This window comes from Hominiventricola aquisgranensis (genome assembly GCF_040096225.1).
Classification (GTDB): domain Bacteria; phylum Bacillota; class Clostridia; order Lachnospirales; family Lachnospiraceae; genus Hominiventricola; species Hominiventricola aquisgranensis.
This window is the reverse complement of the sequence record NZ_JBBMFC010000003.1, coordinates 1-115343: the sequence shown is the minus strand read 5'-3', so window position 1 is coordinate 115343 and position 115343 is coordinate 1. Positions and strand designations below refer to the sequence as shown.

The window sequence follows — 115343 nt, the reverse complement described above, 5'->3', positions numbered from 1 at the left end:
TCGGTTTTGTATTTTTTGTAGCTCTTCTCTGCATAAGGCGCCAGCACCTTATCCACTTCCGGCACTGTAAATCCACCGTACTGCTGGGCTGCAGTACTTAAGATAATGTCTCCCATAACGTCAAATGCTGTATCCAATGTCTTCGGCTCGTTGTACCACACGTTACCCATCTCAAAGCCACCGTTCAGAACACTGGCAATATCAAACAGACAGCAGTTCATGGTATCCAGACGTGCTGACTGATCATGAATGTAGATATATCCATCCCTGCAGGCCTGCAGCTCATTGCGATTCATAAAGAACTTGCGGTACAATTCCTTGTTCAGTTCATTAAAGATCAGGCTTCGTTTGGTGGCTACCAGAGCACTGTCTGTATTAGCGTTGCTCTTATCACCAATGTAACGGATAGACTGGCTCTTAGTATAGACGTCATCCATCATGTGTACAAAATCTTTTTTATAGTTCCGATAGTCACGATAGCTCTTTGCCACCGCCGGATTCACATGATCCAGCGCTCCCTCCACAATATTATGCATATCCTGGATATCGATATTTTCTTTTCCCAGGGACTCTGCACGCTCCTGCGCGAAGTTACAGATAAATCGAATCTCATCCTCCGAGAATTTGTACAAAATTCTTGCAGCCGACTTATTGACTGCATTAATGATCTTTTCTACATTAAATATCTCTCTTGTTCCGTCCTTTTTGACTACGTACAATTTCATTCACCCCTACTATATCTTGTGTTTTATATTTAATTTTATTCCAAATATTGATTAAAAGTATATACCAACCACATTTAATATGCAAGACATAATGACGCTGAAAACTTACCAAGAAATTTTTCTGAAATTCTACTATATTTCACAAACTTCAAAAAAACAGGTTTATCCACTTGACAAATGGGTAAACCTGCTATTCATAATTTTCATCTTTTGTTACTTCATGAAGCGATCAATGGCCTCTGCCAGTTCTTTCACTGATTCCATATCTCCGCACTCTACTGCATCTACCAGACAGTGTTCAATATGTTCCTTAAGAATCACTTTTCCAGTATTATTGATAGCCGACTTTACAGCTGACAGCTGTATCAGCACCTCACTGCAGTCTCTTCCTTCTTCCACCATGCGACGGATAGATTCCAGATGTCCAATCGCTCTGGAAAGACGATTCAGCACTGCTTTTGTATTCGTATGAGTATGCGTGTGTCCATGTCCATGGTTGTGGCAGCACTCATCATGGTCATGATCATGGGTATGCCCCTCATCATGACTGTGCACATGCTCATGATCATGATGTACGTGCTCATAAATCGTTCCATCAGGAGCCACATGCACATGTCTTCCCTCTTCTGACATATCATTCCTCCGACTGAAGTCCTAGACTCCAGTTTCTCTTTCTGTATTTTCCAAAAATCTCTGTTTTACCAGCAAAAATTCTTCCAGGTTCATCCATACCTGTTCGCCCTCCGGCTTTTTGGTTTCCGACTGCAATTATCTTCCGTTATATACGATTCCCTGTTCTGCATCCATAGTCACAAATGTTCCAGACTTGAGGATTCTGGTCGCATTTCTTGCAGATGTGATGACCGGGATCTCCAAAGTCATTCCCACAACTGCTGCATGAGAATAGCGATCACCAGTCTCTGTGATGATACCGGCTGCATCCTTCAGCTTGTGAACCATCTCATTGGTAGTCTGCTCCACAACTACAATATCTCCTGCACGGAATTTTTTCTCCAGATCTTCATCATTGCTGCATACGCAGACATTCCCGGAGGCTTTCAGCTTATTGGCACCTTTTCCAGTCACCAGTGCATTACCTGCGATCTGCACCTTCATCATATTAGTAGTTCCGGACAATCCAACCGGCACACCTGCTGCAATAACAACCAGTTCTCCTCTGGCGATCAAGCCTTTCTGCTCTGCCAGTTCCACCGCATGATCAAACAGCTCATCTGCAGTATTTGCTTCTTTCATCACGACCGGAGTCACACCCCAAAGCAGATTTAACTGACGATATACGCGCTCATCTGTGGTACAGCCAATGATCGGACATACCGGCAGATATTTTGCGATTCTGGACACGGTACGGCCAGATTTGGATACTGCCACGATAGCTGCTGCTTTCAGATCGGCTGCTGTCGTACAAGTTGCATGAGAGATAGCGCTGGTCACATCTGGTGCTTCAGCCAGCTTTCTCGGCTTAAATTCCCTGCTATAATCAATATCCTGTTCTGTACGTTCCGCAATCTTCGCCATAGTCTGTACTGCTTCTATCGGATAAGCACCTGCTGCAGTCTCTCCGGACAGCATGATCGCACTGGTTCCCTGATAGATCGCATTGGCAACATCCGAGGTCTCCGCTCTCGTCGGTCTTGGATTCTTCATCATGGAATCCAGCATCTGTGTAGCTGTGATCACCGGTTTTCCCATATGCATTGCCTTGCGGATCAATTCTTTCTGGATTACCGGAACTTCCTCCAGCGGAATCTCTACACCCATATCACCTCTGGCGATCATAATTCCATCTGCCACTCTGAGAATATCCTCACAATTTTTTACACCCTGCTTATTTTCCAATTTGGCGATAATATGAATCTTCTCGCCACCATGCGCCTGCAGAATCTTGCGGATCTCCATAATATCCTCTGCAGTTCTGGTGAAAGATGCTGCAATAAAATCATAATCCTGCTCTACAGCAAATACAATGTCAGCAAGATCTTTCGGACTGACAAATGGCATATTCAGTTCTACACCTGGAACATTTACTCCTTTATGATTTGAAATAAATCCTCCATTTTTCACACGGCAAACAATATCTGATTCATCAATGCGCACTACTTCCATGCCGATCAGTCCATCGTCGATCAGAATAGAATCTCCCGGTTCCACGTCTTTGTACAATTCTTTATATGTGATCGTGACTTTCTTCTCGGTTCCCAGTATCTCTTCAGTAGTCAGCGTGAACTCCTGGTCCGGCTTTAATTCCAGTTTTCCTCCTTCTACATCACCGATCCGGATCTCCGGACCCTTTGTATCAAGAAGTGCTGCCACTGGCAGATTCAGCTCTTCCCGGAGTTTCTTTATCATATCCAGTCTTGCTTTCTGCTCCTCGTGAGTTCCATGAGAGAAATTCATTCTGGCTACATTCATGCCATTTTTCATCAGATTTCTTAATACATCCTCTTTATCTGTAGATGGTCCTAATGTACATACGATTTTGGTTCTTCTCATTCTTTATATCCTTTCCTGCGTATAGTATTCTTTGGTTATGACAGACCTATTCATCAGGTTTTATTTTTTTACAGTATCCACTTATCGTCAGACAGACAAAGGCTGTCTGCCCATGTTTCTAATTTACCATCTGTTCTTCCCTTTTGCAACTAAAAAGGAAGTTAAGATCATGAAAAGAATTTATGAGCTGACAGCCTTTTGTCTATCAATCAGTTTATTCGTTTACACTATAGTTCGGTGCTTCTTTTGTAATATGAATGTCATGGGGATGACTTTCTTTAAGAGAAGCTGCAGAAATCTTCACAAATCTGCCTGTAGTCTTCAGTGTCTCAATGTCTTTAGCTCCGCACAGACCCATACCGGAACGAAGTCCTCCAAGAAGCTGGAAAATGGTGTCTTCCACATAACCCTTGTAAGCTACGCGGCCTTCCACCCCTTCCGGTACCAGCTTTTTGGCATCACTCTGGAAATAACGGTCTTTGGAACCATTCTCCATAGCAGAGATGGATCCCATTCCACGGTATACTTTATATTTTCTTCCCTGATACAGTTCGAAAGATCCCGGACTCTCATCACAACCAGCAAAGATACTTCCCATCATGCAGACATTCGCACCTGCTGCGATTGCCTTGGTAATATCTCCTGAATATTTAATACCGCCATCTGCAATGACCGGAATACCATATTCTTTTGCCACTTCGTAACAATCCATTACCGCACTGACCTGTGGAACACCTACACCAGATACCACTCGGGTAGTACAGATAGATCCAGGTCCGATACCAACTTTTACAGCATCCGCTCCTGCTTCGATCAGCGCTCTGGTACCTTCTCCAGTAGCCACATTACCTGCAATAACCGGAACATCTGGATATGCTTCCTTCAGCATACGCAGGCAACGGATCACATTTGCAGAATGACCATGAGAGGAATCCAAAACCAGTACATCTACATGCGCATCCACCAGTGCTTTTGCTCTCTCCAGTACGTTGGCAGTAATACCAATACCGGCACCACACAGAAGACGTCCCTGTGCATCCTTTGCTGCCAGCGGGTATTTAATCTGTTTTTCAATATCTTTAATCGTAATAAGACCCTTCAGATTGAAATCTTTATCAACAATCGGAAGTTTCTCCTTGCGAGCCTTGCCAAGAATCACTTTTGCTTCTTCCAGTGTAATACCTTCCTGTGCAGTTACCAGATTCTCAGAAGTCATGGACTCTTTGATCTTTTTCGTGAAATCTGTCTCAAACTTCAGATCACGGTTAGTGATGATACCTACCAGCTTCTTTCCTTCCGTGATCGGTACACCGGAGATCCTGTATTTTGCCATAAGTTCATTGGCATCTGCCAGTGTATGCTCCGGTGACAGAGAAAACGGATCTGTGATAACACCGTTCTCAGAACGTTTTACCATATCCACTTCTTCTGCCTGCTGTTCGATTGACATATTTTTATGAATAATACCGATACCACCCTGTCTTGCCATAGCGATTGCCATTCTGTGTTCGGTAACCGTGTCCATTCCTGCACTCATCATAGGAATATTCAGCTTGACAGTCTTTGTCAGCCATGTCTCCAGGTTGACCTGATTCGGGATCACCTCTGAATAGGAGGGAACCAGCAGTACATCATCAAACGTAATGCTTTCACCGATAATTTTGCCCATTTCTTTTCCTCTCTTTCCTCTGATCTGTTGTTTTTTTATTTATTATTTTCTCTTATATATAAACAACTATTTAGTAGAAAAAATAATGTTTAAATTGATATTGAATCTAGTCTATCAGAAGCATGCCTCTCTGTCAATGCCCTTTTCAAAAAAAGGACATTGTCTTTTGACAATGTCCTTTTTTCTATTCACACAGATGCTGATGTATTCCTTACATCATACCCATTCCGCCGCCAGCCGGAGCTGCCGGAGTCTCTTCTTTAATATTAGCCACACAAGCCTCTGTGGTCAGGAATGTAGATGCAACGCTGGTAGCGTTCTGCAGAGCGGTTCTGGTAACCTTAGCCGGATCCAGAATACCTGCATCTACCATGTTCACATACTGCTCGTTGTAAGCATCAAATCCTACACCAACCTCAGACTCACGTACTTTGTTGATGATAACTGCACCTTCCAGACCTGCATTAGCTGCAATGTGGAACAGCGGAGCCTCCAGAGCTTTCAGAATCACTTTACCACCTGTCTTCTCATCACCTTCCAGAGTGTCAACCAGTTTTGCAACCTCTTTGGATGCATGAATGTAAGCAGATCCACCACCGCAGATGATACCCTCTTCAACAGCTGCTCTTGTAGCTGCCAGAGCATCTTCCATACGAAGTTTTGCTTCTTTCATCTCAGTCTCCGTAGCAGCACCCACACGGATCACTGCAACGCCACCTGATAATTTTGCATAACGCTCCTGCAGTTTTTCTTTGTCAAACTCAGACTTGGTGTTCTCGATCTCAGCTTTGATGGTCTTGATACGGTCTGCGATTGCAGCTTTATCACCCATACCATCAACGATCACTGTGCTCTCTTTCTGTACTTTTACAGATTTAGCACGACCAAGCATCTCAATAGTAGCATCCTTCAGTTCCAGACCAACCTCTTCAGAGATTACAGTACCACCTGTCAGAATTGCGATATCCTGCAGCATTGCTTTTCTTCTGTCACCATAACCCGGAGCTTTTACTCCAACAGCGGTGAAGGTTCCACGCAGTTTGTTCAGAACCAGAGTGGTCAGAGCCTCTCCCTCGATATCCTCTGCGATGATCAGAAGCTTCTTGCCAGACTGTACTAACTGTTCCAGTACCGGAAGAATCTCCTGAATATTGGAAATCTTCTTATCGGTGATCAGGATGTACGGATCATCCAGAACTGCTTCCATCTTCTCGGTATCAGTTGCCATATATGCAGAAATGTATCCACGGTCAAACTGCATACCTTCTACAACATCCAGCTCGGTCTGCATGGTCTTGGACTCTTCAATCGTGATAACACCGTCGTTTGCAACCTTCTCCATGGCATCTGCAACCATATCACCTACTTTATCATCACCAGCAGAGATTGCTGCAACTCTTGCCATCTGATGTTTTCCTGATACTTTGCTGCTCATGGAAGCGATTGCTTCAACAGCTTTGTCAGTTGCCTTCTTCATTCCTTTTCTCAGAACAATCGGGTTAGCTCCTGCTTCCAGGTTCTTCATTCCTTCGTGGATCATAGCCTGTGCAAGTACAGTAGCAGTTGTAGTACCATCACCAGCCACATCGTTGGTCTTGGTTGCAACTTCTTTTACAAGCTGTGCTCCCATATTCTCGAACGGATCTTCCAGCTCAATCTCTTTTGCGATCGTAACACCGTCATTGGTGATCAGCGGAGCACCGAACTGTTTGTCAAGAACTACGTTTCTTCCTTTCGGTCCGATCGTCACGCGAACGGTATCTGCAAGTTTATTTACACCGGCTTCCAGTGCTTTTCTGGCGTCTACGCCATATTTTAAATCTTTAGCCATGATAATTTCCCTCCTGAAATCAATCTGTAATCAAATATTTTATTCAACAATTGCGAGAATGTCGCTCTGTTTTACAATGATGTATTCTTCGTCATCAAGTTTTACTTCATTACCTGCATACTTGGAATAGATTACCTGATCGCCTACCTTTACCTGCATGGTAACTTCTTTACCATCTACCATTCCACCAGGTCCGACTGCGATAACCTCAGCATTTTCCGGTCTTTCCTGTGCTTTTGCTGCAAGAATGATTCCGGATTTGGTAGTTTCTTCTTTTGCACTCTGTTTTAATACGACTCTGTCGCCTAAAGGTACTAACTTCATGATAATTCCTCCTGATCGATGTTCTTTCAATTTATTAGCACTCACTTTTATCGAGTGCTAACCTTTAGTCATTATATTAGTATGCTTATCCGAAAATGTCAATGGGGAAATGAAACTTTCTAAAATTTTAATATTTTCTGGCAATCCCTTTTTTTTCCTCAATCTGACGGAGTTCATCAAATACCGCATCGTTGATCACCTTGATGTTGGTTCCTTTCATTCCAGATGAACGGGACTCGATCACACCTGCACTCTCAAATTTTCTCAGAGCATTGACGATCACAGATCTGGTGATGCCTGCCTTGTCTGCAATACGGCTTGCCACCAGTGTACACTCCGTTCCCTTCATCTCACCAAAGATCAGAAGAATTGCTTCCAGCTCAGTCACAGACAGAGTACCGATCGCAGACTGTACGATCTGACGTTTACGGATCTCTTCTGCATTCTCCTCATGAACGGATCTCATCATCTCCAGTCCGACTACAGTAGTTCCATACTCACTTAAGATAATATCATCAATTTCATAATCTTTTTCATATTTATAGAGGAACAAAGTTCCCAGTCTCTCACCGGCAATATCAATAGGTGCTACCAATGCCTGATATTTTCTGATATTTTCAAATTCAAATCCAAGAGTCTGAAGATTTACATTCTCCTTGGTGGAAAGGATACCCAGCAGACGCTCATTGAGCAGCGGATCGATCAGCCCACCCACACGGTCAACGATCAGTTCATGGATCTCATCCACACCATGATACTGGCTGATGCCCAGAACTTTTCCTTTTTTACTGATCACAAGCACATTAGATTCCAGAATATCTGACAGCACACTGCAGATATCATTAAATACTACTTTGCTGGAATTATTATTATGCAGAAGTTTATTAATTTTTCTTGTTTTGTCTAATAATTGTACGCTCATCTTTCTTCTCTCTCCCATAACGTAAAAAGTGCAGTCACTCCCGCAACCGCACTTTCGATACTAGCACATATTTTCTGAAATTTCAATAAAATTCTGAAATTTCTGACATTTTTAATCTTTCACAGCTTCACCTGCTGTTTCCGTCTGTTCCTTCGGTGCCTCCGGTCGTTTCCATGACACAAAATCACAGTCCGGATAGCCTTCACAGCTATAGAATTTCCGTCCTTTGGAAGATCTGCGAAGAACGATCTCTTTTCCGCATTTCGGACATTTCACACCGATCTTCTCCAGATAAGGCTTGGTGTTGCGGCATTCCGGGAATCCCGGGCAGGCAAGGAATTTACCATGAGGACCATATTTCACTACCATGTTGCGTCCGCAAAGTTCGCAGACCTCATCAGACACCTCATCTTCGATCTTCACTTTCTGAAGATCTTCTTCTGCCTTTTCCACTGCTTCTTCCAGATCTGGGTAGAAATTGCTGACAACTGTCTTCCAGTTGACTACACCCTCTTCCACTTTATCAAGCAAAGACTCCACATTGGCCGTGAAATCAGACTCCACAATACTTGGGAATGCCTGTTTCATAATATGATTTACCACTTCCCCAAGCTCAGTCAGATACAGATTTCTTCCTTCTTTTGCCACATAACGACGGGCAATGATCGTACTGATGGTCGGTGCATAAGTACTGGGGCGTCCAATGCCAAGTTCTTCCAGCGTCTTAACCAATGCAGCCTCTGTATAATGGGCAGGCGGCTGTGTGAAATGCTGTTTGTCCTCAAATTCCAGAAGCTGAAGCTCTGAATCTGGTCCCAGTTCTTTCAGAAGAGACGGGTTATCACTCTTCTCTTCATCCTGCACATAAACAGACATAAATCCATCAAATGCAACAACAGACGCAGATACAGTAAAACGATAACCTGCTCCATCGATCTTCACACTGGTAGTATGGTACTTTGCATCTGCCATACAGCTTGCAGCAAACCGCTTCCAGATCAGCTGGTAGAGACGAAACTGATCTCTGGACAGAGATTCTTTCACTTTCACCGGCAGTCTGCGGATGTCTGTAGGGCGGATCGCCTCATGTGCATCCTGGATCTTACGGTCCGGCGCTTTCTTGGTCTCACCATGACGCAGATAATTCTCGCCATAAGTCTCACCAATATAGGAAACTGCCTGTGCAGCAGCTTCATCAGATACACGGGTGGAATCCGTACGTAGATACGTGATCACACCAACCGTTCCCTGTCCCTCAATATCGATTCCTTCGTAAAGCTGCTGAGCCAGCCGCATGGTCTTTGATGTAGAAAAATTCAGCACCTTGGAAGCTTCCTGCTGCAGAGTACTGGTAGTAAACGGAAGCGGTGCTTTCTTAGTACGTTCTCCTTTTTTCACATCTGTCACAGAAAATGCTGCATTCTTCAGAGCAGCCAGCACCTGATCCATCTCTTCTCTGGAGTGGATCTCCATCTTTTCTTTGGTAGTTCCATAGAATTTTGCCGTCACCGGCTTCTTCTCACCAGTCACCTTAAACTGTGCGTCCAGGCTCCAATACTCTTCCGGTACAAATGCATTGATCTCTTCTTCCCGGTCTGCAATGATCCGGAGCGCTGCAGACTGTACACGGCCTGCACTTAAGCCTCTCTTAACCTTTGCCCACAGAAGCGGACTGATCCGGTAACCCACCATACGATCCACCATCCGGCGCGCCTGCTGCGCATCCACCAGATCCATATCAATCTGACGGGCATGCTTTAAAGATTCCTTCACAGCTGTCTTTGTGATCTCATTGAAGGTGATCCTGTACATTTTTTTATCTTCCAGTCCCAGTGCTTTTGAAAGATGCCAGGAAATAGCTTCTCCCTCGCGGTCAGGGTCAGTTGCCAGATATACTTTATCTGCCTTCTTGGCTTCCTTGCGAAGCTTTGCCAGGATCTCTCCTTTTCCACGAATGGTTATATACTTGGGTTCATAATCATGATCTACATCGATTCCAAACTGACTTTTAGGGAAATCCCTCACATGTCCGTTGGACGCCATGACTTCATAATTGGCTCCCAGAAACTTTTTAATTGTCTTCACCTTTGCCGGTGACTCCACGATTACTAAATACTTCGCCATCGATGATCCTCGAATCCGTCCTTACATATTCATTCTTGCGGATCTCCCTGATATGTCCTCCAAGCTGCAAAAGCACCAGTGTCTGAAGTACCTTTGTTGTGGGAAATCCTGTCTTTTTCACCAGTTCATCCAATGATACCGGTTGTAAACGTATCCAACTATACACGATATTTTCATCCTTTGCAAGTAAAACTTTCCCGTTCTTTCTATTTTTACACCTTCCATTTTTTGTCATATGCAGTGCTTCCAGCAATGTCTCCGGACTGTCTGCCAATCCCGCTCCCTGCTTTAAAAGGTTTAAACATCCCCGGCTCAGTTCATCCGTGATCCGCCCGGGAACCACATAGACATCCTTTCCCTGTTCCAATGCCTGGTCGGCTGTAATCAAAGATCCGCTTTTTTCTCTGGCTTCCACCACCAGAACCAGATCTGCAAGGCCGCTGATGATCCGATTCCTTGCCGGAAAAAATCCTGCCAGAGGGGGACGCCCGGGTTCCTGTTCTGAAATGATTCCACCTCGCTTCTCCTGAAGGATCCAATCATACAACTTACGATTTCCTGCCGGATAACACACATCCACACCACATCCCATCACTGCATAGGTCTCACCTCCACCTTCCAGTGCTCCGGTGTGGGCTGCTGTATCAATTCCCCACGCAAGACCGCTGATGATCTGTATTCCATTGGCGGCCAGTTCTGCCGAAAACTGTCTGGCAATATTATCCCCGTAGGATGTAGATCTTCTGGCTCCCACCACCGCTACCGACGGACGTGATGGATCCGGAAGCCCTCCAAGTACATACAGTGTCTTCGGCATTCCTTTATAGGGTCTTAACTTTTCAGGGTACTCTATGTCTTCTTGTTGAATCCATTGTATGCTGTTTCTTCTATTATATATGTCTCTCATCCAAAAGGTTCCTCCCAGATATTATGATCCATGGTTCGATACCCGACAGCCTCAAGAAGATGAGGTGTTCGGATCTCCTTGCTTCCTTCCAGATCCGCAATCGTTCTGGCCACCCGGATGATCCTGTAATATCCTCTGGCACTGAGTCTCAGAGATTCAAATGCCTGCTCCATAATGCCAGTTTCTTCCGTTCCCAGAGGACATAGATTCTGGATTACACGGGTCGTCAACTGAGAATTAAACTGAATCCCCACCTTCTGGTATCGTTCCTGCTGACGTCTGTGTGCCGCCAGCACCCGACTTCGAATCGCCTCTGAACTTTCATTTTCTCTTTTTCCAGTCAGTTCTCCATATTCTACCGGTGAGATTTCTGTGCAGATATCGATTCGATCCAGAAGCGGGCCAGAGATCCGCTTCAGATAGCGGCTGATATCTCCCGGCAGGCAATTGCAGCGGGTGCGATCCGGATAAAAACCACATTTACAAGGATTCATTGCAGCCACCAATTGAAAATGCGCCGGAAAAGTATATTTCCCATCTGCCCGGCTGATGGTGATAACACCATCTTCCATAGGCTGCCGAAGTGTCTCCAGCACATTTCGATGAAATTCTGGCAGTTCATCCAAAAACAACACACCTCTGGTCGCAAGGCTTAGTTCTCCCGGCAGAATATGCCGTCCGCCTCCTGCCAAAGCAGATACCGAGACTGTATGATGAGGGGCACGAAAGGGTCTGACTCCCACCAGCCCCTGTTCTCCGGTCATCAGACCACAGGCACTGTACACTCTGGACACCTCCAGACTTTCCTCCAGCGAAAGACTGGGCAAAATCGTAGGTATCCGCCTTGCGATCATGGTCTTGCCTGCCCCCGGACTCCCCACCATCAGAAAATTGTGCATCCCTGCAGCAGCGATCTCTGCTGCCCGTCGCACCGCTTCTTGACCATTTATCTCCCGGAAATCTTCCGGAAATTGCTTGTTTTGTGTGATTGGTATCCGGGATTTTGATAAATTGACTGCAGGCGCTTTATTTTTCAGCAGACAATCAATCAGTTCTTCCACCGAATGAATGCCCCAGACCTCCATTCCAGCCACGGCCTGTCCTTCTCCTATGTTGTCCGCAGGAATCAGACACCTTCTTACACCCCGCTCTGATGCCAGCAAAACCGTCTGCAGAATCCCCGGAACCGGACGGACCGCTCCGTTCAGCCCCACTTCGCCTACGATCATGCTATCCTCAGAACACTCCTGCGGCAGAACTCCCAGTGCAGTCAGCAATGCAGCTGCCACAGGAAGATCAAACCTGGTCCCTTCTTTTCTTAGATTGGCAGGCGACAGGTTAACTGTCACTCTACGCGGCGGAAAGCTGATGCCTGTATTCCGAAGAGCTGTTCGGACCCGGTCTGCTGCTTCTCTCACTTCTGGTGACAAGTCACCCACCATGCAAAACTGAGGCAGTCCATCACAGATATCTGCTTCCACCTGCACTGGATATGCCTCGATTCCCAGCACTGCTGCTGATAATATGGTACTGAACATATTTTCCTTTCTGGATCTTGTATTTGGAACTGGCTGCGATATGCATTCAGATTTTAGACGATTTCAGTATAACATAATTTTTTTCAGAGCTCAATCCTGAAAATGCTCCCGCAGGCGCTGCAGAGCATTTTTCTCAATTCTGCTGATATAAGATCTGGAGATTCCCAATTCTTCTGCAATCTCCCGCTGGGTATATTCCTTTCCTTGGTAGAGACCATAACGCATGATCAGCACCTGTCTTTCCCGGGGAGTGAGCACACGATCCAATAAGGTATAGATCTTCCTGGTATCATCTTTCAGTTCGATCACATCCAACGCTTCCGGATCCTGGCTCTCCATAATATCCAGCAGTCGGATCTCATTTCCTTCCTTATCTGTACCGATGGGCTCATAATAGGAGGATTCTCTGGATATTTTCTTTCGGACCCGGAGATACATAAGGATCTCATTTTCCACACAACGGGCTGCATAGGTTGCCAGCTTACTGGCTTTTTCCTGATCAAAGGTATCTACTGCCTTAATAAGCCCAACAGCTCCGATGGAGACCAGTTCCTCCATATCTGCTTCCATCATCTGATACTTTTTTGCAATGTGTGCCACCAGACGAAGATTGTACTCGATGAGCACCTGTCGTGCCTTTTTATCTCCATTCTGAAGCCGTTTAAGATACTGCTTCTCTTCTTCCGCCGTAAGTGGTTTCGGAAAAGTTTTCAAAAAAAGACACCTCAGTGCGGATTTAATACATCTTATGTAAAAATCCACACGAAAGTGCCTTTCCACTTTTTCTTAATTTGTCTTTATTCGCTTCTTCTGAGCAGATCCATTTCATCAGGAATATCCCGCAGCTTCACTTTCAATGCCTGTCTGGCATGTGGAGCACTCTCCTGCTCATTTCCTTCCAGATCCCAGATGCCTTCTACCACAGTCTCAATGTTGCGGCCATCCGGCTTCATGATCTCAATGATCTCGCCCACAGAAAATTTATTTTTCTGCTCCAGATCAAAAACACCATTTTCATCCGCTTTTCCGGTAATTCCCAGATAAACATAATCCTTTTCATAGGTATTGCTGTCATAGATCTGCGCAGTATCATCTGGCTTTCCATAGAAAAATCCGGTGGTAAATCTTCGATAAGTGCAGCCTGTGATCTGCTGCTCGTACCATGGAAGATTTTTTTCATAAACCTCTCTTCCCTGAGCCAGATCATCCAGTGCCTTGCGGTAAGTTCTTGCCACCGTTGCCACATAAAGTGCAGTCTTCATACGACCCTCGATCTTCAGGCTATCCACACCTGCTTCCACCAGATCCGGCAGATGATCGATCATGCACAGATCTTTGGAATTAAAGATGTAAGTTCCTCTCTCATTTTCATAAACCGGCATATATTCTCCCGGTCTGGTTTCCTCTACAACGGAATATTTCCAACGGCAGGGATGGGTACAAGCTCCCTGATTGGCATCTCTTCCGGTGAAGAAATTGCTGAGCAGACATCTTCCAGAATAAGAGATGCACATGGCGCCGTGGACAAATGTCTCAATCTCCAGGCTGTCCGGAATATGATCTCTGATCTGACGGATCTCTTCCAGTGACAGTTCTCTTCCCGTCACTACACGGACCGCACCCTGTTCCTGCCAGAACAGAAATGTCATATAATTTACATTATTTGCCTGGGTTGAAATATGAATGTCGATCTCCGGGCATACTTCCCTTGCAATCATGAACATCCCCGGATCTGAAATGATCAGTGCATCCGGTCCGATTGCTTTTAATTCTTTGAAATATTCTCTTGCTGCATCAAGATCCCGGTTATGTGCCAGAATATTAGCTGTCACATAAACCTTTACTCCATGCTCATGGGCAAACTGAATTCCCTCCGCCATGTCCTCCATGGAGAAATTCTTTGCTTTGGCACGAAGACCAAATGCTTCTCCGCCGACATAGACTGCATCAGCTCCAAATGTGACCGCAACCTTCAGCACTTCCAGGCTGCTGGCCGGAATCAATAATTCCGGAAATCTCATAATTGTTCCTCTTTTCTATCTTTCACAGAAACTGCCACTCCATCTCCGACCGGAAGAATGGAAGTTGTCAGTTCCTGATTGTGAGTCAGTTCGTACAGGTATTCTCTCATCCGGGCATGGATTGTCCGGTTTCTTCTCTCCACTGCAAAACGGGACTGGATCAGATCACCATCCTGCAGCACATTGTCAGACACCAGATATCCATCCTGCTCCAGCAGACGCATCAGTTCCGGAAAGTAGTGGATATACTGCGCCTTTGCTGCATCCACAAAGATAAAATCATAAGGACCATCAAGAGTCTTGATGATCTCCATGGCATCTCCCTCCAGCAATGTGATCTGATCACATTTACCAGCTCTTTCAAAATTATGCTTTGCAACAGGAATGCGCTTTTCATAATTCTCAATAGTCGTCACATGGCAGTCAGATGGTGCATATTCGCACATGAGCAATGCTGAAAATCCAACAGCCGTTCCCAGTTCCAGAATCCGCCGGGGTTTCTTCTGCTTTAACAGAAGTTTCAAAAGGCTCTGGGTCTCCACCCGAATGATCGGTACATAGTCCCGCAGTGCTTCCTGCTCAATGGTATCCAGAAGTTCTGTATTCCCTGTATACAATGACCGGATGTAAGAAGCAGTTCTGTTCTCCTCAAGGATCATGATTCTTCATCCTCCTCGGTCTTCTCTTCTCCGGCAAGGATCTTCATGATCCGTCTGGGTGTCATGGATGTATTCAGTTCGTAGGTTCCCGGCTTAAGTTTATCATCGTAATCTGTCAGCTTCAACTGAATCTGGAATGTTCTGCTGTCCGTGATCAGACCACGGCTCTCCAACAGCTTTGCGATCTCCTTGTTGCCCATATCCGAAGTCACGGAAACTTTCACATCCCGTCCCGGTTCCGGATCCACCGCTGCATCTGAAACGACATGATAAGCAAAATCATATGCTGTCTGTCCGACGCGCCAGATTGCAGCGATCACCAGCAAGACAATCGCCAGACGTAAAAGACCTATGCCCACTGACATCATCAGACTTTCCGTACTGCTCTTTTTACTTTTTTTCTTCTGTCCTTTGCCGCTGCGGCGGCTGTTCTGCTTTCCGGTCAGAGTTTACACCTCCATAATAATCGGAAGAATCATCGGATTTCTCTTGGTCTTCTTACGGATATAATCTCCCAGAGAATCCTTCATAATATTCTTCATCTTACCCCAGTCTGTGATTCCACGATCCAGACATTTCTCCACAGCATCGTAGACAACAGCTCTTGCCTGCTCCATCAGATCCTCAGATTCTCTTACATAGACAAATCCGCGGGACACAATATCCGGTCCACTGAGCAGCTGATTGCTGTGTTTTTCCAGGGTCAGTACAATGATCATAATACCGTCCTCAGCCAGATGCTGACGGTCGCGCATAACGATATTTCCTACATCTCCCACACCAAGTCCATCTACAAAGATTGCTCCTGTGTGTACTTTATCTACTACTTTTGCAGAATTATCGTCCATCTCAATCACATCTCCGGAATGGAGGACGAAAATATTTTCCTTATCGATACCCATCTGACTGGCAATACCTGCCTGGGCTTTCAAATGACGGTATTCACCATGAACCGGAATTGCATATTTCGGATGTACCAGCGAATAAATCAGCTTGATCTCCTCCTGGCAGGCATGTCCGGATACATGCGCATCCTGGAAAATAACATTGGCACCTTTTGCTGACAGTTCATTGATTACGCGGGAAACTGCCTTTTCATTTCCCGGAATCGGATTGGAACTGAAGATAACCGTATCTCCCGGCATAATATGCACTTTCCGGTGCAGATTCTGTGCCATACGAGACAGGGCTGCCATTGACTCTCCCTGACTTCCGGTAGTGATCAGTACCGTGGACTCCGGCGGATAATTGCCAAGCTGCTCAATATCAATCAATGTATTATCCGGAATCTGGATATATCCCAGTTCCGCTGCTGTAGTGATCACATTGACCATGCTCCGGCCTTCCACAACAACTTTTTTATTATTCTTATAAGCAGCATTGATGATCTGCTGCACACGGTCAACATTGGACGCAAAGGTCGCAACGATAATTCTGGAGTTCACATGTTCTGCAAACAGTGCATCCATGGTACGCCCTACGGTCTTTTCAGACATGGTAACGCCCGGACGCTCTGCGTTGGTACTGTCACACATGAGCGCAAGAACACCCTTTTTACCAATCTCACCAAATCTCTGCAGATCGATACTGTCACCGAATACCGGTGTATAATCTACCTTAAAGTCACCGGTGTGTACTACAATACCTGCCGGTGAATAGATAGCAAGTGCAGATGCATCTGCAATGCTGTGATTAGTCTTGATAAATTCCACACGGAACTGCCCCAGATTGATGGACTGTCCATGACGTACCACTTTTCTTCTGGTGGTGCGAAGCATATTGTGCTCCTTTAACTTACCTTCAATCAGCGCAATCGTCAGCTTCGTGGAATAGACCGGCACGTTAATATCCTTCAGAATATAAGGAAGTGCACCAATATGATCCTCATGCCCATGAGTGATCACAAAACCTTTCACTTTATCAATATTCTGCTTCAGATAAGTCACATCAGGTATCACCAGGTCGATTCCCAGCATATCGTCCTCCGGGAATGCCAGACCGCAGTCCACAACAACTATACTGTCTTCAAATTCGAAAGCAGTTATATTCATTCCGATCTGTTCCAGGCCGCCCAGCGGAATGATACGCAATTTTGAGTTGTTCACATTTTTCAAAAAATTTAACCTCCTGTTTTATTCATAGTATTTATCGTTCGATGTCCACATCGTCCAAAAGCTGTTCAAACACAGCTAATAGTCCTTCCTGTTCCTGTTCATCCTCTACGATCTCATAGAGACTCTCACGTTCTTCGTCACCGGCAACATCACGAAGGATCAGGCATTCTCCATCCTCATCCTCAGAATCTGCTACCAGCAGATAGTTCACTCCGCCTACGCGGGTCTGTTCTAATACATAAAATTCTTCGGTTGTTCCGTCTTCCCCCTGAAAGGTCAGTTTTTCCATTTATTCACTCCTGTTTTTTCGATAATCCAGATATCCCTGCAAAATCATGGATGCAGCGATCTGATCCACATACTCTTTCCGATGCTCTCTTCGCACACCGCTTTCCATCAGCACCTGCTCGGCAGCTACTGTTGTCAGACGTTCATCCCACATGACAACAGGCAGACCTGTCCGCTTCTTCAGCATCTCTGCGAATTCCAGCGATTTCTCAGCCCTGTCCCCTGTGGTATTATTCATATTCTTTGGAAAGCCGAGTACAATCTCTTCTACCTCGTATTCCAGACACAATTCCTGGATCCTGGCCAGTGTACGGCGCAGCTTGTTCTCCTGCTCACGGCAGATTGTCTCGATGTTCTGTGCGGTAAGAAGAAGCGCATCACTGACAGCGACTCCAACTGTTTTGGAGCCGTAATCAAGACCCATTATTCTCATCCGCTCTTATTCCTTTACTGTTTTCTCCACATATACCCGCAAAAGCTCTTCTACAAGCTCATCCCGCTCTACCTTCATAATGAGACTTCTTGCGCCTTTGTGGCTGGTGATGTAGGTCGGATCTCCCGACATAATATACCCTACGATCTGATTGACCGGATCATAGCCCTTCTCTGTCATAGCCTGATATACTAACTGAAGAACTTCTGACACCCTGATCTCCTGATCGGACTGTATCTTGAAATATTGTGTATTATCCAGTTTTTTCATCATCACACATCCTTAACGTGTAGTCTAACAATATCTTACTATAATCCTCTTATAAATTCAACCGCAACTTTCCCTGCATCATCTCCGCAACTTTCCCTGCATCATCTCCTGGTCACGGAATCCATCTACGAAAACCTGCACTGTCTGATTCGTTAAAGATTCGTCCTGAGGCACTGCAACCTTCACATATTCCCTGGTATGTCCCACCTGCCAGCATATGCCGTCAATCTCCTGTGCCTCTTCCATCAACACTTCCACGGTTGTTCCGATCAGACGGTTTCTGTAATTTTTACTGTTTTCCCGATGTAATTCAAGAAGTTTTTCACTGCGCTTTGTCTTGATCTGCTCTGGAATCTGGTCCGGCATGCGGTCTGCTCTGGTACCTTTTCTCCGGGAATATTTGAACACATGAGTTTCATAAAACCGGATCTTCTTAATAAACTCCACAGTAGTCTCAAATTCCTCTTCCGTCTCTCCCGGGAATCCAACGATCACATCGGTGGTTAATGCCGGTTCGTCAAAATGAGCCCGCAGTCTGTCGCAGCAGGCGAGAAACTCTTCCGTATCATATTTTCGGTTCATACGCTTCAAAGTCTCGTCACATCCACTCTGCATGGACAGATGAAAATGCGGACAGAGTTCTTTCACAGATGCCAGCCCTTCCACAAATTCTTCAGTCATGATCCGCGGTTCCAGCGAGCCCAGACGAATCCGTTCGATTCCATCTATCGCCGCGATCCGTCGGATCACATCCAGCAGATTTTCATTTTCCAGATCTACCCCGTAAGAGTCCAGATGAATACCAGTCAGGACGATTTCTTTATAACCACCCACTGCCAGACGTTTTGCCTCTGCTTCAATATCTTCGATCTTCCGGCTTCTTACCCGTCCTCTTGTATACGGAATAATACAATAGGTACAGAACTGATTGCATCCATCCTGGATCTTCATATATGCACGGGTATGCTCTGCTGTGTGGGACAGGCTCAGTTCCTCATATGTGTGTTCTCTTGTCAGATCATGGATATGGGAAGCATCGTGTTCTTCCTCCCATGCCTTTAAGATCTCTGGCAGATTGGCTTTTTCATTATTTCCGATCAGAATATCCACCGAGCTGTCCTGCAGCAGTTCCTGCCCTGCCGCCTGCACATAACAACCAGCCGCGATCACTACCGCATCCGGATTCATCTTTCTGGCACGATGAAGCATCTGTCTGGATTTCCGATCTGCAATATTAGTCACGCTACAGGTATTGATCAGATAGACATCCGCCTTTTCACCAAATGGCACGATCTCATAGCCATGCTTTTCCAGAATTTCCTGCATCGCTTCTGTTTCATATGCATTTACCTTGCAGCCAAGATTGTGCAGTGCCGCTTTTTTCATAGTATTCCTCCTGCATGGCTCTTCATTTTTTCACAACTTCTCATTGACTTTCTTGTTCCAAGTATTTAATATGGTAGTATATGATAATAAACAAGGAGGAGAAATGTATCATGAAGACCGTTCATATTTCTTTAAATTCAATTGATAAAGTAAAAGCTTTTGTAAATGACATCACCAAATTTGATAATGATTTCGATCTGGTATCTGGTCGCTATGTCATTGATGCGAAATCTATCATGGGTATCTTCAGTCTGGATCTTTCCAAGCCGATTGAGCTGAATATTCACTCCGAGGGCAATGTAGATGAGATCCTTAGTGTCCTGCAGCCGTATATTGTAGACTAATTACATAGGTCTGATGGCATCAGCGCGAGATGTGAATCCACATCCCGCGCTTCTTTTTTATTTGATCTCAATAATTTCCTCGGTTGCAAATGCCCGTTCCATCATCTGATCGATTTCTTCCTGCAGAAGAATCTCAGACTTACGGATCAGATCCACTCTCGGCTTGGTTACTGGATGTTTTGCCACAAAAGTGGTACAACAGTCTTCATATGGAAGAATAGAAGTCTCATATGTATTGATCTTCTTTGAAATCGTTACAATATCTTCCTTGTCAAATGCAATCAGCGGACGGAATACCGGAAGGGTACATACATCGTTGGTTGCCGCAAGACTCTGCACAGTCTGACTTGCCACCTGACCGATACTCTCACCGGTGATCAGTGCCAGACAGCCGGTATCAATTGCCAGCTTCTGTGCGATCCGCATCATATAACGGCGCATAATGATCGTCAGCTCATCATGAGGACACTTTTCATAAATGTACATCTGGATATCAGTAAAGTTGATCACATGCAGGCGGATCGGTCCTGTGTATCTGGAGACCAGACGGGCAAGATCTACCACCTTTTGTTTTGCACGCTCACTGGTATATGGCGGTGCATGAAAATATACCGCATCAATATATACACCACGCTTTGCAACCATATAGCCTGCTACCGGGCTGTCGATTCCACCAGACAGCAACAGCATGGAACGGCCATTGGTTCCCAGCGGCATTCCTCCAGGTCCTGGGATCACCTCTGAATAAATACCAATATTATGGCGAAGCTCCACATGCAGAATCACATCCGGGTGATGTACATCCACTTTCATGTTCGGAAACTGATCCAGGATCCGTCCACCAAGCTCTGCATTCACTTCCATGGATTCCATCGGAAAACGCTTATTGACACGACGGGTCATAACTTTGAATGTCATGGTTTTATCACCATACATTTTCTGCATATAATCCAGCACAGTTTCAGAAAGTGCCTCAAACCCGTGATCTTCTGTCAGAACCACCGGACAGATTCCCACAATACCGAAGACTCTCTTCAGTGCTTCAATGGTCTCATCATAGTCAAAGCTTCCTTCTGCCTCCACATAGATACGACCCTGTTCTCTGATAATATGAAATGTACCGTCAGTCTCCGCAAGTACTTCTTTCATGCGGTCCACCAGTGCATTTTCAAATACGTAACGGTTCTTGCCTTTTACGCCGATCTCACCGTATTTAATTAAAAAAGCCTGAAACATTTATTTTTCCTTTCTCTTGTTGGATCACCGGCGTACAAACCGGCGAAGAACCGGCAGAAGCTCTGAAAGTTCCTGCAGGCAGTAATCGATTTCTTCCTCTGTTGTATCAAAACAAAAACTGAACCGCAGCGTACTTCCCAGCAGTTCTTTTGGAAGATGCATACTGGATAAAGTGTGACTCACTGCAGGTTTATTAGATGAGCAGGCAGAGCCTGCAGACACATAGATTCCCTTATCTTCCAGCGCATGCAGTAGCACTTCGCTGCGCACTCCTGCAAAACTGACACTGACGATCTGCGGCGCACTGTCTCTTCCGGTGCGTCCGTTGACTCTCGTATCTGGCAGCTTCTTCACACCTTCCACAAAATGGTCTTTCAATGCGTACAGGCGGTCGATCTTCTCATCCAGGTTTTCGTAACAGCACTTGGCAGCCACTGCCATTCCTGCATCTCCCGGCACATTTTCCGTACCGGAACGCATACCGTTCTGCTGACCGCCGCCAAACAGAATGGGACGGATCTTCACCCGCTTATTTACATATAAAAGTCCCACACCTTTCGGTCCATGGATCTTATGACCGCTGACTGACAACAGATCAATTCCCTGTCGATTCGGATAAATATGATATTTTCCATAAGCCTGAATCGCATCCACATGAAACAGGATCGCAGGATTCTTTTCCCTGATGATCTTTCCAATCTCTTCAATGGGCTGCACAGCTCCCACTTCATTGTTCACATACATGCAGGATACCAGAATCGTCTCTTCGCAGATAGCTTCCTTCAAGGCATCCAGCGATACCCTGCCATCTTCATCCACCGGAAGATATGTCACACGGAACCCCTGCTCTTCCAGATATTTCATGGTGTTTAATACAGATGCATGCTCCACCGATGTAGTGATCAGATGATTACCTGCTCTGCGGTTCGCCATGGCACATCCGATCAATGCCAGGTTATTAGATTCTGTTCCTCCAGAGGTGAAGTAGATTTCTTTCTCATTCACCTTCAGATTTGAAGCAAAAAATGCTTTTGCCTCTTTGATATATTTTTCTGCTTCTACTCCACGCATATGCATAGAAGAAGGATTTCCATAATCTTCCCTCATAATATGCACCATCTTGTCCGTCACTTCTTCAAGACATCTGGTAGTCGCCGAGTTATCAAGATATGCTTCCATCTTACATTACTCCTCCAGCTGGAACATGAGCACCGAAAGGATACAAAGACCCGCTGTCTCTGTACGCAAAATGCGTTTCCCCAGGGTCACCGGTGCAAATCCCGCCTCCATACTCTGCTCTACTTCTGTTTTTTCAAGACCACCCTCCGGTCCGATCATAATACCTATGGACTGTCCCGGCAGAATGGTCTTCAATCTATTTCTTGTCCGCTCCATAGGAGTCTCTTCCGTGCCGGACAACAGTTCATCTGCACACTCATAGGGAATCAGTTTCACATCCAGTTCTTCGGAAAGCTTCATAGCCTCCCTGTAGCTGACCGGCAGTTTCACCTCTGGAACGACTGCCCTGGCGGACTGTTTGGCCGCGCTCTCCGCAATGGCCTGCCAGCGTTTCACCTTACTTTGCGCTTTCTTCTCATCCAGCCTGACTACGCAGCGTTTCGATGCCACCGGAACGATCCTTGATGCTCCAAGCTCAACGGCCTTCTGAATGATCAGTTCCATCTTATCCCCTTTGGGCAGACACTGGAACAAGGTAATCTCCGAACGCAGCTCCGAACTTACCCGACTCTTCTCCAGAATCTTTACCTTTACTGTCTCTGGCAGAAACTCCTGCGCACTGCACCGGTATTCAGAACCAAATCCATCACTGACCGTCAGTTCCTCTCCCTGCTTCATGCGCAGCACATTTTCAATATGATTCACATCTCCGCCCAGGATCTCAATATATTCCTGCTCTTCATGAATCTGAAAAGGTTCTACAAAAAAATGATACATACTTCCATTCCTTAATTCTTACGGGCTGTTACAGATACCCACTCACCCTGGTGGGTCACTTCCAGCACTTCCAGTCCTGCTGCTTTCACGGCTTCCACAACGACCGTTTCCTTATCATCTATAATACCGGAAGTAATGTAGATACCGCCTTTTTTCAACTGATGGATCACTACTGGTGTCAGCGGCAGCAATACCTCTGCCAGAATATTGGCAGTGACAATATCATATGCCTCTTCTCCTGCCTCACTCTGCACCTTCGGATCATCAATGATATTTCCAAGAATCACATCATACTGATCTTCCTTCAGACCATTGACTTCCATATTCTCTTTCACTGCTGTCACTGCACATGGATCAAGATCTGTTCCCAGTGCATAACCTGCTCCCAGCTTCAAGGCTGCGATCGACAGAATTCCACTTCCGGTTCCCACATCCAGGATCCTGTCTCCGTCTTTCAGGTATTTACGGATCTGACGGATGCAGAGCTGTGTAGTCTCATGCATACCGGTGCCAAATGCAGTTCCCGGATTGATCTGGATCAGAAGTTTATCTTTGTCTTCATCTTTCAGTTCCTCCCATGACGGTTTGATCAGAATGTCATCCACATAGAACTGATGAAAATACTGCTTCCAGTTGTTGATCCAATCTTTATCCTCCGTCTGAGAAGCCTCAATCGTGGCTGCTCCCACATCCACGCCCCAGCTGCGGATCTCATCCAGTCCTCTCTGGACAGCTGCCAGCATCTCTACATTGTCCTGATCCGGCTCCAGATAAAAGCTGATCTTCGCAACTCCATCATCTGCCGGTCCTTCCGGAAGAATATCCACGAACATCTGGGATTTATCCTTCTCAGAAAGTGGAATCTTATCCTCAATCTCGATGCCTTCGATTCCCGCATCCATCATCATGCTGCTGATCAGATCTTCTGCCTCGGTCGTTGTTGTCAACGTATATTTATTCCATTTCATGGTTATTCCTCCTGTTTTCCGTATTTATCCCGACTTCATATCATAACACAGACTCTGCTTAATGTGCAAGAATATAATCGGTCAGTTCCTTCATGCTGTGTACCACACCAATCGCACCAGCTGCCTCCAGCTCACCTTCCGGCGCAAATCCCATGGCATTTCCCAGACACGGAATGTGAAATACAGCCGCTCCTTCCACATCGTGTTTCCGGTCTCCAACCATAAGGACCTTATCCATCTCTTCTTCTGGCAAATTCAATCTGTGAAGCAGTTCCTCTATCACCTTGTATTTTACACAGCGACTCTCGTCCAGACTTCCTCCACAGATATAATCAAAGCATCCATCAATGCCAAATGCTTGCAGCGTCGTCAGTACATGAACCTCCGGCTTGGAAGATGCCGTACACAGGATTCTGCCATCCTTATGAAGCGCATCAAGCATCTCTCTCACTCCCGGAAACAATTTATTCTGATGAATACCATACTTGTCAAAATACTCCCTGTAATAAATAGTTCCCTGTCTTGCCTCATCCAACGTAAATCCATAAAACTCCGGGAAAGACTCTGTCAGAGGCGGTCCGATAAACCGCTCCAGTTTTTTCAGATCCGGTTCTTCTATCCCCATTTTGGAAAGTGCATACTGCACTCCTTTGGTAATGCCTTCTCTGGAATCCCACAAAGTTCCATCCAGATCAAAAAATATGTACTTGTATTTCATAATCTATTGCTCCTCCTCTGCTTTCTTCTGAAAGCTCTCTAAAATATAACTCTGCATCTTCTGTACTGCCGGTGCCAGTACATCAGACCTCACATAGGCCAGTACAATGGTTCTCTTTTCCTCTACTTCCAGCGGGATCACTTCTACAGGAAACGGAATATTCCGGATCACCAGCTCCGGCATAAGGCAGACGCCAAAACCACCCATGACCAGTGATACTGCGGACATATCATCTGCAATGTAGCTTCCGCCTCCACCTGGCAGGTCATACTTGTTCATCACATGATTCACATCTGCGTCACAGCCTTCCCTCTGGGTTACAAAACGCTGTTTTTTCAGTTCCTCAATGGTAATATATCCTTCATTCTCAGTCTTGAAGCCCTGCGGTGCCACGCAGATGATCTTGTCCTGATAGATAGGTGTACAGGACAGATCTCCTGCACTGGTGGATGAAAGGAATCCCAGATCTACGATTCCATCCTTCAGCCACTGATATACATCATCATAACTTCCCTGATAAATATCAATTCGAATATTCGGATAATCCTTTTCAAAACCTCTGAGCAGACTTGGCATCCATTCTACGCAGGCACTGTTGAAGGTACCGATCCTAACAACACCCTTTTCCATACCACCAATCTGTGCCACCGCCTGCTGGAAATACTCCTCACTGTTCTGCACATTTTTAATATAGGGAAACAATTCCTTTCCATAATTAGTCAGATACACGCCCTGCTTACTTCGGATAAACAGCGCTGATCCCAATTCCGTCTCCATGGAAGCCACCGCATGGCTGATGGCTGACGGTGTCAGATTCAGAACCTGTGCAGCCTTCTGAAAGCTTTCCTGTTCCACCACTGCCAGAAATACCTGATAGGCTAATAAAGTCATATCTTTCTCTTCTCCTTGAATATTTTTCATTTCAAACATGAAAAAAATGAATTTTACTTATCTATAAAACTATACTATTATATACTCATAAAGTCAATATCAGGAGAAAATCCTTTTGTTGTATAAAATGTGTTTGCGATGAAAAATGGAAGGCTATATGCCTTCCATTTTTCAATTTAGATGTACAAAAGGAACTTCTCACATCAGCTCTCCATAATCAGTTTTCTTCCATCCCCCAGAAGCCACTCATAGATTTCATCCAGTCCTTCTTCTGAAAACGCAAAATCTTTACTGATCTTCTGTTCGTCCGGCGTATGCTTCCATGCATATGGCTCCGGCCAAACGGTTACACGCAGATAATCCTGCGCCTCTTCTTCCTCTCCCACCGTCACTTTGCCGATCCAGAACCGGATTCCCCGGTCTGAACCGGTAAATGCTTCTTTTTTATAAAAAGGCAGATGAAACAAGTCGATTCGATCCATCATAATGATTCTCCTTTAAATGTCACTGTCTGCAGCCACCCGCGATATATGCATTTTGTTTACTTATCATCTTCCCATATATATGGTGTCAGCTGGTATACGTAATAATTTAACCAGTTGGTGTACAGGGTATTTGCATGAGCACGCCACTGCAGAGCCGGGCGCCTGGAATCATCGTCATCCGGGAAATAATTTTTCGGCAGATCAATAGGCAGTCCCTTCGCCTTATCACGCTCATACTCCTTCTGGAGAGTGATCCGGTCATATTCCGGGTGGCCCATGACGAAGATCTTCTTTCCGCCTTCTGCCATACACAGAAATACACCTGCTTCTTCTGATTCTGCCATGATCTTCAGATCCTCGCATGCTGCAATGTCTTCTCTCGGGATCGCAGTATGGCGGGAATGCGGTGCTACAAAATAATCGTCAAATCCTCTGACCAGCGGTTCTTTCCGATTCAGCACCTTATGTGTATAAAGTCCGAACAGTTTCTTTGGCAGCAGCACTTTCTCCAGACCATAGTAATAATGAAGTGCTGCCTGTGCTCCCCAGCAGATATACAGTGTAGATGTCACGTGTGACTCACACCAGGCAAAGATCTCCCGAAGCTCTGTCCAGTAATCCACCTCTTCAAACTTCATCTGTTCCACCGGTGCACCGGTGATAATCAGACCGTCAAATCTCTTTTTACGAACTTCTTCAAAGGTCTGATAAAACTTGTTCAGATGGCTCTTATCTGTATTTTTAGATTCATGATTGCTTACTGTAATAAATGTCACATCCACCTGCAATGGTGTATTGGAAAAACTTCTGAGAAGCTGAAGCTCTGTATCCTCCTTCAGCGGCATCAGATTCAGGATTCCTACTTTCAGTGGTCGGATCTCCTGGCTGAGTGCACGGCTCTCATCCATAACGAAAATATTTTCTTTTTCCAGTATTTCTTTTGCCGGCAAATCATTCTGTATTCTGATTGGCATATATCTTCTCTCCTCGTCTATTCATCAATCTTCACAGTCACGGTCCAATAGCTCTCACTGGCCTCGATCTTTGTGACCACACCTTCCAGACTGTTCAGTTTTTTCTTTGTGTTATTGGACATGGCAATGGCATCACGGATCGTATAATAATACATGACACCTGCCATAGTGTTGGCTGCGTCTTCCTTTAATCGTACCTGATCACCGACCTGTATTAATCCAGCCCGCTCCATACGAAATTCCATCTCTCTGGTCATCATACGCCACCCCCAAAAATTCTTCCAGGCACAGATCCTGCTCCGTCATCAGCTGTGCCGCCGGGATTCCCACATACCGCAGATGCCATGGTTCGGAAATAATACCCGTAATCGCAGACTTATCCTTGGGATAACGGATCACATAGCCATATTCCCAGGCATGCTTTTCTGTCCACTGGTATTCCTTGGTATTCCGAATTCCTTCGTCCAGATTTTTGTAACTGCCTGTCACAAAGTCAAGAGTCAGTCCCAGCTGATGTTCACTGGTTCCCGGTACAGCAACGACCGTTCCGGCTTCTTTGACAGCCTTTTCATGACTGTACCCCTCCCGTTCCAGACGTTCAATTTTATTTTTAAATAAATATACCTGTTTCATATATGTACGATATGCAGAAGTCAGATTCATCCGCATACCAACACTTTTCGCATCTTTCATCATCTGTGTGATTTCTTTTGCAGATCTGCGCTCCAACTGATGACCATTGCCCACACTGACCAGATCAATATCCAGTTCATCTTTCAGAATATACTCTTTGTTCAGAAGGCTTAAATATCCATTGATGATCGCGTCCTTTGCCCCGGGCGCATGGGAGTTTTCAATATCCTTTTTTAATTGTTCTGTCAATACTACCGCCTGCTTCTTCGGTGCAGCCGGCTGTGTTGTAGTCGTTGTATCTGTCGTTGCATTGGGGTCTGCGGCCGCGTTTGGATCCGCCGGTTGTGTGACCGCATTGGGATCCATGGGCTGTGCCACTGCCGGATCAACTGCTGGCTGTGCCGCTGCATTCGGATCTGCTGTAGCTGCTGGATCAGTCGGCTGAGCAGCCGCAGCCGGGTCAACAGCCTCCGTTGCATATACATTCAGCACATCTGAAGTCACAAGTCCTGTACCAAGCATAAGCGCCGTTCCCAGCAAGAACGCCGCTTTCTGACAAGTTCTATCGATCATAAAGCTCATTTTTTTCTCATCCTGTCCGTATACTGTAATTTTCTTCTTCTCCTCAAGTTTCTGCGGCATCAGCAGCAGAGCATTCCGCCCCGTCCACCGAAGCAACACAAATTGCATAACATGTTCGCCAGACAAAGTCTGCAGCAGAAATCATTTCCCATAACACTCATACCGCCGTATGGAGTGCTCATCTGATCATACCATCCACTTCCACCTTCCAGCTGCTGTACAAGTGCCCGGTACTCCATATTTCCCGGCTGCATGGAAGCTGCCCGCCTGGCGTGATCCAATGCCACTACATTGTTGCCAAGTCCATTGTTGGCAATCGCACTTAAATAATACCATCTGGCAGTCTTCTGTCCCATGCCGGAAAGCACATTCAGTGCTTCATTATACTTGCCTGCCCGTATGTAGTTCATTGCAGCATTCAGATGCATGGTATATTCATCATTCTGACCTGCACTGGAAGCTCCTCCGTAACCGCCGAATCCACCGGCACTTCCATAGCCGCCAAAGCCGCCATAGCCTCCGGCGTTTCCGTATCCACCGTAGCCATTGGTACTGCCATATCCGCTGTAGCCCTGTTCCTTCTCCTTCATGATCTGATCATAGGCTGCCTGAACCTGCTTGAATTTCTCCTCCGCCTGAGCAGCATTGGGATTATTCACATTGGCATCTGGATGGTATTTTCGACTCAGTGTCCGATATGCTTTTTTTATCTCATCATCCGATGCGTTCCGGGACACACCCAGAACTTCATATGGATCCATCATCATTCCTTTTTATCTGTACCCTTTCTACTGCAGCGAATCTGACCATATCGACTCCAGACTCCTGCATACAATATATTCCGAAGAATTTCCACCTCTTCCACAATGGGAAGCTGTTCAAACACACGGGAAGTCTCCGCCATCATCATCTTCAGAATCTGCTGGCAGTTCTCCTCAAAAGATTCCTGCCCGTATAACTCTGCCAGAGGATTGTATCGATTCTGTTTCAGATCCTCTTCAATATCCTCATAGGCATCCATCAGATAAATGAACTTTCCAAAATAAAAGCCCATCTTTCTTAACTTCTCCGCCCATTCATCTTCGCGGCATACAAACAATTCTGCCATAATCCTTCCGAAAAATCCAGCACTTTTATCAATATCACAAATGTCTTTCTTTTCCAGTTCACGGAGTGCCTTCAGGTTGTCCGCTGTCATCTGTGCTTTTTCTCCGTAAAGCTTCCTGATCTTCTTCATCTTTGGCATAAGCATCCAGGAAAAGATTCTTGCCCATAACTTCTTCTCATCCTGCCAGTCATCCAGGCATTTATAAAAGGTAAGAAGCACATTCATGTCCGCCGCGTAGTCAAAATACTGATTCTGCCGAAAATGATGCCGGTTTACCGGATGCGCAATGCAACGTTCACAGCCAGTAATGGTCTCCGGCTCATAAAGTCCTGTCAGCAAAAGTGCCAGAAATGTCATGTCATAGCTCAAAGTCATCTGCCCGATTCGTCCATGACGCTTCTTCAGACTTCTGCACAGACCACAGTAGCTTGCTTTGTAGGTCTCATATTCCCGGACCTTCAGTTCCGGTTTGTGTACAATAATATATCCGAACATAGGCGCTTAGCTTCTCTTCTGAAACTCAAAATGACATTTCGGGCAGCGCACCATGATCTTTCCTTTTCCTTTTGGAATCCGGATCTTCTGTTTACATTTTGGACAAGTGTAAATATGATGATACTTTCTCTCCTGCCAGAGCTTTTTCTGTTGATCCAGCCAGTAACGGAATTTTGCAGTCAGCTGCAGATATTTCTGATTTTCCGCATATCTTGCACTGTGATTTTTTGACAGCATCCGAAAAATATCCAGGATCAGAAGTGCATAGACGACCAGATTCAGCATCGGATTTCTCAAAAAGGTGTTGATAATCATCAATACCAGTGCCAGAAAAAAGATAAATCGGTATAACTGATCCACACCATATCTTCCTTGCATAAAACGATAAAATTTCTCTCTCATAAAATTTCCCCTTTATTTTCACATAATGTATTCTATTTACATTAAATCTATGAACCTATTGTAAACGAACCCTGTGAAAATACAATGAAATTTTTCTTAAAATTCATATAACCATTCAGAGCCATGCAAATGTTCAAAAAATACGGGAATCAGAGCCATGCTTTAAGTGCCTCCATCTGTGCACAGGCATCTTTATATCCCAGGTCATAGACCGCTTTCACTTTTTCCGGATTTTTCTCCATGCGACCGATCTGCGGGTCACGGCTTGGACGGATCACGAAAATCTCTCCTGACTTCTCCATCTCCTCAATCTGATCCATCGTTTCGTTGTAAACCTTATAGCGCTCCTCCATGGCCTTTACAAATGCCGGATATTTCCGATATATCCATTTCGCCGGACCAATAGAAGATTTCTTCTTCCGATAACCAGCAGGTCTGGTCAGCACCACGATATTTTTCTCATAGCCCATCTGCTGAAATGCCCTGATCGGCACACTGTCCGCCACACCTCCATCCAGCAGCTTCATGCCTCCTACTTCCACGATCTGCGAAACCATCGGCATTGAAGCAGACGCACGCATATAATCGATTTCATCCATCGTGTCCAACAGAATATATTCCGGTTTCCCTGTCTCCACATTGGTACAACCCACATAAAAATCCATAGGTGACTCTGCAAATGCTTTTCGGTCGAATACATCCAGACGATCTGGAAGTTCATGATAACTGAACTCCGTCTCTACCAGATTTCCTGTCTTCAACAATGAGCGAAAGCTCATAAACCGGGGATTCTTCATATATTTCAGATAGTAGCGGATGCTTCTTCCATGCTGTCCAGACACATAAGAGCATCCATGTACCGCACCTGCAGAGACTCCGATGACACCGTCCACCGTGATATTCTGCTCCAGAAATGCATCCAGCACACCAGCGGTATAGATTCCCCGCATGGCTCCGCCTTCCAATACAAGTCCTTTTTTCATGTTCATTCCCTTTCCGTCAAGTCTATCCATAGATACGAAAGGGGACAGCACCGGAAAACGGCCTGTCCCTTATCATCATTCTGTGATCTTATGATCTTACAGGATCTCTTTGATCCATCCTTCCGGAGCTTTGATACGACCCATCTGGATACCAGTCAGGGTATCATACAGCTTCTTGGTGATCGGTCCCATCTCTTCCATACCACTCGGCAGACAGATCTCGGTATCATGATCTACGATCTTTCCAACCGGGGAAATAACTGCTGCGGTTCCGCACAGACCAGCCTCTGCGAAATCTTTCAGTTCGTCTTTTGCAATCTTGCGCTCTTCCACTTCCAGTCCCAGGTACTCTTTTGCAACATACATCAGAGAACGACGGGTTACAGACGGAAGAATACTGTTGGACTTCGGAGTTACTACCTTGCCATCCTTGGTCACAAAGATGAAGTTAGCTCCACCAGTCTCCTCAACATAGGTTCTGGTAGCCGGATCAAGATACATATTCTCATCGAATCCCTTATTGTGAGCATCTACAATGTTGTAAAGGCTCATTGCATAGTTAAGACCGGCTTTGATATCTCCGGTTCCATGAGGTGCTGCACGGTCCACATCAGATACACGGATAGTGATCGGCTTTGCACCGCCCTTGAAGTACGGTCCAACCGGTGTTACGAAGATACGGAACTGATACTCAGTTGCCGGTTTTACACCGATAACCGGATTGATTCCAAACATATACGGACGAATATACAACGTAGCTCCACTGCCATAAGGCGGAACATAAGCTGCATTTGCTTGTACTACATCAACAACAGCCTGCACGAAACGATCCTCCGGAAATACCGGCATCTGAAGTCTTTTTGCAGAATCTGCCATACGTTTTGCATTCAGGTCCGGGCGGAAGGTCACGATTCTTCCATCCTCAGTTGTATAGGCTTTGATTCCCTCAAAACAGGTCTGTGCATACTGAAGTACACATGCACACTCGCTCATGGTGATCATCGGATCATCACTTAAGGTTCCCTCATCCCATGCTCCATCTTTATAGTTGGCAACAAATCTCTTATCGGTCGGCATATAGGCAAAACCTAAGCTGCCCCAGTCAATGTTTTTCTTTTCCATCACATTTTACTTCCTTTCCTATGTGTATAGACCATGTCTGCGATGACTTTATCTTGCTTTATGATACGCTTTTCACACTGTAGTGTCAAGAAGCAAGTGGAGATAAAGTGAATCTGATGTTGGACAATTTTCACACGCCACCTCTATCGACAACCATACAAAAAGTGGCAGACTATCTTGTTTTCCATAAGATAATCTGCCGCTTCTGCGATCTTCCTGTTTTAACTTGTTACGGTTGTAGGCTTTCCCGTTTGGAACAGTTCTGGTCACCGGATTGAACGTCCCCCAGGTTCCTCTCTGTTTCGCATAAAATTCTTTTTGCTTCTTCTTCGACTGCTTGTCGATGGGAATGAATTTGTCCATTGTATTTTCCTCCATGTAAAATGTGATGATTGCGGTTCTCTTAGTATATTCTCTTGCTTGAGGAAAAACAATAGTTTCCACAAACATATTCTCTTATTACATCCTTGTCTCTTTCATCGTGGTCATGTTATCATAATTACAGAAATCTTGTTCCACTTGAGGTATTTACAGATGAAAAAATTTGTTTATATTTTGATTGCTTTTGTTTTTATATTCGCAGTGCTGTTTCTTTTATTTTCAGGCAGCGCTCCCACTTCGGAACTAATTGAAGAAACCGACGATTCACAAAACAGAGAAATTATGTATGGCACCATCGAAAACACGCTGCCAGACCCGAAACTAAACGATTCCACGTATAACAGCGTGTATCTTCACACAAATACAGCAGACTACGACTGTGGCATGACGTTGGCTGAACTCAATGAAAAATTCGGTTCAGATCTGTCATATGGCGATTATGTGTCTGTAACTGCGGAGGTTTCTACTGAAGAGATCTATCCACAACGGATCATATTATACTCTGTTACAAAACTTCCTGCCTCAGGATACACCACCAGTCGCGCCACAATAAAACTCGACAGTGATAATTTTCTCCTGACTTACACCACCATATGAAATATTGCCTGACACAGAAATCTGAGCTGTTCTTCCCGCATCAATCAACAGGTAATTACTTCCCGTCTCCTGCCATGTCCCAGTATCAGTGGCTTTACTCGAACTGATATTACTTACCATTGAAATATACTGTCTTTCAGCATGATATTGTGTACTGAAATCTGCTTTGATTTTAATCATGATATCGGCAGTATTTTCAACTGTAAAGCTTACATTCTTCGATGCTGTGACAGCATATCTGGTCTCAGATACTAAATCCGCCATGTCATCATTTTTATTCACTGCAATCTCTGCCATAGCAAATGCTTTCACAATTTTTTCAAATTCATCAGGTGTTCTCCAGTCTTCATCCGCAAAATCTTCTGCAGGTAAAAGAGTAAGTTCTACATCTGTATCTGAAGATACTTCCTCCACAATTTTTTTATATTCTTCATAATACACTGATTTCTGCTGATTCTCTCCTGCTGCATACACGACCATTCCTGCCGATCCCACAGAAATACTTAACATACAGATCATTGCCACTGCTGTTCTCATGAATTTTTTCATATGCTGCCCTCCTTCATCAACTTATTACATCACAACAAGAAGTCTCTTTGCTGCTTCTTTCATAGCACGTCAATCACCCCACTTTCAAATAAACCTCCATTTCCTTTATTTTATCAATCCAAGACATCCCAGATTGAACATTGTAAAAACAGGAACTTCTGCATGTACTATTATCAAAACCATAGCTCGTCTTAATTCCAGTGCTTTCAAAACTTCAGTATTATGAGTTGTCTCCTGAATCTTATCCAAATTATCAGAGATTTGTCTTTTTTTCTCATCAGCACTGTAAAGATCAATGGGATATGAATCCATATTTATTGCATGTGGATGATATTTTTCCATTATATCTATATAATAAAATCCTCTTATAAGTAAAAATAGTATTCCTTCTCCGACTATGATTCCTGAACAAACAATCAGATCTGTTTCCTTTATGCTTCCAGAAATAAGAATCGAAAGAACTATAATTTCCCAATAGATAATCACACTCCAAGTCGTTTTTCTTAAATATTTTTTTGAAACACCATTCAGAAGTTTATTCAGGGTTCTTATCCATACACCCAATATCTTTATATACGATATTACCAAAATCAGAAATATCAATCTTGTTGGTATAGCGCAGTTGTCTGATACACTGATTCTTAAAGCTCCAAGGAGAAATCCATTTACAACAAACAAGATTAATGACAGCATCCAAAATTTTTTACCATATAATTTATAATCATCATAACTGTTAAATTTCTGACTCATCTGTGTCTTTCCCACCACTCAAAATCTCTGAACGTCCAACTTTTCTCTACAACCACTCTGGTACCTTTATAATAAAAATAGGCTTAAAATATACCGGACATATCAAACTCCAATCCTGCCAATGATAAAGGATTACCCTGTCTCCGAATTCATACTTTCCCGAAAATTTTTCGTTTAACTCCTGTAAAGTGTATCCGAGACGAGCAACATTCTCTCCTGACATTTCACCTTCTGCAAGATCAATATAAGCATTCTCATACCTTGCATCTGAATATTCCGTGTCATTCGTCAGAACCCCAAATACAAATGATGTTTTTACTACCAGAAAAAATATAATTGGAACTGCCACAATCAAAAAATCAATTATAAAAAGTGTTTTTAATCTTTTTCTGTATCTCTGCTCTTCTTTCCTCATGCTCGTTCTCCTGTCAAAATATCCAATTTACCGATTTGAAATATTTTATCTGAGAAACGTATACAAGTTGTATGACAGGTTTCCAATCCTTCAATCTGTACTTACCGAAAGAATCGTTATCTCTGCAGGAAAAATTTCATAAGTAAACACTTCACACTCTGCGGTTATACTATCGCCATAATCAAGATTCAAATCATACTTCTGGTTGATATCATCCAATGTTTCTCCACCAGAATAGTAATCGTATTCGCCACATTTGATTGTAAACGATCTTTGCGAAACATTCGCATAATCTGATGATACAATTCCAGTCAGAGTTTCCAGGCGGGCATTATCATCTATCGCTGGTGTCTTATCGTATCTGATATTCACTCTTGTCATGAATATCATAAATACCAGAATCATAATAATAAAAATTGTCGTACAAATCTGACTTGTGTATTTACGGATTATTTCTATCAACTGACTCACCACACCTCGTATATCGTTTTTTCTCCCAATTATCTCTTTCATTTCAGCATTCTTCTATTATATAGCACACATCAAACAATATTTGAGAACTTAATAACATAGTTTTAAATTCTTCAAAAGATATCGTACCTATTACAATTTCCTTTTCAGAACATTGATATCGACTCTGAAATAAAATCCTATGGTCTGGGGAACTAAGCAAAACATGTTTTATAATTTTCAAAAATTCATTTTTAACATCTTCTCTTATAAGCAAAGGAGTTAAATCATCTTTAGCTTCTACAGAAATCCACAAGGAGATTTGCACACCCTGAACATCTGGTTCTTCAAATAATGAATCACAGAAATTAAAGCATGCAAAAAAATCATCATCAAGCTCTTCTACTACTGGATACAATATTCCGTTAGTGTTTGAGAAAAAAGGTCAAAAATAAGCATATCTATGTACTTCTCTGTGTTCTACCTCATTATGCAATAATAAACTTGTTTCACTCTTAAAATGACAAGGATTTTTTTTGATTTATGGCAATTATATTGACATCATAACTCATATCCAGTTCCTTTCACTGTATGCACTATCTAAATTATCCTATAAGCTACAGCTTCATCTTTGTATTTGCTTAAATCAGTATCCAACCACATTTGTTCATTTTTTCTCACTTTATGAAACCGCAATTCTACATGATTATCTCCAGCAGATAAGATAAAACAAATTGGTGTATTCGGCACAAGCTCTTTTATTTTTCTTTTCCAGTTATCTACTAACAGCATGGCTATTTTCAAACCATCCAATACAGATATTTCACTGGTGAAGTAATCATTTATCCGCGTTTCCGTATTGCTTGCTTCATATCCAGTTCTGTCCATATACATTTTCAATATGTTATCAAAATTCTCTTCTATATTCGACACATCCGAATCTGTGATTATGATGCAGTCACACACCTCTTTAAAAGGCGGCTCGAACAGATGAAAAAATTTTTCCATATTTATTGACATCAAATTATTGTCCGAATACGTTTTCAGTCTGTCAAACATGAATTTCATCTGATCATTTTTCACCCATTGATCTGTTACAAATACTTCCATATTTTTCACTATGTCCCATTCTTCTTATTTCCAGTATTGCTTCATATATTTCCCAGCATCTTCCTGGCTCAGATGATATCTCATTTCCACCTGAAACTGAGTATTATCATATGTTCCTCCCAGTTCCTGACATACTTCTATCATATTTCTGATTCCCCATACCTTTTCCTGTGCAACACGCTCCATTCCTTGCTTAAGACCGCGTTCCATTCCCTGTTCCAGTCCACGCTCCATTCCTTCTGCAATCATCTGATCTACGGCTCCACACATATTGATTCCTCCATCTTCATTTTGTACATTTTCTTTTAGTTCCAGCATTCGTTTGTCCAAGAAGTTCCACATTACGTCATAGGTATCTTCTTCGATATTTTCAATCTCCGGTATGGTTTTCTAGTCTACAAATGACTGAAGTTCTGTTCCAATCATAAGAACTATTTTAACTTTCCCGATCTCTTTAAATACATCCCGGTAGCGGCTTCTCATTCTGGCCGTTCTTCCGCTTCCAGTCTTTCCTGTCAGACGAATATTTTTCGGTTTAATCTGTGCCTCATCGATTTCTTTCTCTCCCTGACAGATCCATCCATTGACCAGCCATGCAAAATGTCTTGCATCTTCATAATAGGCAATCATCGGTTCTTCTTTTTTTCCCATAATCCCCCTTCGACGATTCTGGAAAATATATAATATTGTGCCCCTATTTTCAAACTCTCCAGCTCGCCTTTATTCAGTTTTTCCCTTCTGAAAACTCGGCGAATCGCCGGATATGCTTACGCATAAGAATCTCAGATATTAGTATTATTCTATGACACTTTTAGTTGTTTGTCAATTACTTATTTAAAATTATAATGAGAAACAAGGAGCTGCCTCACCTCAAAGCAACTCCCTTCCGCCTCACTTTATTTTACAATGATATTCCTGATTCCATACTTTTCCTAATTTGTCGATCCTGACCGCCACAATCTCCGGAACCCTCTCTGCTTCGGAGTATGTAAGTGTCAGTTCCTGCCGAAGTTCTGCAAGTTCTCCATCTACGTACATCGCAGGTGGAAATGTGCTTCCTTTCAGCGAAAATGTTGTTGGATCTCCCTGAGATTTCAATTCACCCCAGCTCGCATTGATTGATAACAGCTCTGTATCTTTCTCCAGATTTTCTGGCTCTACATAGAGGATCACTTCTGTCGAAACCTTATTTTTTCCGTCATCATCCTGACTTTCTTTTTTCCTGCGCTCGACTTTTCCAATGTGGTAGGTGTCTTTTCCAACAAAAAAGGATACATCAACATCTTCTGTTCCATCCACCGCCGGAACAGGCACTTCCGCGATTGGTCCATTTTCTCCCATATCCGCCACCAAAGAAACACCCGGAATCTTCAGTTCATATTCGGTGTCTTCTGATACCTTCACCGTTGCCTCAAAACTACTGCTTCCTTCAATACCTGACTGTTTCCATTGAATAAATCCATCCTTTTTCACGTCTTCCGGTGTCACCGGTTCTTTCATCGGTCGTCCCATCTGCCAGATATCGTCTGAAGTTCCCCACGCATGCAACTTGAGAGTCTCGTCATCCTCCAAGGTTCCCTGAAATACCCATGTCCGTCCATTGTGTGTTACCGGTGTTCCAATCTCTTTCAGGCTGTTATACTCTGGTACTGATGTCATATGAATCGTTGCTGTCTGATCAAACAGCTCCAGCACATATTGACCCTGAGGAGTGATGCTTCGGTACTCCTGCTCTATGGTCAGTTGTTTCTGTTCCTCATCATAATTGCAATACCGGGAAAGTGATGTTAGTTTACTTTTCTCCTCATCCTGTACACTCAGGAACTGATCTGCCTGCTCCCAGTCATCTGCATCTGATGAATAATCTGCAACTATTTTCACATAAAGGAATCCATCCTTCCAGACAACATATTCCATCGTGGCACTTCCATATTCCGTATCCAGTTCCTGCATCGGATTTTTCGCTTCATATAGTTCCTCCTCTGCATCGCAGATTCCCAACGCCGGATGAAACTTGAAAGAAGTTTCTGACCTTGCACAGGCGGTCATTGCCAGTAATACTCCGACCAAGACCACACCTGCTGCTATCATTTTCCTGTTATCTGCCATAAGACTCCTCCTCTCCGAATCTATTTCCAATACTGTTTCATATATCTTTCCGCTTCTTCCTGACTCAGATTGTATTTCATTTCCACCTGAAACTGCACATTATCATATGATGTGCCCAGTTCCTGACATACTTCTATCAGATTTTTTATTCCACGTTCTGTTCCCTGCGCCAGTCCACGCTCCATTCCCTGTGCAATCATCTGATCTACGGCTCCACACATATTGATTCCTCCATCTTCATTTTGTACATTTTCTTTCAGTTCCAGCAGACGTTCATCTGGTGTATGGCATATATTGGTTCCTTTTTTCCCATAATCCCCCTTCGGCGATTCTGGAAAATATTTCATAATTGCCTCTGCTTTCAGCATATCGTGATTTTATCACTCTATAATTTCACCGTTCGTCAAGAGAGAGCAAGTTCTCTCTGACTCACTTTCGCTCATTATATCCAGCTCGCCTTTATTCAGTTTTTTCCTTCTGAAAACTCGGCGAATCGCCGGATATGCTTATGCATAAGAATCTCAGATGTTAGTTTTATTTTATGATACTTTTAGTTTTTTGTCAATCAGATTTTTCAATCAATCAACCCTTGACATTTTTTTACTTCTTGTTGTTTTAACACTCATAAAACCATGCTGGTTTCTCAGTTCGGAAGATGCTCTGCTTAATGTAATTTATCGATTCATCGCCGTGCAAACCGGCAACCGAATCTCAGTCACAAATTTTTCAGGATCACTGGTCATTCCGTCATCGATCAATGTGATTTCCTGAGAAAAGCCCGCCGGCATCAGATGCTTCTCCTTCAAAAAGTTAAGAAGCATTTGATAGTACCGTGGTGCTTCTGTATGTCCGCCGCGGAAGCGGATCGTTGCGCACTCCATGGAAGGCAGCAGCTCTGTCTGCCCATCATAATGGTCTTCCTCATCCAGGATCAGGAAGACCCAGTCATATACCTCAAAACTTCCTTCTCTTAAATGCTCTTTAGAAATTCCCACACCGACTTTTCCTAAAAATACCTGTGCCTCCGACTGTCCTTTTTGCATCTGCCGGATAGCGATTTCCAGATCCAGATAGGATCTTGGCCGCACCGGATCTCTTAAGAGAACCATACGTGTCTCCGGAAATATTTTCAACTGAATTTCTTCTAATCTGGAGCATCTGGCATCTCGGATCTGCTCGATCCGATGATCGATCTTTCGTTCCATAATCTCCAGTTCCCGCTTTTTCTGTTGAATCAGGGCTTTCTGTTTTTCCAATTTTTCCTCGATCACATCTGTATCCCGGTTCTGAAGGAACTCAGCGATCTGTGAAAGAGGCAGATCCAATACTCGCAGATATCGAATCGTATTGAGCACTTCAAACTGCCGGATTCCATAGTAGCGATATCCGGTGTCGGGATCCGTATATTCCGGTGCCAGCAATCCCGCCTGTTCATAATGTCGCAGGGTTCCTGCACTGACATGGAACATCTTTGCCACATCACTGATCCAAAATAATTTTTTATCTTCCATTCCGATGTTTTCTCTCCCATCCATGCTTTTCCAGCCATACAAACACACTCAGACAAATGATCACGGATAACAGTGATCCACAGACCGTTGCGATTCCCATAGGAAACAAACTTGCCGGGAACAGCTTGGATGTCAGATACACGCCCGGAATCCTCACCAGCAAGATAGAGGTAATGTTGTGCAGGAAAGAAAATTCTGATCTTCCATATGCGCAGAAATACCCGCTGAAGCTGAAATGCATACCGGCAAATACGCAGTCAAAGATATAACCTCGCAGATACTGACCTCCCATTGTCTTCACCACTTCATCTGTTGTAAAAAGTCCTACTACGGGCTCTGCAATAAACTGGATCACGATGGATACGATTATGCCAAATCCTACTGCGATCATCAATGCATAGCGAAGGGTTTTCCTGGCCCTATCATATTTTCCAGCACCAATATTCTGAGCACCGAGTGCTGACACTGTAGAGAGCATAGAAGACGGTACAAGGAATAAAAAGCTGATGATCTTCTCCACAATACCAACAGCTGCGGCCGCACTTAAACCTCTGCGATTTGCAATAATAGTAATGACAATAAACGCGATCTGGATAAACCCATCCTGCAATGCCACCGGGATACCGATCTGTAACAGCTGTCCCATCACGGCTTTCTGCGGGCGCAGGTCACTTTTCTGTAAAGTGATGCCAGACTGCTTCTTTATGATCACAATGAGCGCCAGCACCACACTGAATGCCTGAGACATTGTGGTACCCAGTGCTGCTCCTGCCGGTCCCAGATGAAAATATCCCATAAACAGATAGTCAAGGGCAATATTTACCACGCATGCTACTGCAATAAAACACATGGGACTCTTAGAATCTCCCAGTCCGCGAAAAATGGAACTGATCACATTATAAGCAGTGATAAACGGAATCCCGATAAAGCAGATGGTCAGATACAGTTTCGTTCCATCTGCTGCTTCCGCCGGAGTGGACATGACCGACACAATTGGGGATACCAACGTCACCAGCACGACTGCCAGTACGATCGCCAGTCCCAGGAACAAGGTCACGGAATTACCCACTGTCTGGGAGGCCTTTTTCTTATCACCGCCTCCGATCGCCTGCGCAATGATGACTGTTGATCCCATGGCAAGTCCTACGATCATGACCGTGATCATATGCATAACCTGACTTCCAATGGATACTGCAGTAGTGCTTGCCACACCTTCAAACTGACCAATAATGAACAAATCTGCCATACCATACAGAGTCTGCAAAAAATAAGACAACAGATAAGGCAGAGAAAAATACACAATATTTTTAAATACACTTCCAGATGTAAGATTTCTTTCCATAAAAGTACAAAAGACTCCTTTCTTCTGTTCCCGATTTTAAACCCTACATCTATTGTAAAGTCAATGCTTTCTTACAGAGTTTAGAATAAATATGTTCCACAAACCAAGGTTCCGTAGATTTTTCCCCGATCTCTTCCACCGGGATCCATGCAACCGCACTGTTTTCATCCGGCTTTTTACGTATTGGTTTCCTGGAATCTGCTTCCATAAGATAGGTAACGTTCAGATGAAGATGAGAAGCCACGTATGTTCCACGCTTCCAGTGACCATCCACAGTCAGAATCTCCAGTGAAACCGGTGCCTCCTGTAGTGGTGTGACCTGTGAAAGCCCGCTTTCTTCCTCCACTTCCCGGATCGCCACTTTCTGAAGATTCCATTCCCCGTCCGCATGACCACCCAGCCATGCCCAGGAGTTATAAATATTGTGGTAAGCCATGAGCACATGCTTCCGATCCGGGCTTACCACCCATGCTGATGCAGTCAGATGCGCGGTCTCATTGGCTCTGGTCACAATATCCATTCCACTTCTGATCCATTGAATCAACAATTCCCGGTCTTTCTCTTCCTGCTCATTACATGGCTTATACGCTTCTATCTGTTTTAACAACCGTTCCATCTGTATCTCCCATCCTTCTATATCAATCAGTAAAGCCTGCATTTCATCTCATTCTTCTCTGAATATATCGCAGTCTCCCTGGCTCCGTCAAGCAACAACTTCTATCATTCTGAACACCACCGTCATTGCATTTGTTAACTATATATATTTTTTAGTTGACACATTATTTTTTATCTTTTATAATTGTGAACCGTAATGATTCAGGAGGTTTACAAATGACAAAAACAAAATCTATCATCTACTGCGGACTGTTCACCGCCCTGATTGCTGTGGGCGCATTTATCAAGATTCCCATTCCGGTAGTTCCCTTTACCCTGCAATATTTATTTACAATGCTGGCTGGTCTTCTGCTTGGTTCCCGCAGAGGCTCCCTGTCCGTAATCGCTTATGTAATCCTTGGACTGGCAGGACTTCCCATCTTCAGCGAAGGCGGCGGTCTGTGGTATATCTTCAAACCAAGTTTTGGCTATCTGATCGGATTCTGTGCCGGAACTTTTTTAACCGGATATCTGGCTGAACATATGAAAAAGAAAACCGTTCTTCACTATCTTACAGCTAACCTGGCAGGACTTCTGGTAGTCTATGCATGCGGCATGATCTACTATTATGTAATCTGCAATTACGTAATCAACACACCAATCGGTGTATGGCCGCTGTTCCTGTACTGCTTTATCCTGGCAGTTCCAGGCGACATTGCCTTAAGCATTCTTGCTGCAGTTCTGGTAAAGCGGATCAAACCAGTACTGGAACTGTAAAGCCGGAACAAAAATAATCTATCGCAAACGATTTATCACAAAGGAGACCAATTTTATGAACGTACTGACTTTAGCCCAGGAGATCATCGACGGAAAAAGACTGACCCGCGAGGATGATCTGTCCTTCTTCCTCACCTGTGATCTTGACAATTTATGTAAAGGAGCTGATCAGATCCGTGAAGCACGGATTGGCAATAAAGTAGACCTTTGCTCCATCATCAACGGCCGCAGCGGCCGCTGTCCGGAAGACTGTAAATACTGCGCACAATCTGCCCATCATCACACGAATTGCGAAGTCTATGATTTTCTTCCGGAAGAAAAGATCGTGGAGCTGTGCAAGCTCAATGAGTCCGAAGGCGTGGATCGCTTTTCCATTGTAACTGCTGGAAAAGCACTGACAGGGAAAGAATTCGACAAAGCGATCCATGCTTACGAGACCATGAAAAGGGAATGTAAGATCGATCTGTGCGCTTCCATGGGATTTCTCTCTGCTGATCAGCTTCATCGGCTCCACGAGGCAGGCGTGACCAGTTATCACCATAATATTGAGACTTCCCGCCGGAATTTCCCGAATATCTGTACCACACATACTTATGATATGAAGATCGAGACTTTGAAAAAAGTCAAAGCAGAAGGTATGTGTGCCTGTTCCGGAGGTATCATCGGTATGGGCGAGACATGGGAAGATCGCCTGGATATGGCTATCAGCCTGGCAGAACTTGGAATTGATTCCATTCCCATCAATGCGCTGATGCCGATTCCGGGAACCCCTCTGGAAAATCTGCCTCGTTTATCTGAGGAAGATATTTTACGTACCATCGCATTATTCCGTTATATCAATCCCGATGCCAATATCCGTCTGGCTGCAGGCCGTGCTCTTCTGACCAACGACGGTGAAATTGCCTTCAAGTCCGGGGCTTCTGCCACCATTACCGGAAATATGCTGACAACGGTTGCCTGTGCCACCATCCGAAGTGATCGTCAGATGCTCACGGATCTTGGCCGCGATGTAACACCGGATTACTGGAAGGAGGCATAAATCCATGAGCAAAGCGCTCTTTATTACAGGTACCGGTACAGACACCGGAAAGACCTATATTACCGGTCTGATCACTAAAAAACTGGCAGAAGTCGGTCTACATCCGGCCTACTACAAAGCTGCCATGAGTGGAAATGACCGCAGAGCAGACGGCTCTCTGATTCCCGGAGATGCACTCTGTGTACAGACTATGTCCGGCATCACTCAGCGACTGGAAGATATGTGTCCTTATGTATATGAGCATGCTTACTCTCCTCATCTGGCTTCCCGGCTGGAAGGACATCCGGTTCAGATGAATGTAGTGAAAAAAGGATTTGCTCACGTCTGTGAAAACTATGATTATGTGACCGTTGAAGGCAGCGGCGGTATCCTATGCCCCATCTGCTTTGACGAAGCCAGGATCCAGCTGGAAGATGTAGTAAAAGAACTTCATCTTTCCAGCATTCTGATCGCTGATGCAGGTCTTGGAACCATCAACAGTGTGGTGCTGACCGTTGAATATATGAAAGCACATGATCTTCCTCTCAAGGGAATAATCTTCAATCACTGCCACCCAGGCAATGTAATGGAGGAAGACAACATTTTTATGTGTGAGCATATGACAGGCCTTCCCACTCTTGCAAGAGTCTGTGATGGCGATACTTCTCTTTCCATAGATGCTGCGACACTCAGTGAACTTTATGACGAGGTAACATTATGATCTGGTATCCTTACGAACAAATGAAAACCATGAAGGCTCCTTATAAAATTGTTGATGCTGATGGAGTCTATCTCTATACTGAGGATCAGAAGCTGATTGATTCTGTCTCCTCCTGGTGGTGCATGATCCACGGATACAAACATCCGGAACTGACTGCTGCCATCAAGGAACAGGCAGATCATTTCTGCCATGTGATGCTTGGTGGCCTGACCCATGAGCCGGTACAGAAGCTGACCCAAAAGCTGGAAAGCTTTCTGCCGGGTGACTTAAACTACTGTTTTTACTCCGACTCCGGCAGTGTAGCTGTGGAAGTCTCCCTGAAAATGGCGCTTCAGTACAACACTAACCAGGGCAGAAAACGTCCGCTGGTATTAGCTTTGGAACATGCCTACCACGGAGATACCTTCAAAGCTATGGAAGTAGGGGATGATGAAGATTATCATTTCGCATTTGATAAAAAAGAAGGTGTGATCCATATTCCAACTGAGATTCCTGCACTGGAAGAGGCCTTTGCAAACTATCACGATCAGCTGAACTGCTTTATCGTAGAGCCACTGCTGCAGGGTGCCGGTGGCATGCGGATGTATGATATTTCTTTTCTCAAGCGTGCCCGTGAATTATGCAGCGAATACGATGTACTTCTGATCTTTGATGAGGTTGCCACTGGATTTGGAAGAACTGGTTATCGATTTGTTGCAGACGAAGTTCTGCCGGATATTCTGGTTCTGGGGAAAGCCCTGACCGGCGGCTACCTTGGTCATGCTGTAACCGTTGCCAGTCAGAAAGTCTTTGATGCCTTTTACAGTAACGATGACCGGAAAGCACTGATGCACGGTCCAACCTTTATGGGAAATCCACTGGCCTGCGCCGTTGCCTTAAAAGGAATTGAGATTTTTGAACGGGAAGATTATATGAGCAAGATCCATCGGATCACCGAGATTTCCCATCGGGAAATGGATGGTTTTACCGATCCGAGAATCCGTGAGGTCCGCATCATGGGCGGATGCACCTGTGTGGATGTCTACGATCCGGCAACACTGGAAGGATTCCAGCAGTTTGCTTACGAACGAGGCGTCTTCAGCCGTCCATTCCTGACCTGCATGTACACTATGATGCCTTACATTATCAAAGAAGAAGAATTGATTCAGATCTATGACGTTATGAAAGAATGGTTCCGGAGGTAATCCCCGGAACCATTTTCAACTCTTTATTCTGCTGTTTTCCAGTCCAGGATGGACTCGTCAGTCAACTGTTTCAACTGTTCCCAGCACTCGTTCCACATGCGATCACGTTCTTCCTGATCATCCGGCTCATGGCAATAAGTCACACTGCCGTCATAGACACCAACCACATAGAATCCAGCCTCTTTTGCCGTCTGCGCTGCATAAAGAGCATCCTCATAAACTGCTGTCTCTGACGGTTCCGCGCCCATGCGCCTGATGGATTCCAGATACACATCTGGCTGACGTTTTCCTGCTCCTACGGTCTCACAGGACAACAGGAATTCAAAATCCTCCCTGACACCCAGACGAGACAGGCATGCTTCCATCAGCAGTTCTGCAGTAGCGGATGCCACACACATACGCACGCCTCTGTCTCTCAGCCGGGTCAGATACTCCTTTACGCCTGCCTTCAATGGGATGTCACTGCGATAATGTTCATCCATCATGGCATTCATATCATCTGCCACCTGCTCCGGCGTTCCCTGAAGTCCAAATTCATGGATAAACAAAGCTGCTGATTCCGTCATAGTCATGGGCTTGATCTTCTCCAGAATATCCTTTGGTGGATTCAGGACCCCATGAGTCTCCAGATATTCTCCTGCCAGACGTTTCCAGTATCCCATAGAATCCACCAGGGTTCCATCCATGTCAAAGATTGCGTATTTTTTATTCATATTCCACCATTTTCTGTGCCAGCACTTTCAGCTCTCTGGTCGCCTGACCTGGATCCTTGGCTGCAAAGATGGCAGATACCACCGCTACACCGTCTACACCGCTGCCTGCAAGCTCCATCAGATTGGATGCATTGATTCCTCCAATGGCTACCACCGGAATGCTTACAGAACTGCTGATCTCCTGCAACTTCTCCAGCGACAGATTTCTGGCGTTTTTCTTGGTGCTTGTGCCAAATACCGCACCAACTCCAATATAGTCTGCACCGGCTTTTTCTGCTGCCTGTGCTTCTTCTACTGTTCCTGCGGAGATTCCCAGAATCTTATCCGGTCCGATCATCGCACGGATGTCGCGTCCTTTGATATCAGATTGTCCTACATGAACACCATCTGCATCAATGTCCATGGCGATCTCTACACTGTCATTGACTACATAAGGTACTCTGTAAGAGGCACACAGCTCTTTCAGTGCCTCTGCCTCCTGTTCGAAGGTATTTTCATCCAGATCTTTTTCACGGATCTGCAGAAACGTCGCACCATTCTCCAGTACTTTTCTGCATACATCTGTCAGTCCTTCTCCATCCTTCAGCCACATACGGTCAGTGACTGCATACAGCAACATGGAATTCTGTATCTCTTCTTTAGAAAATTTCATAACGTGCCCCTTTCGTAAGTTCCTCTTCCGTCAGATTAAAGACCGCATCGATCAAATCTGTACGGAAAGTAGCATTTCCCGTGCCATTTTTTATTCTCTTTTTCTCCGCGATCTCTCCGGCAATTCCCATAGCCGCCATAGCCGCACAGGTTGCTGTAAATGGATCCTCTGCAGCCGCTCCCACAAATGCACCGATCATGGAAGTCAGCATACACCCACTTCCTGTGATCCGTGACATGGTCGCGCATCCATTTCTCAAAACCATGGTTCGTTCCCCGTCGGATACCAGGTCGATCACTCCGGAAACTGCGATCACTGTTCCAAGACTTTTTGCAAGATTCTTGATCATCTCCTGAGCTTCTGGAAGATTTTCTTCTGTGATGGCATCCAGATCACTTACATCTACGCCAGCACCTGTGGTCTGCTGACCGGCCAAGTAGCGGATCTCTGATGCATTTCCCCGGATCGCAGTAAAATGAACTTCCTCCAACAGCCTCTTTGCTGCATCTCTACGAAGCTGTGTGCCACCTACTGCTACCGGATCCAGCACCACCGGAATCTTCCGTCGGTTTGCCTCTTTTCCACCGACGATCATAGAATCCGTCAATGCGATGGCTCCCATGTTACATACCAGCGCCTGTACGCAGGACAATGCTTCTGCCACTTCATCAATATGATCTGCCATGGACGGAGTTCCGCCCGCCGCCAGGATGATATTTGCGCAGTCATTGACTGTCACAAAGTTAGTGATGCACTGCACACGCGGTTCCATTTCATGAACCTTACGCAGTACCTCTGCAAATTTGGTCATTTGTCTTCCTCCTATGAAAGTTCATTCTGCATGCGGTTCAGCACCCCTGTCTTCTTCAGGATCAGAACTACAACCACACCCATGGCTGCTCCCACAATAGCTGACGGTGTATAGAACGGAATATAGTAAAACGGAGACTGAGCATCCAGTCCATAGAACATCTTCATCAGCGGATAAGAAGCACAGGCACCGATCACTCCGGTTCCAAACACTTCACCAACAAATACCAGATAGATATTTTTTGTTTTCCGATAAATCAATCCACCAAGAACAGGTCCAAAGATTGCCCCGGTTACCGCCTGAATGGTTCTGCCGGACATCATCCGCATGATTCCACAAAGCAAGGATGCCGCAAATCCATACCAGGGACCTACCAGAACAGCTGCCAGCACATCAACAAAATGCTGAAAAGGTGCCATAGCCGGAAAATATACAAATGTGTTCAGCACAAATGCAAGGCACGCAAGCATAGCAGTTAATGCCATTTTTTTCGTTGTAATTTTTTTCATGTTCCTACACTCCTTTGTTGTACAGAGAAAATACTGTATTCTTTGCCCAAAAGAGGCACCACTCAATGCGGTGCCTCAAAAAATCATATCCACTTCCTACGTCGGCATTATCCGCATCAGGTTAAAGGGTCGAAGGTCTACCTTCCTCTCAGCCTGTCATACAAGCTCCCCTGCCTTCAATTGTCCTACCTATTGTAACGCTGCATTTCTTCTATTGCAAGTGTTTTTTAGCCCGCATAAGGAAGGTTTTCGAACAACTCATTCTCATCCACGCCACCGATAGTACCGGAATACGTCATCTGACCTTCTGATCCATCGGGAGACAAATCAACTAGAAGATTTCCTGCAGTTCCATCCGGCAGTTCAAAATAGAAAGTACCATCATCCGGTGAATATGCCTGCGGAATGATCACATCACCTGCTTCCAGAGTCGTATTGCCGCCTTCCAGTCTGCATCGGATCGATCCCTTGACTGTCAGCTTCGGAAGCTCTCCTGATGGATCTCCTGCAAATTCATAGATAGTATCATTGGCAGTCAGTTTGTCATCCTGTATGAAATAGGTTCTTATTCCACCATAGGTTCCAAGCACATCTACCTTGGATTCAATTTCAAATCCTTCGGTCGGATCTGCTGGAACCTCACGCAGATGTCCGTCCTGTGTGGATACCAGTGTCACTCCACTCTCATCCAGCTTCACAAGATAAATCATTCCATAGTCATCAAAGGTAGTGGTCTCTGTCATCACATATTCCTGACCATCCAGAGATACCTCATAGACCCCATTCACATAGAGACTTTCATCCAGTTTCAGTTCCTGATCTCCATACACAGCTGTAACTGCAATAATCTCATCGTCATCCGAATATGCCCGTTCCGTCTTCAACGTAAATTCTTTGCCTGAGATTTCCGCTGCAGTATTAGCCGTCAGCTCCGTGATCATATTCTCATTGTTCTCTGCAGTTTCACCATTCTCTGTATCTTCTGTATCCTGTGAAGCCTCTGCTGTGGTTTCATCTGCAGTATCTGTCACCTGTTCTTCTGCCTGCTGAGAATCTTCTGCTGTATCTTTTGCTCCACATGCCGTTAATGTCAATGCTGTTGCCATCATAAATACAGCTAAATATTTCTTCTTCATTGTCATCTATCCTTCTTTGTTCATATTATATGTTATTCCTGTACAAGTATTGTCCAATCAAGCTTTGCATAATTGTCCGTATAAGAATTGATTACAGACTGTGCCATATCTTCATCCACTGGCTCATCATTAGAAGTATCCCAGTCATCATCATATGCCATAAACCATGGATTTTCTTCATCTGCTGCTGCATCATACATGATTGCCTGCTGAACTGTAAGCCGATCCCCTGACACTGTGTAATATAACCATCCGGAGCTCGCCGCACCATTGTATCCCTCATTTGCGATCAGGATCGCTCCTGCTTCATCTTCCACAAGATAATAACGGTTTCTGGATTCACTTTCAAATATCTGAACAGCATTTCCATCCTTCAAAGTATACGCATCAAAAATAATCCTGTTTGCCGGTAATTCTGTATCCATTTCACCAATCAACAGCTCCGGCTGTCCATCTGCATCCAGATCATACAGAGTATAACCGATCTGATCCTGTGCATCCATATTACAAAACTCTGACACCATAGAAGACATTCCTTCATCAAATGCTTTACTCACATCCCATTTTTCTGTAATCATCGTCTTGTATTTATCCAGAACATTCTGGTACTCTTCGGGCATCACATAGTCTGAACCCTTGACCTCCGAATCTTTTTCGACATTCTCTGTGGATTCCTCCGCTGCTTCTGCAGATGAATCTGTATCCGTATTTTCTATACTTTTTTCTGCCTGTGAAACTTCCGGCACATCTGCTGCATCATTTTTGTCTGAGCACGCTGTCAGCATCGCTGCTGTGATTGCCAGCATACTAAGCATAATTACTTTCTTTTTCATCTTACTTCCTCCTGCGGATATGCTTTACATCTCCGCTTTTATCCTTGAATATGGATATTTTACCACAATCCGCAGGAAAGAAAGTTAAAGTTTTTCTTAATTCTGATAGCGGATCTCTGTATCCTGTAACATCGGATAGCTGACAACTTCTGTTCCGTTAAGATCTGTTGCATGCATATTCACAGCTGTGATCTGCGGATTCTCATAAGTTGTATAATAATAGATACCTTTGGTTGTATTACAGCAGGAAGTATAGATGGTGATCTCATACTTACCTTCTGCCACCTCACAGCATCCTCTCTGCTGGTCTACAGACCCTAAGATATGAAAAAACTGGCTGACACTTGCTTTTTCTGTATCTTCAGACCGGGAATTAAGTCTGGTAAATGCCACTCTGGCAAAACGGGAAGTGGATGACAGATCTCCAGGCAGTCCCAGCGCACCCATTCCTCTGCTGTAAGTGGTAAGCGGAAGTTTATCAGAAAACAGATTTTCCGGCTGCTTCGGTGATAAATTCATATATTGATTCATCAAAAACATCTGCTGCGGAAATGGCGGATTATTTGTCAGAACCCCTGCCGGGTTATCATATACATGAAGCCCGTCTGCCATGGACTCTACCACAATGCAGCCATCTTTATCTGCAATGATCCAGTGAAGCTGTGCCGTCGGCAGCTGTGCACTGAACGGAATCCCTGTCAGATTCATTTCCTTCAGTTTTTTCTTTGCATCTTCCACAGTTGCACATTGTGTCAGTATCCAGGGAATAAACTCATACTGTGCTACATTTTCTTTTTCATTATCTACGTCAGCATATGCAGCATTACCGACAAAATTGAGGCCTGCCATACCAAGTCCTTTTTCATTTGCTGCATCATAATACAATGGATATCCATTTGCTACATGTGCCATACCAATGCAGGCATAATGATGCTCCATAGTACCTGCATAATGAAACTTGATCGGATAATTACGTGGAATGATCGCTATCTGTTCTCCATAAGAGAATTCATAATCCAATGTACGTCCCATATAAAAATCTTTTGTCTGATAAGTTGCTGCTGTACACATATTCTACTCCTCCCACAAATTCTGCGGATATTTTCCTGCATCTTTCAGATCCTGCATTGCTTTCATAACGACCGGTTTATCTTCCTTATAGGTAACTCCGTGCCAGCGGTCATGGGATTTCAATACAGTTACTTCTGCCTTTCCTTCTCGGATCAGTTCATCTACCACAAATGGAAGGAAATATTCGCATTTCAGCGGATTTTTCTTTAGATTCTCATCGAGAAATACTGGGAAACGCTCTTTCAGTTCTTTTAAAATACTTGCAGAGAATCCCCACAGATTCATGGATACCGGTGCGTCTTCCGGAAGGCTGTGCCAGGTAGCACCATCATCCTCTGTATAAGCCGGTCCTTCTGCACGACGCTCAATTCTGGTTCTCTCTGTGATTGCAGTGAGCTTGTGATTCTCATCTGTCTCGCAGACACCACGGGCCACGTGACCATTCTCGGTCAGTGTATTTTTCAAAAGATAACCTACCATGGCATACTGATATTTCTCTCCATCTTTGGTATTTACCAGAAAATCATGGATCAGACGGAATGCCTCCTGTCCATAATAATCATCTGCATTGATCACAGCAAACGGTCCATCCACCACCGGCAGACAGGACAATACGGCATGGCCGGTTCCCCATGGTTTTACACGTCCTTCCGGCACTTCATAACCTTCCGGAATGTTGTGAAGATCCTGAAATACATACTCCACCGGAATACGTTTCTCCATGCGATTGCCGATGCTCTCGCGAAAATCTGCTTCGTTTTCTTTTTTAATGATAAATATTACTTTTCCAAATCCGGCCTGTACTGCATCATAGATGGAATAATCCATAATAATATGTCCCTGTGGATCAATGGGATCAATCTGTTTTAATCCACCGTAGCGGCTTCCCATTCCAGCTGCCATAATTACCAAAGTTGGTTTTGTCATCGTTTCGTCCTCCAAAAAAGAAATTCTATCTACCAGATATCATACCCATATCTTTCTTTTTATGCAAGAAAAAAAGAAGGATATGCCCGAAAGCATATCCTTCTTGTTAATACAGATTATTCTGCGTCTCCGCCGTACAGAGTTTTGAGTTTGTTCAGGTAAGCATATCTTGCCTTGTACTCGCTCTCGGATCTGGTAAACAGTTCTTCTGCTCTCTGCGGATTTGCTCTCTTCAGAGAGTTGTAACGAACCTCGCCATCCAGGAATGCCTGGAAATCGCCAGTCGGAGTCTTGGAATCCAGTGCAAATGCATCCTTGCCCTCTGCTGCCAGAGCCGGGTTGAAACGGAAGCAATGCCAGTAACCAGCCTCAACAGCCAGCTGCTCCTCGGTCTGAGCTTTGCTCATACCTTTCTTGATACCATGGTTGATACACGGAGCGTAAGCGATGATCAGGGACGGTCCCGGATATGCCTCTGCCTCTGCGATTGCTTTTACGCACTGATTGAAGTCAGCACCCATGGAGATCTGTGCTACATATACATAACCATAGCTCATAGCGATAGAAGCCAGATCTTTCTTCTTGGTCTCTTTACCACCAGCTGCGAACTGTGCTACTGCACCAGTCGGGGTAGCCTTAGAAGACTGTCCACCTGTGTTGGAGTAAACCTCAGTATCGAATACCATTACGTTGATGTCTTTGCCGGAAGCAAGTACATGGTCAACGCCGCCGAATCCGATATCGTAAGCCCATCCGTCACCACCGAAGATCCACTGGGATTTCTTAGCGAGGAAGTCTTTCTGTGCAAGGATCTCTTTGCCCTTGTCACATCCGCAAGCTTCCAGAGCAGCTACCAGCTTATCGGTTGCAGTGCCATTGGTAGCACCTACTCCATAAGTATCAAGCCATTCCTGAGCTGCAGCTTTTACATCTGCGTTCTGACCGTTAGCAACGATATCCTCAATTTTCTCTTTCAGTCCGCCACGGATAGCGTTCTGAGCGAGCAGCATACCGTAACCAAACTCAGCTGCATCCTCGAACAGGGAGTTGGACCATGCAGGACCATGTCCCTTCTCGTTTACAGTGTAAGGAGTGGACGGTGAGGAGTTACCCCAGATAGAGGAGCATCCTGTTGCGTTTGCGATATACATTCTGTCACCAAACAGCTGGGTGATCAGTTTAGCGTACGGGGTCTCACCACAGCCTGCACATGCGCCTGAGAACTCAAGCAGCGGAGTCTTGAACTGAGATCCTTTTACGGTAGCCTCTTTGAATTTTGCGATAACGTCTGCTTTCTCCGGAAGAGTTACAGCGTAATCGAATGCGCTCTGGCAAGCTGCATTTGCTTCCATATTCTGCATATCGAGAGCTTTTGCACCCTTCTTGCCCGGGCATACGTTTGCACAGGAGCCGCATCCGGTACAGTCAAGTGCGGATACAACGATTGCAAACTTCTTATCAGCCATACCAGTCATAGCCAGTGTCTGCATATCAGCCGGTGCAGCAGCAGCCTCAGCCTCGGTCATAGCAACCGGACGGATTGCAGCGTGCGGGCAGACATAAGAACATCTGTTACACTGGATACAGTTTTCCGGATTCCATACCGGGATATTAACTGCGATACCACGTTTCTCGTATGCAGAAGTACCGGACGGAGTAGTTCCATCTACATAATCTTTGAATGCAGATACCGGCAGAGTGTTACCTTCCTGTGCAGATACTTTAGCCTGGATGTTGTTAACGAAGTCAACAGCAGCCTGTCTTCCGCTCTCTGCATGAGTAGTAACAAGTCCTTCATCAGCTGCAGTCTTCCAGCTTTCCGGAACTTTGATCTCTACAACCTGTTTTGCACCTTCATCGATAGCAGCCCAGTTCTTAGCAACGACATCATCACCCTTACGTCCGTAAGTAGCCTTTGCAGCAGCTTTCATAAGATCGATAGCCTGCTCCTCCGGAATGATTGCAGCCAGCTTGAAGAATGCGGACTGAAGAATGGTATTGATACGTGTCGGTCCCATACCGGTCTCGATACCGATCTTAACACCATCGATTACATAGAATTTAATATTGTGGTTAGCGATGAATGCTTTCACCTGTCCCGGAAGATGTTTCTCAAGTCCTTCCATATCCCACGGGCAGTTCAGCAGGAATGTACCACCGTCAACCAGCTCCTGTACCATGTTGTACTTACGTACATAGGACGGATTATGACAGGCAACAAAGTTAGCCTTGTGGATCAGGTATGTAGATTTGATCGGCTTCTTACCAAAACGAAGGTGAGACATGGTCACACCACCGGATTTCTTGGAGTCATAATCAAAATATGCCTGAGCATACATATCAGTGTTATCACCGATGATCTTGATGGAGTTCTTGTTAGCTCCAACAGTACCGTCAGCACCCAGTCCCCAGAACTTGCAGTTGATGGTTCCTTCCGGAGTGGTTACCAGCGGAGCACCGGTCTCAAGAGACAGATGTGTAACATCGTCTACGATACCGATAGTAAATTTAGCCTTCTCAGTGTTGTTGTATACAGCAACGATCTGAGCCGGAGTAGTATCTTTGGATCCCAGTCCGTAACGGCCTGTGAATACCGGAGTATCATTGAATTTGGTTCCTTTAAGAGCTGCAACAACATCAAGGTACAGCGGCTCGCCAAGAGCACCTGGCTCTTTGGTTCTGTCAAGTACGGTGATCAGTTTAGCAGTTTCCGGAATAGCCTCTACCAGTGCATCTGCGCAGAACGGTCTGTAAAGACGAACTTTAACAACACCGACTTTCTCGCCTGCAGCACGCAGATAATCAATTGTCTCCTCGATGGTATCACATACAGATCCCATAGCGATGATAACTTTCTCAGCATCCGGAGCTCCGTAGTAGTTGAACAGCTTGTAATCGGTACCGATCTTAGCGTTAACTTTGTCCATGTACTCCTGAACGATTGCCGGAAGAGCATCGTAGTACGGGTTGCATGCCTCACGAGCCTGGAAGAAGATATCCGGGTTCTGAGCAGAACCTCTCTGACACGGATGATTCGGGTTCAGAGCATCTTTTCTGTATGCTTCGATTGCATCCATATCTACCATATCTTTCAGATCTTCGTAATCCCACTGCTCGATCTTCTGGATCTCATGAGAAGTACGGAATCCGTCGAAGAAGTTGATGAACGGAAGACGTCCTTTGATTGCTGCACAGTGAGCAACCGGAGTCAGGTCCATAACCTCCTGTACGCTGGACTCGCAGAGCATTGCTACACCAGTCTGACGACAGGCATATACATCGGAGTGATCTCCAAAGATAGACAGTGCATGGCTTGCCAGTGCACGAGCGGATACGTTGAATACACCCGGAAGTCTCTCACCTGCTACTTTGTACAGGTTCGGGATCATCAGAAGAAGTCCCTGAGAAGCGGTAAAGGTGGTTGTCAGAGCACCAGCTGCCAGAGATCCGTGTACAGCACCTGCTGCACCAGCCTCGGACTGCATCTCGGTTACCTGTACGGTATGTCCGAAGATGTTGGTTCTTCCCTGAGTTGCCCATTCATCAGTAGCTTCTGCCATAACAGATGACGGGGTGATCGGATAGATAGCAGCTACGTCAGAGTATGCATAAGATACATGAGCAGCAGCATGGTTTCCATCCATGGTTTTCATTTTTCTGGCCATTTTTATTATTCCTCCTTATCAGAATCAATAAGACTCTTTATTCTATTGTAAAAATAGCTCTTACCATACGGATTCATTTTATCACACCTGCACAGACTTGTCCATTTTTCTATCAAATTTTTTTGATGATTTTTGTCAAATTCTACAAGTCTTCCAGGTTTTCTTTCAGTTTATCCATAAATCCTTTTTTCTTTGGTTTTCCGGCTTCTGGCTTCTGATTCAGAGTATTTCCGTTTTCTTTATCGTATTCCTTCAGTGCTTCTTTTGCCGCATGACTTAAATTAGTCGGAACCTCAACGACCAGAGTCACATAATGATCACCGCGCACGCCCTTGTTTCTGAGAGACGGCATACCTTTTCCTCTGAGCCGTACTCTGGTATCGGTCTGGGTTCCCGCTTTCACATCGTACTCTACTTCTCCGTCCACAGTCTTGATCCGGATCGTTCCACCGAGTGTTGCCACCGGAAAACTGATCGGTACAGTAGAGAAAATATCGATGTCCTGACGCTGGAAGATTGGATGACGGCTCACCTGAACTTCTACCAGCAGATCACCTCTCGGTCCTCCATTGACACCTGGTTCTCCCTTGCCGCGGATACGGATACTCTGTCCGTTATCAATTCCCGCCGGAACAGATACGGAAATCTTTTTCTTGCTCGCAATATATCCGGTTCCATAGCAGTCCGGGCATTTGTCCTTGATAATCTTACCAGTTCCCTGACAGTCCGGACACGGACGCACATTCTGCACCATACCGAACAGAGACTGCTGGGTATATACCACCTGACCTTTGCCTCCGCATTTCGGACAGGTCTGCGGTGTAGTTCCCGGTTTTGCTCCGGTACCATGACACTTTTCACACTCATCTTTCAGTGTCAACTCCAGCTCCTTCTCGCAGCCGGTCACTGCTTCTTCAAATGTAATGCGCACAGCGGCACGTAAATCTGCACCTCTCATAGGTCCATTGCTGTTTCTGCGGCTTCTTCCGCCTCCGAAAATATCTCCGAAAATATCCCCGAAAATATCTCCCATATCAGCTCCGTTAAAATCAAATCCGCCAAATCCGCCGGCTCCGCCACCGCCCTGTTCAAAGGCTGCATGACCAAACTGATCGTATTTTTTACGTTTTTCTGCATCACTTAAGACAGCATATGCTTCTGAAGCCTCTTTGAACTTCTGTTCAGCTACCTTGTCTCCTGGATTCATATCCGGATGATACTTCTTTGCCAGTTTTCTGTAGGCACTTTTGATCGTTCCTTCGTCTGCATTCCGGTCTACGCCAAGGACTTCATAATAATCTCTCTTCGTCTCTGCCATAATCTTACCCTTTCGAATCTGCAAAAGCTTTTTTTGCACACGAACACCCACGAGCAGGACAACACCTTGTGCGGTGCTGCATTCTGCCCGCGGGTATTTGTCACGCGGCTGCTTTCACAGCATATTTCTTATTTCTCATTTTATGGCAGATGACCTGCCATTGATCAGCATTTGCATTTGCTTCTGCCGACTTATTTTATACCTCGCGGTAATCTCCGTCAACTACATCATCAGCAGCTCCGGTGCTTCCTGCTCCTGCTCCGCTCATATCCGGACCTGCACCCTGTGCGCCTGCCTGGCCCTGAGTCTGCTCATACATCTTCTGGAACAGTTTCTGTGCTGCGTTCATCAGATCTTCCTTGCCAGATTTCAGTGCATCAATGTCTGCATCAGAGATATCTGCCTGGTTAGCAGTTCTGTCAACAACTGCTTTCAGAGCATCAATCTTCTCCTGTACAGCTGCTTTTTCGGAAGCGTCAATCTTATCTCCAGCCTCTTCCATAGCCTTCTCAGTCTGGAATACCATAGCATCTGCATCATTTCTTGCATCAATTGCTTCTTTCCGTTTCTTATCCTGTGCCTCGAACTCTGCAGCTTCTTTGACTGCTTTCTCGATATCAGAATCAGACATATTGGATCCAGCAGTGATAGTGATGTGCTGCTCTTTTCCGGTTCCAAGATCCTTAGCGGATACATTTACGATACCATTGGCATCAATATCAAAGGTAACTTCGATCTGCGGAACTCCACGTCTTGCTGGCGGGATTCCATCCAGACGGAACTGTCCAAGGGATTTATTATCTCTTGCAAACTGTCTCTCACCCTGTACAACGTTGATATCAACAGCGGTCTGGTTATCTGCTGCAGTAGAGAAGATCTGGCTCTTCTTGGTCGGGATGGTTGTATTTCTCTCGATCAGACGGGTTGCAATACCTCCCATGGTCTCGATGGACAGAGACAGCGGAGTAACATCCAGAAGAAGGATATCACCTGCACCAGCATCTCCTGCCAGCTTACCACCCTGAATGGAAGCACCGATTGCTACACACTCATCCGGGTTCAGAGTTTTGCTCGGCTCATGTCCGGTCAGCTGTTTTACTTTATCCTGTACTGCCGGGATACGTGTAGAACCACCTACCAGCAGAACTTTGCCAAGCTCAGACGGGCTGATACCTGCGTCGCGGAGAGCTGCCTGTACCGGGTTAGCAGTACGCTCTACCAGATCATGTGTCAGTTCATCGAATTTTGCTCTGGTCAAGTTCATATCAAAATGAAGCGGACCATCTGCATTCATGCTGATGAACGGAAGGTTGATATTGGTTGTAGTGGAAGCGGAAAGCTCTTTCTTAGCTTTCTCAGCTGCCTCTTTCAGTCTCTGCAGTGCCATCTTGTCATTTCCAAGATCTACACCGTTCTGTTTCTTGAACTCGGAGATCATCCAGTCAGTTACTTTCTGGTCGAAGTCATCGCCGCCCAGATGGTTGTCACCAGCGGTTGCCAGAACTTCGATAACACCATCACCGATCTCGATGATAGATACATCAAAGGTACCACCACCAAGGTCATATACCATGATCTTCTGTTCTTTCTCATTATCAAGACCATATGCAAGTGCTGCTGCAGTCGGCTCGTTGATGATACGTTTTACATCCAGACCTGCGATCTTACCAGCATCCTTGGTTGCCTGTCTCTGTGCATCGTTGAAGTATGCCGGTACAGTGATAACTGCTTCAGTTACTTTCTCGCCCAGATAGTTCTCAGCATCTGCTTTCAGTTTCTGAAGGATCATTGCGGAGATCTCCTGCGGAGAATAGTTCTTTCCGTCAATGTTTACTTTGTAATCAGTTCCCATATGTCTCTTAATAGAGGAAATGGTCTTCTCAGCGTTGGTAACTGCCTGACGTTTTGCCGGCTCACCAACCAGACGCTCACCGGTCTTTGTGAATGCCACGATAGACGGTGTGGTTCTTGCTCCTTCTGTATTTGCAACAACGGTGGGTTTTCCACCTTCCATAACTGCTACACAAGAGTTCGTTGTTCCTAAGTCAATACCAATAATCTTGCTCATTTCTTTTTCCTCCTGAAATTGTTCTAATCCATATTGTAGTACACAGTGCGTCAGCTCATTTCCACTTCGTTTCATTTCGTCACACACTGTTCATTGCTTACACGTTAGTTTGCAACTTTTACCATACTGTGCCGAAGCACGGTATCTTTATATTTATAACCTTTCTGGAATTCTTCTGCGACAATGTTCTCGCCCAGCCCCTCATCTTCTGCATGCATCACTGCATTATGAAGATTCGGATCAAATTCCTGGCCCACCGCTTCGATGGGGGTTACACCCAGATCTGAAAGTACGGTGATCAGCTGCTTGTAGATCATCTCCATGCCGCTTGCCACCGGACCGCCTTTCTGATCTTCCGGAATACTCTTCAAACCTCTCTCGAAATTATCGATCACCGGAAGGATCTTTTCGATCACATCCTTTGCACCGACTGCATACATCTGAGATTTCTCTTTGTCAGTACGGTTCCGGAAGTTCTCGAACTCTGCCAGCTGACGCTTCAGTTTGTCAGTCAGCTCTGCAATCTGCTCATCCTTTTTATCTTTTTTCTCCTTCTTCTTACCGAAGAAACCTTTTTTATCAGTTCCGGCATCCTCTTCTGCTGTCTCAGGTTCTGCCTGTGCTTCTTCCTGATCTGCCGTCTCAGAAACATCTTCTGCCTTGGTATCCTCTACCACGATTTCTTCCTCCTGAGTTACCGGTTCCTGTTCCATTGTCTTGCTTTCTTCCACAGTTGTTCCGCCTTTCTATTTATGAAAAACATCGTCCAGCTGATCCATAAGAGTCTTCAGCGTTCCCATAACGTTCTCATAATCCATTCGTTTGGGACCGATGATACCTACCGTTCCCTGAAGTCCATTCCCCAGTTCATATGTGGCAGTTACCACACTGCAGTTCTTCATGCTCTGTACTGGTGATTCACTTCCTATATACACCTGAATGCCTTTTTCCTCATTGCTGAGTGTCTCATTGACCAGATCCACCAGATTCTGTTTTTCTTCCAGAGTCTGAATGATCTCACTTGCTTTTCCGTTCTCGCTCAATTCCGGATAACGGAAAATATTGGTGGCTCCTCCGGTGTAGATCTCCATTCCTTCATCAGAATGGATTGCCTCGGCCACTGCATCCACCACATCTCCGATGATATTACTATGGATGCCCGCCTGCTCTTTCATACTGGAAATCATCTGAAGATTGATCTCCTCGATAGTTTTTCCATTCAACATAGTATTCAGCAGGATATTCAGCTTCAGGATCGTCTCATCATTGAGTTCTTCACAGATGGGGATCAGTTTGTTTCTGATCACATTTCCCTCTGCAACGATCACTGCCAGAATCTGATGATCATCTACTTTGGACAACTGAATAAATTTCAGTTTATTCTGATGATATTGTGGTGTGGAGATCATGGTCGCATAATTGGTATTGTTTGCCAGTACTTTGACCACCTGCTTCAGCACCTTTTCCAGCCGGTCTGTCCGCTGGAACATCAGTTCCTTGAGATCTGCAACTTCCTGATTCTTTTCCTGCATCAGGTTATCCACATACAGCCGGTATCCTTTATCAGAAGGAATCCTTCCTGCGGAAGTATGGGGTTGAATGATATAACCCATCTCCTCCAGATCCGACATCTCATTGCGGATAGTAGCAGAGGAAAGCTTCAGATCCGAATACTTCGATATGGTTCTTGATCCTACCGGTTCTCCAGTCTCCATGTAGTTCTGAATGATCGCATGTAAGATTTTTTTCTTTCTCTCATCCAGTTCCATGGTCTCAACTCCTTTCTCTGCTTGTTAGCACTCGTTTAATTGGAGTGCTAACATTTCCTGTAACTTAAGATATCACTACCCATATCTTTTGTCAAGCATATTTAAAATTTTTTTGTGGAGTTTTTGTGAACAATTTCAAGTACATAAAAACCGCCGGTTCATCTCTGAGCCGACGGTTCCATTCCATATAAAATATTTTATCTGCTTTTCAAAAACTCATACTCTCTGGCCGCATCTGCATCATCGGGATAACTTTCCAGATAGCTTTCCATCTTTGCTTTTGCCGTAGGAAAATCAGATTTTCGCTCATAGACAGCTATCTCACTGGACAGAAGACTACGAAGACTGCCCTGATCTCCCATGGCAATTCCCTGCTCCAGAGTTGCCAGCGCATCATCGTAATTTTCCTGAGAGATCTGATAGGATGCCACACGTTCATACGCATCCTGATGCGATGGAGACTCGCCACTTAAATAGTTCTGATACAGACTCACCGCATAATCCTGATTACCGCTGTCCCAGTAAAGCTCTGCCTGCCAGTACACGCCTTCCTGATCACCATTTTTCACCGCCTCCTCCAGGCAGCTCTTCGCATTGGTGTAATCCTTCATATAATAATAGAGGCGTCCCTTCATGATCAGATCCTTTTTAGAAGTCCGATTCAATGCCTCAGTAAAATCTGCATTAGCTGCCTCCTGATTCTCAGCATCCCGATAGAGCAGTCCACGGGTCAGATAAATCTCTGCAGATTTCTTCACATCCAGAATCGCACTGCAGGTATCAATCGCCTGATCCAGATTTCCCTGATGGTACTCTGCTGCTGCTTTATAAGCCGCAATATCCAGTTCCAGACTACCCACCTGCATATCAGAAAGCTTCAGCGCCTGATCAAAAGACTGAACTGCACTGTCATAATCTCCACTCTGCACCTGCGCAATTCCCTGTGTGCGAAGGGATTGCTGCTGTTCTATTCTGTTTTCGCTGTTGCCACATCCGCACAGCATCACTGCACAGCCCACAACAACCAGACATTTTACTGCTTTGTTCATGCTTTTCCCCCTCGCCAGAATGATGGACTCATCGTGCATCTTAAGATCAGCCACATAGGCAGACTTCTGTATCGCTGTCCCATTTTATATCCCAACAGCTTTCCTGCACTCTGGGTCACCACCTGGATCATCAGCCACGGTTTCCCTATCTTTATACAATATGAAAGACTTTTTTTCACCAGTTTGATTCCTTCGGACTCCGAACGGATGCCTCCAAACACCTCCGGATACATAGTCTGAGACACTGCCAGATCAAAATTCCGGTGAAATTGTTGAAATGCAGAGTAGTTATGGGAATGAATCACCTTTGCTTTCGCGCAATACGCAATCTTTCCACCTTGTTTGATCATTGTCCCAGCCAGGATCATATCCTCATTAAAGATCGTGTGTTTCACAAAGCCACCAAGCTCCAGATATTTTTCCCTTCGCCAGGCTGCGCACACATTAGAGCAGAAAAATGTCTTGATCCCAAGTCTGTCCAGATCTTCTTTTGTCTTCACCATGCTCTGCTCCGGATAGTTAAAGCTTCTGGTGTATTTTTCCACCTCTCTGCAATCCTCGTTCGGAAGCTGTCTTGCATAGGCTGCCCAGACTTCCGAATCATCAAAAGGCTTCACCAGCTCTTCTATTAATGTCTCGTCCGCCGGCATGGCATCCTGTGTCATGCAGAGCACCAGATCTGCTGTCGACATGCGGACTCCCCGGTCTCTGGTCCCGCCATGATCAAATTCTTCTTTTGCCAGATGATATACTTCGACCCGATCCCAGATACCAGTCAGTTCTGTTGGAAAATGTTTCTCTTCCGTATTCATAAGAATGACCCGATGGATCGGATAATTCTGCATTTTTAATCGTTTCAGGAGCTCTGTAAGCTTCCCATCCGGTCGATATACCGGAATCAGTACATCTACTTCCATACTTACTCCACTTAAAAATAGTTTTATACAGAGAAAGCGAGGTAAGATAACACTCCCTCGCTTTGTATTCTGTCCAATCCTTAATATCCAGTATCTGCAGTGATCTGCTCAGAGATCTTCTGCACCTCGCTGGAAGGTGTATAATCATAATTCTCATAGAGGAACTCATGAAGCTGACGTACATTCTCTGCCAGATTCACAGGAATAACGCAGGAACCTCTTCCACTGATCGTACCTGTCTCTCTGTCAAACGGGAATCCAGCTGTATCTGCAATATCATATCCGATCATCTGCGGAGCCATCTCCAGAAGCTCTTTGTTGGAATAGTTGGTCGCAATCTTCGGGAACACAGCATTGATGATATCGTTGATCTTACTGATCTCCATGGTCTTTGCCTTACGGACAAGCTCCTGGATCACTTCTCTCTGACGCTCGGTACGCTTGAAATCATCTCCTGCTGTGTAACGAATACGGCAGTAGGAAGTCGCCTGTACACCGTCCAGAGTCTGAAGCCCTGTATGTGTCAGCGGTTTAGACGCTACACCCGTTACCTTAGAAGTCTCTACCATATAGTTATTCAGATGATCGATCTCTGTCTCATCAACATCAATATCTATGCCACCCAGCAGGTCAACTGCATCTGTCATTGCTGCAAAGTCCACACTGATGTATTTTTCAATGGTCAGATCCAGATTCTTATTCAGCATCTTGATTGCCTGCTCCGGACCACCTGTAGAATATGCAGAGTTTGCTTTATTGAACTTTCCAGTGGTCATATCCAGATAAGTATCACGGAATACAGATGCCAGACGAACTTCTCCAGTATCATTATTGATACTGGCAATAATAATCGTATCACTTCGGTTTCCTTTACCAAGCTGACCGGACTCACGGGTATCCAGACCAAACAGTGCGACCGTCGTATAACCTGACATGGTTGCTACAGTGTCTTCTTCAATACTCTCATTCACAGAGGTATCTCCCTCACCCATATCCGGATGCTGAAGCTGATCCAATTTGCTTACAACATAGAATCCAATCAACACCACAAGAATCAGAAGAACCTCAACTGCAATAATCATTCCTCTTTTCTTTTTCTTCTTTGTACTTCTCTTTTTACCGCCTTTTCTTCTAGTAGAAGGTGTTCCGGAAGCAGAACTGTAATGTGCAGCACTTTTTCTGGAGGTCGGTTTTTTCATCGTTTCTTTTGCCATAAGTCATCCTTTCTACGCCTGTTAATAAGCATTCTTATTTACAAAGCCCTTAAAGAAGGTCAGGAACAGGATCTTGATATCCAGCCCCATGGTCCAGTTTTCAATGTAATACAGGTCGTATTCAATACGTTTTTTAATTGATGTATCTCCTCGGTACCCATTTACCTGCGCCCATCCAGTCAGGCCCGGCCGAACCTGATGTTTTACCATGTAGCGAGGAATCTCTTCCCGGAATTTTTCCACGAAGAATGGGCGCTCCGGTCTTGGTCCCACAAGGCTCATATCACCTTTGAGAATATTGAACAGCTGCGGAAGCTCATCAATGCTTGTCTTGCGGATGACCCTTCCCACCTTTGTCACGCGGGGATCATCTCTGACAGTCCATGCACGCTTTTCGCTCTTTGCAGACTGTACTTCCATAGAGCGGAACTTATACATCTGAAAAGTCTGGTTATGGAGTCCAACTCGCTCCTGTTTGTATATCAACGGCCCTTTGGATGTTGTCTTTACCAAAACAGCCGTAACCAGCATAACCGGTGAAAAAATAATAATGGCAACGATTGCCCCAACAATATCCATAGCCCGCTTGCAGATCATATTAAAGCTGTTGGTCAGCGGTACATGACGAATATTGACTACCGGCAGACCTAAGAGGTCTTCTGTATAAGGTCTTGTCGGTATAATATCATTATAGTCCGGTACAAACTTTGTATGCACACCGGATTTCTCGCAGATCGCTACGATCCGTTTCAATTTATAATATTCCCGAAGTGCCAGCGTCAGTGCAATCTCATCCAGACGATTATTTTCCAGGATTTTTTCCAGCTCATCCGTGGATCCAAGCACTGCAATGCCTTTATAGGTATATCCCGGCTCTTTATTATCATCCAGGATTCCACTGATTTTATACCCCCATTGAGGATTTGCAAGAATCCGATCAATAAATGCTTCTGCAGCTCCACTGTATCCTACAAAGATCAGATGACGAAGGTTGAATCCTTTGCGCCGGATCTTTCTCAGACACCAGCGGATCAGATTTCTCGCAATAATCTCCAGCACAATGTTGATCACATAAAAATATGCCAGCATCCAGCGGGAATAATATTTAATCGGCTCGATTACATCTCGCAGCGGGAAAAATGCTGCCATGACGATCAAAATGCCGATGGTATTGGCTTTTACAATGTTGCCGCCTTCCAGCCTTCTTCCCTGCACTCTTTTGGATGTGTAGAGATTGCATGCCAGATACAGCATCAGGTACAGCGGTATAATACCAATAAGTGCCACACAATACTGTGCCAGTGTCAGTCCCCTTTGATCCTTCAGGATCAGAAACTTGTAGATCCAGGCCAATACATATGCGATACAGATCACCACTGCATCAATCACAACATGAAGACGGTTGAAATACCGTTGATTGTCTTTAATCAAGAGTCCTCATCCTTTTCCCCTCAATTTTCCCTTCTGCCCGGCAGAAAAAGAAGTATATTTTTCCAAAGTTCAACTTGAATTGCCACATAAGCGGGCAAATTCTTCCATAAAAAACGAACTTTCCGGTCCTTGTGCTTCCTGCACAGCTCAAAACCTCTTGCAAGCCCCTCCCGGTAATCTTTTCCAAGTCCCTTTTTCACAAAAAACAGATATTTTATCAGAAATCCCACCAGCAAAAACGGCAGATTCAAAAGCATCTGTGCCAGCGGCATATTCTTGTAGATCATATACAGGTTATTTCCTGCTGAATGAAGCACCTTAAACCGATTATATCTGGAACCGCTGGTGGCACTTCCTACATGAAACACCTCTGCATCCGGTTCGTACCAGCTCTTCCATCCATGGATCCTTGCTCTCCAGCACAGATCCATATCTTCCAGATAGGCAAAATGGGCTTCATCAAAACCACCGATCAAACGTACCATCTCAGTCTGATAGATGGCCGCTCCTCCGCAGGCGGAGAAAATCTGATCAGCGGTCTCATATTCTTGTTTGGGACGCCCTTTTCCTCTGGCAATTCCCCAGCCAAATGCACAGTAAAAATCACCTGCATCATCCAGAAAATCTCTCTTCGTGTACATCAACATGCGTGCACTGCAGGAAAATCGGCTCTTGTCCTCCTTCATAGATGCTACCAGACTGGCAGCGAACAAAGGCCGGACTTCTGTATCATTGTTCAACAATATGACATACGGGCTTTTTGCCCTGTTGATACCTTCGTTGACTGCCCGACAGAACCCGTAGTTCTGATCCAGGCAGACCAGTTCACATTGTGGATAGTTGGAAGAGATAAACTCCTGACTTCCATCCACGGAACCATTATCTATAATGATCACATCCATCTGAACCCCTGTCTGTGCAAGTACAGAGTCCAGACAGTTTTTCAGAAATGCGATCCCGTTATAATTCGGAATCACAATCGTTACGTCTGACATGCGTAAACTTCTCCCTAAGGATATTCCCGGATTCGATAATCGCTGCTTTCAAGCGACAGATTCGTGTTATAATATCCATCCGGTTGTTCCAGCAGCGCTTTCCACTTTTTACGGAAAACCGTTGCTGTCCTCTGCGCTTTTTTCTTCTGTAGGGTTCTGCCCTGGCAGAGCAGAATCACACCTGGATCATAGACATTGTTTAATCCAAGCTGTTCCAGTTTCAGACACAGATCCACATCCTTATATCGGTCTTCTACTTCCTCTGAAAATCCTCCAGCCTGAAGAAAGGATGTTCTTCTGACCATCATTGCTTTTCCAGATACTGCATGGAAATTCTGCTGCAAAACCGCTTTATGAAAATATCCTGTGTATCCGAACCTTAATCCTTCAAAAGCGTCTCCTGCAAGGCCCTTCAGATCCAGGATCTTAGCCCCGGCCACCAGTCTGCCGCTGTTATCATAGACCCGGCCACCCACAGCTCCCACATAAGGCCGCTGTGCATTTCCCAGAAATGTTTCCAAAAAGCCTCTGGAAACCTTCTCTATCTGTCCGTCCAGAAACAACAGATAATCGCTGTCCATCTTCTCAGCCAGTCTGGAAAATGTTACAAAATTATTACGCGCACTAGTACAATATACTACTTTTATGGGTATTTGTCTATGTTCTTTTATAAAATTCAGAATTCCTTTATTTTTCTCCGGACCATTCCAGAGTACCAGAATCTCAAAGTTTCCATAAGAGCGATGACGGCTGACCGCCCGTATGATCCGGCGAAGGTCCTTCAAGGATGTTACATTCATCAGCACAATGCTGACTTTTGCATTACCCTGTACCCGATAATTCACCCTGTAAAATCCCGGATTGTCCATGGGTTCTACAACTGCATCCTCGCCCATTCGTTTCAGATGCGCTTCCACAGCTTTTCGACCAGCTTCATAAGCATATGATTTGCTTCCAGGATTAGCTGCGGTCGATGCTGTATGACTTCTCCAGTGATAGAGTACCTGCGGAATGTGTCCGATTTGTTTCGCCTTTTCACTGCAACGCAGGATCAGATCATAATCCTGTGCACCATCGAACTCTTCCTTATATAATCCGGCCTCCATCAGAAGATCTTTCTTCACTGTCAGCAAATGACAGATATAATTATTGCTTCTTAACAGCTCCCTGTTGAAATCCGGTTTGAAATGAGGTTTAAAATATGTCTTTGAATCAAAGGTTACCTTATCCTCATCGGTGTAGACCATATCAGTCTCCGGATGGTTCTGAAGCCATTTGACAATTTCAAACAATGCGTGCTCTTCCAGCAAATCATCATGATCAAGAAGTGCCACATACTCCCCTTCTGCCATGTTCACTGCTGCATTGGTATTGCCTGCAATCCCAAGATTGCTGCCAAGCTTCTGATAACGGACTCTCGGATCCTTCTCCACATACTCGCAGATCACCGTCCCTGCCGTATCATCCTCGCCACTTCCATCTGCCAGACAAAGTTCCAGCTTTCCATAAGTCTGGTTCAGTACCGATTCGATCATTTCCCGGAGAAATACTTCCGGTGTACGATAAATTGGCACTACAATACTGATCAGTGGTTCCTGGACAAAATGATGTTCTCTCTGCAGTTCCTTCTCGCTTTCAGAGGGACGATTGAGGATCATCCATTCCTGATATCCCCGCTCCAGTGCATTTCTTCCAAAATGCTCTCTGGCTTTTCGGTACAGCTTACCCATTCCATATGCTTTTACATATTGATAACCACGCTGAGCCAGGCCTGCGTGTGCTGCCAGTCGATCATTTCCCATATCAGAATGTCACTTCCCCATCGTGGGAGATCATAGATGCACTGATCATACCATCCAGTGCTGCCACTTCAGATACAAGGGCACTTTCTTCTTTTACTTTAAGCTCAATCACCAGATCCAGACGTCCTTTGGACAGATTTCTGGATTTTACTTTGTAATAACGGGCATATTTTCCTACCACATCCAGAACCGCTTTTTCGCCATTCATCTCAGAGCTGTTTACTACAAGCATCATCGGTGCTTTTCCTACCGGAAGCATATCCAGCACCAGAATGAATACGGTAACTCCTACAGAAGTAACCAATGCGATCTCATACAGACCTGCACCACAGATGATTCCAATACTGATAGACCAGAACAGAAACGCCAGATCCATAGGATCCTTGATTGCTGTACGGAAACGAACGATGGACAGGGCACCTACCATACCAAGGGAAATCACCAGATTAGACTGCATTGCCAGAATGATTGCTGCTGTGATCAGCGACATGACTGCCAGAGAAATGTTAAAATTCTTGGAATAGAACACTTTTCTTGTAACCAGACGATAGATTGCAAAAATGTATAATGCAAGAAGTGCGGTTACGATCAAGGTTGCAGCAATCTTACCAGTAGTAATGTCCATGCTGGTAAATCCTTCTAAAAATGATTTCTTAAATACGTCTTTAAATCCCATCTTATGTAATCTCCTTTTTCTTTACAAATGATAACGTCTGCATAAATAATATTTTGAGAATGCGGTTCTGTGAAGTCCCTGAAGCTGCACGGCTCTGTAGATGAAATCCGGCAGATATTCATCATACTTTACTTCCAGAATATGCTGTCCCGCCGGCAGGATCGGTCTGGTCGGAATCTGATCTTCCAGAAACAGCTCGACCCTTGACGATGATCGGATATTCTCATCCAGCGTGATCCGCACATTACCCTGAGGGTAAATATAAGGCACTCTGTCATATTCAACGATGACTTTCGGTCGCAGAAGTCTTGTCCTCATCAGAAGACAGAGCTTCTGGAGTACCGGCGGCGCATCCTTACCAATGTCAGGAATCTCCCCGCGCATCAGCATCTCACACTGCTCTTTTGTGATCGGGCAGGACAACTTCTGTGTCTTCTCCCGAACCTTTCGCTTCAGTTCCAGCGAGATCCGACTGTCGCTGTGATTGTAGATCCGGATACGAAACTTTTCTCTCGGATCCACACCGGCTTCATTTTCCTTCAGATAGCGATCCTCATAGTCATCAAAATACAGGCTTCGGATATTGTAGATACCATCCGGTCCCACATGGGGATCCAAAGGGATCAGGCCTGTCAGACGCACCTGTATGGTCTTTAGTTGTCCCAGCGTACTTAAATATTTAAATTCATGCCGGAACCGGTTTTCCATAAGGGAGGGATCAAATACTTTTGACTCCATCTTGTCAACTCCAATTCTCTTCTTTTATTGTTTCATTGTTGTATCATTTTATCCAGAAACTCAGTTCTTTCCTTCATAAACTGCTTCATTCCATCATAATCGGCATCGTGACGGCTGTCCGGCCATCTTGCCGCATCCCTCGTAAATGCACCAGAATCCTGTACCTGATGGGTACATTCTATAAAAATGTCATTCATGGATTCTTCTGACAGAATTCCACTTCTTAATTCTGTCCAACGATCTTTGATCCTTTCCCGGATTCCACCCACATCAAGTTCAATCAGACGATCCAAAAGCGGCCACTCCAGATATCGATCTGCATTTTCCGGCGCCCATTTCACATACAGCTCTTCCTTACTGTCCACGTAGACATTTCCCCAGGTCAGATCCGTATCCCACGGCACCAGATACAGCTTGTATCCCTGATACCCATCGGTGTCCTTTTTAAAAGCAAAGAACATATTTTTATAAATATTATCCTCTCCATAAAGGAACTGCAGATAGATCCAGATGTCTGCCACATTATCAAGATCCAGCAGCTGCTGTGCATCCTGTGCAAACTTTTCATCTTCCTCTTCTGTTATGGCTATAAACTGCCGCAATTGCTTCCAGTCCAGCGATGTTCCATTTCCCTTTTTTCCTTTGATCTCCATACCGAGAACTGTCAGATAATCATCTAGTCCGGCGGAATCAAACAACTCCTGGGAAAGTGCCCGTCCGTAGGTTCGCTTATATAGATATTCCTCATCCGTGATCGCCAGCTGCGTCTTGTCCACCGGTTCAAAAATGCCATAGAGCCCCCTGTACTCTCCATTGACCACCAGCTCCACATATTTCATCTTTGTGCCAAAATAAGCATCATAGGGTGTGTCCTCTGCGCCGATCCCGGCCCAGAGTTCTGTATTAAATTTATCCCGGACTTTCGTGCCGTCACTGTAGATTGCATAAAAGATCCAGGAATCCGACTTTCGCATGCCAAGCACTGACTGCTTGTTTTTACGACTGATGCCTGTGGAAGTCACATCCACCAGATTGACCCGATATCCTTTCTTCGGATAAGCCCGGGTAGTCTGTCCTCTCTCATGGGCTTCAAAGACGGACGTCAATACCCAGTCTTCCTGTCCACAGGCTTCATAAAAAGACACTGCCCCTGCAAATACTGTATCGATATCAAGATCCGCTGTCGTATCCATCTTCACTACAGGAAGGCCTGTAAATACCACATACACTTTCCTGCAGGTTCCACCCTCCCGGTTCCATGCCAGAAATGGAATCTGCAGTCCCTGTGCTACAGTCTCCTGCTTGTCAAGCAGTGTATAGTCTTTCATAGGAAGGATCTCGATACCGTCATCCACATTAGAAAATGTACCTGCTTCCCATTCTTCCAGATCCATGTCTACCGGAAGATAAAATATCATCTGTTCCCGGTCGCAGGCCAGTTCTTCTCCTTCAAAGCACAGCTTCACCTGGTCCGCTTCCAGTGTCTTCGCCAGCCGCTTATACAGTCTGGATGCTTCTTTCACCTGTCCCGCCAGGGCACCTGCAGTCAATGTCTCTGCCGGCTGTTCCTCCTTCTTTTCCGGATATGCGAAAAAAAAGAGGGAGCCAATGAACAATACTACACTGAACAACAGTACCAGTTTTTTTGTCACTCTGTCTCTCCTGTCTGTATCCACTTAATAGATTTCGTCAGAAAATTCCGACACTGATTTTATCTATTATAGCAGTTTTAGGAAGGATACGCAACAAGCAAGGCAGTTTCTCTTTATTATAGCCATAAATACAAATATTTGCCAAGATACAATCTTCCCGGAAATGTTTATTTTTTGCCGCGGGAAGAACCTTTACTTTTTACAGCGTTGGTGTTAATGTAGGAATACTATCGTATATAAATAAGAATCAAAAATATAAGGAGCTTTCAAATCTATGAAAAAAAGAATTCTGGCAGCCGGTATTCTGATGCTGATGTTCATCGTTACCGCCTGTGGAAATGATGAACTGGTTGAAACACCGGTGGTTACTGATATTTCTGTGGATGAAAACGGAAACCCACTGGAAGGCTATGAAACCTGGGCCACTGCTCCAGACTATAAAAGTACCCTGATCACCAGCAGTTCCATCCGCTATCTGTCAGTCACAGCGGGATCTCTGGTCTCAGAAGCCAATCTGACCTGGTTCTCCCCTTCCGAGACAGCCGGCCAGGTCTTCTGGACCTCTGCTGACGATACGGACTTTGCAAATGCATCCGTCTTTGATGCTTCCTCTTCTGCCTCTGAGGAAGTGGATGGCTACTATATCAACCGCGCCAAAGTCACGGATCTGACTCCCGGAACGGATTATCTGTATCGAGTAGGAGAAGGGGACAACCTCTCTCCTTCCTATACCTTTCATGCACCGGAAGATTCTGATACATTACGATTCACCGCCATTGGTGATCCACAGCTTGGCAAGCCATTAGACCAGCTGGATTCTCAGAAAAATATCTGGCATAAGGTACTGAACAAGATCAAATATCATTTCCCAGATTCCAGTCTGCTGGTCTCCCTTGGTGACCAGGTCAACAATTATGATGCTCAGGAAGCATATGCAGCACTCCTCGATCAGGGCGTGCTCTACAGTATGGAACTGGCTCCAGTCAAAGGCAATCATGAGCAGGGTGGACATCAGTACTCTGAGCATTTTACACTGCCTAATCTATCCACCCTTGGAACCTGTGATGATGACGGTGATGGGGATTACTGGTTTGTCCGTGGCAATACTCTCTTTATGATCCTGGATGTGATCGATGAAACAAAATGGGGAGAACATGAGCAGTTTATCGCTGATACCTGTGCTGCCAATCCAGATGTGAAATGGAGAATTGTCTGTTCCCATTACTCACCTTACAATTCCTATCAGGATTATCTGGAAAATGCGAAGAGAATCCGCCCATACTACTTAAGCTTTACTTCTAAATATGACATCGACCTTGTAATGTGCGGACATGACCACAGTTATATGCGCAGCAACTTTATCCAGGCGGATGGAAGTTATAAGGAATATGAAAGCCCGGCCGTAAACCCGGAAGGAACCATGTATCTGACTTTGAGTTCCTCCAGCGGAAGCCTTTTCCATAACCCCACTGCGCAAAACGAAGCAGCTGTGGCTAAAAAACTGAAAAAGCCGCAGGTGACCGATATCCAGATCACCGACAACAGCCTGAAAGTGAAGACCTATGAAGCTGAAAGCTGGGAAGTGGTAGATGAATTCGAGATTCAGAAGCAGTAACTGCCTGTATGTCAAAGAATCTTTGCGTTATAATACACGCACTGTCAACAGATAATTGCTTTACTTAATATACAACTGTCATATATGATTTGGATATGAGGAGTGTGATTGTATGAAGAAGAAAAGAATCATTGCGATATGTGCTGTATGCGTAATTTTAGGTGTGGCAGCAGTCCTTGCATTGACTGGAAACAGAGGAAATATCTCAAACGTTAATCGTGTTGTTGGTTACTCTGCACTCTATGATGAAAATTCAATTAACGAAGCATTTGATGTCATAGAGAAAAAATTTGCAAAAGATTTTGAAGGTTGCACACTTACTGAACTTCGCTATGACGAGGATGTTGAAAACAAATTTGCAGAAGAAATTGAGAAATATCACAAAGAGAATAACCAAGAACTTATTGTAGTATTATCAACCTTTGATACAGACGAAAAAGGTGGAGATGGCGGATTCAATCCTAATGATACATATACCAACTGGCAATGGCATTTAGTGAAAACGGCAGATAAAAAGAGTTGGGATATAATCAATTGGGGTTATTAATCAATCGGGATTTGTGAGTATAGCAATATAATGGAGAATAACTTGAAATGATTAGAAAGTTGCAGAAAACAGATATAAATAGAGTCGCTGACATATGGTTAAAAACCAATCTGAAAGCACATTATTTTATCCCCGAACAATACTGGACAAATAATTATGAAGTTGTGAAAGAAATGTTGCCGCAGGCAGACGTTTATGTGTATGAAGATGATAAAATAATTCAAGGATTTATAGGAATAAACGATGAATACATAGAAGGTATTTTTGTTTCTGATGAAATGCAGTCACATGGCATAGGTAAAATTTTGCTGGATTATATGAAGGATAAAAAAGTCAGATTACAATTAAACGTATATCAGAAGAATGTCAGGGCAATATCTTTCTACCAAAGAGAAGGGTTTACTATTCAATGTGACCAGATAGATGAATTCACTGGTGAAAAAGAATATGTAATGAACTGGGATTCAAAGTAGAAATCAGATGAATAAAGTGTGTAAGTTACCGGTAACATGTAATGATTCTACAGTTTAACCGAGACATCGTGGAGGACTGATGCATATATTCCCATCTGCACGCCCTCCTGTCCTGCTTTTTTCATTATACCCTATTTTTCTGAAACAATAAACTGTTCTTCTTCATCTTCACACAGTTACCGGTGTAAGTAAACTGTGCCAGCATCCACACTACCGCCAGAACCACCACTGCCATCATTCCGGTGTCAAAATAGAGATTTGCAACCATCACAACGATCAGAATCAACGGGATCGTTCGGTTAATGGTCACATATGCCTTATAAGCACTCTGGTAGATCACCTCTTTTTCTGCCTCATCGCAGCTTTCCAGCCACTGCTCCTGGAATTTCGCTGAAGATGGATCTCCTTTTTTCTCCGGATGTGTCTTCTGAAGCAGTTTGACAAATCGAATCTGCCAGAAATAAATATAAATATAAGAAACAACAAATATGACACATGCAACAAGAAATGAATAGGCATGATCATCTGTTTCAATGTATTTCATGGAATAACCGAATGTCAGGAAGAAAATGCTCACAACCTGCGACAGCACATTCAGATTTGTACCAAATGCTCCTGTTTTTTCTTCCTCATATTCCAGCTGATCACATTCCTCATCCTCTGCTGTTACCTGTTTTTCACAGATTCCTTTCAGTTTATGGAAACAGAGTTCCTCCAATATCACGGTCACTGCAAAAATAATACCCAGGATTGGAACCAGCAGACTTCGGATCTGCTGTAATACCCAGTCTCCGCTCACGGCAACTCCTCGTGACAGTAACACAAAGCGAATCGCCCCGGTCACTCCACCAATCACGCCGCCAATTACACAGGCCAGAGCAATCACTTTAATACCTCTAAGATAACTGTTGACCTTCTTCTCCTGTTTCATGACTCATCCTCCTCATACTGAAATATGTCTTCTACCTGAACTCCACAGATCTTCGCCAGCTTCAATGCCAGTGCCACTGACGGTGAATAATCTCCTCTCTCGATCAGACTGATGGTCTGTCTCGATACCCCTGCAAGCTTTCCAAGCTCTGTCTGATTGATTCCCATCCTGGAACGATGTTCTTTTAACTGATTTTGTAATGGCATATTCATTGCTCCTTTGACAACTTTTCTTGTCATCATTACTATAGCATTGACAATTATCCTTGTCAATGCTTTTGACAAATTTCTTTGTCATTTATATAAATTCCAGATTGAAAATTCTTTGTTTTTCATCTATGCTTTTTGTTGTATTCTAAGTACATATTTGTTATACTATGACTGGTGTTACCTACAATACGGTAGGCGGTTAGTCCTTCTAACAGAGGACTGTGACCTCTGCTTACATAGAAATCCTTAAGGAAATCTTTGATACGGAGGACTTGCTCATGCTGACCATTGATAACCTCATCGGCATTATATGCCTTTGTGTGACTTTCTACAGTCTTGGTTATTCACGTGGCTCGCGTGATTCCAAGACACAAAAATAACCGCCCATTGTCCTGCCAGACTGAGCGGTTACTATAACTAATTATCTACAGGGCTAACCGTCTATCGGTAGCACCTTTTGATATTATAGTAGCATCCAACTACTTTTATGTCAAATACTTATTTCATGAAGAAACTATTCTCCTTAGTCTCACCCCACCTTTTCAATTCGGTACGCAAGTCCAATCTGTGCCGGATAAGTTTCCAGAATTATCCCATTTGTCCAGATTTCTACCGTATCTCCCACCTGTACCTCATCCTGCAGATTATCTTTGGGAATCACATAATCGCCTTCTGGCAGTTCAAGGAATCCTTCAGCGGTAGATACATAAGTGACCAACAGGTTTCCATCATTTACTTCTTTTACTTTTGCTGTAAAATGCAGTACTTCCTCCGGAATTGTGGTATCAGTAGAATTAATATCCCGGAAAATTCTCGGTTCTTCATCCACATATACAATCAACTGCCCTTCCGAACTTCTCTGATAACTCATACCAGTTCCAAAATTGGACTGATTATTTTCTGATGGCAATTCCGTTGCATCTACGGCTGAACCAATCTCACCATCCATGTTCCCACATCTGACCATACTGTCGACAAATCCCGTATCCTGATATAGAATCCCATCTACCATCACACATGGCGGATTCGCGATCGGATGAGATTCCGTAAGATCTGGCAATGTTACCATATCGCCAGAGCCATCCGTCTCATCCATCTGGATCTGTGGCTCATCTGTCTGTTGTACCGGAGTTCCCGCAGCTTCCTGTGTCACTGCATCTCCCCCACAGCCGCTTAAAATTCCAACTACCATTCCCATTGCCAATAATATGCTGATTGTTCTTTTCATAAAATATCCCCTTTTCCTTTTCTGAAATATTTACTTCTTGTACCTATATAAACGAAGAAACCGCATGTTTTACTACACCCATACAGAAAAAGCTCGCATAAACCAAATCAGCCCGGACAACAACATAAAAGCTCGCATAACTCCAAAACAGCCCCGGATACCAGCATAAAAGCTCGCATAAGTCAAAAACGGCCCGGAACGATGACAATAAACTGCGCTGTATGACTTGGAGCGGACTGAGAAGTTCTGGTGTGCTGACTGGTGCGTACACTTTAGTGTACGTAACGAGGCAGTACAGCAGGGCTTCTCTGTCCGATACACGTCATACGAGCTTTTATGTCATCGCTTCGGGCTGCGTTAATATTCATACGAGCTTTTATGTCATCATTCCGGGCTGTTCTAGAATCCGTCGAGTTTTTATATCATCGCTTCAGGCTGATATCAAGTTTTGCAACCTACTTCTTCTCAATAAAGATTTTTCTGGTAATAAAGTTATACACCATCACCACTGCGGTCGCACCGACTTTGGTGATCATATAGTGGATACCGAGAAGATCGGTTCCCAGCCACATACACAGTTCGTTCGCTCCCAGTCCTACAATACTCAGCAGGACAAAGATTACGAACTGGCTGCCTTTATTGGCATTTTTATCGGTCTCAAATACAAACGTAACACTTAAGATGTAGTTCACTGTCACAGATACTGTAAAAGAAATAGTACTGGAGATCAGCGGGTTAATGCCAAATACTTCGGTCAGGAATACCATGATTCCCCAATCAATGAAGAAACACAGGAATCCAACAAATCCAAATTTAATCATCTGTTCTATTAATTTTTTCATCTTACTTATTTACTCCCATTTTGCTTTTGTTCCACAGATCACACTGTAGAGACAGTCTGCAATCTGTTCATATCCTGCTCTTCCCGGATGAACTGCATCTGTAGGTACTTCCATCATCTCATCAGAATGAGGGTTGACTGGAACTTCTTCCGTGTCAAAATTATTGGCACTGTCATGGCAGATCGACGCCGGAACAAAATACAGATAGTTCTCATCCTTCAGTGTTTCTTCCAGATAAGTCATCAGATGAAATACCTTTTGATCCTCATCATACTTATAGCGGTCTCCATACAGAGCCTGCCCCTTATTATTCCAGGAACCGATACCATCCTGATTGGCAGGATAGATCGTGTGTACCAGATAGATCGGCAGTGTCGGATCTGTCTCATGGATATCTTTCACAATGGCAACAATATTATCACCATTTTCTGTCGGATCTTCCGCCAGTCCGTTGGTTCCCAGGAACAATTCCACTGCATCTGGGTGAAATCCTGTCTTTTCTGTATAATATTTCCAGTCAAAGTTGCCAGTCTTCTCATTGTAGAAAGGCTGTACCTTCTCATGTGGTTCTTCCATGGTGTAAGGTGCGTCCGTCAGATAGTTAGCAGCAGAAAAACCTCTTCTGGCTTCCGTCAAGGAACCACCCACACCACGGGTTCCCATATAGATAATCTTATTATCCGTCAGTTCATTGAGCCTCTCATACGTGGCAGTATTGCAGGACAGACTGTCACCGATAGTCAGCAGTGAAAAACTCTTCTTCTCTTCCGGAAGATCTTCCACGATCTTCAAAGTAGTAGAAGCAGTCGCCACCTGTGCACCATTATCATCAAAAATAGTAAAGATCAGCGGGTAATCTCCCTCCAGATCATCTGTTCCGGTAATGGAGAATTTGCGTTGCATATTTTTTCCTACTGCGCAGGTCCATTTCACATTATAGTCCTCGATCCTTGTTCCAAGAGAAGAGATCTGATTGTTATAAAGTTCTATGGTCACACCAGAAGCCACATAGATTTCCTCCGGCAGAAACAACTGCACACTGCTGTAGAGCCCTTCATCATTCTGAACAACTCCCTTTGCATCCAGCTTTGCATTCAGTTTTTTCACTTCATACTCCCGAGCCAGCTCATGCACTACAAGCACTGCTCCCAGAAACACACAGCAGATGGTCAGTGCCAAGATTGCACTGCGATATGCTCCCCTTATGACTTTCTCCCGTTCTAATCTCTTCATGTCTCTCCTCTAAAAGCGCAAGGTAAAATCGGAATAATCCAGTGAAAAATTCGGGTTATAGTACGGATCTCCCGCATCTAACTGTTCTTTCCATTTATCCCGGAAATGTGCGCATTCCCGTTCATAACGACGAAGTTTTTCTCCCTCTTCCATGCCGCGGGTCTTGGATTCATAGTGATACAGCTCCGCAAATGGAGTGAAAATGTTCAGATATCCTTTTTCCCGGATCTTCAGGCACAGATCCACATCATTAAGGGAAATGGTAAATGACTCATCAAGGCCATCCACTTCCTCATAAATGCTCTTTTTCACCATCAGGCAGGCTCCTGTGACAGCTGTCACATCCTGTGCATAACAAAGTCTTCCCATATAACCCAGGTGCTCTCTTGGCATCTTATAATGGGTATGTCCTGCAGAACGATGAGCTCCCAGCCCGATCACCACGCCAGCATGCTGGATCGTATTGTCCGCATAATAAAGCTTTGCTCCTACCGCACCAACATCTTTACGCTGTGCATACATAAGAAGCTGCTCCATCCAGTCCGGACTGATCACTTCCGTATCATTGTTCAGGAACAGCAGATACTCTCCTTTTGTCTCTTTAACTCCCACATTATTGATCCTGGAATAGTTGAAGCCACCTTCATAGGTTACAATCTTTACTTTTGGATCACTTTCCAGTTCTTTGTAGTAATCACGGATGCTTTGCTCTACACTGTTATTTTCCACTACCACGATCTCATAATTTTTCCAGGTAGATTTCTTCTCAATAGAAGTAATACAGCGTCTCAAATCTTCCACATGATCCTTATTCGGAATTACAATACTGATCAACGGCTCTCCATTGATCGGATACTTGATCTGAAAAATAGTCGGGAATGCACGAGTGCTCTCCACTTCCACTTCAATTCCATAATAATCACGCATATGATCATGAACTGCTCTCTTGGCCGCGTCAATGGCGTAGGTCTTGGCACCAATATCAGCTGCCACTGAATTCGGATGGGATCTCCAATAGTAGAGGATCTTCGGAATATGACATACATGCTTTGCCTCTTCGGTCAGGCGAAGGATCATATCATGGTCCTGACTTCCATCATACTCCGGACGGAATAACCCTGTCTTCTTCAGCAGATCTGCGTCAAACATGGAGAAATGACAGATATAATTGTTGGCACGCAGATTATCCGGAGAATAATCCGGCTTAAAATGCAGTACGATCAGATCATCAAGATTCGGAGAGGTAAAGGTCGCCTCATCCGTATAAACATAATCTGCATCTTTCTCACAGACTGTTTTCACACACTCAAACAGCAGACTTGGATGCATCACATCATCATGATCAAAAAGACCAATAAAATTACCGGTTGCCATGGAAAAACATACATTGGTATTCCCGGAGATTCCCAAGTTCTTCTCGATCTTCTGATATTTGATCCGGCTGTCTTTCTCTATATACTCCTGACAGATCCTGCCCACATCTGTATGCTTGTCATCACTTCCATCTGCCAGACACAGTTCCCAGTTCTTGTAGGTCTGTGTCACTACAGAATCGATCATTTCCCGCAGGAACTTCTCCGGGGTATTGTACAGAGGCACCAGAACACTGATCTTGATCTCTCTTGGAAATACAGTCTCTTCCTCTCTGCGTCTCTCCTCTGCATTCGGGAAAGATTTTGTTCCAAAATCCAGACGCTTGGACGCTTCTCCTTTTTTCTGTTTCCAGCGACGGTACATTCCTTTGAATCCACCGTAATGAATATAGGCATTTCTGGTACGGATCACAAAATGTACCACTACCCGCACCGGTTTTGACAGCTTCCAGTACCAGGTATCCCTCACCCCGTCAAATCGCTTGTCTCTGTGTGCAGGCAGTTCTGCCTTCTTGTTCTCTTCACTCATTTTCCTGTCCTCTTTAATTTCTTCAGCAGCTTAAATGGCGCACTGTTGTAAAGTCTCTCTGCTCTACGCACCCGGTTCAAAAGATTCATGCAGGCATAAGCTGCATCCGGGCTTATGGTCTGAACACTCAGCTCCACATAAAGTCTGCTTGTTCCTTCCACGATCCCACTGATCAGAAGCTGCGGATCTTCTGTGGTGTAGACGATGCCTGTGTTCTCCAGCTCTCTTCCGTTATGACTCCAAGGCAGTTCATAAGAACCTCCCAGTTCCCCTAATATCCGTCTGACCTTTACAAGACAGGTCTCTTCTGCCGGGTCAAGCCGCACAGCCTTACATCCTGCAGGAAGCAGAATCGTCAGCCGGATCAGCCCTTCCTTGTCAGGTTCGGTTTCAATCCAGAAACTATTGTTTTCTGAAAATCCCTGTCCACAGTCTGTATAGACCTGAATCTGGTCTTTTTTCGCATTTTTCAGAAGCTGCTCCAACTTCCAGGTTCTTCCTGCCGTGTGAAGATACTGTGCACCGATCGTCACGGTTCCACCCAGCAGCCAGAGCTGGAAATGATGTTCCATCTCCTCAAATATCTTCTCTTCTTCTGTGGAGATGCCTAGCTGTGCCAGATATCCCATCTGCTTAAGCTCGCTTCTGCTGTGCAGATAAAGAGAGACCGCTCTCCAGATCAGGTATTCCACTGGAACCTGAACATCAAAGGTCCACTCATAGTCAATGATCTGTGTACCATCTTCCGTCTCCATGAGATTTCCAAAGATCCAGTCCAGATTGTTGACCGGTGCGCCCAGATATGCTTTCTTAAAATCTGCTGTGCCGAACATTTCCACAAACTTCGGACTGACTGCAAATGGCTGCAACTCCTGCTGCAGACATTCTAGCAGTAACTTCTTGTATTCCTGCAGCGCTTCAGCCAGCTTTCCATATTCTTTCTGTGCCCGCAGGTCATCCAGCCGCTCTTCCAGTGTATGTCCACTTAAAAATTCAAAGTATGCCGCATCCTCTTTTAATTCGCAGTGGTTCACCTTCACGCAAGCCGCCGCATACTGTGTGCCCAGCACTTCTTCCCAGTGCTTCATAGCTGTTACATGCGCTTTTGCTTCCTGGCTTACCGGAACTTTTCTCACCTGACAGCCATCCTCTGTCTTCAGGATATCTGTCCGAATCATAAACTCTTTTGCCCGGTCATTGGAATATTTTACATAGATCGGCAGATCCGTGCGTTCCGATCCTGCCACGATCAGAAATGTATTGGAAAATTCCGGAAATCTTCCATCCGCAATGATCTGGTCATATACTTTTTCTTCATCAAACAGAACCAGACGCTCTCCTTCAAAATTCCGAAGGTTCTGATTCAGCTCTCCTGCACCCGGGAGCCAGTGATCTGAATACATACTCATCGGAAACCAGCGCTCCGGGTACGGATAATATATCCGATACTCCCCAAGACCACTCTTTTCCAGAAGAACTTCCAGCTCTTTTCTGGAACATGTACTTCCATTTCCTTCCAGACTGTCAAAATAACGTCCTGTATGCGGCTCCATAGCTCCTGCCCAGTATTTCATACCAAACCGGTTATCCACCGCAAGCACCAGATGTCCCTTTGGATGTAACCGCTTCTTAAGAATCTTCAATGCCTGCACCTGCGGATTCTCTCCTGCAAAATACCTTTGAGCCTCACTTACGATACCCGGTGCTATGATCCAGTCAAAATTGCCTTCGATCTGTTCCAGGTTTTTCCACAGATCTCCTGCGTAGACAACGAGATTATCCACATCCTGATGTCGGGTTGCCAACAGTTTACACCGGCTGAAGTTCTCCTCAAGACAGATCACCTCTGCTGCCTTTCCTGCAAAACCACCCGTCAGTTCTCCGCTGTCTGCACCAAATTCCAACACCCGGTCAGTCTTCTTTACAGGAAGCCACTGGGTCAGATTAGCCCGCAGATGGGACAGGTGATAGAGTACCGGCCAGTCCGGTGACTGCTGCTGGCGGCAGTCATACCCTTCTGCCAGCAATTCCCGGATTCTAGCATCTTCCAAAGCCTCTGTCTGAAGAAGTATTTCTTCTTCTCTATATTGAATCGTTACTTTTCCAATCTGTTCCTGCATGTGTTACGCCTTTCACGCCTTTTCAACGGTGATTGCCGAATTCATATCATAAAAACCAACCGTATCCTTATCAGACAATACAGTCATTCCCACCAGATCATACAGCCGGTGGTATACCCGGAACTCATCACCCACATATCCTGTACAGCCAAGGGAGATCAGATAATCTCCTCCCTGCAGGTCGATCCGCTGGGTATAGGTAACGATCCGGCTCTCACCGGCTTCCACGACACCTGTCTCCACGCGCTCGAACATGGTATTGGTTCCTGTAATATCCGTACCCTGCTTATTACGGATCGTGATCGTAAAAATCGGGTTCTTCACCTGCTCATGGAAGTAGAGCTTTGCCTTGATCTGACAGGTGGATCCCTTCTCAATAATACTGGAATACTGACCGTACTGGTCAATGATACAAAAATCTACGATCTCTGCCTGTTTTTCACCATAATCTAACAGCTTTGGATTGATTTCAAAGTGCTCTTTCCATGCTTTTCCATCTTCCACATGTTCATTGATCGCACTCTTTCCATTCACATCCTCCAGGGTATCCTCGTCAAGCTGATGGACCAGAAGCTTCTTATACATGTTGACCATATCACGGGGGGACCCTTCTGCCAGCTTCACACCTTTATTCAGAAGGACAACCCTGTCACAATATTTTGCAATGCTGGTCAGATCATGGCTGACAAACAGAATGGTCTTGCCCAGCTTCTTGAACTCTTCAAATTTATGATAACATTTTGCCTGGAAGAATACGTCTCCAACTGAAAGTGCCTCATCCACGATCAGGATCTCTGGATCAATATTGATAGCCACTGCAAATGCAAGACGCACAAACATACCGCTGGAATAGGTCTTCACCGGCTGATGGATAAATTCGCCGATATCTGCAAAATCCAGGATTGCCTGCAGTCTGTCATTGATCTCCTCCTCTGAAAAACCAAGCATGGTGCCGTTGAGGTACACATTTTCCAGACCTGTATATTCCATATTAAAACCGGCTCCCAGCTCCAGAAGAGCAGAAATCCGCCCATTGATCTCCATCGTTCCGCTGGTCGGACTTAACACACCGGTAATGATCTTCAGAATCGTTGATTTACCGGAACCATTGACACCAATGATTCCCACCGTCTCTCCCTGATGGATCTCCATGCTCACGTCCCTGAGCGCAAAGTGCTCAGTGTAGCATTTCTTCTTAGTGAGTCCCAGAGAATCCTTCAGACGGTCACGGTTACGGTTATATAATTTATATACTTTTGTAATATGCTCTAACTTAATCGCTTCGCTGCTCATGATTCTCCTTCTCTTACAGTACGTCTGCAAAATGAACTTTCAGTCGACGGAATACTCCGCTTCCTACGATCCATGTCACGATCGTTACTGCCCAGAAATAAATATTCATCCAGCCAAGCCCGGCTATAGAACCGGAGCCGAACAATACTTCCCGGTAACCATAGACAATATAGCAAAGCGGATTCAGTTTTAATACTGCCAGGATTGGATATTTGGCAAGCAGATCCTCCAGTGACCACATGATCGGTGTCATCCAGATACCTACCTGAAGGAAAATATTGATGATCTGGCTCAAATCACGGAAAAAGATCACCAGTGAACTGGTCAGCATGCAGAGTCCCGTCACAAAGATCATCAGACAGCCGCTGAAATAGACCACCCACAGAGTGTGCAGTCCCGGATAATATCCGTACAGTGCAAACAAAAGCAGCATAAACAGCACGAAAAACGCATGAATAAACAACGCCGCAATGGTCTTCACCAGCGGCAGAATGTCGATGTTGAAGACCACTTTTTTAACAAGATAATTATATTCCAGCAACGCATTGGTACCGTTACTTAAGCTCTCTGAAAAATAAAACCACGGTACGATACCGCTGACCAGCCAGAGAACAAAGGGCACTGTAATGCCCTGTTTTAACTCGGCAGTGGCATTGTTCAGACCGATCTGGAATACAAACCAGTATACCAGAACGATCACGACAGGCTGAACCATTGCCCATACCACGCCAAAATAGGAACCTGCATATCTGGTCTTGAAATCATTCTTTGCCAGCTTCCAGATCAGCTTCCTGTTGGTCCAGAAATCTCTTAACATTCGGAGCATCTATTCTCTCCTTACTTTTTCAGTTCTTTGATGCCGCCCCATTTATGATCCTTCTCGGAAATGGTCAGCTCCATGCCTTCCGGAATCGGCCATTCAACTCCAATATCCGGGTCATTCCATGCCAGTCCGCCCTCATCGTTCGGATGATAGAAATCGGTGCATTTGTAAGCAAATTCCGCATAATCAGACAGCACCAGGAATCCGTGCGCAAAATTTTTCGGAATAAAGAACTGCTTTTTATTTTCTGCAGACAAAAGTACACCAAACCATTTTCCATAGGTCTTGGAACCCGGTCTTAAATCTACTGCCACATCAAATACTTCTCCGCTGACTACGCGAACCAGCTTGTCCTGCGGATAATTGATCTGGAAATGCAGACCACGCAGCACACCTTTCTTGGATGCAGACTGATTGTCCTGAACAAACTCCATGTCAATACCGGCTGCTTTATAATCATTATAATTATATGTCTCCATAAAATATCCACGCTCATCACCAAATACAGTCGGAGTGATGATCTTCAGCCCTTCAATATCACAGGTCTCTACTGTTATCTTTCCCATTTTTTACGTCCTTCCTTACAGTCCATTTGCCACATCTGTCAGATACTGGCCATATGCAGTCTTCATCAGCGGCTCAGCCAGCTTCAGAAGCTGCTCCTTATCAATAAATCCTCTTCGGAATGCGATCTCCTCGATACAGGAGATATAAAGTCCCTGACGTTTCTGGAATGCTGCTACGAAATCTGCTGCATCCAGAAGAGCATCATGATTGCCGGTATCCAGCCATGCAAATCCACGACCCAGAGTCTCCACATGAAGAGTTCCTCTTCTCAGATATTCGTTGTTGATGCTGGTGATCTCGATTTCACCTCTTGCAGACGGCTTTACATTTTTCGCGATTTCAACTACATCATTATCATAGAAATAAAGTCCCGGTACTGCATAGTTTGACTTTGGATGTTCCGGCTTCTCCTCGATGGAAACAGCCATGCCATTCTCGTCAAACTCAACCACACCGTACTCTCTTGGGTCACGTACATAGTAACCAAAGATCGTAGCACCGCTCTCCTGAGCTGCTACTCTTCTAAGTACCTGTGAAAAGCTCTGTCCATAGAAAATATTATCTCCAAGAATCAGGGCCACACTGTCTTTTCCAATAAAGTCAGCACCAATGATAAATGCATCTGCCAGTCCTCTTGGCTGTTCCTGCACTGCATATTCAAATCTCATTCCCAGCTGGCTTCCGTCTCCTAACAGTTCTTCAAACACAGGAAGGTCTCTCGGTGTGGAGATGATCAGCACTTCACGGATTCCTGCAAGCATCAGGATCGACAGCGGATAGTAGATCATCGGTTTGTCGTATACCGGCATAATCTGTTTAGATACCGCCTTGGTCAGCGGATAAAGTCTGGTTCCTGAACCTCCTGCCAGAATAATTCCTTTCATTGCTTAAGTCCCCCTTTGGTTTTTATTTTTTTATTCCGAGTCCATGGCACGAAGCAGAAAATCACAGTCTGTCAGAAAATTTCTTGCAAATAAGAAATACAGCTTTCCGTCCTCTTCTTTTACTTCGTACAGTCTCACTGACTCATTATCCGGCATGGCTGATTTCACATACAGCTCCACCGGTTCAAATTCATCTGTATAATCGCAATAATAAACACTGGCTCCCTGATAGCTTTCGCCCACGCATGCAAGATCACTGCTCACATATAATCTCCAGCCATCCGCAGTCTTCTCGCAGGACGCCATCTCATTATCTGCCTCATTGGGAAGCAGTGTTTTCGGTTCACTCCAGGTCATTCCATGATCAGCGGATTCCATGACGCAGATCTTCGAAGGCCCCTTGTCATAATCTTCCATCTCAAAGAAATAATAAAGTGTTCCATCGAGATAACGAATATCTCCATCTTCCAGATTCTGCTTTCTGCTGATGATATCTGTCATATATTCCCAGTTGACCAGATCATCCGAATGATACAGCCTTACCGTATAGATTCCATTGTCTCCATCCGGTGACGGATTATTGATGGTTCCGTCGATCTCTGTGTTGGTCAGCAGATATCCTTCATCGATCTGCACCAGGATTGGATCAATGGCCAGTGTATCCGTGGTAACTGCCACCTGATCATCCATCAGCTCTGCATCAGATGTAAGTTTCAGAATGTGGGTCTCATTGCTGTGATTGCTGTATGCAACTGTATAGCTGTCTGCTGCAGTTGTCTGGGATTCTGCTGCAGGCTCATTGCCTCCATCATCCTCCATCACGTAGATCCAGGATGCCTGTGTTCCTTCAAATCGGCGAACCTCCTGTCCCTCCAGATCAAGAATACGGACCTGCTCATCCACGCTGGTAATAATGTGATCCCCGATAAATTTGGCATCTGCATTATGATACTGGTTCAGCGTGAAGCCATTCTCCGGCTGCACACTTCTGCCTGCAAAAAGCGCCAGTCCGGCGATCAGAATTCCGACCGCCGGTACTGCCAGGTTTTTATTTATTTTTATACATTTCTTCATAATATTTCTGATAATCACCACTGGTTACATTTTTCATCCAGTCCTCATGTTCAAAGAACCACTGAATGGTCTTCTTGATTCCTTCTTCAAACATGGTCTCCGGATACCAGCCAATCTCTGCTTTGATCTTGTCCGGTGCGATAGCATAACGACGGTCATGTCCTTTTCTGTCAGTCACGTAAGTGATCAGCTTGTCGCTTACCAGTTCTTTTCTTGGATCTCCATCCGGCAGCATCTCCTGAAGGGTATCCAGGATAATGTGAATGATCTGGATGTTCTGCTTCTCGTTGTGTCCGCCGATGTTATAACGCTCGCCCAGCTTGCCTTTCTCCTGAACCATGTCAATTGCTTTCGCATGATCGTCTACATAGAGCCAGTCACGGACATTTTTACCGTCACCGTATACCGGCAGCGGTTTTCCCTGCAATGCATTGTTGATCACCAGCGGGATCAGCTTCTCCGGGAACTGGAACGGTCCGTAGTTGTTGCTGCAGCTTGTGATGTTGCACGGGAATTTATAGGTATCGAAATATGCTTTGGTCAGCATATCTCCGCTTGCTTTACTTGCTGAGTACGGGCTGTGCGGGGAGAACGGAGTGGTCTCATAGAAATAATTATCTCCATCATCCAGGGAACCGTATACTTCGTCAGTGGAAACATACAGGAATTTCTTGTCCTCCTTGAAACTTCCGTCCGGCAGCTCCCATGCAGCCTTTGCCGCATTCAGCATTACCAGTGTTCCCAGTACGTTGGTCTTCACGAACACTTCCGGGTTCTTGATACTGCGGTCTACATGGCTCTCTGCTGCAAAATGTACCACGCGGTCAATATCATTCTCATCAAAGATCTTCGTGATGGCTGCGCTGTCGCAGATATCAGCTTTTACAAACGTATAGTTCGGCTGATTCTCCACATCCTTCAGATTCTCCAGGTTTCCAGCATAGGTCAGGCAGTCCACATTGATGATGCGGATAGTGTCTCCATATTTACGGAACATGTAGTGAATGTAATTGGAACCGATAAATCCGGCTCCTCCGGTTACGAGATAGGTTCTCATGAAATTTCCTCCATAGTATTCATTTTCTTCCATTTTGGCAGCGTAAAAGGCAGACTACGCCCTTTGGCACGCTGTATTTGAAATTATTATAGCATTATTAAGAATTGATTACAAGTTCCAGTATTTTTTCATGGATTTTCCACCGGAATCGACTCTTCCTGTGCATTTACACCATAGAGAATCCCGTTTTCTTTATAAAAATAAATGTAATCCGTATCATAAAGTCCCAGCGCTTCTGTCAGAAAATCCAGACGAACTGTATAGATCCTGCGGATCTTCTCCAGTTTTTCTGCAAAACCAGATCCATTCCAACGGCTTTCATTAATCTGCGCATCCGTTCCATAATACCCCAGATACCAGTCCAGTGAACTGATACCGTCCGGATCATATCCTGTCTCCGGATTCAGTGCTTTTTCCAGAGCCGGAACAAATTTTGTCATCCACTCCTTGTAGACTGCCTCTGCAAAATCTCTGTGATGATAAAACTGCATCCAATAGCCCTCCGGCTTCAGATCCGATGCAGCCGCAAACCAGCTGGAGGCTGCTCCTCCTTCTCTTGCCAAAGAATGCTCCATATCCCATGGCCAGGAGGCATGCAATTTCCCATCTCCACAAATATCCGAATCCTTATAATAATACACACTTGAATTCACACTGTTTTCTTCATTCAGTTCGTAAAACAGCCACTGATCTGCAAAGGATTCCAGATCAATATAGTCTGTATAATACTTTCCTTTGTCATTGTAGCCGTCCTTTGCATACAGTGCATTTTCAAAATCCTGCCAGAAATCTGCAATATAATATACTTGGCTCTGGGATGCCCAGTTCATGCTCGGAATCATAAAGGACAGATTCCGGTCACTGACAAAATTGGCTTTCGTTCGGTCATAATCCTCATTATCCAGTTCGATAATATAGCCGCCAGTCACATCCTCCGGCGTCTGATCCAGTTCATACCAGGTTCTCTGGGCGTAAAATCCTTCATTTTTCCAGGTCGTATGTGCATACTCCCGCAGTTCACTTTTGCTGTTCAGCTCCTTGGTCTCTGTTTTCAGATCCTTTAGATCAAACCGGGTCTTTCCGATCTTGATCTTACCCATCAGCAGATACACTCCCTCATATTCTCCATTAATATAGAGATGCACAAACTCTGAGGACGGGGCATAAGCCATACCGATCTCATTGACCAGATCATAAGTGAGCTTGTAAGAAAGCAATGAATTGTCACGATAAGTGGCCAGAAGCACATAATCTTTTGCTGCACCCATACCTAACAGATCCTGTTTCTCTGTAAATGACAAGTTGTAACTCTTCTTCGGTGCACGGAAGGAATCATTTCCATGACCCTTGATTTTCTCAAGTCTGGCAGTCTGGGTGACCTTTCCATTGTTTTCCAGAATCATACAGGTTCCCTGTACTTCATTTTGCTTGTCAGATCCAAGATAAGAAACCGCATCTTCCCGATCCAGATCCAGCATCATTGTCGCCGCATGTTCTGCGGTCAAATATGTAATGGGATAGGTATAGCCTTCATGCTCCAACTCATATGTTTTCTGCCCCGGCTTTCTGGTAAACTGGCTCACATCCCCATCGGTAAAGGAAAATGTGACTGCCAGCTCTGTCTGCTCATATCCCGCCGGGATTGCAAAGCACCAGGACTTATCTTCTGCCGAATAATATGCCTGTATGGAGACTGCACTCAGACTGACTGGAACTTCTGCGGTCGCTGTTTCCACCACATCTGCATATTCTGTGGTCAGATCTGGAACATCATCTTCCTGTTCCCACAGATTCCAACCATCCACACCCCATGTCAGGTCAAGTCCCAGCACTTCCTGATTGAGGCTCTCTGCCGTCTCTTCCTGTCCCGGCGCAAAGCTGTTCCGGATCTCACCGCGACTCTCCCCTGTCAGCAGGGTCTTCCCTTCCTGCTCCGGTGCCAGCTGTCCGTTCACAGTTGCCAGACTTCCACAGTTCAAAATGCAGGAACCCAGTCTTGTATTGGATGCAATGGCTCCTGCCAGCGGTGCCGAAAAGTCACCACTCTCCACCTGCAGATTTGCCACCGTTCCTTCCAGGTTGCGGAACAGTCCCGCATCTGTATCCGATGTGATCATCACATTGCTCAGATGATGTCCATTTCCATCAAAGATTCCCTGAAAACAATACTGCGTATTTTCTGCATTTCCAATAACCAGATCCTCTTCCACCTCTGCCAGATCCAGATCTGCATTCAGATTCACATACTGTCCTTTATATGTATTTCCTTTATTCACGCTCCGTACAAATGTCAGATAATCTTCTACAGAATTGATCTCCAATATCAGATCTTCCTTCTCTGCTGCGTCATCTGCCACCGGCATGGTATCTTCTGTATTCTGATTGCCCCAGCCTGCTATGGCCTTCCGATTGCTCCAGCCTACTGCAAGCACGGCAGCACTGATCAGCAGGATTATCAAATATTCTATATTTTTTCTGGTCTTTGCATCCATTGCCTCATCTCCTGTCCGATTTGTTTCTGCATTATATACTGCAAATCCTTTATTTTCAATATTTTCTGCCATTCTTAAACGAATCTTAATAGATAAGGCGACATTTACTTTTCGTCTGTAACATGCTATATTGAACAAAAAGATTCTGGAGGAATTTCCTTGAAAAAAATAAATAGAACTCTACTACAGATCACCGAAAAATACTATTGGCTCTGGTTTGCTCTGCTCTGTGCAGTGACAGCCTTCCTTTGTTTTCGCTGTCTCGGTGTGAAAGCAATCGACTCCTGGGACGAAGCTCGCCATGGCATCTCTGCCTATGAAATGCTGAAAAACAAACAATTTCTGGTCAACACTTATCTGGGAAAACCGGATTACTGGAATGTAAAACCGCCGCTTTCCTTTCTAAGTGTTGCAGCCGGATTTGTGCTCTGCGGATACAATGCAGTGGGACTTCGCTTCTTCTCCGCTTTGTTTTATCTTCTGACTGTCATCTTTGCCGGATTATTTGCCAGAAAATACAGCCGTCTGGCATCCCTGCTGACCATGGTCTTTTTATGCGCCAACTATTTTCCATTCAAAGCGCATCTGGCACGAGCCGGAGACGCAGACAGTCTGTACTTGCTTTTGTTCACCCTTTCCATGCTCTGTATGCTGAAAGTCCGTGATAACGGTCGCTGGCTCTATGCCTGCGGATTGTTCTTCTCCCTGGCATTTCTGACCAAAAGCTTTCACGCCGGGATGATTGCAGCCGTAGGAGGGCTCTTCCTTCTGCTGACAAAAGAATTGTTTCATCAAAAGCCAAAACGCTGGATCATTTTCATTGCCTGTGCGGTACTGCCGATCCTGATCTGGGGCATCTGCCGTTATCAGTACGATGGCATTACCTTTTTCCAGAATATGTATGAAGCGGACATTGCCGGTCGGACTGCAGCCGGTGGTCTGGAAGGACATGGATTCCCATTTTCTTTTTACTGGACTTCCATCTTCTGGAATTTTGACTACATCTACGGATGGCTGACCCTGATTGTGATCATCGGACTGATCTGCCTGTGGATCCGTCCGCTGCGTCCTGTGGATACGCCGCTTCCCAATGTGGATCTCACTGGAATCCTGTTTTGGTTCTTCGTTCCATTCCTCGGATTCTCACTGGTATCCACCAAATTAATGTGGTATGTATATCCCTGTATCATACCATTATGTATGCTGGCTGCCGTCTTTGTGGCAACCTTTCTTGCAACCGTGCTTACAGAGAAACATGTGGCGGGCTTTGCCGGACTATTGATCAGCCTTGTACTGCTGGCTGGAACTGCCGTCTTTGTCTGGAATAATTACTGTGATAATGTACGTGGTGCCAGAAGTAATGACCTTCAGACCTTTGTACAGGAGCAATTCAGTCGTGACAGTGATCTTGCAGGATCTACCATCTACCTGGATGCTTATGATCCATTCCTCTATGCTAATACTACAGACTGGGAACAGAACATGCAGCTTCTTGCCATGCTGTCCGGTGACCTTGATTGTCAGGACGGCGGCGCAGAAGCATTCCTTGAAGCACCTGAACATGCACTTCTGATCCTGTCCATTCCATTTTTACAGGATCACCCGGAGTTGGAAGCCTATACCGTACTGGCGGACAATGGTCAGTATATGCTGATTTCTTCAGTGTCAAAGTAAAGCCACGCAGAGGCGATTTTGCGAATGTGGCTCTGAAGAGTTATAAAAAATCCGTGGAATCTGATTTTTTCCACGGATTTTTCATACTTATTTCAGTTTATTTCATTTTAAAGGTCGCACATTCTGTCTGACCGCAGTGACAGGCATTGCTTCCTGACACCTGAATCTGATCTGCCGCACATTTGCAGGAATGGTTATAACAACAACACTCTGCTTCACATGCTACTTCTGTCGGTTTGCTTGGAATGGCATTGCTATTGGTCATACCATCCTTTTTCTCGCGGAAACTCTCGCAACAGGTCTCATCTGTCACTTTCGCATTCTTTCCTCCCACATGGATATTATCCTTACAGCAGGAATCTTCTTTGTTGTACGCACAGTTTACAACTGAACAATCCAGTCTTGTCATGTTCGTCCCTCCTTCAGATTATTACTTTTGTAGTATCTGAAGATTGGGTGAAAATTATGTATGGTAAAATGTGGATTGTCATAAGCTCCTTGCATTTTACCCATTTAGAGCCTTATCCGCAACCATATTTCACTCATTCATGCGCGAAAATACTATAACTATCTGCTCTTTTTTATCATTATCATTGGGAAATCCATGACGAAATGTCATATTTAGAATGCACAAAAAACAACAAAATCCGGAAAACCAGTTCATCAACTGATTCTCCGGACCTCTATTTCAGATATTCATTCACACCTTTTTTAACAGCCTGCACCTTATGCACATCTGACTGAAAAGCTCTCGTAATACTCACTAAAGAATTCTTTTTACTATTTCTTCATCACTTTCCATTGGATATGCACTAAGCAACTCATTTATTTTATGGACATATTCCAGGGACAGATCCAAGTCATCCGCAACTGTCTCCTCGTCTTTGTTCTTTTTCTTCAGTAACCGGCGCAAAATAGAAATTTCTTCTACTTTTCTTCCGGTTATCTGACCTTCCTCGCGGCCTTCCATCAGACCTTGTTTGAGGCCTTCTTCACGACCTTCTTCACGACCTTCTTCACGGCCTTCCTCACGTGCATCTTCGCGTTCATACTCCAGTTCTTCCCATTTTTGCATATACTTTACCCCGATTTCTTCACTCGCCTTGATCTGTTCGACATATTCATGAAGTTTCTTCAGGTTCTCACTGTCGTCGCCTATTTTATCGGCATCCATGGTCTCCATATATTCCAACAATGCAACCAGCTCTTCTGATACTTCATTGCGATTCGTTCCATGACTGTTCAGGAAAATGCGGACTGCTCCATCTTCCAGTCTTAAATCTGGTTCTTCCTCACAATATGGATGAAAAGTATAGCAATATCTTCCTTTTCCAAACAGATCAAATGGAGTGATCATAATAATGCAGGTGTCATTCAAAAGATTAAAACTGCGCGTCCCCGGAGCTAACAGTGAGGAATCTATCACTCCCTGGTAAAAACGGCTTCTCTTAATCAGATCTGTATTGCGACGCTTCTGAGATTCCGTATTGTAGATCGTCTTGTCCTGATCCATTGAAAACGTGTCCAGACGTATAGATCGAAGCCACGGTGCTGTCTGCATCTCTTTTTCTGTCTGTACCTGAGATAAAAGCTTTAATTTTTCATCTCCAAGAATGATCCGTAATACTGCTTCATGCGCCTCCGGGATCTCCATCGTCTCATTAAATAGGAATCTGTCGAACAACGTTAATTCCTGCAAAGTTTTCATTTGTCTTCTCCTTCCATTTTACCCATTTAGAGCCGTATCCGCAACCATATTTCACACATTTACACATGAAAATACTATACTATCTGCTCTTTTTTATCATTATCATTGGGAAATCTATGACGAAATGTCATGACTCGAATTGATGCTACTATCATATCACAGAAAAATTTGTGTGTCATTAGTGTTTACGGATTGTTTAGATTCTTTATGAAAACGTCATATTTAGAATGCAGAAAAAACAACAAAATCCGGAAAACCAGTTCATCAACTAATCTTCCGGACTTACTTCAGGAATCACAGAATAAATAATGCCCACTGCTCCAACTGTCACTAAAACAGTTGGAGCAATTTTTTTACAAAAAAACGAACCCATCTTTTTCAAATGGATTCGTTCTTTCATGATTCGATAGAATTTTATTCTTCTGCAAATAGTTCTTCTTTTCTCTGGATCATCTCATCGATCTTCTCTATATACAACGCCACATCTTTGATATTCTCGCACCGTTCGATCCGATAAGAACCATCGGGGTTCTGTTCATTCCAGACACGTTTGGTGGAAGCCCCGGCTCCGCACGCCACGATGGTCTGTTTCTCTTCCATGATGAGGATATTGTAGATACCAGCCTTCTCCGGCTGTGCGTAACCTACGTTTTCAAAATTACCGGCCATATTTTTCTGGCGATAGAGATAATATGGCGACAATCCCATCTCTGCACAGTATCTGGCAGTCATATCCATGATCTGCATATTATTTTCCAGACCCATCTCCTCGTATTTATCTTTGAAGAGGCTGAGTCTTGCAGCACGCTTGATCGCCAGAGAGTGGACCGTCACGCTGTCAGGTGCCATGGCTTCCAGCTCTTTCATAGTATGCTCCACATCATCATAGGATTCTCCCGGAAGTCCCACGATCAGATCCATATTGATATGAGCAAATCCCATGCTGCGGGCCAGCGTAAATGCTTCTTTTACCTGATCTACGGTGTGACGTCTGCCGATGATCTCCAGTGTCTTCTGGTTCATGGTCTGGGGATTGATGGAGATCCGGTCAATGCCATGATCCAGCAGCACCTGAAGCTTCTCTCTGGTGATGCTGTCCGGTCTGCCCGCTTCCACAGTAAATTCCTGCAGATGCTCCGTATCAAACTTACTCTGGATCTTGGTCAGCAGACGGTCCAGCTGATAAGGCTCCAATGTGGTCGGTGTACCACCGCCGATATAGACTGTATTAAGCTTTTTATCCCGGAACCGGTCTGCCACATAATCCAGTTCCTTACATAAAGCATCCAGATACTGATCCACCCGCTTCCGCCATCTCTCCAATGGATAGGATGAGAAGGAACAATAAAGGCAGATGCTTGGGCAGAACGGAATCCCCACATAGAGGCTGTAGCCATCTTTGTAGTCAATATTTCGAAGCACATACCGTTCCCGGTTGGCGATCATGACGCTCAGTGCCACCTTTTCCTTGCTTGCCAAATAGGTATTCCGCATATATTCTGCGGTCTCTACATTGCTCATGCCCTGCTCGATCAGTCCCATGGCGATCTTCGCCGGGCGGATTCCCGTCAGGGTTCCCCAGGGAAGAGTCTGTCCCGTGTATGCACACAGCAACTGGTATAATTGGCGTTTCATCCGGTTTTTCGTCTCTTTCCGCTCTGCATAATTGATGACGGACACACCGGATTCTTTTTCTTCGCCCTGCTCCATCAGGCAGATGGACACAGTCTCATCTGTAAACTCCACAGAAATACGAAGAGCCGTATCTTCGGTAAATGTATCCTGTACATGGATCTGCACATCTTCTCTTGGAAAAAAAGATTTCACAAGGGAATGGATATCATATTCGAAACTCGGCCGGTTTACAATTACTTCTATCATAAAAAGCCTTTCTTTTCTTCCTACACAAATGAATTATACTTCTTCTCATGACCGATCGTGGTCTCTTCGCCATGTCCTGGACAGACGAGCGTATCATCTGGCAATAAAAAGAGTTTTTCTTTTACCGCACGAACTAATGCAGATGTACTTCCACCTGGAAAATCGCTTCTGCCCACAGACTCTGCGAACAGGGTATCTCCCGAGAACACGCAGCCTGCATCTGCCACGTAGTAAGAGCATCCTCCCGGCGTATGTCCCGGTGTATGGATAACCTGAATCTTCATGCCTGCCAGTGTCAGTTCCTGTCCGTCACGCAGCAATTCATCCGGCTCAAAAGTCACAACTTTGCGTTCAATAAAGACAGACAGATTCTTCTTTGCATCCAGAAGAAGGTCTTCTTCCTCTGTCAGTGCGTATACCTTCACCCCCAACTCTGTGCGAAGGGATTCGCATGCTCCCATATGGTCGATATGTCCATGGGTCAGCAGGATCGCAGTGATCTTCCATCCATGCTTCTCAGCTGCCGCACAGATCCGATCCGGTTCTGCTCCCGGATCGATCACAACAGCCTCTTTTGTATCTTCATTTGCCAGAAACCAGCAGTTCTCTGCCAGATTTCCCACATTGATATGTGTAACTTTACTGTTCATTATCTTCTCCCTTAGCTGGCAGACCTCTCAATATCCAGAACACTCTCAATCTGTCTGAGCTTCTCAATAATCTTGTTCAGCTCTTCCACGCTGGAAATATCAAAGCTGATAGTGATGGTAGCGGTTCCTTGTTTGCTGGTACGCACATTCATAGATGTGACGTCAATATTTCTCTCAGTGAGAGTCTTGGAAATATCCACCAGAAGGCCGGTACGGTTGTTGCCGTAGATCTTGATCTCCGTCGAATATTTCTCACTGCTTCTGGTCTGTGCACCTCCCTGCCATTCTGCATCAATCAGCCGTTCTCTCTCTGATTCCGCCAGATGGAGCATATTGACGCAGTCGGTCCGGTGAATCGTTACACCTCTTCCCCTGGTCACAAAGCCCACGATCTCATCACCCGGAACCGGATTACAACACTTTGAAAACCGCACTGCCACATCATCGATACCTTTTACAATAATGCCGCTCTTAGATTTGGTCACATGAAGCTTCTGCTCCTTTGCCTCCTTCATGCTCTCCATGATCTTGGCATCGGTCACTTCTTTCTTCTTTGCCTTCTCATACTCTTCCACCATCTTGTTGACGACCTGACCTTCTTTCAGTCCGCCATGTCCGATGGCTGCCAGTACAGATTCCCAGTCGCGGAATCCATATTTTCTAAGAACACTTTCCTGATACTCCGGCTTTACCACCTGAGCGGCAGGAATGCCCTTCATCTTACAATACTGGGCGATCAGTTCTTTTCCTTTTGTAATATTGCTTTCCTTGAACTCTGTCTTGAACCACTGGTTGATCTTATTTTTTGCCTGCGTACTCTTAACGGTGTTGAGCCAGTCACGGCTGGGTCCTTTGGAGTTCTGGGATGTAATGATCTCGATCCGGTCACCATTCTTGATCACCGTCTCGATAGGCACCAGCTTTCCGTTGACTCTGGCACCAATCATCTTGTTGCCGACCGCACTATGGATACTATATGCAAAGTCAATCGTATTGGAGCCATTTGGCAGTGTCTTCACATCGCCACCTGGTGTAAAGCAATATACACTCTCGGAGAACAGATCCAGATCACTCTTTAAGAGACTCATGAATTCCCGGTTATCGGACATGTCACGCTGCCACTCCAGGATCTGACGGAGCCAGGTAAGCTTTGCCTCCGCGCTGTTCTTACCTTCAACGTTCTGCTCATTGCTTCCGCCGCTCTCCTTGTATTTCCAGTGGGCAGCGATACCATACTCTGCGGTACGGTGCATCTCATAAGTACGGATCTGGATCTCAAAAGGCTGTCCCTTCGGACCAATCAGCGTAGTATGCAAAGACTGGTACATATTGGCTTTGGGCATGGCAATATAATCTTTGAAACGTCCCGGAATAGGCTTATACATCTCATGGATCACACCCAGTGCCGCATAACAGTCTTTGACAGATTCCACCAGAATACGTACAGCAAACAGATCATAGATCTGATCCAGTGTCTTATCCTGGTTAACCATCTTTTTATAAATGCTGAAGAAATGTTTCACTCTTCCCTGTACATCTGCCTCGATCTTGGCATTGTCCATGTGCTGTTTGACTTCCGCCACGATGGACTGTACATATTTCTCACGGGTACTCTTCTTCTCTGCGATCTGGGATACCAGATCATAATAGACATCCGGCTCCAGATATTTCAGTGCCAGATCATCCAGCTCGATCTTTACTTTCGAAATACCAAGACGCTGTGCAATGGGCGCATAGATGTCCATGGTCTCTCGTGCTTTTTCCTTCTGTTTTTCCGGCTTCATGTATTTCAGAGTACGCATATTGTGAAGCCGGTCCGCCAGCTTGATGAGGATAACGCGGATATCTTTTGCCATTGCAAGGAACATTTTTCTCAGGTTCTCTGCCTGTTCATCCACTTTATCTGCGGAATAGCTCAGCTGACCCAGCTTGGTGACTCCATCTACCAACAGTGCCACCTCATCACCAAATTCCTTTGCCAGGTCTTCTGTAGTCATCGGTGTATCCTCTACCACATCATGAAGAAGACCTGCTGCAATACTTTCCTTATCAAGCTCCAGATCTGCCAGAATAATTGCTACACAAAGCGGGTGAATGATATACGGCTCACCGGATTTACGCACTTGTCCGTCATGGGCCTTTTTTGCCACCTGGTATGCTTTTTCGATCATGGAGATGTCCGCAGATGGATGATATTTGGTCACGCGCTGCACCAGTTCCTGATATAATTCATCAGGGCTGGTAAAATCTTCCATCTTAACGATACTTCTGTCATCCTCCTGCACTTCTCTTGCCTGTTCTTCCGTCATATCAATCACCACTTCTCTGTCTATCTATTTTTTTCCGATACAGTACATTCTTTTGTCCTGCATCAGCTGCTTTTATTTGCCTTCGTAACGAATTACACTCTCTACATCATATTTGCTCAGCTTCTCACGACCATGAAGTCCTGCCAGCTCCATCAAAAATATGATTTTAACCACTTCACCGCCCAGCTGCTCCACCAGCTTTGCTGCTGCCTCAATGGTACCACCGGTTGCGATCAGATCGTCGATCAGTACCACCTTCTGCCCAGGTTTGATGGAATCCTTGTGCATCTCAATCTCTGCACTGCCATACTCCAGGTCATAACTCACAGATACGGTCTCTCTTGGAAGTTTTCCTTTTTTGCGGACCAGTACAAACGGTTTATGAAGGTTGTATGCGATCGGCATTCCGAAGATGAATCCTCTGGACTCCGTTCCTGCGATCACATCAAAGTCAAGGCCTTCCAGCTTCTTCTGCAGACTGTCAATAGCCAGCTGCAATCCCTCTGCATCCTGCAGAATGCTGGTCACATCTCTGAAAATGATTCCTGGTTCCGGATAATCCGGAATACTTACTACATAATCCTCTAACTTTTTCATCTGTCTTCTCCTTCTCTATCGCTATGCCTTTGGCATAATCTTTTCCTCTATAAACTGGTGTCAGACAACACCATAACAGAATAAATATAGCACAAATTCATGCAATCAGCAATAGTCCAGAATCCTCAGCTGTAATGTCCTCTGCCCCCGGAATTCATTAATCTCCGGATAATACAAAAATGCCAGTCTGGGCTTTTGCTGCATGGTCTTTAACACTTCATTCATCTGATCACTGAAATAGATTCCATCCATCGTGGTCCCACTTTCATCCTTCAGCTTCAGCCTTAGTACATTCTGATTCTTGCCAAGAACACGGGTTTCTAACACCTGCACTCCTTTCGCTGCGAATACCGGCTTACTATTTCCTTTTCCAAAAGGTTCCAGCAGAGATAATTCCTCCACCAGCCGCTCTGATACATAGGAAAATGGCATGGCAATGTCGATCCGCACTACTTCGGTCAGATCCTTTTCCGTCAGTGTACACAGTTCATTGAGTCTTTTCCGGAACTTTTCCACATGTTCCTCCGGCATAGACACACCAGCCGCCATAGGATGTCCACCGTATTTCGTATAGAGCTCCTTACACTTGCTCATCTCTTCAAACATAGAGTAGGTCTCAATAGAACGCCCGGATCCTTTTACTCCATCCTGCGATCTGGTCAGCACAAACACTGGCCGGTAATAGCGTTCCCTGATCCGTCCAGCGATAATTCCCGCAAGACTCTCATGACAGTCGGGTAGATAGATTACCAGTACCCGATCCCTTTTCATGTCACTGTTTTCGATCTGGTCAAGAGCCTGCTGCACACCGTCATCCGTCATGGATTTTCGTTCATCATTGAGTGCTTTTAACTCTGCAGCATTTACAAGTGCTTTTTCATAATCTGTAGTCTTTAAAAGCTCCAGCGCCCGCTTTGCCGTATCCAGCCGTCCGCTTGCATTGATACATGGTCCTAAGACAAATCCAATATGAAATGCCGAAATAGTCTCTCTGGAGATCTCATTGACTTCTATCAATGCCGAGATTCCCGGATGAGTGGTGGTCTTCAGAAGCTTCAGTGCTTCTTTCACCAGGATTCGATTCTCTCCGGTCAGATCCATCACGTCTCCCACTGTGGCAAATCCTGCAAACAGCAGCAGATCCTCATAAAGCTCCTGTTCTGGCACTCTAAGCTGTTCCCACAGAGCACTGACCAACTTCCATGCCACACCTGCTCCACACAGATTTTTATATGGATACGGACAATCCTTCTGGTGGGGATTGACTACCACATCTGCTGGCGGGATCTCCTCCTGCAGTTCATGGTGATCCGTAATGATCACTGTCATTCCCAGACTTTTGGCATAGGCGATCTCTTTCACTGCCGCAATTCCGTTGTCACAGGTCACGATGGTATCTACACCTGCATCATATGCCCTCTTTACCAGATCTTCATTAATCCCATAGCCATCCTTCTTCCGGTCCGGAATATCTGTATCTACTTCTGCCCCGGCTCTTGTCAGTCCCCTGAGAAGAATGTAAGTGGAACATACACCATCAATGTCATAGTCTCCGATGATCCGAATGGAGGCACCTTCCTTTATTTTTTTCTGTAAAATCTCAACTGCCGGAATGATCCCTTTCATCACAGAAGCAGAACAGAGATCCGACAGTCCCCCATACAGGTACTGTCGGATCTCTGATTCTTCTGTGATATCCTTATTACGGATCAGCCGGGCAGTCAGGGAGCTGATTCCAAACTTCTCACCGATCGACTGAAAATCTGCTCCTTTTCTGATCTCTACCCATTTTGCCATTGGCTTTCCTCTCTGTCCGTTATTTTTTCTCACCCAGTTTTGTACGCATTACATACCACAGGGCACCGGTAATGCATACGGAAGAGTAGGCACCGCACACAATACCAACCATCAGTGGAAGTGCAAATTCACGGATGGATGCAACACCCAGGATGAACAGCACTGCTACCATAACGAAAGTAGTCAGGGAAGTATAGATACTTCTGGTAAGGGTCTGCGTGATACTTGCATTAACCACATCCTCCAGAGTATCTTTCTTCTTCATATCTGTAAGATTCTCACGGATACGGTCGAAGATAACGATGGTTGCATTGATGGAGTAGCCGACAATCGTCAGCATACATGCGATAAAGGTATTTCCTACGGAAATTCTTGCAGCTCCATAGAATACCAGAACAACCAGTACATCATGCACCAGAGCAGCTACTGCACTGGTTGCAAAACGGATATCCTTGAAACGAACCCAGATATAGATCAGCATACAGATCGTCGCAATGATTACAGATACGACTGCATCATGCTTTACTTCCTGGCTGATGGCACCGCTGATACTCTCTGCTGTGATTGCCGTATCTCCCAGCTCAAAAGTTTCTGTCAGACTGTTATCCAGCTCCTGTCTCTGATCCAGACTCAACTCCTTGGTCTTGATAATAACCTGATTAGTTCCTGCAACCTTCTGGGTCTGAATATCATTATCACCAGTCACTGCGGATACTACCGGAACGACTTTTTCATCAATGTCAGCAATAGACATATCTTCATTGAATTCAACAGTTGTTGCAGTTCCTCCCTGGAATTCCAGGCTGTATGCCAGGATTCCTTTTCCGGATCCGGCATTGATTCCCATATAAATAAGTCCTGCCACGATCACTGCCAGCGAAGCTGTAAAGAATACTTTTCTCTTGCCAAGGAAGTTGATCGGTGCTCTCTCTTTGACTGTACCGTACCACTTCTCATCCTGCAGTCCCAGTGCATACAGCGCATTCAGTACCTGTCTGGTCACAACCAGTGCGGTGAACATGGATACGATAATACCAAGTGCCAGAGTCTGTGCAAAACCTTTGACACTTCCGGATCCCTTGAATCCAAGCACAATAGCGGCGATCAGAGTCGTCACGTTACCATCCACAATAGCAGACAGTGCTTTCTGGAATCCGATCTTAATGGAAGACTTCACAGTCTTGCCGGTTGCGATCTCCTCGCGGATACGGGAGAAGATGATAACGTTGGCATCCACGGCCATACCGATAGACAGAACGATACCTGCAATACCCGGCAGGGTCAGAGTCATCTCAAAAATATTCAGAAGTACCAGTACAATACCTATATAGGAAGTAAGCGCAATACCTGCAGCCAGACCCATGATACGGTACAGAATAATCATCAGGACAACTACAATAGCGAATCCGATAGCACCTGCCACAAGGCTGGTGGAGATTGCTTCGCTACCCAGCTTAGCACCTACCACGTTAGACCGCAGCTCCTGAAGTTCCAGGGACAAAGAACCGATACGGATGGTGGATGCAAGCTGATCAGCCTGCTCGTATGTAAAGTTACCGGTGATCTGACATCTTCCATCAGTAATTGCATTCTGGACATTCGGAGCACTGATCACGCTGCCATCATAGACAATTGCGATCTGCTTTCCAATATTTGCAGAAGTTGCCTCAGCAAATTTCTGTGCACCTTCATCCGTCAGCACCAGTTCTACCACATACTGACGATTCTGATAACTGTCTGTGGTGGAACCTGCCTGCGCCTCGGCCACATCAGTTCCTTCCAGTACCACTTCACCATCTGTGGTCTGGAACTGCAGAGAACCTGGTTTTCCAAGCTCTTCCAGAATTGCATTTGCATCAGTCACACCCGGGATCTCGATATTGATCCGGTCAGCACCTTCCTGATAAACCTCAGCCTCGGTACTGTAATTTTCCACACGCTTCTGCAGCTTGTAGATCGTGTCTGCCATATCTTCTGCACTTGGTGCTTCATCGCCCACTGCCTGGTAGGTGATACTCACACCGCCTGCCAGATCCAGACCCAGATGGATCTTATCTGCAGAACCCAGTCCGTCTGCTCCCCAGCCTGCTGCTGAAGTGAACAGCAGAAGACCGGTCAGGACAACCGTCAGAAGCAGGGTAACAACTGCTCTAGATTTCTTCATTTGCTCTTTCCTCGTCTTTCTCCGCCTGAGCGGCCTTGATCATGATCGCGCACTCTACACGTTTGCGCTCCAGCTCACAACTCACATCATATGCATCATTGATGGAGCCGTGGAATTTATAAGAGTTTGCCGCACAACCGCCGCTGCAGTAGAATTTGGCAAAACAGTTCCGGCATTTTTCCTTGGAGTAAACGTTACACTCTTTGAACTCTTCTCTGATGTCCGGGCGGGTGATTCCATCATCCACATTTCCCATCAGATATTTCTCTTCGCCTACGAACTGATGGCACGGATAGAGGTCTCCCCACGGAGTCACTGCCAGATATTCGGTTCCTGAACCACATCCGGACAGTCTCTTTGCCACACAGGGTCCGCCTGTCAGATCCAGCATGAAATGGAAGAAATTGAAATCCTTGTCTGTATGATATCTGTTCACCATCTCGGCTGCCAGCTTGTCATACTCTGCAAAGATCTCCGGCAGATCCTCTGCCTGCAGTGCATAATCTTCCTCATCAGATCCTACTACCGGCTCCACAGAGATCTGCTTGAATCCCAGATCTGCCAGATGAAGCACGTCGTTGGAGAAATCCTTGTTGTTCTTGGTAAATGTACCGCGCACATAATATTTTTCCTGATTCCGGCTCTCTGCCAGCTTTTCAAACTTCGGCAGAACCAGATCATAGCTTCCTTTTCCGTTACGGAACGGTCTCATACGGTCGTGAACTTCCTTACGTCCATCGATACTCAAGACCACGTTGTCCATCTCACGGTTTACGAACTCCTGTACCTCATCGTTCAGCAGAACGCCATTGGTTGTCAGAGTAAAACGGAATCTCTTATTATGAAGCTTCTCCTGCTCTCTTCCGTATGCAACCAGGTCTTTGACAACCTGCCAGTTCATCAACGGTTCGCCACCGAAGAAATCCACTTCCAGATTGTGTCTGCTTCCGGAATTGGCGATCAGGAAATCCAGTGCCTTCTTACCTACCTCGTAGCTCATAAGAGCACGACGTCCATGATACTCGCCCTCTTCTGCAAAGCAGTAACGACAGGCCAGATTACAATCATGGGCAATGTGCAGACACAGTGCCTTAACTACCGGCTTCTTTGCCTCCACAATATCGTGGATATAATTTTCATAAATATCCTCTGTATAGAGTTTTCCGGCTTTGATCAGCTCGTCCAGATCTTCTGCTGCCTCCCGGATCTCAGCTTCCGGGTACTTATCTTTCAGAAGAGCAACTGTCTCATCCAGTCCTTTTTCCTTGTAATAAGGAACCATATCGTAGATCAGATCATCTACCACATGGACAGATCCACTGTTTACATCCAGCAGAATATTATAACCATTGTTCTTATACTGATGAACCATGTATGTTTTCCTTTCTGTTCTGTGTTGTATATCCAATATTTTCTCTGTTTTCATGTTGTCTCTATGACAAAGAAGAAGCAGCGGCGGGAGCCACTGCTTACTCATTCACTGAAAAACTCCTCTTATTTGCTGTGCTCGCAGGTCTGATTTCCTACGGTACAGGAAGTCTTGCATGCAGACTGGCAGGAAGTCTGGCACTCGCCACATCCGCCTTTTTTCATGGTGTTCTGCAGAGTCTGAGTATTCAAAGTCTTAATATGTTTCATCCGTGTTTCCTCCTGAATGATTTTTCTACATAACTTAGATAAGTATAGCACATCTACAATGTTTGCGTCAACTGTTTACACCGGTACTTTTACAAGAACCTTGCGGATCGTCTTCTCTTCTCCACTGGTAAGCCCTGCCATATGGGCATCCTCCGGAAAGGTAACTGCGAAATCACCTGGATGAAGAGTTACCGTAGATCCACCTTCACATGCCGGAGCTTTCATACGCTCTTTGGCTTCATCATACTCGCCCCACCCTGGAACCAGTGCAGTCTCCATAACAGTGACCAGCTCACTCTCTTCCAGCGGGAAATGAATATCAATGTATTTTTTATGTGCTTCCCAGTCGCGGCTGTTTTTCAGACCCTGATCCAGAAGCTTCACAAATACACCTGCTTCCAGATCCAGCTTTCCGTTCTCCAGTTCTTTAAAATCACCTGCTGCCAGATAGTCAAGAGCCACATCCAGTGCATGGCTGATTCCTTTATAATGGTCAATATACTTTACATTTCCCCAGATCATTTTTGATCTCCTTCCAGTCCAAATTTCTTCATAAGCTTTGGAATCATCTCTTTCGTCAACGGAATAGAAAATCCCATGGGATTCAGCATATATGCCTTTGCCTGTTTTCCCTCAAATTTTTCCAGCTGCGTAAATGGTATCTGAATAGAGCGAAGAGCTCCTTTTCCCTGGGCATATTTCTGGAACTCCCAGATATCGGTAAATACCGGGAAGAACAAATCACCATTCTGATGCTTCAGATATGGGATCTGGCACTCCTTCAGATTTAACTGCGGGTCTTTTTCCTTTCCTTTCGGTGGAAGCACCGGCATAAATACCTTTGCTTTTACCAGATTGGAAGAAAATTCTTCATCCAGATCATGAAGCACTTTCCGGTCTACAGCATCTTTTCCTTTTCTTGCTTCCTGCATAAGATATACGCCAGTCAGCTGAAGGTTCGGCTGATACAAGGCATTAGCTGCCACTTTTTTCTGAAAATCCTCAGGCAGCACATTTTCCAGTTCAATCAGTTCTGCAGGAGCATCTGCGGCTTTATAGCACACTGCATTCACTCCCATGAACGGAAGAATACCCAGATGCTGTCGAACCTGATTGAGAAATACTTTCCGTTTCTCTCCATCTGGTTCTTCTGGTTTCACCGGAAGCTCCAGCTCCAGCGTCTTTAGATCCCGCACAAGTACACGAATACCTTTTTCGTCATATACTTTTGCCGCTGCTTCTGCATCTTCCTTCGTCTCATACAGCAGAACCTGATCGAAAAAATTCTCCTGTTCACACTCAACATAAGGGAGGTTTGTCAGAGGTGAGATCAGTGCATAGGCCTCTTTTAAATCCTGCACCTTCTCTGCAACTGTCTTTTTATCCGCCGTATTTTTCATGCGGTCTTTCAAATCGATAATATCTGCTGCCATCTTTGTTCTCCTGTCTCTACTCGTTATATACCAAAGCCATCATGACCAGCTCTTCATCAGAATCATTTTCAAATCCATGATGCTGTCCACATTCAATGATACAGACATCGTCCGGTCCTACCGGGATCCGGGAACCATCATGATCGATAAACGTTCCATGACCGGAAAGCACATAGTACGGCTCAGTCTCACCAATATGATCATGCACACCAATGCTGCTGTGCGGCTCCATCTTCACCAGTGCATACATTCTTCCGTGACCGTTCAGTTCCTCCGGTTTCAGGATGTGATGCATCTCAAGCTTGCCTTTGCCTCCACGAAGGCCTTCTACTGTTTTTATCTCTGCTTTACGTACCATTAAGAATATCTCCTTTCGTAACTGCTCCAATGTGACTATTTTACCACAGTTGTCTCTGTCATGCACCTAAAATTTCAGCAACACAGGTCTCCCTGCGAAATTCTGTTTACAATAAAAGCAATTCCTGTTCAATTTCCTTGCCATTCTTCAGAATTGCTTCTTTCAGTGGAGTCAGAACACCTGCATCCATCTGCTCAAATCTTTCTCGCTTGTCTGTTTCCAGCGAAATACTTGCACCCATCTGTAAAGCCATCTTATAATCTGTCACATCCATTTTCCAAGGCTTCAACCTGGGAAACAGGTTCTTCTGCAGAAATTTGAAAATCCGGATTCCGCCGTAATCCATGTCTCCCCAGTGAAAATATTCGGTATTCGTTCCAGCTAAGGCAACCACCCTGGAAAGGAACTTTCTCTCAGGCGGGCTGAAAAATCCATGGCAGAAAATATACAATGTATCCGGTCGAAATTGCATCTTTTCATAATTTGCTTTATTCTCAATCGTCATAATCTGTCGGATTCCCACTATACTTATCGGAACCGCATTTTCTAATGTCTGTTTGTTGAACATTGTTCCGTATATCTGTGCTGCTGTGCTAATTGCCGGTCCATCATCGATTCGATAGGATACAGCTCCCTTAAATTCCAATGTCTGCGCATAAGTCAGAATTCCATGAGCTGTCAGCAGTTCTTCGTCAGACATTCCTTCTTCATATAACGGAGAATATTGCTTCAGAACACTCAATACCGCAGACTGATAGATCTTCTCAAATCGTTTGGTTGGTGTAATCTTCGATTCACTCTGCTTCGTTTGCGCAATCCCATTCCATATTGTACAGACCTGTGCACTGAATGCTCTGCGATATAACGGTTTCCTCTCTTCTGCTGTCTTGTTTAAAAACAAGAAAAACAGCGGGTCTTCCAAACCTGGTACATCCTTTACAAGCTTTCCGCTGTTCAGTCGTTCCAGTATATGATCATAATAGGGAATCAGCCAGTCTGCCTGCGCTACGCGGCTTTTCCAGCTCTCTGTCAGTTCCATCTGTGACAACTGCCGCTCCCTTGGATCTTCGATCTGCTCCACCTGGCAGAGCAGCGGGATTGCGTCAGGACTGACTATGATCTTCTCGATCTCTGTCCTGACTGCTTTCCATTTTACTATAATTTTACCGGAAATACCGGTAAGTTTTTCCAACTCTCCAGCCTGTCTGAGCAGCACAGAACGACCACCAACCGCATCAAGCAGTTTCTGATCTGCTTCTATATGCCATTGCTTACTTCGCGTTCCGGCACGATAGCTATCACATTCGGCTTTCTCAATGATGTATCTACTCAATGACTGTATCTTCTGTTTCGTCCGCTCCTGCTTCATCGCCATCTTCCTTCTCCCCTGCAATCATTTCCAGATAACTGCCTTTATCAATGTGCATCATGGAGATCTGGTTCTGATACCGACGGAATCCATAGACGCAGTCTACGTTGCGGATCAGGGATTGAAGTCGCTCATCCGGCACACAGACGATAAGCTGCAGTTCCAGCTCTCTTGCATAGCGCAGGCACACTTCACTTCGCTCCTTGTCCATCTTGGAAAATGCCTCATCCAGCAGTACCAGACGGACTTTGGAATCCCGGCTGCTCTGCTGCATATAAAGCATGGCAAAACCAGCCAGCAGTGCTACATATTTCGGGTTCTGTCCCTCACCACCCGAATCACGGCCTGCCATCTCATCTACCGGATTCTTCCGGATAGAACCATCCGGATTTTCTACTTTCTCATACATACTGAAGGTCAGATAATTGCGGTAATCAGCGTAACGCTCCATCTCCTGACGACGTTTCTCCAGACCAGAAGCATCCTCCTCTCTTGGCGGCATGAATTTCTCCGTCAGAAGCTGGATCTTCTGCTCATACTTCTGATAGAAATCATCCTCCAGAAGGCTCATCTGTCCTTCATACCCCTGATTATCCATGACCTTGCTGTCCAGTTCTTTTGCCGTCAACATCTCATAGAACTGTCCGTTCTCATTCTGCGCTGGAAGGATCTCGATCTGGTACACACTGTCAGAGAAACGAATGCGTGACAGCAGACGATTGATATCTCTTGCGTGACGGTATGCTGCCTTGATCTCTCCGTGGATCGCCGCGATCACGTTGTCCCGGAGACTTGCATAGACCAGTTCACACTGCTTTGCAAATTCTTCTTTAAACTGCGGTTCAAAATCTCTGCGACACTTCTCCAGTACCTGGTCGTAACAGTCGTTATCCTTATCCGGATCTGCAAAATCATAGACCGGATATTTCTGGTTAAAATGATTCCGGGCACGGGTCCGGTCTTCCCGCTGTTGTTCTTCCTGTTCAGTAAGCTTCACCAGTTCCTGCCGCTTCTTGTTCCGATAGGCGGCTTCTGAAAGAGTCGCCAGATTCTCCGTCACTTCTGCCAGCAGTTCTTCATTTTCCACAAAGCCTTCCTGAAGAATGGTCAGTTTTTCTTCATAGCCCTTCACATCTGACTCTGCACTTCCCAGTGCTTTGGTCTGATTCAGCAGCTCTGTCTGGATCTTCGCCAGACGCTCCTTAATCTGGCTCTCCTGTTCCTGAAGTTCTGCCTGCTTTGCCGTCAGTTCTGACATGAGGGTTCCATTTTTCAGTTCCCGCAGCTCCTCTTCCAGTCGATCCTGCTCTTTTGCCGCATCTTCCAGCTGTGCGGCTGCCTTGGACAATGCTGCCAGCTGCGCCGGATCCAGGCCAAGCTTTTCAAATCCCATGGCACGCTTCAGGCTGTCACGCAGATGAATGGACTCCTGATACTCCTTCTCCAGACGGAACACTTCATCCGTCAGCTCCTGCAGTTTTTCCTTGGAAACTTTTGTTCCGATGCAGGCTCTGGTAGTATAATCTGCCTCGCGCAGATGACGGAACATATAGTTGCTGTAAGAATAACAATCCGGCGTCACACCGTCGCGAACCTGGTCCAGCTCTTCTACAGTCTCGCATTTTACGATGCGTCCCAGATACCTCTTCAGACACAGATCCACGTAAGCTTCTTCTGTCCGCACTGTCTCATATAAAGTTCCCGACTGTGCCGTGGGCTCATCTCGCTTGATCGCCGCCGTATTGATCAGGTCGATCTCCTGATACTGCTTCATTCGACGGAACAGTTTCGCCGCATCCAGCGCATATTCCGGTGGTGTGATCAAACTGAATTTCACACGACCCATGCGACCTTCCACCGCATTTTTCCATTTTTCATCTGTAATATCAAACAGATCTGCAAATACAGAGACCGGCACTTTCTTTCCATATAGATTAGTGAGTGCTGCCTCCAGTTGGGTTCTCGCCTTTTTCAGCTTCTGGTCATAGTGCTTCCTGTCATTTTTCAGATCTTCCAGGATCTCTTTTTTCTCTGCCAGATCTTTTCCTGTCTCCCGAAGACTGGTGCCAAGATCCTCATATTCTTCTGACACGGCGGAAGCTGCTTCTTCCAGCCGTCTTGCCAGCTCCTGACACTGTTTTTCCGTCACAGAACCTTTGCGGAATTCACTGATCAACTGCAGGGCAAAATTGCTCACATAGCCGGTAACATTTTCATCCTCTTCCCAGGCGCATAGTCCTTCTACGATACCGCGCCACTGACGGCTGTTGCCTGCCAGCAGAACAATCTTGTCTTTTAATGCCTGCAGTTCCTTTTCCTTCTGACCATAATCACTGGCTTTCAGTCTGGAACTGACCTCGATCAGAGCTTCCTGACAGCTTTTCTGTTCCTTTTCTTTTTCCTTCTGCTCTGTCTCCAGCGATCCAATCTTCGTCTTTAAGCCCTGCAGATCCTGACTTCTCGCTTCCAGATGAGCTTTCGTGCTCTCGATCTCAATGTATTTCAAAATGGCTTCTGCACGAACCATATCTGACCGGGTACTGACCAGTGCCGTATGGCTCTCATGAATCGTATCCAGCATGTGGATACGTTCCTCCAGATCCTCTACTTTTTCCTTAATCTCCCGGTAAGCACCAAGCTGCTCACTGATCTTCTCAATGGCACTCTCCTGACTTCTGGGGAACATGTAATCCCGGATAAACTGTCCTGTACCGTTAGTCATCCGAAGGGCAATGGCACTCTTCTCCATAGTCATAAGACGAGTCGGATCCACGCCTCCCAGGATCACGTCATAAAGAGTTGCTACATAAGCCTCTCTGGACGGATAGATCCGATTCAGTTCCACTCGTCCTCGATTGTCCGCCGACTGTTTTCTCGTCTCGCAGAGCTTGCGGATCTGTGCTTTGGAATAAGGCACGCCATCCGCATTCAGATATCCGTCCTCCGGGATGGAACCCGAATGGCTGAAAAATGCATATTTTCCATTGATATCCATATCCGTTCTGCCGATCTCAAATACCGCGCCAAAACAGGTGGTGGTATGAAGCCCGGTATCCTTTACTTCCAGAACCAATGTAGAATAAAAATCCTGATCCGCTCGGTTGGACGTACCATCCTTCTGTGCACCACGCAGATAGCTCATGACGCTTCTTCGGTTCTTCGCATCATCCGCTGCCTTATTCAGAAAAGATGCAGACACACTTCCATAGAGGACTACCTGCACAGCGTCCATTACCGTTGATTTACCTGATCCGCTCTTGCCGCTGAACAGGTTCACATATTCATGAAATTCCATCATTCGATGGCTGATGCCGCCCCAGTTATTGATCAGCATCCTCGTAATGATCTTCTTCGCCTGCTTCAAGGTCTTCCTCCTTCAGTTCTTCTCTGTATTTTTCTACGATCTTGTCAATATCCAGTGATGCACAGTACAGATTGATCGTACTGTAAATATAGATAGGTGTGGTATCTTCCACATCTTTGACGGCTCCCGGCACATCGATCATCTGATGCACCCTCATCACATACAGTGCATCTCTCCACTCTGCATCCGTCAGCTTTCTGGTGATCAGATTGGTATTTTTTCCATATTCACGCATCTCTTCCAGTGTAGTCATGGTGGCATTTAAGCCTTCTCCCATAATCTTATCACGGTAAATAAGCTTCAGGATCAGGATCAGCAAAGTAGTCGTCAGATTCAGACGTTCCGTTGCTACTCCTTCTCCTGTCAGCCGGAAAATATGTTCCTGCGGATCATGGGTCAGCTCACAGCCCAACACCGACAAATATTGTTCAATAAATGCCCGATGACGTACGCAAGTCTCATACCGGGGATTATCCCTGCGGATCAGCGTGGCCGGGTCGTATTTTACCTGTAAAATACAGGTCTGCCGAAACAGATCCCGGATCGTGCGCTTTACATTATCAGCCTCCGTCATGGAGAGTTCTTCCAGATAAGATGTCATTCTTAATTCTTCTCCTCTATGGTCAGCCGTGAGAATTTAAAGCCTGTCTCTCCCTGAGATACCAGCTCTTCTCCGACTTCAATTTTCTGTTTTCCTTCTGCCAGCTCGGTGGCTTCCTGCCATACAAAGAACAGTTTTTCCAGATCCTCTACAGACTGGATATCTTTGCTATCTGCCTCGAAGACACCATGCTTCATGTGCTGCTTCCGGAACCGGTCGATCTCCCTGTGAGTATAGAGCGGCTTTAATACAAATTCTTCCAGTCCGTTCTCTGGCTCTTCCACAGGCTTCTGTACCGCTGCCGGTGCAAATGCTTCTTTATCGCTGTCTCTTCTAGTGTACAGACTTTTCTCTGTAATCACGCGGAACGGTGATGTCACCTGGATCTTCTCTGCCAGATCCTGTATGATCTCTTCCTTCTTGTCACTGCGGCTCAACAGATTCACAAGCTGTAGAGTCTTATCCTCTCTTCGGTCACCTTCCTGAAGCAGATATCGGATCCTTGCCGCTGCACGGCTGGCAAAGATGGTCTTCTGCTCGATCAATCGATTATAACGCTTCTCTACCGCATCAAATTCCCGCTCGATCTGAACGATCAAGTCACTGGCTTCCTCACAACGAGTCAATGCTCTCTGAAGCCGGATACCCGTCAATGCCTCCCGCTCTGCTGTTGACATAGAAAAGATCCTCTGCTCCAGTTCCTGCTGCCGTAACTCATTTTCCGACAGATTCTGGTCGATCAGCTCCTTGACAGCTTCCTTATACCGATAAAAACTGTCCGTAGTGGTCAGGATCGCATACTTTTTGCTGTCGCTGTTGTTGATCTCCTTCACAAGCACTTCCTGAATACCTCGGAAATCCCGCTGTCTGGACAGTTCATCAAAATACCCTCGCATGCCTTCCCGCATATTTCCCAGCATTCTGGACAACCGTCTGGAAGTCTGAAGGGCACTTTCCAGAATCTCATTATTCTTCTCTGCATCCGAACTGTAAGTAAAGAGATAACTATAGACAGCCAGCACGCTCTCCCGTTCGCTGCTGTCCTCTTCCTTATATAATTTCTGAAATAATTCCACATACAACTGGCTATATTCCGGAAAGGATACCACATAGCTGTTCAGCGTCTCATCATAGTCCTTTCGAAGCCATCCCCACTCTTCAAAATAGTTCAGACAAACTGCCGCCATATTGCTGCGGGTCAGAAGGCTTCCTTCTTCATCGAAGCGTTCTTCGCTCCAGTCAATGGTAGTCTCTGTCAGCTTTTCATTGATAATGGTCCGACATTCCTGTTCTGTAAGTCCCAGTGTGGAACCTGATCTGCTGCTTTCCTCACAGATCGCCACCAGAAATGTCATATAGTAATCCATATATTTGTTTCCAAAGAGCCGGTAAAAATCCTTTGGAATCTGGCTCATCAGATTTTTTGTCAATGCCATTCCTTCATAATCTCCAACAATTCTGTCTCATAATCACCCGTCAGCTCCTCTGAACGGCCGCCATGGCGGATGTTGGTCTCCACACCCCACTCATCTCCATCATGAAATTCCCAGATATGATAGGGAACTCCCCGATATTCAAAATCAATGCTGCCACAGTCATCTTCGCAACAGTGACTATATTTCCAACCCTTTTCCTCCAGAAAAGCAAGCACCCGGGCAAAATGTGATGTCTGTTCCATATAACTAACTCCTCTATTCTCCATCGTTAATTCTTTGCTATTGATTGTTATCATTATTAATCTAAATTACAGCTTCACCTTCATAAATGGATGATTCATGGCCGGAATCACCTTTTCCACCAGATCCTTTGTCTTCAAACGAATACTGGAAGTATTGATACATGGATGACATCCAATATATTCTCCCCCCAGCACATCCTCATCAATCAGAAGCTGTACCTGACGTTCCTTATCATTCATCAGTCCCATGACACTGACAGAGCCCGGCGTAATGTCCAGGAATTCTTCCATATATTCCGGGTTTGCAAAAGACAACCGTGCGGAACCGATCTGTGCGGACAGATCCTTTGTATGAAATACCTTCGTATCTGGGATCATCAGCAGATAAAATGCCGTCTTCTGACGATTACATAAAAACAGATTCTTGCAGATCGTTGCCTGCAGAATCTCATCCGCCTCCTTGCAGTCTTCCATGGTCATGGCCGGACCATGATCTACTCTGTCATATTCCACACCTAACCCATCCAGAAAATCATAGGTGCGGATCTCTTTTTCCATTCTGCCCGCTGTATCTGCAGGTCTTCCCTTCTGTAACTCCATAATGCTCTCCTCTCGACTCATTAGCTTTCATTATATAACAAAATGAGAGATAAAAAAAGAGATCATCGTATCTCGATGATCTCAGACTGTAGACAAAGTGGTGTTTGACCGTTAGGCCAGGCACCACTTTTCTCTTGCGTTTATTTTATTCAGTAAAAA

At 45.1% G+C, this 115343-nt stretch carries 113 protein-coding genes and 1 riboswitch (1 of these 114 running past the window's edge); of the genes, 10 read left to right on the top strand and 103 right to left on the bottom strand.

The window, feature by feature from the left end:
• The 19 genes from nrdD to mtaB all read right to left on the bottom strand — a co-directional run.
• Positions 1–725, bottom strand: partial view of an anaerobic ribonucleoside-triphosphate reductase gene (nrdD, locus tag WMO62_RS02535; protein ID WP_118509913.1) — the 5' portion only. It extends 1414 nt beyond the left edge of the window; only the first 725 of its 2139 coding nucleotides appear in the window; the start codon lies at positions 723–725; the stop codon falls past the left edge of the window.
• Between the two features lie 213 nt (positions 726–938).
• Positions 939–1358 (bottom strand): metal-sensing transcriptional repressor, encoded by a 420-nt coding sequence (locus WMO62_RS02530; RefSeq protein WP_117497274.1) that lies wholly within the window; start codon positions 1356–1358, stop codon positions 939–941.
• Between the two features lie 135 nt (positions 1359–1493).
• Complete coding sequence (pyk, locus tag WMO62_RS02525; RefSeq protein WP_349143705.1) at positions 1494–3236, bottom strand: pyruvate kinase; 1743 nt, start codon at positions 3234–3236, stop codon at positions 1494–1496.
• 214 nt (positions 3237–3450) lie between these two features.
• Positions 3451–4905: an IMP dehydrogenase gene (gene guaB / locus WMO62_RS02520; RefSeq protein WP_117497474.1), complete on the bottom strand. Its 1455-nt coding sequence runs from the start codon at positions 4903–4905 to the stop codon at positions 3451–3453.
• Between the two features lie 211 nt (positions 4906–5116).
• Positions 5117–6736: a chaperonin GroEL gene (groL, locus tag WMO62_RS02515; protein WP_147602231.1), complete on the bottom strand. Its 1620-nt coding sequence runs from the start codon at positions 6734–6736 to the stop codon at positions 5117–5119.
• 39 nt (positions 6737–6775) lie between these two features.
• Positions 6776–7060, bottom strand: coding sequence for a co-chaperone GroES (locus WMO62_RS02510; protein ID WP_117497280.1), 285 nt, complete (start codon positions 7058–7060; stop codon positions 6776–6778).
• A 127-nt stretch (positions 7061–7187) separates the two neighbouring features.
• On the bottom strand, positions 7188–7982 hold the full coding sequence (gene codY / locus WMO62_RS02505; RefSeq protein ID WP_117497283.1) for a GTP-sensing pleiotropic transcriptional regulator CodY: 795 nt from the start codon (positions 7980–7982) through the stop codon (positions 7188–7190).
• A 111-nt stretch (positions 7983–8093) separates the two neighbouring features.
• Positions 8094–10106, bottom strand: coding sequence for a type I DNA topoisomerase (gene topA / locus WMO62_RS02500; protein ID WP_349143704.1), 2013 nt, complete (start codon positions 10104–10106; stop codon positions 8094–8096).
• Positions 10054–11013 (bottom strand): DNA-processing protein DprA, encoded by a 960-nt coding sequence (dprA, locus tag WMO62_RS02495; RefSeq protein ID WP_349143703.1) that lies wholly within the window; start codon positions 11011–11013, stop codon positions 10054–10056. Before dprA ends, topA begins: the two co-directional genes overlap by 53 nt.
• Positions 11010–12551 carry a YifB family Mg chelatase-like AAA ATPase gene (locus tag WMO62_RS02490; RefSeq protein ID WP_349143702.1) on the bottom strand — a complete coding sequence of 514 codons (1542 nt, stop codon included), beginning with the start codon at positions 12549–12551 and terminating at the stop codon, positions 11010–11012. Before WMO62_RS02490 ends, dprA begins: the two co-directional genes overlap by 4 nt.
• Positions 12552–12641: 90 nt before the next feature.
• Positions 12642–13265 carry an RNA polymerase sporulation sigma factor SigK gene (sigK, locus tag WMO62_RS02485; RefSeq protein ID WP_117497292.1) on the bottom strand — a complete coding sequence of 208 codons (624 nt, stop codon included), beginning with the start codon at positions 13263–13265 and terminating at the stop codon, positions 12642–12644.
• Positions 13266–13348: 83 nt separating this feature from the next.
• Entirely contained in the window at positions 13349–14575 is a 1227-nt protein-coding gene (locus tag WMO62_RS02480; RefSeq protein ID WP_349143734.1) for a peptidase U32 family protein, read from the bottom strand.
• On the bottom strand, positions 14569–15231 hold the full coding sequence (locus tag WMO62_RS02475; protein WP_118509925.1) for an O-methyltransferase: 663 nt from the start codon (positions 15229–15231) through the stop codon (positions 14569–14571). The genes WMO62_RS02480 and WMO62_RS02475 overlap by 7 nt, the downstream gene beginning before the upstream one ends.
• The gene (locus tag WMO62_RS02470) at positions 15228–15599 is read right to left on the bottom strand and encodes an endolytic transglycosylase MltG (RefSeq protein WP_349143701.1); all 372 of its coding nucleotides are present in this window, start codon (positions 15597–15599) and stop codon (positions 15228–15230) included. Before WMO62_RS02470 ends, WMO62_RS02475 begins: the two co-directional genes overlap by 4 nt.
• A gap of 81 nt (positions 15600–15680) precedes the next feature.
• Positions 15681–17345: a ribonuclease J gene (locus WMO62_RS02465; protein ID WP_117497300.1), complete on the bottom strand. Its 1665-nt coding sequence runs from the start codon at positions 17343–17345 to the stop codon at positions 15681–15683.
• 31 nt (positions 17346–17376) lie between these two features.
• Entirely contained in the window at positions 17377–17634 is a 258-nt protein-coding gene (locus tag WMO62_RS02460; protein ID WP_117497302.1) for a DUF1292 domain-containing protein, read from the bottom strand.
• On the bottom strand, positions 17635–18066 hold the full coding sequence (gene ruvX, locus WMO62_RS02455; protein ID WP_117497305.1) for a Holliday junction resolvase RuvX: 432 nt from the start codon (positions 18064–18066) through the stop codon (positions 17635–17637).
• A gap of 6 nt (positions 18067–18072) precedes the next feature.
• The gene (locus WMO62_RS02450; protein WP_117497307.1) at positions 18073–18336 is read right to left on the bottom strand and encodes an IreB family regulatory phosphoprotein; all 264 of its coding nucleotides are present in this window, start codon (positions 18334–18336) and stop codon (positions 18073–18075) included.
• A 78-nt stretch (positions 18337–18414) separates the two neighbouring features.
• Positions 18415–19722 carry a tRNA (N(6)-L-threonylcarbamoyladenosine(37)-C(2))-methylthiotransferase MtaB gene (mtaB, locus tag WMO62_RS02445; RefSeq protein ID WP_349143700.1) on the bottom strand — a complete coding sequence of 436 codons (1308 nt, stop codon included), beginning with the start codon at positions 19720–19722 and terminating at the stop codon, positions 18415–18417.
• 110 nt (positions 19723–19832) lie between these two features.
• On the opposite strand from mtaB, the gene WMO62_RS02440 reads away from it, so the two are divergent.
• Positions 19833–20066 carry an HPr family phosphocarrier protein gene (locus WMO62_RS02440; RefSeq protein WP_117497311.1) on the top strand — a complete coding sequence of 78 codons (234 nt, stop codon included), beginning with the start codon at positions 19833–19835 and terminating at the stop codon, positions 20064–20066.
• 57 nt (positions 20067–20123) lie between these two features.
• On the opposite strand, the gene thiI is transcribed toward WMO62_RS02440, so the two are convergent.
• The 16 genes from thiI to WMO62_RS02360 all read right to left on the bottom strand — a co-directional run bounded on the left by thiI (position 20124) and on the right by WMO62_RS02360 (position 32982).
• Positions 20124–21302, bottom strand: a complete 1179-nt coding sequence (thiI, locus tag WMO62_RS02435; RefSeq protein ID WP_118439199.1) for a tRNA uracil 4-sulfurtransferase ThiI — start codon at positions 21300–21302, stop codon at positions 20124–20126.
• A gap of 24 nt (positions 21303–21326) precedes the next feature.
• Positions 21327–22481, bottom strand: a complete 1155-nt coding sequence (locus tag WMO62_RS02430; protein ID WP_117497314.1) for a cysteine desulfurase family protein — start codon at positions 22479–22481, stop codon at positions 21327–21329.
• Between the two features lie 6 nt (positions 22482–22487).
• Positions 22488–23258: a 16S rRNA (uracil(1498)-N(3))-methyltransferase gene (locus WMO62_RS02425; RefSeq protein WP_349143699.1), complete on the bottom strand. Its 771-nt coding sequence runs from the start codon at positions 23256–23258 to the stop codon at positions 22488–22490.
• A gap of 11 nt (positions 23259–23269) precedes the next feature.
• A complete protein-coding gene (gene prmA / locus WMO62_RS02420) occupies positions 23270–24226 on the bottom strand; it encodes a 50S ribosomal protein L11 methyltransferase (RefSeq protein WP_349143698.1) in 957 nt (318 codons plus the stop codon).
• A 58-nt stretch (positions 24227–24284) separates the two neighbouring features.
• The gene (locus WMO62_RS02415) at positions 24285–24944 is read right to left on the bottom strand and encodes an HAD hydrolase-like protein (RefSeq protein WP_118509931.1); all 660 of its coding nucleotides are present in this window, start codon (positions 24942–24944) and stop codon (positions 24285–24287) included.
• Positions 24945–24947: 3 nt separating this feature from the next.
• Positions 24948–25835 carry a LysR family transcriptional regulator gene (locus tag WMO62_RS02410; protein WP_349143697.1) on the bottom strand — a complete coding sequence of 296 codons (888 nt, stop codon included), beginning with the start codon at positions 25833–25835 and terminating at the stop codon, positions 24948–24950.
• Positions 25836–26038: 203 nt separating this feature from the next.
• The gene (locus WMO62_RS02405; protein ID WP_118509935.1) at positions 26039–26320 is read right to left on the bottom strand and encodes a hypothetical protein; all 282 of its coding nucleotides are present in this window, start codon (positions 26318–26320) and stop codon (positions 26039–26041) included.
• Between the two features lie 56 nt (positions 26321–26376).
• Positions 26377–27294: a homoserine O-acetyltransferase MetA gene (metA, locus tag WMO62_RS02400; RefSeq protein ID WP_349143696.1), complete on the bottom strand. Its 918-nt coding sequence runs from the start codon at positions 27292–27294 to the stop codon at positions 26377–26379.
• Between the two features lie 17 nt (positions 27295–27311).
• The gene (locus tag WMO62_RS02395) at positions 27312–27554 is read right to left on the bottom strand and encodes a hypothetical protein (RefSeq protein ID WP_349143695.1); all 243 of its coding nucleotides are present in this window, start codon (positions 27552–27554) and stop codon (positions 27312–27314) included.
• Positions 27496–28617, bottom strand: coding sequence for a D-alanyl-D-alanine carboxypeptidase family protein (locus WMO62_RS02390; RefSeq protein WP_349143694.1), 1122 nt, complete (start codon positions 28615–28617; stop codon positions 27496–27498). Before WMO62_RS02390 ends, WMO62_RS02395 begins: the two co-directional genes overlap by 59 nt.
• Positions 28569–29273, bottom strand: a complete 705-nt coding sequence (locus WMO62_RS02385) for a J domain-containing protein (RefSeq protein WP_118596199.1) — start codon at positions 29271–29273, stop codon at positions 28569–28571. Before WMO62_RS02385 ends, WMO62_RS02390 begins: the two co-directional genes overlap by 49 nt.
• The gene (locus WMO62_RS02380) at positions 29273–30112 is read right to left on the bottom strand and encodes a DUF5685 family protein (RefSeq protein WP_349143692.1); all 840 of its coding nucleotides are present in this window, start codon (positions 30110–30112) and stop codon (positions 29273–29275) included. Before WMO62_RS02380 ends, WMO62_RS02385 begins: the two co-directional genes overlap by 1 nt.
• 6 nt (positions 30113–30118) lie before the next feature.
• Entirely contained in the window at positions 30119–30514 is a 396-nt protein-coding gene (locus WMO62_RS02375; RefSeq protein ID WP_118596083.1) for a zinc ribbon domain-containing protein, read from the bottom strand.
• A 149-nt stretch (positions 30515–30663) separates the two neighbouring features.
• Positions 30664–31497, bottom strand: coding sequence for a patatin-like phospholipase family protein (locus tag WMO62_RS02370; RefSeq protein WP_118596084.1), 834 nt, complete (start codon positions 31495–31497; stop codon positions 30664–30666).
• Positions 31498–31593: 96 nt separating this feature from the next.
• Positions 31594–32619 carry a branched-chain amino acid aminotransferase gene (locus WMO62_RS02365; RefSeq protein ID WP_349143691.1) on the bottom strand — a complete coding sequence of 342 codons (1026 nt, stop codon included), beginning with the start codon at positions 32617–32619 and terminating at the stop codon, positions 31594–31596.
• A gap of 72 nt (positions 32620–32691) precedes the next feature.
• Positions 32692–32982: a hypothetical protein gene (locus WMO62_RS02360; protein ID WP_147356680.1), complete on the bottom strand. Its 291-nt coding sequence runs from the start codon at positions 32980–32982 to the stop codon at positions 32692–32694.
• A gap of 171 nt (positions 32983–33153) precedes the next feature.
• Between WMO62_RS02360 and WMO62_RS02355 the strand changes: the two genes are divergently transcribed.
• Positions 33154–33597 carry a hypothetical protein gene (locus WMO62_RS02355; protein ID WP_349143690.1) on the top strand — a complete coding sequence of 148 codons (444 nt, stop codon included), beginning with the start codon at positions 33154–33156 and terminating at the stop codon, positions 33595–33597.
• Here WMO62_RS02355 and WMO62_RS02350 read toward each other — a convergent pair.
• The 13 genes from WMO62_RS02350 to WMO62_RS02290 form a co-directional block, all read right to left on the bottom strand.
• Positions 33523–34146: a hypothetical protein gene (locus WMO62_RS02350; RefSeq protein ID WP_349143689.1), complete on the bottom strand. Its 624-nt coding sequence runs from the start codon at positions 34144–34146 to the stop codon at positions 33523–33525. The two genes, WMO62_RS02355 and WMO62_RS02350, sit on opposite strands and share 75 nt — an antisense overlap.
• Positions 34147–34251: 105 nt before the next feature.
• Entirely contained in the window at positions 34252–34896 is a 645-nt protein-coding gene (locus tag WMO62_RS02345) for a hypothetical protein (RefSeq protein ID WP_349143688.1), read from the bottom strand.
• Positions 34897–34942: 46 nt separating this feature from the next.
• A complete protein-coding gene (locus tag WMO62_RS02340; RefSeq protein ID WP_349143687.1) occupies positions 34943–35311 on the bottom strand; it encodes a hypothetical protein in 369 nt (122 codons plus the stop codon).
• A 90-nt stretch (positions 35312–35401) separates the two neighbouring features.
• On the bottom strand, positions 35402–35824 hold the full coding sequence (locus WMO62_RS02335) for a hypothetical protein (protein ID WP_349143686.1): 423 nt from the start codon (positions 35822–35824) through the stop codon (positions 35402–35404).
• Between the two features lies 1 nt (position 35825).
• On the bottom strand, positions 35826–36179 hold the full coding sequence (locus WMO62_RS02330; RefSeq protein ID WP_349143685.1) for a hypothetical protein: 354 nt from the start codon (positions 36177–36179) through the stop codon (positions 35826–35828).
• Between the two features lie 182 nt (positions 36180–36361).
• The gene (locus tag WMO62_RS02325; protein ID WP_494337506.1) at positions 36362–36871 is read right to left on the bottom strand and encodes a PM0498 family protein; all 510 of its coding nucleotides are present in this window, start codon (positions 36869–36871) and stop codon (positions 36362–36364) included.
• 24 nt (positions 36872–36895) lie between these two features.
• The gene (locus WMO62_RS02320; RefSeq protein ID WP_349143683.1) at positions 36896–37201 is read right to left on the bottom strand and encodes a hypothetical protein; all 306 of its coding nucleotides are present in this window, start codon (positions 37199–37201) and stop codon (positions 36896–36898) included.
• Positions 37202–37261: 60 nt separating this feature from the next.
• Positions 37262–37522, bottom strand: coding sequence for a hypothetical protein (locus WMO62_RS02315; RefSeq protein WP_349143682.1), 261 nt, complete (start codon positions 37520–37522; stop codon positions 37262–37264).
• A gap of 240 nt (positions 37523–37762) precedes the next feature.
• Positions 37763–38980: a hypothetical protein gene (locus WMO62_RS02310; RefSeq protein ID WP_349143681.1), complete on the bottom strand. Its 1218-nt coding sequence runs from the start codon at positions 38978–38980 to the stop codon at positions 37763–37765.
• Between the two features lie 20 nt (positions 38981–39000).
• Positions 39001–39327, bottom strand: coding sequence for a hypothetical protein (locus WMO62_RS02305; protein ID WP_349143680.1), 327 nt, complete (start codon positions 39325–39327; stop codon positions 39001–39003).
• 327 nt (positions 39328–39654) lie between these two features.
• The gene (locus WMO62_RS02300) at positions 39655–40491 is read right to left on the bottom strand and encodes a MerR family transcriptional regulator (protein WP_349143679.1); all 837 of its coding nucleotides are present in this window, start codon (positions 40489–40491) and stop codon (positions 39655–39657) included.
• On the bottom strand, positions 40481–41833 hold the full coding sequence (locus WMO62_RS02295) for an MATE family efflux transporter (protein WP_349143678.1): 1353 nt from the start codon (positions 41831–41833) through the stop codon (positions 40481–40483). The genes WMO62_RS02300 and WMO62_RS02295 overlap by 11 nt, the downstream gene beginning before the upstream one ends.
• Before the next feature lie 49 nt (positions 41834–41882).
• On the bottom strand, positions 41883–42491 hold the full coding sequence (locus WMO62_RS02290; protein WP_349143677.1) for an NUDIX hydrolase: 609 nt from the start codon (positions 42489–42491) through the stop codon (positions 41883–41885).
• Between the two features lie 173 nt (positions 42492–42664).
• Between WMO62_RS02290 and WMO62_RS02285 the strand changes: the two genes are divergently transcribed.
• From WMO62_RS02285 to bioA, 4 genes are read left to right on the top strand one after another with little or no spacing between them, the layout of a single operon-like run.
• Positions 42665–43204, top strand: coding sequence for a biotin transporter BioY (locus WMO62_RS02285; protein ID WP_349143676.1), 540 nt, complete (start codon positions 42665–42667; stop codon positions 43202–43204).
• 55 nt (positions 43205–43259) lie between these two features.
• A complete protein-coding gene (bioB, locus tag WMO62_RS02280; RefSeq protein ID WP_349143675.1) occupies positions 43260–44243 on the top strand; it encodes a biotin synthase BioB in 984 nt (327 codons plus the stop codon).
• 4 nt (positions 44244–44247) lie between these two features.
• Complete coding sequence (bioD, locus tag WMO62_RS02275) at positions 44248–44943, top strand: dethiobiotin synthase (RefSeq protein WP_349143674.1); 696 nt, start codon at positions 44248–44250, stop codon at positions 44941–44943.
• Complete coding sequence (gene bioA / locus WMO62_RS02270; protein WP_349143673.1) at positions 44940–46127, top strand: adenosylmethionine--8-amino-7-oxononanoate transaminase; 1188 nt, start codon at positions 44940–44942, stop codon at positions 46125–46127. Before bioD ends, bioA begins: the two co-directional genes overlap by 4 nt.
• 23 nt (positions 46128–46150) lie before the next feature.
• On the opposite strand, the gene WMO62_RS02265 is transcribed toward bioA, so the two are convergent.
• The 22 genes from WMO62_RS02265 to WMO62_RS02160 all read right to left on the bottom strand — a co-directional run bounded on the left by WMO62_RS02265 (position 46151) and on the right by WMO62_RS02160 (position 72073).
• Positions 46151–46840 (bottom strand): HAD family hydrolase, encoded by a 690-nt coding sequence (locus tag WMO62_RS02265; protein ID WP_349143672.1) that lies wholly within the window; start codon positions 46838–46840, stop codon positions 46151–46153.
• The gene (thiE, locus tag WMO62_RS02260; RefSeq protein WP_349143671.1) at positions 46833–47492 is read right to left on the bottom strand and encodes a thiamine phosphate synthase; all 660 of its coding nucleotides are present in this window, start codon (positions 47490–47492) and stop codon (positions 46833–46835) included. Before thiE ends, WMO62_RS02265 begins: the two co-directional genes overlap by 8 nt.
• Entirely contained in the window at positions 47479–48303 is an 825-nt protein-coding gene (thiM, locus tag WMO62_RS02255) for a hydroxyethylthiazole kinase (RefSeq protein WP_117497369.1), read from the bottom strand. The genes thiE and thiM overlap by 14 nt, the downstream gene beginning before the upstream one ends.
• A gap of 11 nt (positions 48304–48314) precedes the next feature.
• The gene (gene thiW, locus WMO62_RS02250; RefSeq protein ID WP_349143670.1) at positions 48315–48812 is read right to left on the bottom strand and encodes an energy coupling factor transporter S component ThiW; all 498 of its coding nucleotides are present in this window, start codon (positions 48810–48812) and stop codon (positions 48315–48317) included.
• Between the two features lie 76 nt (positions 48813–48888).
• Positions 48889–48994: riboswitch (TPP riboswitch) on the bottom strand.
• A gap of 45 nt (positions 48995–49039) precedes the next feature.
• Positions 49040–49948 carry a hypothetical protein gene (locus tag WMO62_RS02245; RefSeq protein WP_349143669.1) on the bottom strand — a complete coding sequence of 303 codons (909 nt, stop codon included), beginning with the start codon at positions 49946–49948 and terminating at the stop codon, positions 49040–49042.
• Positions 49949–49980: 32 nt separating this feature from the next.
• Complete coding sequence (locus WMO62_RS02240) at positions 49981–50781, bottom strand: hypothetical protein (protein WP_349143668.1); 801 nt, start codon at positions 50779–50781, stop codon at positions 49981–49983.
• A 96-nt stretch (positions 50782–50877) separates the two neighbouring features.
• A complete protein-coding gene (gene bsh, locus WMO62_RS02235) occupies positions 50878–51852 on the bottom strand; it encodes a choloylglycine hydrolase (protein WP_349143667.1) in 975 nt (324 codons plus the stop codon).
• A gap of 3 nt (positions 51853–51855) precedes the next feature.
• A complete protein-coding gene (locus WMO62_RS02230; RefSeq protein WP_349143666.1) occupies positions 51856–52779 on the bottom strand; it encodes a nucleotidyltransferase family protein in 924 nt (307 codons plus the stop codon).
• A 116-nt stretch (positions 52780–52895) separates the two neighbouring features.
• Positions 52896–56444, bottom strand: a complete 3549-nt coding sequence (gene nifJ, locus WMO62_RS02225) for a pyruvate:ferredoxin (flavodoxin) oxidoreductase (protein ID WP_349143665.1) — start codon at positions 56442–56444, stop codon at positions 52896–52898.
• Positions 56445–56586: 142 nt separating this feature from the next.
• On the bottom strand, positions 56587–57762 hold the full coding sequence (gene dnaJ, locus WMO62_RS02220) for a molecular chaperone DnaJ (RefSeq protein WP_349143664.1): 1176 nt from the start codon (positions 57760–57762) through the stop codon (positions 56587–56589).
• A gap of 196 nt (positions 57763–57958) precedes the next feature.
• Positions 57959–59830 (bottom strand): molecular chaperone DnaK, encoded by a 1872-nt coding sequence (dnaK, locus tag WMO62_RS02215; RefSeq protein ID WP_118627431.1) that lies wholly within the window; start codon positions 59828–59830, stop codon positions 57959–57961.
• Positions 59831–59934: 104 nt separating this feature from the next.
• A complete protein-coding gene (grpE, locus tag WMO62_RS02210) occupies positions 59935–60543 on the bottom strand; it encodes a nucleotide exchange factor GrpE (protein ID WP_349143733.1) in 609 nt (202 codons plus the stop codon).
• A 33-nt stretch (positions 60544–60576) separates the two neighbouring features.
• Positions 60577–61599 carry a heat-inducible transcriptional repressor HrcA gene (gene hrcA, locus WMO62_RS02205; protein ID WP_118439263.1) on the bottom strand — a complete coding sequence of 341 codons (1023 nt, stop codon included), beginning with the start codon at positions 61597–61599 and terminating at the stop codon, positions 60577–60579.
• 197 nt (positions 61600–61796) lie between these two features.
• Complete coding sequence (locus tag WMO62_RS02200) at positions 61797–62648, bottom strand: tetratricopeptide repeat protein (protein ID WP_349143663.1); 852 nt, start codon at positions 62646–62648, stop codon at positions 61797–61799.
• Positions 62645–63565, bottom strand: a complete 921-nt coding sequence (locus WMO62_RS02195) for a glycosyltransferase family 2 protein (protein ID WP_349143662.1) — start codon at positions 63563–63565, stop codon at positions 62645–62647. The genes WMO62_RS02200 and WMO62_RS02195 overlap by 4 nt, the downstream gene beginning before the upstream one ends.
• Before the next feature lie 80 nt (positions 63566–63645).
• Positions 63646–64779 carry an LCP family protein gene (locus WMO62_RS02190; RefSeq protein WP_349143661.1) on the bottom strand — a complete coding sequence of 378 codons (1134 nt, stop codon included), beginning with the start codon at positions 64777–64779 and terminating at the stop codon, positions 63646–63648.
• Positions 64780–64800: 21 nt separating this feature from the next.
• Positions 64801–66210: an undecaprenyl-phosphate glucose phosphotransferase gene (locus WMO62_RS02185; protein WP_118509987.1), complete on the bottom strand. Its 1410-nt coding sequence runs from the start codon at positions 66208–66210 to the stop codon at positions 64801–64803.
• A 20-nt stretch (positions 66211–66230) separates the two neighbouring features.
• Entirely contained in the window at positions 66231–67205 is a 975-nt protein-coding gene (locus WMO62_RS02180) for a glycosyltransferase family 2 protein (protein ID WP_349143660.1), read from the bottom strand.
• Between the two features lie 14 nt (positions 67206–67219).
• Positions 67220–69007, bottom strand: a complete 1788-nt coding sequence (locus WMO62_RS02175; RefSeq protein ID WP_349143659.1) for a glycosyltransferase family 2 protein — start codon at positions 69005–69007, stop codon at positions 67220–67222.
• 1 nt (position 69008) lies between these two features.
• A complete protein-coding gene (locus WMO62_RS02170; RefSeq protein WP_349143658.1) occupies positions 69009–69683 on the bottom strand; it encodes a DUF4956 domain-containing protein in 675 nt (224 codons plus the stop codon).
• Between the two features lie 21 nt (positions 69684–69704).
• Complete coding sequence (locus WMO62_RS02165; RefSeq protein ID WP_349143657.1) at positions 69705–70421, bottom strand: polyphosphate polymerase domain-containing protein; 717 nt, start codon at positions 70419–70421, stop codon at positions 69705–69707.
• A gap of 32 nt (positions 70422–70453) precedes the next feature.
• The gene (locus WMO62_RS02160) at positions 70454–72073 is read right to left on the bottom strand and encodes a CotH kinase family protein (RefSeq protein WP_349143656.1); all 1620 of its coding nucleotides are present in this window, start codon (positions 72071–72073) and stop codon (positions 70454–70456) included.
• A gap of 274 nt (positions 72074–72347) precedes the next feature.
• Between WMO62_RS02160 and WMO62_RS02155 the strand changes: the two genes are divergently transcribed.
• The 3 genes from WMO62_RS02155 (at position 72348) to WMO62_RS02145 (ending at position 74708) form a co-directional block, all read left to right on the top strand.
• The gene (locus WMO62_RS02155) at positions 72348–73688 is read left to right on the top strand and encodes a purple acid phosphatase family protein (protein ID WP_349143655.1); all 1341 of its coding nucleotides are present in this window, start codon (positions 72348–72350) and stop codon (positions 73686–73688) included.
• Between the two features lie 112 nt (positions 73689–73800).
• Positions 73801–74235: a hypothetical protein gene (locus tag WMO62_RS02150; protein ID WP_349143654.1), complete on the top strand. Its 435-nt coding sequence runs from the start codon at positions 73801–73803 to the stop codon at positions 74233–74235.
• A gap of 47 nt (positions 74236–74282) precedes the next feature.
• Positions 74283–74708, top strand: coding sequence for an N-acetyltransferase (locus tag WMO62_RS02145; RefSeq protein WP_349143653.1), 426 nt, complete (start codon positions 74283–74285; stop codon positions 74706–74708).
• Positions 74709–74832: 124 nt separating this feature from the next.
• Here WMO62_RS02145 and WMO62_RS02140 read toward each other — a convergent pair whose 3' ends face one another.
• The 14 genes from WMO62_RS02140 to WMO62_RS02075 form a co-directional block, all read right to left on the bottom strand.
• On the bottom strand, positions 74833–75639 hold the full coding sequence (locus tag WMO62_RS02140) for a DUF3169 family protein (protein ID WP_349143652.1): 807 nt from the start codon (positions 75637–75639) through the stop codon (positions 74833–74835).
• Positions 75636–75845: a helix-turn-helix transcriptional regulator gene (locus WMO62_RS02135; RefSeq protein ID WP_349143651.1), complete on the bottom strand. Its 210-nt coding sequence runs from the start codon at positions 75843–75845 to the stop codon at positions 75636–75638. Before WMO62_RS02135 ends, WMO62_RS02140 begins: the two co-directional genes overlap by 4 nt.
• A 532-nt stretch (positions 75846–76377) precedes the next feature.
• Entirely contained in the window at positions 76378–77076 is a 699-nt protein-coding gene (locus WMO62_RS02130; RefSeq protein WP_349143650.1) for a hypothetical protein, read from the bottom strand.
• Positions 77077–77531: 455 nt separating this feature from the next.
• Positions 77532–77918 (bottom strand): GtrA family protein, encoded by a 387-nt coding sequence (locus WMO62_RS02125; protein WP_349143649.1) that lies wholly within the window; start codon positions 77916–77918, stop codon positions 77532–77534.
• A gap of 9 nt (positions 77919–77927) precedes the next feature.
• Positions 77928–79151 (bottom strand): SGNH/GDSL hydrolase family protein, encoded by a 1224-nt coding sequence (locus tag WMO62_RS02120; protein ID WP_349143648.1) that lies wholly within the window; start codon positions 79149–79151, stop codon positions 77928–77930.
• A 9-nt stretch (positions 79152–79160) separates the two neighbouring features.
• Positions 79161–81053, bottom strand: a complete 1893-nt coding sequence (locus WMO62_RS02115) for a glycosyltransferase family 2 protein (RefSeq protein ID WP_117497420.1) — start codon at positions 81051–81053, stop codon at positions 79161–79163.
• A complete protein-coding gene (locus tag WMO62_RS02110; RefSeq protein ID WP_349143647.1) occupies positions 81050–83173 on the bottom strand; it encodes a class I SAM-dependent methyltransferase in 2124 nt (707 codons plus the stop codon). The genes WMO62_RS02115 and WMO62_RS02110 overlap by 4 nt, the downstream gene beginning before the upstream one ends.
• A 12-nt stretch (positions 83174–83185) precedes the next feature.
• Positions 83186–84466: an ABC transporter ATP-binding protein gene (locus WMO62_RS02105; RefSeq protein ID WP_118439983.1), complete on the bottom strand. Its 1281-nt coding sequence runs from the start codon at positions 84464–84466 to the stop codon at positions 83186–83188.
• Positions 84467–84479: 13 nt separating this feature from the next.
• Complete coding sequence (locus WMO62_RS02100; protein ID WP_117497424.1) at positions 84480–85292, bottom strand: ABC transporter permease; 813 nt, start codon at positions 85290–85292, stop codon at positions 84480–84482.
• A gap of 11 nt (positions 85293–85303) precedes the next feature.
• Positions 85304–85855 (bottom strand): dTDP-4-dehydrorhamnose 3,5-epimerase, encoded by a 552-nt coding sequence (gene rfbC / locus WMO62_RS02095; RefSeq protein ID WP_117497426.1) that lies wholly within the window; start codon positions 85853–85855, stop codon positions 85304–85306.
• A 15-nt stretch (positions 85856–85870) separates the two neighbouring features.
• Positions 85871–86740 (bottom strand): glucose-1-phosphate thymidylyltransferase RfbA, encoded by an 870-nt coding sequence (gene rfbA, locus WMO62_RS02090; protein WP_118439985.1) that lies wholly within the window; start codon positions 86738–86740, stop codon positions 85871–85873.
• A gap of 30 nt (positions 86741–86770) precedes the next feature.
• On the bottom strand, positions 86771–87814 hold the full coding sequence (locus WMO62_RS02085) for a sialidase family protein (RefSeq protein WP_349143646.1): 1044 nt from the start codon (positions 87812–87814) through the stop codon (positions 86771–86773).
• Positions 87789–88871 (bottom strand): dTDP-glucose 4,6-dehydratase, encoded by a 1083-nt coding sequence (gene rfbB, locus WMO62_RS02080; RefSeq protein WP_118439988.1) that lies wholly within the window; start codon positions 88869–88871, stop codon positions 87789–87791. The genes WMO62_RS02085 and rfbB overlap by 26 nt, the downstream gene beginning before the upstream one ends.
• A 128-nt stretch (positions 88872–88999) precedes the next feature.
• Positions 89000–91435 (bottom strand): CotH kinase family protein, encoded by a 2436-nt coding sequence (locus tag WMO62_RS02075; protein ID WP_349143645.1) that lies wholly within the window; start codon positions 91433–91435, stop codon positions 89000–89002.
• Between the two features lie 87 nt (positions 91436–91522).
• Between WMO62_RS02075 and WMO62_RS02070 the strand changes: the two genes are divergently transcribed.
• Positions 91523–93037, top strand: coding sequence for an ArnT family glycosyltransferase (locus WMO62_RS02070; protein WP_349143644.1), 1515 nt, complete (start codon positions 91523–91525; stop codon positions 93035–93037).
• A 97-nt stretch (positions 93038–93134) separates the two neighbouring features.
• Here the strand turns inward: WMO62_RS02070 and WMO62_RS02065 are convergent, their stop codons facing one another.
• The 19 genes from WMO62_RS02065 to WMO62_RS01975 form a co-directional block, all read right to left on the bottom strand.
• Positions 93135–93446, bottom strand: a complete 312-nt coding sequence (locus WMO62_RS02065) for a DUF1540 domain-containing protein (RefSeq protein WP_147602285.1) — start codon at positions 93444–93446, stop codon at positions 93135–93137.
• A gap of 354 nt (positions 93447–93800) precedes the next feature.
• A complete protein-coding gene (locus tag WMO62_RS02060; protein ID WP_349143643.1) occupies positions 93801–94745 on the bottom strand; it encodes an Rpn family recombination-promoting nuclease/putative transposase in 945 nt (314 codons plus the stop codon).
• Between the two features lie 414 nt (positions 94746–95159).
• A complete protein-coding gene (gene hemZ / locus WMO62_RS02055) occupies positions 95160–96626 on the bottom strand; it encodes a coproporphyrinogen dehydrogenase HemZ (protein ID WP_349143642.1) in 1467 nt (488 codons plus the stop codon).
• Positions 96627–96646: 20 nt separating this feature from the next.
• Positions 96647–97276 carry an MBL fold metallo-hydrolase gene (locus tag WMO62_RS02050; protein WP_349143641.1) on the bottom strand — a complete coding sequence of 210 codons (630 nt, stop codon included), beginning with the start codon at positions 97274–97276 and terminating at the stop codon, positions 96647–96649.
• Positions 97277–97287: 11 nt separating this feature from the next.
• Positions 97288–99585, bottom strand: a complete 2298-nt coding sequence (locus WMO62_RS02045) for a RelA/SpoT family protein (RefSeq protein ID WP_118627450.1) — start codon at positions 99583–99585, stop codon at positions 97288–97290.
• Between the two features lie 72 nt (positions 99586–99657).
• Positions 99658–100182: an adenine phosphoribosyltransferase gene (locus WMO62_RS02040; protein ID WP_117497451.1), complete on the bottom strand. Its 525-nt coding sequence runs from the start codon at positions 100180–100182 to the stop codon at positions 99658–99660.
• 105 nt (positions 100183–100287) lie between these two features.
• On the bottom strand, positions 100288–101979 hold the full coding sequence (recJ, locus tag WMO62_RS02035) for a single-stranded-DNA-specific exonuclease RecJ (RefSeq protein WP_349143640.1): 1692 nt from the start codon (positions 101977–101979) through the stop codon (positions 100288–100290).
• Positions 101980–101998: 19 nt separating this feature from the next.
• Entirely contained in the window at positions 101999–104143 is a 2145-nt protein-coding gene (secD, locus tag WMO62_RS02030; protein WP_349143639.1) for a protein translocase subunit SecD, read from the bottom strand.
• Positions 104130–105515, bottom strand: a complete 1386-nt coding sequence (gene scfB / locus WMO62_RS02025; RefSeq protein ID WP_349143637.1) for a thioether cross-link-forming SCIFF peptide maturase — start codon at positions 105513–105515, stop codon at positions 104130–104132. Before scfB ends, secD begins: the two co-directional genes overlap by 14 nt.
• A 122-nt stretch (positions 105516–105637) precedes the next feature.
• Positions 105638–105781, bottom strand: a complete 144-nt coding sequence (scfA, locus tag WMO62_RS02020; protein ID WP_117497459.1) for a six-cysteine ranthipeptide SCIFF — start codon at positions 105779–105781, stop codon at positions 105638–105640.
• 75 nt (positions 105782–105856) lie between these two features.
• Entirely contained in the window at positions 105857–106303 is a 447-nt protein-coding gene (locus tag WMO62_RS02015; protein WP_117497461.1) for a NanQ anomerase/TabA/YiaL family protein, read from the bottom strand.
• Entirely contained in the window at positions 106300–107214 is a 915-nt protein-coding gene (locus tag WMO62_RS02010) for an SseB family protein (protein WP_349143636.1), read from the bottom strand. Before WMO62_RS02010 ends, WMO62_RS02015 begins: the two co-directional genes overlap by 4 nt.
• Before the next feature lie 16 nt (positions 107215–107230).
• The gene (locus tag WMO62_RS02005; RefSeq protein WP_117497465.1) at positions 107231–107572 is read right to left on the bottom strand and encodes a cupin domain-containing protein; all 342 of its coding nucleotides are present in this window, start codon (positions 107570–107572) and stop codon (positions 107231–107233) included.
• Between the two features lie 106 nt (positions 107573–107678).
• Positions 107679–108947 (bottom strand): Wadjet anti-phage system protein JetD domain-containing protein, encoded by a 1269-nt coding sequence (locus WMO62_RS02000; RefSeq protein WP_349143635.1) that lies wholly within the window; start codon positions 108945–108947, stop codon positions 107679–107681.
• Entirely contained in the window at positions 108898–112305 is a 3408-nt protein-coding gene (locus WMO62_RS01995) for an SbcC/MukB-like Walker B domain-containing protein (protein ID WP_349143634.1), read from the bottom strand. The genes WMO62_RS02000 and WMO62_RS01995 overlap by 50 nt, the downstream gene beginning before the upstream one ends.
• Positions 112262–112906: a DUF4194 domain-containing protein gene (locus tag WMO62_RS01990; protein ID WP_349143633.1), complete on the bottom strand. Its 645-nt coding sequence runs from the start codon at positions 112904–112906 to the stop codon at positions 112262–112264. The genes WMO62_RS01995 and WMO62_RS01990 overlap by 44 nt, the downstream gene beginning before the upstream one ends.
• 2 nt (positions 112907–112908) lie before the next feature.
• The gene (locus WMO62_RS01985; protein ID WP_349143632.1) at positions 112909–114342 is read right to left on the bottom strand and encodes a Wadjet anti-phage system protein JetA family protein; all 1434 of its coding nucleotides are present in this window, start codon (positions 114340–114342) and stop codon (positions 112909–112911) included.
• The gene (locus WMO62_RS01980; RefSeq protein ID WP_118440371.1) at positions 114333–114584 is read right to left on the bottom strand and encodes a kinase; all 252 of its coding nucleotides are present in this window, start codon (positions 114582–114584) and stop codon (positions 114333–114335) included. The genes WMO62_RS01985 and WMO62_RS01980 overlap by 10 nt, the downstream gene beginning before the upstream one ends.
• Before the next feature lie 66 nt (positions 114585–114650).
• On the bottom strand, positions 114651–115184 hold the full coding sequence (locus tag WMO62_RS01975; RefSeq protein WP_349143631.1) for a prolyl-tRNA synthetase associated domain-containing protein: 534 nt from the start codon (positions 115182–115184) through the stop codon (positions 114651–114653).
• Between the last annotated feature and the right edge of the window lie 159 nt (positions 115185–115343).

Excerpts from the sequence above, each read along its gene's own strand:
- WMO62_RS02530 (WP_117497274.1), bottom strand. The coding sequence starts at position 1,358 with ATGTCAGAAGAGGGAAGACATGTGCATGTGGCTCCTGATGGAACGATT.
- pyk (WP_349143705.1), bottom strand. The coding sequence starts at position 3,236 with ATGAGAAGAACCAAAATCGTATGTACATTAGGACCATCTACAGATAAA.
- guaB (WP_117497474.1), bottom strand. The coding sequence starts at position 4,905 with ATGGGCAAAATTATCGGTGAAAGCATTACGTTTGATGATGTACTGCTG.
- groL (WP_147602231.1), bottom strand. The coding sequence starts at position 6,736 with ATGGCTAAAGATTTAAAATATGGCGTAGACGCCAGAAAAGCACTGGAA.
- WMO62_RS02510 (WP_117497280.1), bottom strand. The coding sequence starts at position 7,060 with ATGAAGTTAGTACCTTTAGGCGACAGAGTCGTATTAAAACAGAGTGCA.
- codY (WP_117497283.1), bottom strand. The coding sequence starts at position 7,982 with ATGAGCGTACAATTATTAGACAAAACAAGAAAAATTAATAAACTTCTG.
- topA (WP_349143704.1), bottom strand. The coding sequence starts at position 10,106 with ATGGCGAAGTATTTAGTAATCGTGGAGTCACCGGCAAAGGTGAAGACA.
- dprA (WP_349143703.1), bottom strand. The coding sequence starts at position 11,013 with ATGAGAGACATATATAATAGAAGAAACAGCATACAATGGATTCAACAA.
- WMO62_RS02490 (WP_349143702.1), bottom strand. The coding sequence starts at position 12,551 with ATGTTCAGTACCATATTATCAGCAGCAGTGCTGGGAATCGAGGCATAT.
- WMO62_RS02475 (WP_118509925.1), bottom strand. The coding sequence starts at position 15,231 with ATGATCCTTGAGGAGAACAGAACTGCTTCTTACATCCGGTCATTGTAT.
- WMO62_RS02470 (WP_349143701.1), bottom strand. The coding sequence starts at position 15,599 with ATGATGTCAGTGGGCATAGGTCTTTTACGTCTGGCGATTGTCTTGCTG.
- WMO62_RS02460 (WP_117497302.1), bottom strand. The coding sequence starts at position 17,634 with ATGGAAAAACTGACCTTTCAGGGGGAAGACGGAACAACCGAAGAATTT.
- ruvX (WP_117497305.1), bottom strand. The coding sequence starts at position 18,066 with ATGAGAATAATGGGTCTTGATTACGGCTCCAAAACAGTTGGAGTCGCT.
- WMO62_RS02450 (WP_117497307.1), bottom strand. The coding sequence starts at position 18,336 with ATGAAAAAACTGGATAATACACAATATTTCAAGATACAGTCCGATCAG.
- mtaB (WP_349143700.1), bottom strand. The coding sequence starts at position 19,722 with ATGAAAAAAGCGGCACTGCACAATCTTGGCTGCAAGGTAAATGCATAT.
- WMO62_RS02440 (WP_117497311.1), top strand. The coding sequence starts at position 19,833 with ATGAAGACCGTTCATATTTCTTTAAATTCAATTGATAAAGTAAAAGCT.
- thiI (WP_118439199.1), bottom strand. The coding sequence starts at position 21,302 with ATGTTTCAGGCTTTTTTAATTAAATACGGTGAGATCGGCGTAAAAGGC.
- WMO62_RS02430 (WP_117497314.1), bottom strand. The coding sequence starts at position 22,481 with ATGGAAGCATATCTTGATAACTCGGCGACTACCAGATGTCTTGAAGAA.
- WMO62_RS02425 (WP_349143699.1), bottom strand. The coding sequence starts at position 23,258 with ATGTATCATTTTTTTGTAGAACCTTTTCAGATTCATGAAGAGCAGGAA.
- prmA (WP_349143698.1), bottom strand. The coding sequence starts at position 24,226 with ATGAAATGGAATAAATATACGTTGACAACAACGACCGAGGCAGAAGAT.
- WMO62_RS02415 (WP_118509931.1), bottom strand. The coding sequence starts at position 24,944 with ATGAAATACAAGTACATATTTTTTGATCTGGATGGAACTTTGTGGGAT.
- WMO62_RS02410 (WP_349143697.1), bottom strand. The coding sequence starts at position 25,835 with ATGACTTTATTAGCCTATCAGGTATTTCTGGCAGTGGTGGAACAGGAA.
- WMO62_RS02405 (WP_118509935.1), bottom strand. The coding sequence starts at position 26,320 with ATGATGGATCGAATCGACTTGTTTCATCTGCCTTTTTATAAAAAAGAA.
- metA (WP_349143696.1), bottom strand. The coding sequence starts at position 27,294 with ATGCCAATCAGAATACAGAATGATTTGCCGGCAAAAGAAATACTGGAA.
- WMO62_RS02395 (WP_349143695.1), bottom strand. The coding sequence starts at position 27,554 with ATGATGACCAGAGAGATGGAATTTCGTATGGAGCGGGCTGGATTAATA.
- WMO62_RS02390 (WP_349143694.1), bottom strand. The coding sequence starts at position 28,617 with ATGCAATTTGTGTTGCTTCGGTGGACGGGGCGGAATGCTCTGCTGCTG.
- WMO62_RS02385 (WP_118596199.1), bottom strand. The coding sequence starts at position 29,273 with ATGATGGATCCATATGAAGTTCTGGGTGTGTCCCGGAACGCATCGGAT.
- WMO62_RS02380 (WP_349143692.1), bottom strand. The coding sequence starts at position 30,112 with ATGTTCGGATATATTATTGTACACAAACCGGAACTGAAGGTCCGGGAA.
- WMO62_RS02375 (WP_118596083.1), bottom strand. The coding sequence starts at position 30,514 with ATGAGAGAGAAATTTTATCGTTTTATGCAAGGAAGATATGGTGTGGAT.
- WMO62_RS02370 (WP_118596084.1), bottom strand. The coding sequence starts at position 31,497 with ATGAAAAAAGGACTTGTATTGGAAGGCGGAGCCATGCGGGGAATCTAT.
- WMO62_RS02365 (WP_349143691.1), bottom strand. The coding sequence starts at position 32,619 with ATGGAAAAGAAAAACATTGACTGGGGCAGCTTAGGTTTTGCCTATATG.
- WMO62_RS02360 (WP_147356680.1), bottom strand. The coding sequence starts at position 32,982 with ATGGACAAATTCATTCCCATCGACAAGCAGTCGAAGAAGAAGCAAAAA.
- WMO62_RS02355 (WP_349143690.1), top strand. The coding sequence starts at position 33,154 with ATGAAAAAATTTGTTTATATTTTGATTGCTTTTGTTTTTATATTCGCA.
- WMO62_RS02350 (WP_349143689.1), bottom strand. The coding sequence starts at position 34,146 with ATGAAAAAATTCATGAGAACAGCAGTGGCAATGATCTGTATGTTAAGT.
- WMO62_RS02345 (WP_349143688.1), bottom strand. The coding sequence starts at position 34,896 with ATGAGTCAGAAATTTAACAGTTATGATGATTATAAATTATATGGTAAA.
- WMO62_RS02340 (WP_349143687.1), bottom strand. The coding sequence starts at position 35,311 with ATGAGGAAAGAAGAGCAGAGATACAGAAAAAGATTAAAAACACTTTTT.
- WMO62_RS02335 (WP_349143686.1), bottom strand. The coding sequence starts at position 35,824 with ATGAAAGAGATAATTGGGAGAAAAAACGATATACGAGGTGTGGTGAGT.
- WMO62_RS02325 (WP_494337506.1), bottom strand. The coding sequence starts at position 36,871 with ATGGAAGTATTTGTAACAGATCAATGGGTGAAAAATGATCAGATGAAA.
- WMO62_RS02315 (WP_349143682.1), bottom strand. The coding sequence starts at position 37,522 with ATGGGAAAAAAAGAAGAACCGATGATTGCCTATTATGAAGATGCAAGA.
- WMO62_RS02310 (WP_349143681.1), bottom strand. The coding sequence starts at position 38,980 with ATGGCAGATAACAGGAAAATGATAGCAGCAGGTGTGGTCTTGGTCGGA.
- WMO62_RS02305 (WP_349143680.1), bottom strand. The coding sequence starts at position 39,327 with ATGAAATATTTTCCAGAATCGCCGAAGGGGGATTATGGGAAAAAAGGA.
- WMO62_RS02300 (WP_349143679.1), bottom strand. The coding sequence starts at position 40,491 with ATGGAAGATAAAAAATTATTTTGGATCAGTGATGTGGCAAAGATGTTC.
- WMO62_RS02295 (WP_349143678.1), bottom strand. The coding sequence starts at position 41,833 with ATGGAAAGAAATCTTACATCTGGAAGTGTATTTAAAAATATTGTGTAT.
- WMO62_RS02290 (WP_349143677.1), bottom strand. The coding sequence starts at position 42,491 with ATGCAGGCTTTACTGATTGATATAGAAGGATGGGAGATACAGATGGAA.
- WMO62_RS02285 (WP_349143676.1), top strand. The coding sequence starts at position 42,665 with ATGACAAAAACAAAATCTATCATCTACTGCGGACTGTTCACCGCCCTG.
- bioB (WP_349143675.1), top strand. The coding sequence starts at position 43,260 with ATGAACGTACTGACTTTAGCCCAGGAGATCATCGACGGAAAAAGACTG.
- bioD (WP_349143674.1), top strand. The coding sequence starts at position 44,248 with ATGAGCAAAGCGCTCTTTATTACAGGTACCGGTACAGACACCGGAAAG.
- bioA (WP_349143673.1), top strand. The coding sequence starts at position 44,940 with ATGATCTGGTATCCTTACGAACAAATGAAAACCATGAAGGCTCCTTAT.
- WMO62_RS02265 (WP_349143672.1), bottom strand. The coding sequence starts at position 46,840 with ATGAATAAAAAATACGCAATCTTTGACATGGATGGAACCCTGGTGGAT.
- thiE (WP_349143671.1), bottom strand. The coding sequence starts at position 47,492 with ATGAAATTTTCTAAAGAAGAGATACAGAATTCCATGTTGCTGTATGCA.
- thiM (WP_117497369.1), bottom strand. The coding sequence starts at position 48,303 with ATGACCAAATTTGCAGAGGTACTGCGTAAGGTTCATGAAATGGAACCG.
- thiW (WP_349143670.1), bottom strand. The coding sequence starts at position 48,812 with ATGAAAAAAATTACAACGAAAAAAATGGCATTAACTGCTATGCTTGCG.
- WMO62_RS02245 (WP_349143669.1), bottom strand. The coding sequence starts at position 49,948 with ATGAAGAAGAAATATTTAGCTGTATTTATGATGGCAACAGCATTGACA.
- WMO62_RS02240 (WP_349143668.1), bottom strand. The coding sequence starts at position 50,781 with ATGAAAAAGAAAGTAATTATGCTTAGTATGCTGGCAATCACAGCAGCG.
- bsh (WP_349143667.1), bottom strand. The coding sequence starts at position 51,852 with ATGTGTACAGCAGCAACTTATCAGACAAAAGATTTTTATATGGGACGT.
- WMO62_RS02230 (WP_349143666.1), bottom strand. The coding sequence starts at position 52,779 with ATGACAAAACCAACTTTGGTAATTATGGCAGCTGGAATGGGAAGCCGC.
- nifJ (WP_349143665.1), bottom strand. The coding sequence starts at position 56,444 with ATGGCCAGAAAAATGAAAACCATGGATGGAAACCATGCTGCTGCTCAT.
- dnaJ (WP_349143664.1), bottom strand. The coding sequence starts at position 57,762 with ATGGCAGAGACGAAGAGAGATTATTATGAAGTCCTTGGCGTAGACCGG.
- dnaK (WP_118627431.1), bottom strand. The coding sequence starts at position 59,830 with ATGAGCAAGATTATTGGTATTGACTTAGGAACAACGAACTCTTGTGTA.
- grpE (WP_349143733.1), bottom strand. The coding sequence starts at position 60,543 with ATGGAACAGGAACCGGTAACTCAGGAGGAAGAAATCGTGGTAGAGGAT.
- hrcA (WP_118439263.1), bottom strand. The coding sequence starts at position 61,599 with ATGGAACTGGATGAGAGAAAGAAAAAAATCTTACATGCGATCATTCAG.
- WMO62_RS02200 (WP_349143663.1), bottom strand. The coding sequence starts at position 62,648 with ATGAACAAAGCAGTAAAATGTCTGGTTGTTGTGGGCTGTGCAGTGATG.
- WMO62_RS02195 (WP_349143662.1), bottom strand. The coding sequence starts at position 63,565 with ATGGAAGTAGATGTACTGATTCCGGTATATCGACCGGATGGGAAGCTT.
- WMO62_RS02190 (WP_349143661.1), bottom strand. The coding sequence starts at position 64,779 with ATGGCAAAAGAAACGATGAAAAAACCGACCTCCAGAAAAAGTGCTGCA.
- WMO62_RS02180 (WP_349143660.1), bottom strand. The coding sequence starts at position 67,205 with ATGTCAGACGTAACGATTGTGATTCCGAATTATAACGGGATCGCATTT.
- WMO62_RS02175 (WP_349143659.1), bottom strand. The coding sequence starts at position 69,007 with ATGGGAAATGATCGACTGGCAGCACACGCAGGCCTGGCTCAGCGTGGT.
- WMO62_RS02170 (WP_349143658.1), bottom strand. The coding sequence starts at position 69,683 with ATGGGATTTAAAGACGTATTTAAGAAATCATTTTTAGAAGGATTTACC.
- WMO62_RS02165 (WP_349143657.1), bottom strand. The coding sequence starts at position 70,421 with ATGGAGTCAAAAGTATTTGATCCCTCCCTTATGGAAAACCGGTTCCGG.
- WMO62_RS02155 (WP_349143655.1), top strand. The coding sequence starts at position 72,348 with ATGAAAAAAAGAATTCTGGCAGCCGGTATTCTGATGCTGATGTTCATC.
- WMO62_RS02150 (WP_349143654.1), top strand. The coding sequence starts at position 73,801 with ATGAAGAAGAAAAGAATCATTGCGATATGTGCTGTATGCGTAATTTTA.
- WMO62_RS02145 (WP_349143653.1), top strand. The coding sequence starts at position 74,283 with ATGATTAGAAAGTTGCAGAAAACAGATATAAATAGAGTCGCTGACATA.
- WMO62_RS02140 (WP_349143652.1), bottom strand. The coding sequence starts at position 75,639 with ATGAAACAGGAGAAGAAGGTCAACAGTTATCTTAGAGGTATTAAAGTG.
- WMO62_RS02135 (WP_349143651.1), bottom strand. The coding sequence starts at position 75,845 with ATGCCATTACAAAATCAGTTAAAAGAACATCGTTCCAGGATGGGAATC.
- WMO62_RS02130 (WP_349143650.1), bottom strand. The coding sequence starts at position 77,076 with ATGAAAAGAACAATCAGCATATTATTGGCAATGGGAATGGTAGTTGGA.
- WMO62_RS02125 (WP_349143649.1), bottom strand. The coding sequence starts at position 77,918 with ATGAAAAAATTAATAGAACAGATGATTAAATTTGGATTTGTTGGATTC.
- WMO62_RS02120 (WP_349143648.1), bottom strand. The coding sequence starts at position 79,151 with ATGAAGAGATTAGAACGGGAGAAAGTCATAAGGGGAGCATATCGCAGT.
- WMO62_RS02115 (WP_117497420.1), bottom strand. The coding sequence starts at position 81,053 with ATGAGTGAAGAGAACAAGAAGGCAGAACTGCCTGCACACAGAGACAAG.
- WMO62_RS02110 (WP_349143647.1), bottom strand. The coding sequence starts at position 83,173 with ATGCAGGAACAGATTGGAAAAGTAACGATTCAATATAGAGAAGAAGAA.
- WMO62_RS02105 (WP_118439983.1), bottom strand. The coding sequence starts at position 84,466 with ATGAGCAGCGAAGCGATTAAGTTAGAGCATATTACAAAAGTATATAAA.
- WMO62_RS02100 (WP_117497424.1), bottom strand. The coding sequence starts at position 85,292 with ATGCTCCGAATGTTAAGAGATTTCTGGACCAACAGGAAGCTGATCTGG.
- rfbC (WP_117497426.1), bottom strand. The coding sequence starts at position 85,855 with ATGGGAAAGATAACAGTAGAGACCTGTGATATTGAAGGGCTGAAGATC.
- rfbA (WP_118439985.1), bottom strand. The coding sequence starts at position 86,740 with ATGAAAGGAATTATTCTGGCAGGAGGTTCAGGAACCAGACTTTATCCG.
- WMO62_RS02085 (WP_349143646.1), bottom strand. The coding sequence starts at position 87,814 with ATGAAGAAATGTATAAAAATAAATAAAAACCTGGCAGTACCGGCGGTC.
- rfbB (WP_118439988.1), bottom strand. The coding sequence starts at position 88,871 with ATGAGAACCTATCTCGTAACCGGAGGAGCCGGATTTATCGGTTCCAAT.
- WMO62_RS02075 (WP_349143645.1), bottom strand. The coding sequence starts at position 91,435 with ATGGCAGAAAATATTGAAAATAAAGGATTTGCAGTATATAATGCAGAA.
- WMO62_RS02065 (WP_147602285.1), bottom strand. The coding sequence starts at position 93,446 with ATGACAAGACTGGATTGTTCAGTTGTAAACTGTGCGTACAACAAAGAA.
- WMO62_RS02060 (WP_349143643.1), bottom strand. The coding sequence starts at position 94,745 with ATGAAAACTTTGCAGGAATTAACGTTGTTCGACAGATTCCTATTTAAT.
- hemZ (WP_349143642.1), bottom strand. The coding sequence starts at position 96,626 with ATGATAGAAGTAATTGTAAACCGGCCGAGTTTCGAATATGATATCCAT.
- WMO62_RS02050 (WP_349143641.1), bottom strand. The coding sequence starts at position 97,276 with ATGAACAGTAAAGTTACACATATCAATGTGGGAAATCTGGCAGAGAAC.
- WMO62_RS02045 (WP_118627450.1), bottom strand. The coding sequence starts at position 99,585 with ATGACGGAAGAACAGGCAAGAGAAGTGCAGGAGGATGACAGAAGTATC.
- WMO62_RS02040 (WP_117497451.1), bottom strand. The coding sequence starts at position 100,182 with ATGAAAAAGTTAGAGGATTATGTAGTAAGTATTCCGGATTATCCGGAA.
- recJ (WP_349143640.1), bottom strand. The coding sequence starts at position 101,979 with ATGGCAAAATGGGTAGAGATCAGAAAAGGAGCAGATTTTCAGTCGATC.
- secD (WP_349143639.1), bottom strand. The coding sequence starts at position 104,143 with ATGAAGAAATCTAGAGCAGTTGTTACCCTGCTTCTGACGGTTGTCCTG.
- scfB (WP_349143637.1), bottom strand. The coding sequence starts at position 105,515 with ATGGTTCATCAGTATAAGAACAATGGTTATAATATTCTGCTGGATGTA.
- scfA (WP_117497459.1), bottom strand. The coding sequence starts at position 105,781 with ATGAAACATATTAAGACTTTGAATACTCAGACTCTGCAGAACACCATG.
- WMO62_RS02015 (WP_117497461.1), bottom strand. The coding sequence starts at position 106,303 with ATGATCTGGGGAAATGTAAAGTATATTGACCATTATAAAGGAATCAGC.
- WMO62_RS02010 (WP_349143636.1), bottom strand. The coding sequence starts at position 107,214 with ATGGCAGCAGATATTATCGATTTGAAAGACCGCATGAAAAATACGGCG.
- WMO62_RS02005 (WP_117497465.1), bottom strand. The coding sequence starts at position 107,572 with ATGGTACGTAAAGCAGAGATAAAAACAGTAGAAGGCCTTCGTGGAGGC.
- WMO62_RS02000 (WP_349143635.1), bottom strand. The coding sequence starts at position 108,947 with ATGGCGATGAAGCAGGAGCGGACGAAACAGAAGATACAGTCATTGAGT.
- WMO62_RS01990 (WP_349143633.1), bottom strand. The coding sequence starts at position 112,906 with ATGACATCTTATCTGGAAGAACTCTCCATGACGGAGGCTGATAATGTA.
- WMO62_RS01985 (WP_349143632.1), bottom strand. The coding sequence starts at position 114,342 with ATGGCATTGACAAAAAATCTGATGAGCCAGATTCCAAAGGATTTTTAC.
- WMO62_RS01980 (WP_118440371.1), bottom strand. The coding sequence starts at position 114,584 with ATGGAACAGACATCACATTTTGCCCGGGTGCTTGCTTTTCTGGAGGAA.
- WMO62_RS01975 (WP_349143631.1), bottom strand. The coding sequence starts at position 115,184 with ATGGAGTTACAGAAGGGAAGACCTGCAGATACAGCGGGCAGAATGGAA.